Origin of the sequence: Poseidonocella sp. HB161398 (genome assembly GCF_005870025.1) — a bacterium.
Classification (GTDB): Bacteria; Pseudomonadota; Alphaproteobacteria; order Rhodobacterales; family Rhodobacteraceae; genus Mangrovicoccus.
In genome coordinates this window covers 1-112,382 of record NZ_VATA01000010.1, presented here as the reverse complement: position 1 = coordinate 112,382, position 112,382 = coordinate 1, and the positions used below count along the sequence as shown (strand labels likewise).

100 protein-coding genes, 2 tRNA genes, 3 pseudogenes and 1 riboswitch (1 of these 106 running past the window's edge) are annotated in these 112,382 nt (G+C 68.8%); of the genes and pseudogenes, 56 read left to right on the top strand and 49 right to left on the bottom strand.

Going from position 1 to position 112,382, the window contains the following annotated elements; translation table 11 throughout:
* The 6 genes from FGX59_RS10520 to FGX59_RS10495 form a co-directional block, all read right to left on the bottom strand.
* On the bottom strand, positions 1-619 hold the 5' portion of the coding sequence (locus FGX59_RS10520; RefSeq protein ID WP_138466490.1) for a hypothetical protein. 308 nt of this gene lie to the left of the window's left edge; only the first 619 of its 927 coding nucleotides appear in the window; the start codon lies at positions 617-619; the stop codon falls past the left edge of the window.
* A gap of 148 nt (positions 620-767) precedes the next feature.
* Complete coding sequence (locus FGX59_RS10515) at positions 768-2,531, bottom strand: PQQ-dependent methanol/ethanol family dehydrogenase (protein ID WP_138466489.1); 1,764 nt, start codon at positions 2,529-2,531, stop codon at positions 768-770.
* Between the two features lie 184 nt (positions 2,532-2,715).
* The gene (rlmH, locus tag FGX59_RS10510) at positions 2,716-3,183 is read right to left on the bottom strand and encodes a 23S rRNA (pseudouridine(1915)-N(3))-methyltransferase RlmH (RefSeq protein ID WP_138466488.1); all 468 of its coding nucleotides are present in this window, start codon (positions 3,181-3,183) and stop codon (positions 2,716-2,718) included.
* A 3-nt stretch (positions 3,184-3,186) separates the two neighbouring features.
* Complete coding sequence (gene rsfS / locus FGX59_RS10505; RefSeq protein ID WP_370295933.1) at positions 3,187-3,666, bottom strand: ribosome silencing factor; 480 nt, start codon at positions 3,664-3,666, stop codon at positions 3,187-3,189.
* A 68-nt stretch (positions 3,667-3,734) separates the two neighbouring features.
* Positions 3,735-4,244 (bottom strand): hypothetical protein, encoded by a 510-nt coding sequence (locus FGX59_RS10500; RefSeq protein ID WP_138466486.1) that lies wholly within the window; start codon positions 4,242-4,244, stop codon positions 3,735-3,737.
* Positions 4,237-4,782, bottom strand: coding sequence for a hypothetical protein (locus FGX59_RS10495; protein WP_138466485.1), 546 nt, complete (start codon positions 4,780-4,782; stop codon positions 4,237-4,239). The genes FGX59_RS10500 and FGX59_RS10495 overlap by 8 nt, the downstream gene beginning before the upstream one ends.
* Before the next feature lie 287 nt (positions 4,783-5,069).
* Here FGX59_RS10495 and leuC point away from each other — a divergent pair, with 287 nt between their 5' ends.
* Complete coding sequence (gene leuC / locus FGX59_RS10490; RefSeq protein ID WP_138466484.1) at positions 5,070-6,479, top strand: 3-isopropylmalate dehydratase large subunit; 1,410 nt, start codon at positions 5,070-5,072, stop codon at positions 6,477-6,479.
* Between the two features lie 956 nt (positions 6,480-7,435).
* Here leuC and FGX59_RS10485 read toward each other — a convergent pair.
* Positions 7,436-9,835 (bottom strand): methyl-accepting chemotaxis protein, encoded by a 2,400-nt coding sequence (locus FGX59_RS10485; protein ID WP_171060598.1) that lies wholly within the window; start codon positions 9,833-9,835, stop codon positions 7,436-7,438.
* A 198-nt stretch (positions 9,836-10,033) separates the two neighbouring features.
* Here FGX59_RS10485 and FGX59_RS10480 point away from each other — a divergent pair, with 198 nt between their 5' ends.
* The 6 genes from FGX59_RS10480 (at position 10,034) to FGX59_RS10455 (ending at position 14,752) form a co-directional block, all read left to right on the top strand.
* The gene (locus FGX59_RS10480; protein WP_240722367.1) at positions 10,034-10,576 is read left to right on the top strand and encodes an HdeD family acid-resistance protein; all 543 of its coding nucleotides are present in this window, start codon (positions 10,034-10,036) and stop codon (positions 10,574-10,576) included.
* A gap of 125 nt (positions 10,577-10,701) precedes the next feature.
* Entirely contained in the window at positions 10,702-11,307 is a 606-nt protein-coding gene (gene leuD, locus FGX59_RS10475) for a 3-isopropylmalate dehydratase small subunit (protein WP_138466482.1), read from the top strand.
* A gap of 58 nt (positions 11,308-11,365) precedes the next feature.
* Complete coding sequence (locus FGX59_RS10470) at positions 11,366-12,367, top strand: endonuclease/exonuclease/phosphatase family protein (RefSeq protein ID WP_138466481.1); 1,002 nt, start codon at positions 11,366-11,368, stop codon at positions 12,365-12,367.
* Between the two features lie 55 nt (positions 12,368-12,422).
* Complete coding sequence (leuB, locus tag FGX59_RS10465; RefSeq protein WP_138466480.1) at positions 12,423-13,526, top strand: 3-isopropylmalate dehydrogenase; 1,104 nt, start codon at positions 12,423-12,425, stop codon at positions 13,524-13,526.
* A 119-nt stretch (positions 13,527-13,645) separates the two neighbouring features.
* Positions 13,646-14,620: a DMT family transporter gene (locus tag FGX59_RS10460; RefSeq protein WP_138466479.1), complete on the top strand. Its 975-nt coding sequence runs from the start codon at positions 13,646-13,648 to the stop codon at positions 14,618-14,620.
* Positions 14,621-14,675: 55 nt separating this feature from the next.
* A tRNA-Pro gene (locus tag FGX59_RS10455) sits at positions 14,676-14,752 on the top strand.
* Between the two features lie 176 nt (positions 14,753-14,928).
* Here the strand turns inward: FGX59_RS10455 and FGX59_RS10450 are convergent.
* The gene (locus tag FGX59_RS10450) at positions 14,929-16,125 is read right to left on the bottom strand and encodes an acetyl-CoA C-acyltransferase (RefSeq protein WP_138466478.1); all 1,197 of its coding nucleotides are present in this window, start codon (positions 16,123-16,125) and stop codon (positions 14,929-14,931) included.
* A 124-nt stretch (positions 16,126-16,249) separates the two neighbouring features.
* On the opposite strand from FGX59_RS10450, the gene FGX59_RS10445 reads away from it, so the two are divergent.
* Positions 16,250-16,822: a TetR/AcrR family transcriptional regulator gene (locus tag FGX59_RS10445; RefSeq protein WP_138466477.1), complete on the top strand. Its 573-nt coding sequence runs from the start codon at positions 16,250-16,252 to the stop codon at positions 16,820-16,822.
* Here the strand turns inward: FGX59_RS10445 and FGX59_RS10440 are convergent.
* Complete coding sequence (locus FGX59_RS10440; protein WP_171060597.1) at positions 16,819-18,261, bottom strand: MFS transporter; 1,443 nt, start codon at positions 18,259-18,261, stop codon at positions 16,819-16,821. The genes FGX59_RS10445 and FGX59_RS10440 overlap by 4 nt on opposite strands.
* Before the next feature lie 100 nt (positions 18,262-18,361).
* Between FGX59_RS10440 and FGX59_RS10435 the strand changes: the two genes are divergently transcribed.
* The 4 genes from FGX59_RS10435 (at position 18,362) to FGX59_RS10420 (ending at position 23,212) form a co-directional block, all read left to right on the top strand.
* A complete protein-coding gene (locus FGX59_RS10435) occupies positions 18,362-19,234 on the top strand; it encodes a LysR family transcriptional regulator (RefSeq protein WP_138466475.1) in 873 nt (290 codons plus the stop codon).
* 122 nt (positions 19,235-19,356) lie between these two features.
* Positions 19,357-20,958, top strand: coding sequence for a calcium-binding protein (locus FGX59_RS10430; RefSeq protein WP_138466474.1), 1,602 nt, complete (start codon positions 19,357-19,359; stop codon positions 20,956-20,958).
* Positions 20,959-21,107: 149 nt separating this feature from the next.
* Positions 21,108-21,494: a VOC family protein gene (locus FGX59_RS10425; protein WP_138466473.1), complete on the top strand. Its 387-nt coding sequence runs from the start codon at positions 21,108-21,110 to the stop codon at positions 21,492-21,494.
* Between the two features lie 125 nt (positions 21,495-21,619).
* A complete protein-coding gene (locus tag FGX59_RS10420; protein ID WP_138466472.1) occupies positions 21,620-23,212 on the top strand; it encodes an ABC-F family ATP-binding cassette domain-containing protein in 1,593 nt (530 codons plus the stop codon).
* Here FGX59_RS10420 and FGX59_RS10415 read toward each other — a convergent pair.
* The 4 genes from FGX59_RS10415 to FGX59_RS10400 all read right to left on the bottom strand — a co-directional run bounded on the left by FGX59_RS10415 (position 23,209) and on the right by FGX59_RS10400 (position 29,093).
* The gene (locus FGX59_RS10415) at positions 23,209-23,715 is read right to left on the bottom strand and encodes a cell wall hydrolase (RefSeq protein WP_138466471.1); all 507 of its coding nucleotides are present in this window, start codon (positions 23,713-23,715) and stop codon (positions 23,209-23,211) included. The two genes, FGX59_RS10420 and FGX59_RS10415, sit on opposite strands and share 4 nt — an antisense overlap.
* Before the next feature lie 104 nt (positions 23,716-23,819).
* Complete coding sequence (locus FGX59_RS10410; RefSeq protein ID WP_138466470.1) at positions 23,820-25,541, bottom strand: OFA family MFS transporter; 1,722 nt, start codon at positions 25,539-25,541, stop codon at positions 23,820-23,822.
* A 239-nt stretch (positions 25,542-25,780) separates the two neighbouring features.
* On the bottom strand, positions 25,781-27,697 hold the full coding sequence (locus tag FGX59_RS10405; RefSeq protein WP_138466469.1) for a cache domain-containing protein: 1,917 nt from the start codon (positions 27,695-27,697) through the stop codon (positions 25,781-25,783).
* Between the two features lie 40 nt (positions 27,698-27,737).
* Positions 27,738-29,093, bottom strand: coding sequence for a sigma-54 dependent transcriptional regulator (locus tag FGX59_RS10400; protein ID WP_138466468.1), 1,356 nt, complete (start codon positions 29,091-29,093; stop codon positions 27,738-27,740).
* A gap of 272 nt (positions 29,094-29,365) precedes the next feature.
* Between FGX59_RS10400 and FGX59_RS10395 the strand changes: the two genes are divergently transcribed.
* Genes FGX59_RS10395 through FGX59_RS10385 form a run of 3 tightly spaced genes read left to right on the top strand, consistent with a single transcriptional unit; the run spans position 29,366 to position 32,137 of the window.
* Positions 29,366-30,352, top strand: coding sequence for a TRAP transporter substrate-binding protein (locus FGX59_RS10395; RefSeq protein ID WP_138466467.1), 987 nt, complete (start codon positions 29,366-29,368; stop codon positions 30,350-30,352).
* A 1-nt stretch (position 30,353) separates the two neighbouring features.
* Positions 30,354-30,893 (top strand): TRAP transporter small permease, encoded by a 540-nt coding sequence (locus tag FGX59_RS10390; RefSeq protein WP_138466466.1) that lies wholly within the window; start codon positions 30,354-30,356, stop codon positions 30,891-30,893.
* Entirely contained in the window at positions 30,890-32,137 is a 1,248-nt protein-coding gene (locus FGX59_RS10385) for a TRAP transporter large permease (protein ID WP_138466465.1), read from the top strand. The genes FGX59_RS10390 and FGX59_RS10385 overlap by 4 nt, the downstream gene beginning before the upstream one ends.
* Before the next feature lie 44 nt (positions 32,138-32,181).
* Here FGX59_RS10385 and FGX59_RS10380 read toward each other — a convergent pair whose 3' ends face one another.
* Together FGX59_RS10380 and ubiG are read right to left on the bottom strand one after the other, a co-directional pair.
* Entirely contained in the window at positions 32,182-32,358 is a 177-nt protein-coding gene (locus FGX59_RS10380; protein ID WP_370295925.1) for a hypothetical protein, read from the bottom strand.
* Between the two features lie 149 nt (positions 32,359-32,507).
* Complete coding sequence (gene ubiG / locus FGX59_RS10375) at positions 32,508-33,254, bottom strand: bifunctional 2-polyprenyl-6-hydroxyphenol methylase/3-demethylubiquinol 3-O-methyltransferase UbiG (protein ID WP_138466463.1); 747 nt, start codon at positions 33,252-33,254, stop codon at positions 32,508-32,510.
* 67 nt (positions 33,255-33,321) lie between these two features.
* On the opposite strand from ubiG, the gene pip reads away from it, so the two are divergent.
* The 6 genes from pip (at position 33,322) to infB (ending at position 42,202) form a co-directional block, all read left to right on the top strand.
* Complete coding sequence (pip, locus tag FGX59_RS10370; RefSeq protein WP_138466462.1) at positions 33,322-34,314, top strand: prolyl aminopeptidase; 993 nt, start codon at positions 33,322-33,324, stop codon at positions 34,312-34,314.
* Between the two features lie 103 nt (positions 34,315-34,417).
* Positions 34,418-36,565, top strand: a complete 2,148-nt coding sequence (locus FGX59_RS10365; RefSeq protein ID WP_138466461.1) for a methyl-accepting chemotaxis protein — start codon at positions 34,418-34,420, stop codon at positions 36,563-36,565.
* A 177-nt stretch (positions 36,566-36,742) separates the two neighbouring features.
* On the top strand, positions 36,743-37,360 hold the full coding sequence (rimP, locus tag FGX59_RS10360) for a ribosome maturation factor RimP (RefSeq protein WP_138466460.1): 618 nt from the start codon (positions 36,743-36,745) through the stop codon (positions 37,358-37,360).
* Between the two features lie 5 nt (positions 37,361-37,365).
* Complete coding sequence (nusA, locus tag FGX59_RS10355) at positions 37,366-39,003, top strand: transcription termination factor NusA (RefSeq protein ID WP_138466459.1); 1,638 nt, start codon at positions 37,366-37,368, stop codon at positions 39,001-39,003.
* Positions 39,004-39,026: 23 nt separating this feature from the next.
* Entirely contained in the window at positions 39,027-39,650 is a 624-nt protein-coding gene (locus FGX59_RS10350) for an RNA-binding protein (RefSeq protein ID WP_138466458.1), read from the top strand.
* An 8-nt stretch (positions 39,651-39,658) separates the two neighbouring features.
* Positions 39,659-42,202: a translation initiation factor IF-2 gene (gene infB, locus FGX59_RS10345; protein ID WP_138466457.1), complete on the top strand. Its 2,544-nt coding sequence runs from the start codon at positions 39,659-39,661 to the stop codon at positions 42,200-42,202.
* A 167-nt stretch (positions 42,203-42,369) separates the two neighbouring features.
* On the opposite strand, the gene FGX59_RS39290 is transcribed toward infB, so the two are convergent.
* The 4 genes from FGX59_RS39290 to FGX59_RS10330 form a co-directional block, all read right to left on the bottom strand.
* Entirely contained in the window at positions 42,370-42,492 is a 123-nt protein-coding gene (locus tag FGX59_RS39290; protein WP_255471568.1) for a hypothetical protein, read from the bottom strand.
* Between the two features lie 244 nt (positions 42,493-42,736).
* Positions 42,737-43,135, bottom strand: coding sequence for an 8-oxo-dGTP diphosphatase MutT (gene mutT / locus FGX59_RS10340; RefSeq protein WP_138466456.1), 399 nt, complete (start codon positions 43,133-43,135; stop codon positions 42,737-42,739).
* Positions 43,132-44,457 (bottom strand): bifunctional glutamate N-acetyltransferase/amino-acid acetyltransferase ArgJ, encoded by a 1,326-nt coding sequence (gene argJ / locus FGX59_RS10335; protein WP_138466455.1) that lies wholly within the window; start codon positions 44,455-44,457, stop codon positions 43,132-43,134. The genes mutT and argJ overlap by 4 nt, the downstream gene beginning before the upstream one ends.
* Positions 44,458-44,464: 7 nt before the next feature.
* A complete protein-coding gene (locus FGX59_RS10330) occupies positions 44,465-45,325 on the bottom strand; it encodes a peptidylprolyl isomerase (protein WP_138466454.1) in 861 nt (286 codons plus the stop codon).
* 185 nt (positions 45,326-45,510) lie between these two features.
* Between FGX59_RS10330 and secA the strand changes: the two genes are divergently transcribed.
* Complete coding sequence (secA, locus tag FGX59_RS10325; protein ID WP_138466453.1) at positions 45,511-48,228, top strand: preprotein translocase subunit SecA; 2,718 nt, start codon at positions 45,511-45,513, stop codon at positions 48,226-48,228.
* 188 nt (positions 48,229-48,416) lie between these two features.
* On the opposite strand, the gene FGX59_RS10320 is transcribed toward secA, so the two are convergent.
* From FGX59_RS10320 to FGX59_RS10310, 3 genes and pseudogenes are all read right to left on the bottom strand, one after another.
* Positions 48,417-49,166 carry a DUF3387 domain-containing protein gene (locus tag FGX59_RS10320; protein ID WP_138466452.1) on the bottom strand — a complete coding sequence of 250 codons (750 nt, stop codon included), beginning with the start codon at positions 49,164-49,166 and terminating at the stop codon, positions 48,417-48,419.
* A gap of 49 nt (positions 49,167-49,215) precedes the next feature.
* Positions 49,216-49,976, bottom strand: a pseudogene (locus FGX59_RS10315) (transposase); the annotation flags it as partial.
* An 841-nt stretch (positions 49,977-50,817) separates the two neighbouring features.
* Positions 50,818-51,408: a TetR/AcrR family transcriptional regulator gene (locus FGX59_RS10310; RefSeq protein ID WP_138466451.1), complete on the bottom strand. Its 591-nt coding sequence runs from the start codon at positions 51,406-51,408 to the stop codon at positions 50,818-50,820.
* Positions 51,409-51,629: 221 nt separating this feature from the next.
* Here FGX59_RS10310 and FGX59_RS10305 point away from each other — a divergent pair, with 221 nt between their 5' ends.
* From FGX59_RS10305 to FGX59_RS10290, 4 genes are all read left to right on the top strand, one after another.
* Positions 51,630-52,826 (top strand): MFS transporter, encoded by a 1,197-nt coding sequence (locus FGX59_RS10305; protein WP_138466450.1) that lies wholly within the window; start codon positions 51,630-51,632, stop codon positions 52,824-52,826.
* Between the two features lie 91 nt (positions 52,827-52,917).
* Positions 52,918-53,511: a hypothetical protein gene (locus FGX59_RS10300; RefSeq protein ID WP_138466449.1), complete on the top strand. Its 594-nt coding sequence runs from the start codon at positions 52,918-52,920 to the stop codon at positions 53,509-53,511.
* A gap of 117 nt (positions 53,512-53,628) precedes the next feature.
* Positions 53,629-54,150, top strand: a complete 522-nt coding sequence (locus FGX59_RS10295; RefSeq protein WP_138466448.1) for a CBS domain-containing protein — start codon at positions 53,629-53,631, stop codon at positions 54,148-54,150.
* Position 54,151: 1 nt separating this feature from the next.
* Positions 54,152-54,334, top strand: coding sequence for a hypothetical protein (locus tag FGX59_RS10290; protein ID WP_138466447.1), 183 nt, complete (start codon positions 54,152-54,154; stop codon positions 54,332-54,334).
* On the opposite strand, the gene FGX59_RS10285 is transcribed toward FGX59_RS10290, so the two are convergent.
* From FGX59_RS10285 to FGX59_RS10275, 3 genes are all read right to left on the bottom strand, one after another.
* Positions 54,268-57,138, bottom strand: a complete 2,871-nt coding sequence (locus FGX59_RS10285) for a Hint domain-containing protein (protein ID WP_138466446.1) — start codon at positions 57,136-57,138, stop codon at positions 54,268-54,270. The two genes, FGX59_RS10290 and FGX59_RS10285, sit on opposite strands and share 67 nt — an antisense overlap.
* A gap of 173 nt (positions 57,139-57,311) precedes the next feature.
* A complete protein-coding gene (gene nqrM / locus FGX59_RS10280) occupies positions 57,312-57,563 on the bottom strand; it encodes a (Na+)-NQR maturation NqrM (protein WP_138466445.1) in 252 nt (83 codons plus the stop codon).
* 10 nt (positions 57,564-57,573) lie between these two features.
* Complete coding sequence (locus FGX59_RS10275) at positions 57,574-58,599, bottom strand: FAD:protein FMN transferase (RefSeq protein WP_138466444.1); 1,026 nt, start codon at positions 58,597-58,599, stop codon at positions 57,574-57,576.
* 278 nt (positions 58,600-58,877) lie between these two features.
* Here FGX59_RS10275 and FGX59_RS10270 point away from each other — a divergent pair, with 278 nt between their 5' ends.
* The 10 genes from FGX59_RS10270 to FGX59_RS10225 all read left to right on the top strand — a co-directional run bounded on the left by FGX59_RS10270 (position 58,878) and on the right by FGX59_RS10225 (position 68,808).
* Positions 58,878-60,227, top strand: a complete 1,350-nt coding sequence (locus FGX59_RS10270) for a Na(+)-translocating NADH-quinone reductase subunit A (RefSeq protein ID WP_138466443.1) — start codon at positions 58,878-58,880, stop codon at positions 60,225-60,227.
* Between the two features lie 5 nt (positions 60,228-60,232).
* The gene (locus FGX59_RS10265; protein WP_138466442.1) at positions 60,233-61,441 is read left to right on the top strand and encodes an NADH:ubiquinone reductase (Na(+)-transporting) subunit B; all 1,209 of its coding nucleotides are present in this window, start codon (positions 60,233-60,235) and stop codon (positions 61,439-61,441) included.
* The gene (locus FGX59_RS10260) at positions 61,434-62,264 is read left to right on the top strand and encodes a Na(+)-translocating NADH-quinone reductase subunit C (RefSeq protein ID WP_138466441.1); all 831 of its coding nucleotides are present in this window, start codon (positions 61,434-61,436) and stop codon (positions 62,262-62,264) included. The genes FGX59_RS10265 and FGX59_RS10260 overlap by 8 nt, the downstream gene beginning before the upstream one ends.
* Entirely contained in the window at positions 62,264-62,917 is a 654-nt protein-coding gene (locus tag FGX59_RS10255) for an NADH:ubiquinone reductase (Na(+)-transporting) subunit D (RefSeq protein ID WP_138466440.1), read from the top strand. Before FGX59_RS10260 ends, FGX59_RS10255 begins: the two co-directional genes overlap by 1 nt.
* A 2-nt stretch (positions 62,918-62,919) precedes the next feature.
* Positions 62,920-63,528 carry an NADH:ubiquinone reductase (Na(+)-transporting) subunit E gene (nqrE, locus tag FGX59_RS10250; RefSeq protein WP_138466439.1) on the top strand — a complete coding sequence of 203 codons (609 nt, stop codon included), beginning with the start codon at positions 62,920-62,922 and terminating at the stop codon, positions 63,526-63,528.
* 12 nt (positions 63,529-63,540) lie between these two features.
* Positions 63,541-64,764: an NADH:ubiquinone reductase (Na(+)-transporting) subunit F gene (gene nqrF, locus FGX59_RS10245; protein ID WP_138466438.1), complete on the top strand. Its 1,224-nt coding sequence runs from the start codon at positions 63,541-63,543 to the stop codon at positions 64,762-64,764.
* A 131-nt stretch (positions 64,765-64,895) separates the two neighbouring features.
* On the top strand, positions 64,896-65,849 hold the full coding sequence (locus tag FGX59_RS10240) for a hypothetical protein (protein WP_138466437.1): 954 nt from the start codon (positions 64,896-64,898) through the stop codon (positions 65,847-65,849).
* A gap of 119 nt (positions 65,850-65,968) precedes the next feature.
* The gene (locus tag FGX59_RS10235; RefSeq protein WP_138466436.1) at positions 65,969-66,892 is read left to right on the top strand and encodes an ABC transporter ATP-binding protein; all 924 of its coding nucleotides are present in this window, start codon (positions 65,969-65,971) and stop codon (positions 66,890-66,892) included.
* Complete coding sequence (locus FGX59_RS10230) at positions 66,889-67,650, top strand: ABC transporter permease (RefSeq protein ID WP_138466435.1); 762 nt, start codon at positions 66,889-66,891, stop codon at positions 67,648-67,650. Before FGX59_RS10235 ends, FGX59_RS10230 begins: the two co-directional genes overlap by 4 nt.
* Before the next feature lie 81 nt (positions 67,651-67,731).
* Entirely contained in the window at positions 67,732-68,808 is a 1,077-nt protein-coding gene (locus tag FGX59_RS10225) for a PLP-dependent cysteine synthase family protein (protein WP_138466434.1), read from the top strand.
* A gap of 27 nt (positions 68,809-68,835) precedes the next feature.
* Here the strand turns inward: FGX59_RS10225 and FGX59_RS10220 are convergent, their stop codons facing one another.
* Positions 68,836-69,186, bottom strand: coding sequence for a YigZ family protein (locus tag FGX59_RS10220; RefSeq protein ID WP_138466433.1), 351 nt, complete (start codon positions 69,184-69,186; stop codon positions 68,836-68,838).
* A 41-nt stretch (positions 69,187-69,227) separates the two neighbouring features.
* Positions 69,228-70,064, bottom strand: coding sequence for an SDR family oxidoreductase (locus tag FGX59_RS10215; protein ID WP_138466538.1), 837 nt, complete (start codon positions 70,062-70,064; stop codon positions 69,228-69,230).
* A gap of 82 nt (positions 70,065-70,146) precedes the next feature.
* Between FGX59_RS10215 and FGX59_RS10210 the strand changes: the two genes are divergently transcribed.
* Both FGX59_RS10210 and FGX59_RS10205 read left to right on the top strand, forming a co-directional pair.
* A complete protein-coding gene (locus tag FGX59_RS10210; protein WP_138466432.1) occupies positions 70,147-70,545 on the top strand; it encodes a helix-turn-helix domain-containing protein in 399 nt (132 codons plus the stop codon).
* Positions 70,546-70,556: 11 nt separating this feature from the next.
* Entirely contained in the window at positions 70,557-70,901 is a 345-nt protein-coding gene (locus FGX59_RS10205) for a multidrug efflux SMR transporter (protein WP_240722365.1), read from the top strand.
* On the opposite strand, the gene FGX59_RS10200 is transcribed toward FGX59_RS10205, so the two are convergent.
* A complete protein-coding gene (locus FGX59_RS10200) occupies positions 70,884-71,345 on the bottom strand; it encodes an NUDIX hydrolase (protein ID WP_240722363.1) in 462 nt (153 codons plus the stop codon). The genes FGX59_RS10205 and FGX59_RS10200 overlap by 18 nt on opposite strands.
* Here FGX59_RS10200 and FGX59_RS10195 point away from each other — a divergent pair, their 5' ends adjacent.
* On the top strand, positions 71,346-72,599 hold the full coding sequence (locus FGX59_RS10195) for a DNA polymerase IV (protein WP_138466431.1): 1,254 nt from the start codon (positions 71,346-71,348) through the stop codon (positions 72,597-72,599).
* A gap of 113 nt (positions 72,600-72,712) precedes the next feature.
* A riboswitch (glycine riboswitch) is annotated at positions 72,713-72,799 on the top strand.
* A 142-nt stretch (positions 72,800-72,941) separates the two neighbouring features.
* Positions 72,942-74,195, top strand: coding sequence for a D-amino acid dehydrogenase (locus FGX59_RS10190; protein ID WP_138466430.1), 1,254 nt, complete (start codon positions 72,942-72,944; stop codon positions 74,193-74,195).
* Positions 74,196-74,210: 15 nt separating this feature from the next.
* On the opposite strand, the gene FGX59_RS10185 is transcribed toward FGX59_RS10190, so the two are convergent.
* On the bottom strand, positions 74,211-75,470 hold the full coding sequence (locus FGX59_RS10185) for a DUF2254 domain-containing protein (protein ID WP_138466429.1): 1,260 nt from the start codon (positions 75,468-75,470) through the stop codon (positions 74,211-74,213).
* Between the two features lie 122 nt (positions 75,471-75,592).
* On the opposite strand from FGX59_RS10185, the gene FGX59_RS10180 reads away from it, so the two are divergent.
* Positions 75,593-76,486 (top strand): SPFH domain-containing protein, encoded by an 894-nt coding sequence (locus FGX59_RS10180; RefSeq protein ID WP_138466428.1) that lies wholly within the window; start codon positions 75,593-75,595, stop codon positions 76,484-76,486.
* Positions 76,486-76,815, top strand: coding sequence for an NfeD family protein (locus tag FGX59_RS10175; protein ID WP_138466427.1), 330 nt, complete (start codon positions 76,486-76,488; stop codon positions 76,813-76,815). Before FGX59_RS10180 ends, FGX59_RS10175 begins: the two co-directional genes overlap by 1 nt.
* A gap of 252 nt (positions 76,816-77,067) precedes the next feature.
* Here FGX59_RS10175 and pyrF read toward each other — a convergent pair whose 3' ends face one another.
* Together pyrF and FGX59_RS10165 are read right to left on the bottom strand one after the other, a co-directional pair.
* Positions 77,068-77,817 (bottom strand): orotidine-5'-phosphate decarboxylase, encoded by a 750-nt coding sequence (gene pyrF, locus FGX59_RS10170; protein WP_138466426.1) that lies wholly within the window; start codon positions 77,815-77,817, stop codon positions 77,068-77,070.
* 87 nt (positions 77,818-77,904) lie between these two features.
* On the bottom strand, positions 77,905-78,213 hold the full coding sequence (locus tag FGX59_RS10165) for a hypothetical protein (protein ID WP_138466425.1): 309 nt from the start codon (positions 78,211-78,213) through the stop codon (positions 77,905-77,907).
* A gap of 260 nt (positions 78,214-78,473) precedes the next feature.
* On the opposite strand from FGX59_RS10165, the gene clpB reads away from it, so the two are divergent.
* Positions 78,474-81,089, top strand: coding sequence for an ATP-dependent chaperone ClpB (gene clpB, locus FGX59_RS10160; protein ID WP_138466424.1), 2,616 nt, complete (start codon positions 78,474-78,476; stop codon positions 81,087-81,089).
* A gap of 63 nt (positions 81,090-81,152) precedes the next feature.
* Here the strand turns inward: clpB and FGX59_RS10155 are convergent, their stop codons facing one another.
* Positions 81,153-82,718: a phospholipase D family protein gene (locus FGX59_RS10155; protein WP_138466423.1), complete on the bottom strand. Its 1,566-nt coding sequence runs from the start codon at positions 82,716-82,718 to the stop codon at positions 81,153-81,155.
* 160 nt (positions 82,719-82,878) lie between these two features.
* Between FGX59_RS10155 and FGX59_RS10150 the strand changes: the two genes are divergently transcribed.
* The 7 genes from FGX59_RS10150 to FGX59_RS10120 all read left to right on the top strand — a co-directional run bounded on the left by FGX59_RS10150 (position 82,879) and on the right by FGX59_RS10120 (position 90,393).
* Complete coding sequence (locus FGX59_RS10150) at positions 82,879-84,249, top strand: LLM class flavin-dependent oxidoreductase (RefSeq protein WP_206078331.1); 1,371 nt, start codon at positions 82,879-82,881, stop codon at positions 84,247-84,249.
* 75 nt (positions 84,250-84,324) lie between these two features.
* Positions 84,325-85,683 (top strand): FAD-binding oxidoreductase, encoded by a 1,359-nt coding sequence (locus FGX59_RS10145; protein ID WP_138466422.1) that lies wholly within the window; start codon positions 84,325-84,327, stop codon positions 85,681-85,683.
* Positions 85,684-85,880: 197 nt separating this feature from the next.
* Positions 85,881-87,143 (top strand): Na+/H+ antiporter NhaA, encoded by a 1,263-nt coding sequence (locus FGX59_RS10140; RefSeq protein WP_138466421.1) that lies wholly within the window; start codon positions 85,881-85,883, stop codon positions 87,141-87,143.
* Between the two features lie 89 nt (positions 87,144-87,232).
* A complete protein-coding gene (locus FGX59_RS10135) occupies positions 87,233-87,892 on the top strand; it encodes an ABC transporter ATP-binding protein (RefSeq protein ID WP_138466420.1) in 660 nt (219 codons plus the stop codon).
* Complete coding sequence (locus FGX59_RS10130) at positions 87,870-89,372, top strand: capsule biosynthesis protein (RefSeq protein ID WP_138466419.1); 1,503 nt, start codon at positions 87,870-87,872, stop codon at positions 89,370-89,372. The genes FGX59_RS10135 and FGX59_RS10130 overlap by 23 nt, the downstream gene beginning before the upstream one ends.
* The gene (gene kdsA / locus FGX59_RS10125; protein ID WP_138466418.1) at positions 89,372-90,205 is read left to right on the top strand and encodes a 3-deoxy-8-phosphooctulonate synthase; all 834 of its coding nucleotides are present in this window, start codon (positions 89,372-89,374) and stop codon (positions 90,203-90,205) included. Before FGX59_RS10130 ends, kdsA begins: the two co-directional genes overlap by 1 nt.
* 113 nt (positions 90,206-90,318) lie before the next feature.
* Positions 90,319-90,393: transfer RNA gene (locus FGX59_RS10120), tRNA-Gln, on the top strand.
* Between the two features lie 147 nt (positions 90,394-90,540).
* Here FGX59_RS10120 and FGX59_RS10115 read toward each other — a convergent pair.
* From FGX59_RS10115 to FGX59_RS10090, 7 genes and pseudogenes are all read right to left on the bottom strand, one after another.
* A complete protein-coding gene (locus FGX59_RS10115; protein ID WP_138466417.1) occupies positions 90,541-91,233 on the bottom strand; it encodes an aspartate/glutamate racemase family protein in 693 nt (230 codons plus the stop codon).
* Positions 91,200-92,156: a hypothetical protein gene (locus tag FGX59_RS10110; RefSeq protein WP_138466416.1), complete on the bottom strand. Its 957-nt coding sequence runs from the start codon at positions 92,154-92,156 to the stop codon at positions 91,200-91,202. The genes FGX59_RS10115 and FGX59_RS10110 overlap by 34 nt, the downstream gene beginning before the upstream one ends.
* Positions 92,153-93,478 carry a TRAP transporter large permease gene (locus FGX59_RS10105; protein WP_240722379.1) on the bottom strand — a complete coding sequence of 442 codons (1,326 nt, stop codon included), beginning with the start codon at positions 93,476-93,478 and terminating at the stop codon, positions 92,153-92,155. Before FGX59_RS10105 ends, FGX59_RS10110 begins: the two co-directional genes overlap by 4 nt.
* A gap of 138 nt (positions 93,479-93,616) precedes the next feature.
* Positions 93,617-94,060 (bottom strand): annotated as a pseudogene (locus FGX59_RS38640) (TRAP transporter small permease); the annotation flags it as partial.
* A gap of 120 nt (positions 94,061-94,180) precedes the next feature.
* Positions 94,181-95,149, bottom strand: a complete 969-nt coding sequence (locus FGX59_RS10100; protein WP_138466414.1) for a TRAP transporter substrate-binding protein — start codon at positions 95,147-95,149, stop codon at positions 94,181-94,183.
* A gap of 244 nt (positions 95,150-95,393) precedes the next feature.
* Positions 95,394-95,645, bottom strand: coding sequence for a GlsB/YeaQ/YmgE family stress response membrane protein (locus FGX59_RS10095; RefSeq protein ID WP_138466413.1), 252 nt, complete (start codon positions 95,643-95,645; stop codon positions 95,394-95,396).
* 93 nt (positions 95,646-95,738) lie between these two features.
* Positions 95,739-96,047, bottom strand: a complete 309-nt coding sequence (locus FGX59_RS10090; RefSeq protein ID WP_138466412.1) for a hypothetical protein — start codon at positions 96,045-96,047, stop codon at positions 95,739-95,741.
* Positions 96,048-96,232: 185 nt separating this feature from the next.
* Here FGX59_RS10090 and FGX59_RS10085 point away from each other — a divergent pair, with 185 nt between their 5' ends.
* The 3 genes from FGX59_RS10085 (at position 96,233) to FGX59_RS10075 (ending at position 98,771) form a co-directional block, all read left to right on the top strand.
* Positions 96,233-96,958, top strand: a complete 726-nt coding sequence (locus FGX59_RS10085; RefSeq protein WP_138466411.1) for an NYN domain-containing protein — start codon at positions 96,233-96,235, stop codon at positions 96,956-96,958.
* Positions 96,959-97,035: 77 nt separating this feature from the next.
* On the top strand, positions 97,036-98,208 hold the full coding sequence (locus tag FGX59_RS38145) for a cytochrome c family protein (protein ID WP_240722361.1): 1,173 nt from the start codon (positions 97,036-97,038) through the stop codon (positions 98,206-98,208).
* 74 nt (positions 98,209-98,282) lie between these two features.
* A complete protein-coding gene (locus FGX59_RS10075) occupies positions 98,283-98,771 on the top strand; it encodes a TspO/MBR family protein (RefSeq protein ID WP_138466410.1) in 489 nt (162 codons plus the stop codon).
* A gap of 34 nt (positions 98,772-98,805) precedes the next feature.
* Here the strand turns inward: FGX59_RS10075 and FGX59_RS10070 are convergent, their stop codons facing one another.
* Entirely contained in the window at positions 98,806-99,627 is an 822-nt protein-coding gene (locus FGX59_RS10070) for an LOG family protein (protein WP_138466409.1), read from the bottom strand.
* Positions 99,628-99,704: 77 nt separating this feature from the next.
* On the opposite strand from FGX59_RS10070, the gene dapD reads away from it, so the two are divergent.
* The 3 genes from dapD (at position 99,705) to FGX59_RS10055 (ending at position 101,906) form a co-directional block, all read left to right on the top strand.
* Entirely contained in the window at positions 99,705-100,532 is an 828-nt protein-coding gene (gene dapD, locus FGX59_RS10065) for a 2,3,4,5-tetrahydropyridine-2,6-dicarboxylate N-succinyltransferase (RefSeq protein ID WP_138466408.1), read from the top strand.
* Between the two features lie 163 nt (positions 100,533-100,695).
* The gene (locus tag FGX59_RS10060; RefSeq protein WP_138466407.1) at positions 100,696-101,160 is read left to right on the top strand and encodes a hypothetical protein; all 465 of its coding nucleotides are present in this window, start codon (positions 100,696-100,698) and stop codon (positions 101,158-101,160) included.
* Positions 101,161-101,255: 95 nt separating this feature from the next.
* Positions 101,256-101,906 (top strand): hypothetical protein, encoded by a 651-nt coding sequence (locus tag FGX59_RS10055; RefSeq protein WP_138466406.1) that lies wholly within the window; start codon positions 101,256-101,258, stop codon positions 101,904-101,906.
* 12 nt (positions 101,907-101,918) lie between these two features.
* Here the strand turns inward: FGX59_RS10055 and FGX59_RS10050 are convergent, their stop codons facing one another.
* The 9 genes and pseudogenes from FGX59_RS10050 to FGX59_RS10010 all read right to left on the bottom strand — a co-directional run.
* A complete protein-coding gene (locus FGX59_RS10050; RefSeq protein ID WP_138466405.1) occupies positions 101,919-103,949 on the bottom strand; it encodes a M3 family metallopeptidase in 2,031 nt (676 codons plus the stop codon).
* Positions 103,950-104,021: 72 nt separating this feature from the next.
* The gene (locus FGX59_RS10045; RefSeq protein ID WP_138466404.1) at positions 104,022-105,101 is read right to left on the bottom strand and encodes a molybdopterin-synthase adenylyltransferase MoeB; all 1,080 of its coding nucleotides are present in this window, start codon (positions 105,099-105,101) and stop codon (positions 104,022-104,024) included.
* Between the two features lie 119 nt (positions 105,102-105,220).
* Entirely contained in the window at positions 105,221-105,439 is a 219-nt protein-coding gene (locus FGX59_RS10040) for a formate dehydrogenase subunit delta (protein ID WP_138466403.1), read from the bottom strand.
* Positions 105,429-106,250, bottom strand: a complete 822-nt coding sequence (gene fdhD / locus FGX59_RS10035; protein WP_138466402.1) for a formate dehydrogenase accessory sulfurtransferase FdhD — start codon at positions 106,248-106,250, stop codon at positions 105,429-105,431. The genes FGX59_RS10040 and fdhD overlap by 11 nt, the downstream gene beginning before the upstream one ends.
* Positions 106,247-109,165, bottom strand: coding sequence for a formate dehydrogenase subunit alpha (fdhF, locus tag FGX59_RS10030; protein WP_138466401.1), 2,919 nt, complete (start codon positions 109,163-109,165; stop codon positions 106,247-106,249). The genes fdhD and fdhF overlap by 4 nt, the downstream gene beginning before the upstream one ends.
* Complete coding sequence (locus tag FGX59_RS10025) at positions 109,162-110,685, bottom strand: NADH-quinone oxidoreductase subunit NuoF (protein ID WP_138466400.1); 1,524 nt, start codon at positions 110,683-110,685, stop codon at positions 109,162-109,164. The genes fdhF and FGX59_RS10025 overlap by 4 nt, the downstream gene beginning before the upstream one ends.
* Positions 110,682-111,158, bottom strand: a complete 477-nt coding sequence (locus FGX59_RS10020; RefSeq protein WP_138466399.1) for a formate dehydrogenase subunit gamma — start codon at positions 111,156-111,158, stop codon at positions 110,682-110,684. The genes FGX59_RS10025 and FGX59_RS10020 overlap by 4 nt, the downstream gene beginning before the upstream one ends.
* 416 nt (positions 111,159-111,574) lie before the next feature.
* Positions 111,575-111,931, bottom strand: coding sequence for a hypothetical protein (locus tag FGX59_RS10015; protein WP_171060594.1), 357 nt, complete (start codon positions 111,929-111,931; stop codon positions 111,575-111,577).
* A gap of 124 nt (positions 111,932-112,055) precedes the next feature.
* Positions 112,056-112,382 (bottom strand): annotated as a pseudogene (locus FGX59_RS10010) (IS5/IS1182 family transposase); the annotation flags it as partial.

Here is a 112,382-nt window from a genome sequence, read left to right as displayed (position 1 = left end):
GGACCTGCCCGGCCTCCCAGAGCTCGATGAGCTCCCGCGGATCGAGCGGCGAGACATTGCGGCGGAGCGCCGGATCGGCGGCGGCCATATGGGCGAAGCGCCCGGCCACCAGCGCCAGCGCCGCGCAGGGATCGGAGAAGGGCAGGAGGCGCAGCCCGGGCGGCGGCGGCCGCAGTGCATCGTAGCGGGCGGCATGGATGCTGGTGTCGATCCGGCTGCGCCCGGGCATCGCGTCGCCGGGCAGCAGCCGCAGCCGCATCGCCCGGGGCGCGAAGGCGCGCCATTCGGCGGCCGCAACGGCAGCCAGCGTGCCGGTCTCCCCGAAGCTGTGGGCGACGATCTCGACGAAGGGCCGGGCGATGTCGCGCCCGTAGAAGCGGATCCCGCCCAGCAGCGCGCCGCGCCGCGAGCGCAGGTGCCGGTGCGCGTAGTCCCCCGGGGCGATGCCCGGCAGGTCGATATGGTCCGAGAAGAGCCGGGCGAAGGCGGCATCGCCGACCTTCGCCGCTTCGCCCGCAAGCCAGGCGCCGAGGCGGGCCGGGCCGGAGCTGCCGAAGAGCCGTTCGGAAAGCTCCAGCTCGCGGCGCAGGGAGGGCCAGCCGGAAACGGTTGTCGTCATGGGAGGGTTTCTAGCGCGGCGGCGTCCTTGCCGCCACGGCGCCGCGCGGGATCGGCGACGCCGCGCCGATGGCGCGAAAAAAACGCGCCGGAAACGGTCCGGCGCGTCGAGGAGGAGCGCGAAAGCGCGCTCTGGGAGTGATCTGGCCCTACTGGACGGAGGCGAGCTGCTTCGGCAGGCGGAAGGTCCAGAGCATCGCGCCCTGGTTGAGGTAGTTGACCTTCTTGGCCACCTCGCCGCCCCAGAGCGGCACCGCGCCGCCCCAACCGGAGAGGATCGAGACATACTGCTCGCCATCCTGCTCCCAGGTGACCGGCTGGCCGACGATGCCCGAACCGGTCTGGAAGGACCACAGGACCTCGCCGGTCTCGTCGTCGAGCGCCAGGAACTCGCCCTCGGGGGTGCCGGTGAAGACCAGCCCGCCCGCGGTCGACATCACCCCGGCCCAGAGCGGCGCCTCGTTCTTGTATTCCCACTTGATCTCGCCGGTCATCGGGTCGAGCGCCTTGAGGCTGCCGATATAGTCCTCGAAGAGCGGCTTGATGGTGAAGCCCGCGCCCAGATAGGCGGCGCCCTTCTTGTAGCTGATCGGCTCGTTCCAGATGTCCATGCCCCATTCGTTCGAGGGCACGTAGAAATCGCCGGTCTTCTGGCTGTAGGACATCGGCATCCAGTTCTTGCCGCCGAGGAAGGACGGCACGGCGAAGATCGTCTCGCCCTTGTCGCCATCTGCCGCGGCCAGCGGATTGCCGGGCCGGTTGGCCTCGTTGTAGATCGGTCGGCCGTTCTCGTCGATGCCCTCGGCCCAGCTGATCTCCTTGACGAAGGGATGGGCCGAGACGAAGGCGCCGTCCTCGCGGTTGAGCACGTAGAAGAAGCCGTTGCGGTCGGCGGTGCCGAAGCGCTTGTTGCCGTCGCGGTCGGTGAAGGCCACGACCTCGTTCACCCCGTCGAAATCCCAGCCCTCGCGCGGCGTGGTCTGGAAGTGCCACTTGATCTCGCCGGTCTCCGGGTCGATGCCGAGGCGGCTGGCGGCATAGAGGTTGTCGCCGGAATTGTCGTCATTGGGCTCGCCCGCGCCGCGCAGATGGCTGTTCCACGGCGCCGGGTTGCCTGCGCCGAAGACCAGCGTGTCGGTCTCGGCGTCATAGGAGCCGCCGAGCCAGGTCGCGCCGCCGCCGGTCTTCCACATGTCGCCCGGCCAGGTCTTGCCCTCTTCGCCGGTCATGGTCGAAGGCTCGCCGTTCAGCTCGCCCATATGGCCCTCGATGGTCGGGCGCTTCCAGACCATGTCGCCGGTCTCGGCGTCATAGGCCGAGACCGCGCCGACCACGCCGAATTCGCCGCCCGAGTTGCCGACGATCACCTTGCCGTCCACGACCATCGGCGCGGCGGTGTAGGAATAGCCCGCCTTGTAGTCCTCCATCTTCTTGTTCCAGACGACGTCGCCGGTGTGGCGGTCGAGCGCGACCAGCCTGGCGTCGAGCGTGCCGAAGAAGATCTTGTCGCCGTAGATCGCCGCGCCGCGGTTGATCACGTCGCAGCAGGGCAGGATGCCCTCGGGCAGGCGGGCGTCGTACTGCCAGACCTCCTTGCCGGTCATGGCGTCGATGGCGAAAAGCCGCGAATACGACCCGGTGACGTAGATCACCCCGTCATAGACGATCGGCTGCGCCTCCTGGCCGCGCTGCTTCTCGCCGCCCATGGAGAAGGCCCAGGCGGGGACCAGGTTCTTGACGTTGTCCTTGTTGAGGATCTCGAGCGGGCTGTAGCGCTGGAGGTCGCGGCCCATGCCGTTGGTGACCACCTGGCTGGTGTCGGACTGGTCGTTGGCCAGGTCCTCGTCGGTCACCTGGGCATGCGCGGACGTGGCAAGGATCGCCGCGCAGACGGCGAGCGTGAAACGGGTCATGGGTCTCCTCCGGGGTTGCGGCGCGCGGTGCTGGCGCCGTCATTCTCGTTCGCACAAGAAATCACCCGGAACGGTTCGCCTTGAAATTGAACAATGGTCGTACGGGGACGGGGCGGGCTAGGACCAAGACCCGATAGCGGCGGCCGCCCGGGCCCGGAGGCCGGGCGACTCGGGCTTCGCGATCTCAGGCCTTGTGGTAGGGGGAGCCCGCCAGGATCGTCGCCGCGCGGTAGAGCTGCTCGGCCAGCATGGCGCGGGCCAGCATGTGCGGCCAGACCATGGATCCGAAGCTCAGCAGCAGGTCGGCGCGCTGGCGCATCTCGGAGGTGTGGCCGTCGGCGCCGCCGATGGCGAAGACCGTGTCGGAGATGCCGTCATCGCGCCAGCGGGCCAGCTGGCCGGCGAAATCCGGCGAGGTCATGACCTTGCCGCGCTCGTCCAGCGCCACCACCCGCGCGCCGTCGGGCACCGATTTCAGCAGAAGTCGGGTCTCTTCCTCCTGGCCGCCCTTCTTCGCTTCGACCTCGCGGATTTCCGCGGGGCCGAGCGACAGGGCGCGCCCGGCTCTCGCGAACCGGGTGAGGTAGTCGTCGATCAGCGCCGCTTCGGGTCCGCCGCGCAGGCGGCCGACGGCGCAGATTTGGATGCGCATGGATCAGGCCCGGGCGGTCCCCGATGTCATCCACATCTTCTCGAGCTGGTAGAATTCGCGAACTTCGGGGCGGAAGATATGGACGATCACGTCGCCCGCATCGATCAGCACCCAGTCGCCGTGATCCTTGCCCTCGATCTTGCAGGTCACGCCGAAGCCGGCCTTGATCCGCTCGGTCAGCTTCTCGGCCAGGGCAGCGACCTGGCGGGAGGAACGGCCGGTGGCGATCACCATGTGATCGGCCACTTCGGAACGGCCGCGGAGATCGATCGTCACCACGTCCTCGGCCTTGTCGCTTTCGAGAGAGGAGAGGATCTGCGCCAGCATGCTATCGCCTGACGTATCCCCGGATGCCCCGGGCAGGGGCGCTGCAGATGCGGCGGTCACTGCCGCCACCTCAGTGCTAAGAGACAGGACATTGTCCTCCTTATGAATGCGTCCACGGAATTCGACGCTTGGTACAGAGCCAGAATAGCAAAAAATCGCGGAACCCTCAACGGATCCGGCTTGGCGCGGCCAAGGCGCCGGGATCTGCGGGAAATCCGGGCGAATCAGCCGCAGTCGGGAAGCTTGGAATACATCTGCCGGGCCGAGACCGGGGCCGGGCTCGACATCAGCACGGAGCCGTCGCTGACATCCGAGAGCACCACGACCGGGGCGCCCTGGCCGGGGGATTCGCCGGGCTTGCGGCAATAGGGGACCAGCAGCTCGACATTGACCTGGGCCTGGGCGCCGATGCTGGCGACGACGCGGTTCTGGAACTGCGTGAACCTGCGGTGGTCCTTGCGCTCCAGCCGGTGCGCCCCGTCGCGGCCTGAAACCGGCGCCAGGGTGAAGCTCTGCTGCCGCGCGGCCGTGCCGCCGGTTTCCTTCAGCACCATGACCAGCCGCACCGGACCGGCCGTTCCCAGGCCCTCGGGCAGCCGCGTGCTGGCCTCCAGATGGCTCGGCGAGGTCCAGAAGAGCTGCGCGAGCGACTCGTTCTGGCCGGTCGGCGCGGCGCAGGCGCCCAGAAGCGCCAGCAGACCCGCCAGGGCAGCCGCCCTCAGGAGGTCAGACACAGAAGGCGACCTGCGGCTGGATCGCCGAGGCCGGGGTGTCGATCCGGAAGGTCGTGATCTTCTGCCCGGTATTGCCGTCGAAGATCACCGACAGCACATGCTCCCGTCCCGCGGCGGTCCCGGCCATCTGGCAGAGCTCGGGGATCACTGCGACGCCGAGATAGTAGTAGCCCGCAAGCAGCTGGGCGCGCTGGCGGATCTGCTGCTGCTGGAATTCCTTGTAGTCGCCGGGGGCCAGCTTGTAGGTCACCACCAGGCTGCCATCGGCCTGCGGCTCGGACGTGCCGTCGCGCACCAGCTCGATATCCGCGACGGATTCGGTCTCGGAGGAATGGGTGACGATGGCCCAGCGGAAATAGGCGGCGCCGGTCTCGCCCAGCCCAGCGGGAATGGTCGTGCGCACCCGGAAATCCTGCGGATCGAGCCGCACGAGCTGGGTGACCTGGATCGGATCGTCCCACGGCTTCGGCGCGCAGGCGGAGAGCGTGCAGAGCAGGGCGAGTCCCGCGATGGCGCGGCGGAGAAGGGAACTGGTCATGAAGCCGACTTAAACCCAGCGGCGGCGGCTGTAAACGCGGCGCTGCGCGCAGGCCCGATATTGCCGGGCCGCCGCCGGGGCCTGCGGCGCTCTCTTGCAGCGCCGGGGCGCGCCGGCTAGATGACAGCGCATGACACCGATCACGGATATCGCCGACCGGCGCCGCCTGCCGTGGCGCTTCTTCGGCCAGCGCTGCACGGTACTTGCCGGGCTATGACGGGGCCGTTGCGCCCCGATCTTCTGCCCGTGCCCCTAGCTAAATGACGACCTGCTCGGAGATGTTCCCGATGACCGCCACGCCGAAGACCCTCTATGACAAGATCTGGGATGCCCATCTGGCCCACGAGGCCGAGGACGGCACCAGCCTGCTCTATATCGACCGCCACCTGGTCCATGAAGTGACCAGCCCGCAGGCCTTCGAGGGGCTGCGCATGGCGCACCGCCCGGTGCGCGCGCCCGAGAAGACCATCGCGGTTCCGGACCACAACGTCCCCACGACCGAGGACCGGGTGAACGGCATCACCAACGAGGAGAGCCGCATCCAGGTGGAGGCGCTCGACAAGAACGCCAAGGATTTCGGGATCAACTACTACCCGGTCTCCGACATCCGCCAGGGCATCGTCCACATCGTCGGGCCGGAGCAGGGCTGGACCCTGCCGGGCATGACCGTGGTCTGCGGCGACAGCCACACCGCGACCCATGGCGCCTTCGGCGCGCTGGCGCATGGCATCGGCACCTCCGAGGTGGAGCACGTGCTGGCCACCCAGACGCTGATCCAGAAGAAATCCAAGAACATGAAGGTGGAGATCACCGGCAAGCTGCGCCCGGGCGTTACCGCCAAGGACATCACGCTCTCGGTGATCGGCAAGACCGGCACGGCCGGCGGCACCGGCTACGTGATCGAGTATTGCGGCGAGGCGATCCGCGACCTCTCCATGGAAGGCCGGATGACGGTCTGCAACATGGCGATCGAGGGCGGCGCCCGTGCCGGCCTGATCGCGCCGGACGAGAAGACCTTCGACTACGTCAAGGGCCGCCCGCACGCGCCCAGGGACGCCGACTGGGACAAGGCCGTCGCCTGGTGGCAGACGCTCTTCTCCGACGAGGACGCGCATTGGGACAAGGTCGTGACCATCGCGGGCGAGGACATCGCGCCGGTCGTCACCTGGGGCACCTCGCCCGAGGACGTGCTGCCGATCACCGCCCTGGTTCCGTCCCCCGAGGACTTCACCGGCGGCAAGGTCGACGCGGCCAAGCGCTCGCTCGACTACATGGGGCTGACCCCGGGCATGAAGCTCGAGGACATCAAGATCGACACGGTCTTCATCGGCTCCTGCACCAATGGCCGGATCGAGGATCTGCGCGCGGCGGCGGCGATCGTGAAGGGCAAGAAGATCAAGGACGGCATGCGCGCCATGGTCGTTCCGGGCTCGGGCCTGGTGCGGGCGCAGGCGGAAGAGGAAGGCCTGGCCGACATCTTCCGCGAGGCGGGCTTCGAATGGCGCCTGGCCGGCTGCTCGATGTGCCTGGCGATGAACCCCGACCAGCTGAGCCCGGGCGAGCGCTGCGCGGCGACGTCGAACCGCAACTTCGAGGGGCGCCAGGGCCGCGGCGGCCGCACCCATCTGATGAGCCCGGCCATGGCCGCGGCGGCGGCCGTCACCGGCCATCTGACCGATGTGCGCGAGCTGATGTAAGTCTCCAGCCTCCGTCCCGGACGGAGGCAGCGCGAATATCCGAACGGCCTCCGCCTCCGGGCGGGGGCCGTTTCGCGTTGCGGCCTGCCGCGCTGCGATCTCTCCCGTCAGTGGCGTTCGGGCTTGCCGTGGGGGTCCTTCCTTTCACTGGCGTTCGGGCCTGCCTTGCGGGCGATCATCCCTTGCACCGGCGTTTCGGCCTTTCGTGCGGTGGTCTTTCCCGTCAGTGGCGTTCGGGCTTGCCGTGCGGGGGTCCCTCCTTTCACTGGCGTTCGGGCCTGCCTTGCGGGCGATCATCCCTTGCACCGGCGTTTCGGCCTTTCGTGCGGTGGCCTTTCCCGTCAGTGGCGTTCGGGCCTGCCGCGCGGCGGTCCTCACCTTCAGAGGCGTTCGGCCCTGCGGTGCGGTGGTCGCCCTTCCACGGCGTTCCAGCTTGCCGAGTGGCGGTCCTCCCCGCCGCAGCCGTTCCAGCCAGCTTAGTGACAGTGTTCCCTGCCACCGGCGTTTCAGCCTGCTGGGAGATGGTGCTTCCGGCTTCGGCGTTCCGACCTGACGTAGGGTTTCGTCTTGCCGCAGTCGTTCCGGCTAGCTGAGCAACGGCGATCCTTGCTGTCGGTGTTTAAGCCTGCGCGAGGAGGGAATATTCAGCCTTTGGCGTGCCGGCCTGCCGTGTGGCGTTCCTTCCCGCCGCGGCGTCCCGGCTTGCTGAGCATCGGTGCGCCCTGGCGTCGGTGTTTCAGCCTGCGCGGAGCGGAATATTGAGCCTTCAGCCCGCCGGCCTGCCGTGTGGCAGTCGTCCCCGCTGCCTGCGCCCCGGCTTGCTGAGCGTCGGTGCCTCCGCAACCGGTGTCTGGACCTGCCGCGTCGATGGTCCTCTCCGCCAGCGATGGTCTGGCCAGCCGAGCGGCGGGTGTTCACGCGGTTGGCGTTCGCCCCCCCCGCGGAGAGGCCAACGGTCAGGCCACCCGTGCTTCGATGGGCGGGGCGCTGTCTACCTCCCCGGCTGCGAGATCGGCGAAGCGGAAGCCCGCCATCTCCCGCGAGAGCAGCTTGGCCTCGCCGTCGAGGGTCTGGATCGCGGCATTGGTCTCCTCGAACATCGCGGCATTCTGCTGGGTGGTCCGGTCGAGCTGGGTCGTCGCCTGGCTGATCTCGGAGATGCCGAGCTTGGCCTCTTCGAAAGTCGCGGCGATCTGGTCGATGGCGCCGGAGACAGAGCCGATTTCGGTCACGATCTGGCGCAGCGCCTCGCCGGAATTTGCGGCCATCTCGACGCCGCGCTGCACGCTCTGCGCCGAGCGGGAGATCATGTCGGCGATCTCGCGGGCCGAATCCGAGGAGCGCTGCGCCAGCGCCCGGACCTCCGAGGCGACCACGGCGAAACCGCGCCCGGCCTCGCCTGCGCGGGCGGCCTCCACCCCGGCATTCAGCGCCAGCAGGTTGGTCTGGAAGGCGATGTCGTCGATCACGCCCAGCACCTTCTCGATGGCGGCCGAGGCCTTCGAGATCTCCTCCATCTGGACGATCGTGCTCTGCACCACCTCGTTGCCCTGAGCGGCCCGGGCCGACATGCCGTCGACCGAGGTCTTGGCCGTGACCGCCGCACTCGTCGCCTTGCCGACCGAGCTCGACATCTGCTCGAGCGAGGCGGCGGTCTCCTCCAGCATGGCGGCGTTGCGCTCGGAGCGGCGGGCGAGGTCGTCGGTCGCGGTGGAAAGCTCCTCCGCCGAGCCGTTCACCGTCACCGCCGCGCCCGAGACGCGCGACAGGGTGCGGCCCAGATTGGCGGTGGTGCGGTCCATCACCTCGGCGATCTCGGCGAAGACGCCGGAAAGCGCGCCGTCCATCCGGTAGGTCAGGTCGCCGTCGGCCAGCCGGTCGAGCGCCACGCGGATCGCCGAGAGCCCCTGGTCGGCGACCTCGCCGATGCGGTTCACGCCGTTGCAGATCTCGGCGATGGCGCCCTCCTTGCCGTCGAGCCCGAGCCGCTGCGAGAAGTCCCCGCGGGCGCAGGCATTGACCACCTGGGCGATGTCCTGCGCGTCGCGCCGCTCCTGTGCCAGCCGGGCCTCGGCGCGGGCGGTCTCCTCCTGCTGGCGCTCGACCTCGGCGCGGCGGTTGGCCTCGCGCTCCTCGGCGGCGCGGGCCTCCGCCTTGCCGCGTTCGGCGGCGACGCGTTCCAGATCGGCGCGTCCGGTCACGATGCTGTCGCGGAAGCGGGCCAGAGAGGTGATGATCGCGGCGAGTTCGGGCGGCGCCCGCTGCGGCAGAACCGCGTCGAGATCGCCCTCGGACATGGTCCGCGCGGCCCCGGCTATGCCCGACATCGTGTCGAGGATGCAGCGCAGCCCGGTGCGCAGCATCAGCAGGAGCAGCGTCGCCAGCACCGCCGTCGCCAGCAGCCCGGTTGCCAGACGCGCCAGGCTGGCCCGGCGCCGCGCCTCGACCGCCCTGGCGATATCGGCCGACATCGCCTCCTCGATCCCCTTCATCGCGTTGATTCGTTCGGTGGAGGCGGCAAAGAAATCCTTGCCCTGGAGGCCCTGCAGATTCCCCGTCTCGGGATAGGCGAAGGCGATGTCGCGCATCCGCCAGACCTGCTGCGTGCCGTCGAGCGCGCGCATCGCCTCGAAGGCGGCGCGATGGGCGGGGTCGGCATTGGCGAGGAAGAAGTCGAATCCCATTTCCTGCTGGGAAATCAGCCGCTGCAGTGCCAGTAGCCGCGCGGTGTCGAAGGCGCCGGCGGCGAAGCCCCCCGAGGCGATGGCGCGCTCGATCCCGGCGCGCTCCTTCGCGGCGAGGAAGGCGACGAAGCTGTTGACCGCGGTCGTGACCTCGGCATCGCTGCTCATCCCGCCGATGCGCGAGATCTGGGTCAGCATCGCGCCGTTTCCGGCGGTGTAGTAGCCGAGCGCCTCGCCCACCGGGATCTCCTGCGCGTCGACGCGGGCGCGGATGTCCGGCCGCTGGCCGATGGTGGCGAGGATCGCCTCCATCGCGCTGCCGATCTCGCCGCCCAGATGGTCGAGCCCGGGCGTGGCCAGAACCGATGCCAGCCGCGCGGTGGCGCCCTCCGTCGCCTCGCGCTGCTTCGCCAGTTCGGGGCCGAACTGCGCGCCCTTGCTGTTGAGGAAGATGCTGGTGGCGCCGCGCTCTTTCTGCTGCTCGTGCACCAGCACGCCGAGCGAATCGACCAGCTCCATCAGCCGCCCGATCTGCGCAGTGCGCGAGAATGTGGGGGCTTCGTCGTAAACGAGACTGCCGGCCAGCAGCATCACCGCTGCCAGCGGCACCCCGACCGATGCCAGTATGATGCTCTTTATGCTCTGTTTCTGCAGGCGTTCTTTAATGCGCATCGGATTCGCCTTTCCCGGGACACCGCACCTTCCTAGGTGGCGATGCTTTAATTTCTGCTGAGGAAATCGCTTGCATTCGCGCGATCTGCCGCCGGGCCGCGGCACCATGCGCCAGGCTGATGCCAAAGGTCGCCTATCAAATGGGGTGGAATCCGGTTAACTGGAGCAGGGTTCAGGGAACGAGAGGGAGCAGTATCAATGAAGACCTGGATGAAATGGCTGCTGGTGGGCGTGCTCTCTGTCGCGTTCGGCATCCTGGCGCTGAGCAACACGGTCCTCGCCTCGGTTTCGGTCACGATCATGACCGCGATCCTGCTCTGCGTCTCGGGCGTCATCCAGATCATCGGCGGGCTGACCGACGCGCGGCTCGGCAACAAGATCTGGAACGTGCTGCTGGGCCTCCTGATGCTGATGCTCGGCATCTCCTTCTGGAAGAACCCGCTCGAGGGCGCGGTCTCGCTGGCGATGCTGGTGACGATCCTGATCGCCGCGGGCGGGGTGATGCGGATGTTCCTGGCCTGGCAGATGCGCAACAGCCAGTATTTCTGGGCGATGCTGGTCTCGGGCGCGGTCTCGATCCTGCTCGCCGGGCTGATCCTGGCGGATTTCGCCACGCTCTCAGTGCAGATCATCGGCATCTTCCTGGGGATCGAGCTGGTCTTCAACGGGCTCAGCCTGGTGGTGCTGGCCTTCTTCCTCCGCCGAAATCCCGAATTCCTCGACCGGTTCAACCGCCACTGAGATGGGCGCCGCTGGCGCAGGCGGCGTCTGCGGCTTGTCCTTCCGCCCCGGCTCGGCTAAGCGGAACCCCAATATCGACGGATCGGCAGGGCAGGGCGCAGGACGCCCGCCGCAAGGAGGCGAGGATGGATAAATTCACGAAGGTTACCGGTGTGGCAGCGCCCATGCCGCTGATGAACATCGACACCGACATGATCATCCCCAAGCAGTTCCTGAAGACGATCAAGCGCTCGGGTCTCGGGGTGAACCTGTTCGACGAGATGCGCTATGACTCCGAAGGCAGGGAAATCCCGGAATTCGTGCTGAACCAGCCGGCCTACCGCGATGCCAAGATCATCGTGGCGGGCGACAATTTCGGCTGCGGCTCCTCGCGCGAGCACGCGCCCTGGGCGCTTCTGGATTTCGGCATCCGCGTGGTGATCTCCACCAGCTTCGCCGACATCTTCTACAACAACTGCTTCAAGAACGGCATCCTGCCGATCGTCGTGTCGCAGGAAGACATCGACAAGCTGATGGACGACGCCAAGCGCGGTTCCAACGCGGTGATCTCGGTCGATCTGGAGAACCAGGTCATCACCGGCCCGGATGGCGGCTCGGTCAGCTTCGACGTCGACCCGCACCGCAAGCACTGCCTGCTGAACGGGCTCGACGATATCGGCCTGACGCTGGAGAAGGCCGCCTCGATCGACGCCTACGAGGCGAAGGCCGCGGCAGAGCGCCCCTGGGTCTGACCGCCGGGGCCACGCGCCCGGCAAGACTTCGTTAACCACGTTCGGAGAGCCTGCGGCCATGTGGCTGCGGGCTCTTTTCCTTTCCTGCTGGGCGCTGTCGGCGGTGGCGGAGCCGCTGCGCGTGGCGGTCTACAATACCGAGCTCGACCGCGACGGGCCGGGGATCCTCCTGCGCGACATCCTCGAGGGGGCGGAGGACGTGGCGGCCGCGGCGGCGCTCGTCGCTGCGGCGCGGCCCGACATCCTGCTGCTGACGCGGTTCGACTACGATCACGGGCTGATGGCGCTTTCGGCCTTCAACGACCGGCTGGGCGCGGTGCGCTTTCCCCATCTCTTCGCGCTCAGGCCCAATACCGGTCGGGCGACCGGGCTCGATCTCGACCGCGACGGGCGTCGCGGGGAGCCGGAGGACGCGCAGAGCTTCGGCCGCTTCTCCGGGCAGAACGGCATGGCGATCCTGTCGCGCCATCCGGTCGAGACGGAGGCGGTGCGCGACTTCTCGGCATTCCTCTGGCGCGACCTGCCCGGCGCGCGGCTGCCGGAGGCCGGCGGCGCGCCCTTCTGGGATGACGGGGTGCTGGCGGTGCTGCGGCTCTCGACCACCGGGCACTGGGACGTGCCGGTGCGGATCGGCGGGCGGGTGCTGCACCTGCTGGCCTTCCATGCCAGCCCGCCGGTCTTCGACGGGCCCGAGGACCGCAACGGGCTGCGCGCGGCGGAGGAGCTGCGCTTCTGGCAGCTCCATCTCGACGGCGCCTTCGGCCCGCCGCCGGGGCCGGATGTCGTGCTGCTCGGCACCGCCAATATCGACCCGGAGAAGGGCGACGGGCGGCAGCAGGCGATGCGCGCCCTGCTGGCCGATCCGCGGCTGCAGGATCCCCGCCCGCGCGATGCCGAAGGGGCCGAGACCGCCGACTGGCCCGAGGGGCCGGGGCGGCTGCGGGTCGACTACCTGCTGCCCGGGGCGGGCCTGCAGGTGCTGGGCGCGGGGCTGTTGCCGGGCGGGCCCGCGAGCCGCCACAAGCTGGTCTGGACCGATCTGGCATTCCCGCCGCCTTGACGCTTGCGGGGGGGCGGGCTAGGCCGCTCGGCGACTTGTTCGAGAGGAGACTCCCATGACCACGCCTTCCCTGTTGATCCTGCCGGGCGACGGCATCGGCCCCGAAGTGATGGCCGAAGTCCGCCGCGTCATCGACTGGTTCGGTGACAAGCGTGGCCTCGCCTTCGACGTCTCCGAGGATCTCGTCGGCGGCGCCGCCTATGACAAGCACGGCACGCCGCTGCATGACGACACGATGGCCAAGGCGCAGGAGGTCGACGCCGTCCTGCTGGGCGCCGTGGGCGGCCCGAAATACGACGTGCTCGACTTCTCGGTGAAGCCCGAGCGCGGCCTCCTGCGCCTGCGCAAGGAGATGGACCTTTTCGCCAACCTGCGTCCCGCCCAGTGCTTCGACGCGCTGGCCGACTTCTCCTCGCTGAAGAAGGACGTGGTCGCCGGGCTCGACATCATGATCGTGCGCGAGCTGACCTCGGGCATCTATTTCGGCGAGCCGCGCGGCATCTTCACCGAGGGCAACGAGCGGGTCGGCATCAACACGCAGCGCTATACCGAGTCGGAGATCGACCGGGTCGCGCGCAACGCCTTCGACCTGGCCATGAAGCGCGGCAAGAAGCTCTGCTCCATGGAAAAGGCCAATGTCATGGAATCGGGCATCCTGTGGCGCGAGGTCGTGACCAAGGTCGGCGAGGACTACCCGGAAGTCGAGCTGAGCCACATGTATGCCGATGCCGGCGCGATGCAGCTCTGCCGCTGGCCCAAGCAGTTCGACGTGATCGTCACCGACAACCTCTTCGGCGACCTCTTGTCCGATGCGGCGGCGATGCTGACCGGGTCGCTGGGCATGCTGCCCTCCGCCTCGCTCGGCGCGCCGATGGAGAACGGCCGTCCCAAGGCGATGTACGAGCCGGTCCACGGCTCGGCGCCGGACATCGCGGGCCAGGGCAAGGCGAACCCGATCGCCTGCATCCTGAGCTTTGCCATGGCGCTGCGCTACAGCTTCGACCTGGGCGACGAGGCCGCCCGGCTGGAAGCCGCGATCAACGCCGTTCTGGAAAAGGGGGTCCGCACCGCGGATCTTCTGGGCGAAGAGGGCGTGACCCCGGTCTCCACCGCGGGCATGGGCGACGCGATTCTCGCGGCCCTCGACGAGAGCCTCTAAACTTTTTACCTGCCCCCACTAGACTGCCCCCGGAACCGGTGCGACCGTTCCGGGGGCGGAACTTTTTCTGCACCTGCGAAATTCGATCACCAGTGACGCGCAATACCGCAAGGGGTGCCATGACCATTGCCAGGAACACGACGGCGCAGGGAGCGCTGTTCTCTCTCGCTGCCTTCGGGATCTTCTCGACCCATGACGTGGTGGTGAAATTCCTCGGATCGAGCTTCGCGCCGTTCCAGATCGTCTTCTTTTCCGTGCTTTTCGGCTTTCCCGTTGTCACCGTCATGCTGATGCGCGACCGCACCGACGGCAATCTGCGGCCGCGCTATCCGCTGTGGACCGGGCTGCGGACGATGGCGCAGGTGGTGACCTCGGTCTGCGTGTTCTACGCCTTCTCGGCGCTGCCGATGGCGCAGACCTACGCGATTCTCTTCGCCTCGCCGCTGCTGATCACGCTGCTGGCGATCCCGATGCTGGGCGAGAAGGTCGGCTGGCAGCGGGGCCTGGCGGTGATCGCCGGGCTGCTGGGGGTGATGGTGGTGCTGAAGCCCGGCTCGACCGACCTGTCGCTCGGCCATGCGGCGGCGCTGGTCGGGGCCTGCACTGGCGCCTTCGCCTCGGTCGTGGTGCGCAAGGTCGGCCGGGACGAGCGCAACGCGGTGCTGCTGCTCTATCCGATGGTGGCGAATTTCCTGGTGATGGGCGCGGCGCTGCCCTTCGTCTACCAGCCGATCGAGGTGGAGCATCTGGGCGGCTTCTTCATGATGGCGGTCCTGGGCTTCTGCGCGGCGCTGCTGCAGATCCTGGCCTACCGCACGGCCTCTGCCGTGATCGTGGCGCCGATGCAGTATTCGCAGATCATCTGGGCGGCGTTCTACGGCTTCCTGTTCTTCGGCGAGAGCCTGACGCTGAACACGGTGATCGGTGCGGGCATCATCATCGCCAGCGGCATTTTCATCGTCCTGCGCGAGGATTCGAAGCCCGGTTCCGAGACGCCGGTCCTGTCGACCCGCGGCCGCTATGCCCAGGGCACGCTGCCCCGGCTGGGCAGCATTGCGCGGCTGATGAAAAGAACGCGGGTTCCGGCAGAATAGTTGAAATCGGCTCTTGCGCTCCCGGGCGCAGGGCTGTAGATCGCCGCTACTTGATCGGAGTGTAGCTCAGCCTGGTAGAGCACTGTCTTCGGGAGGCAGGGGTCGGAGGTTCGAATCCTCTCACTCCGACCAAGTAAAAACAGGGACTTGTCCCTGTCGTCAAAGACCCCCAATCCTCCCGTGACATCCAGGCCCCGCATTGCGGGGCTGATGCCGTTTCTTCCCCCCTGCAAGACTGCCCCCCGCCGCAGCAGATGCTGCGACCGGGGTTCTCCGTGGTCCGGGCCGCTGCCGGCGGGCGCTTGGGCTCAGTCCGCCAGTTCCAGCGCGATCGCCGTCGCCTCGCCGCCGCCGATGCACAGGCAGGCGACGCCGCGGCGCAATCCGCGGGCGCGCAGCGCATGGATCAGCGTCACGATGATCCGCGCCCCGGTGGCGCCGATCGGATGGCCGAGCGCGCAGGCGCCGCCATTGACGTTCACCCGATCGCGCGGAATGCCGATCTCCGCCGCTGCCGCCATGGCGACCACCGCGAAGGCCTCGTTGATCTCGAAGAGGTCGACATCGGCCGCCGTCCAGCCGACCTGGCCGAGCAGCTTGGCGATCGCCGGGATCGGCGCGGTGGTGAACCATTCGGGCGCCTGGGAATGGGTGGCATGGCCGAGGATGCGCGCCATCACCGGCAGGCCGCGGCTCTCGGCCAGCGCCGAGGAGGCCAGCACCAGCGCGGCGGCGCCGTCGGCATTGGCCGAGGAACTTGCCGCGGTGATCGTGCCCTCCGCGCCGAAGGCGGGGCGCAGCGCGGGGATCTTCTCCGCTAGGATCTGCCCGGGCCGCTCGTCCCCGGAGACCGTGACCGTGCCCTTGCGCCCGGCGACCTCGACCGGCACGCATTCGGCTGCGAAGGCGCCCGAGGCCAGCGCGGCCTGCGCCCGCTCCAGCGTCTCGATGGCGAAGGCGTCCTGTGCCGCGCGGCTGAAGCCGTAGCGCGCCGCCGTCGCCTCGCCGAAGGCGCCCATCGGGCGGCCCTGTTCATAGGCGTCCTCCAGCCCGTCCTTCATCATGTGGTCGATCAGCGCGCTGCTCCCGGCCTTCCGCCCGCCGCGCATCTCGGGGATCAGGAAGGGGGCGGAGGACATCGCCTCCATGCCCCCGGCGACGACGATCCCGGCGCTGCCCGCGCGGATCAGGTCATGGCCCAGCATCGCCGCCTTCATCCCCGAGCCGCAGACCTTGTTGACGGTGGTGGCGCCGGTGGCATCCGCCAGCCCGGCGGCGCGGGCCGCCTGACGCGCCGGCGCCTGGCCGAGCCCGGCGCCCAGCACGCAGCCCATCAGCACTTCGGACACTTCGCCGGGATCGAGCGCGGCATCGGCCAGCGCGGCGCGGATCGCCGCGGCGCCGAGTCCGGTGGCGGGGACATGGCTGAACGCCCCCATGAAGGCCCCGAGCGGGGTGCGCCGCGCCCCGAGGATGGCGACCGGATCATTGGTCCCTTGTGGCATCTCTGCCCTCCTGTCACTCCGATTGGAGTATAATGATAATCCATTTTAGATTATGGTGGTCATCCAATCTGTCAAGGATTAGATTATGGCCGTACTTCAAGAGAGGCGGAGCGGAGGGCAGCCCATGCGGATGAGCCGGAAGGATGCGGCGGAGAACCGGCAGAAGGTGCTGCGCCTAGCGAGCGAGATGTTCCGCGAGGCGGGCTATGACGGGGTCGGCATCGCCGCGCTGATGCAGGCGGCGGGGATGACCAATGGCGCATTCTACAAGCAGTTCGACAGCAAGGAGGCGCTGATCGCCGAGGCCACCTCGGAGGCGCTCGACGGCAATGCCGGGCAGTGGGAGGCAGCGCTGGAGGCGGCCGGGCCGGAGCGGGAGGCGGCGCTTTCCGCATGGTATCTCTCGGGTCTGCATCTGCGCCATCGCGGCCGGGGCTGTGCCTATGCGGCGCTCGCGGCCGAGGCGCCGCGCCACGAGCCGCCGGTGCAGGCAGCCTTCGAGGCGGGGCTCTTGCGGACGCTACGACAGATCGCCGGGCCGGAAGCGGGACCGGAGGACGAGGCGGAGGCGATCCGCCTGCTCAGCCGCCTCGTCGGCGCGATGGTCCTGGCCCGCGCCGTGGCCGATCCGGACCTGGCCGGGCGCATCCTGGCTGCCAATGGCGGGACGCCCGGCCCGGAGGCGCAGGGGGACTAGCGGCCGCGCAGCCGCCGGGCGATCACCGCCGCGCAAAGCAGCGTCAGCACCGCGAGCCCCCAGAAGAGCCAGCGCAGCGCCGTATCGACGCCGCCGCGCAGCGCCGCCTCGACCGGCGCGCCGGAGACGATGGCCAGCGCGGTCTCCCGTCCCGCGCCGGTGACCCGGGCGATCAGCCCGGCATAGGCGGCCGAGGCCAGCGCCAGCACGATCCCCTCGGAGGCAACGCGGACGGTCGAGAACATGCCGGTGGCGACGCCGGCCTTCTCGCGCGGGGCGACCTCGACCGCCAGCCCGTCCATCAGCCCCCAGGGCAGCCCGCTGCCGCAGCCGATCAGCACGAGCATCGGCACCAGATGCAGGAGCGGCCCGTCGAAGGAGGCGAAGCCGAGGCCGAAGAGGCCGGCCGCCGCCAGCACGAGCCCCGCCGCGGCCAGAGGGGCGCGATGGCCGGTGCCGAAGCGGGCGAGCAGCATCGAGACCAGGAAGACCGGCACCGAGAGCGCCATGGAGACCAGCCCCGCGGCGAGCTCGGAATAGCCCGCCCCGACCAGCTGCACCGGAACGATGACGAGGAGCGAGACGAAGCCGAGGCAGGTCGCGACCGGCAGGGCCTGCACGCCGAGGAAGGCCGGGTCCTCGAGCAGCGTCAGGTCGAAAAGCGGCGCCGGGCAGCGGCGCTCCCAGGCCAGGAAGGCGGAGAGGAACCCGGCCATGGCGAGGAGGAGGCCGAGGCTGGCCGCCGAGGCGAGGCCGCGCGCGGGCAGCAGGATCGCCCAGGCGGTCAGGCTGAAGAGCAGCCCGGCGAAGAGGAGCGCGCCCGGCAGGTCGAAGGGCGCCGCGGCGGGGCTGCGGCTTTCGGGCAGGGCACCCGCGCCCGCAGCCAGCGAGACCAGCGCCAGGAGCGAGGGGAGGAGGAACACGCCGCGCCAGCCTGCGGTCTCCAGCGCCCAGCCGCCGATCACCGGCCCGAGGGCCAGCCCCAGCCCGAAGGTCGCGCCGATCAGCGAGAAGGCGCGGCGCCGCGCGGCATCCGACGGCATCTGCGCCAGGACGGCGGTGCCTCCGGCCAGGGTCGCGGCGGCGAAGAGCCCCTGCAGCCCGCGCAGGAGGTCGATTGCCAGCAGGCTCGGCGCCAGCGCCAGCAGCCCGCCGCTGGCGACGAAGCCCGCCAGCCCGGCGCGGAACACCCGGCGGCGGCCGATCCGGTCGGCCAGCGCCCCGGCGATCAGCGGCAGCGCGCCGAAGACCATCATGAAGGCGTTCACCACCCACAGGAGCTGCGGCCCCGAGACGCCGAAGGCGCGCCCCAGTGCCGGGGTGGCGATCGCCCCGCCCGAGAAGGTCATCGGCAGCACGGCGGCGGCCAGGCAGATGGACAGGACCATCCGGCCCTGGCGGCGGTCGCGGGGCAGGTCATGCGGTATCGAAAGGGTCATCAGCGGTCTCCTATGAGCTCCGCCGGAAGGTAAGACTTTCAAATTTATTGGGAATGATCCAATACTTCCCGTTATTACGGACAGAAAGTCGTGAATAGCCATGCCGAGCCTGACCCTTCTGGAAAGCTTCGCCGCTACAGCGCGCCTGGGATCCTTCGCGGCGGCGGCGCGGCGGCTGGGCGTGTCGCCTTCGGCCATCGGCAAGGCGATCCAGCGGCTGGAGGAGGAGCTGGGCATGACGCTCTTCCGCCGCAGCACCCGGCGGCTGGAGCTGACCGAGGAGGGGCGCGGGCTGCTCGCGGGGCTCGGCCCGGCGCTCGAGGCGCTGGAGGAGGCGGTCTCGGCCGCGCGCGACCGCACCGCGCGGATCGAGGGGCCGCTGGTCCTGACCGTGCCGCTGGTCGGCTACCATCTGGTCAATGCCCAGCTCGGCCCGTTCCTGGAACGCCATCCCGGCGTGACGATGGATATCCGCTTCTCGGACGCGATGGTCGACCTGATCGCCGAGGGGGTCGACCTGGGCGTCCGCAGCGGCCCGCTGCGCGACAGCAGCCTGACCTCGCGCCGCTTCGGCGGCTTCCGCCACGGGCTTTTCGCCTCGCCGGACTACCTGGCGCGGCGCGGCGTGCCCGAGATGGCGACGCTCGACGCGCATGACCGCATCGCCTTCCGCTTCGGCACGACCGGGCGGCTGCAGGCCTGGCTGGCCGCCGACGGCACGCCCCTGCGGCTCTCGCCGCCGCGGCTGTCGGTCACCGCGATCGAGGGCGCCCGCACCGCCGCGCAGGCCGGGATGGGTGTCGCCTGGCTGCCCGATTTCATCCTCGGCCGGGATCTGGCGGAGGGGCGGCTGGTCCAGGTGCTGGCGGAGGAGGCCTGCGAGAGCGGCGAGTTCTTCCTGGTCTGGCCCGCCACCCGTGCCATGCCGCGGCGGCTGCGCGCGCTGATCGACCACCTCGTCGCGCCGCTCTAGCCCCCGCGCTGGCGGGCCGGAAAAAAAATTTCGGAAAAGAGTGAACCGTTCCCGGAGGTCCCGCGACCAAGGGTCAACAGCGCCACGGTGGGGCTGTCGACTTAGCGAGATGGAACAGGACAATGGCAAGCAAACTGGTGACCGGGACGGAGAATGCAGAGGTTCTGGCAGGCGGACCCGAGGACGAGATCTTCGAGGCACTGGGCGGCGATGACGTCGTCGTGGCCGGCGAGGGCAACGATGTGGTCAAGGGCGGAGACGGCGACGACGTGCTGGCCGGCGAAGACGGCGCCGACACGCTGATCGGCGATCGCGGCGACGACGTGATGCTGGGCGGCCGCGGCTATGACCGGATGATCTGGAACAATGGCGACGGCTCGGATGTCATGGAGGGCGGCCTGGGCTTCGACACCGCCGAGGTCAACGGCGCCGACGGTGCGGGCGATTACTTCGAGGTCTCGAGCGCGGACGGCCGGGTGCAGTTCGAGCGGGTCAATCTGGGGCCTTTCTCGCTGGATATCGGCAGCACCGAAAAGCTGGTGGTCAACGGGCTGGGCGGCGATGACACGATCGATGCCAGCGGGCTCGAGGCCGGGGCGATCCAGCTGAAGGTCAATGGCGGCGACGGCAATGACGTGCTGATCGGCGGGGCCGGGGACGATGTCCTGATGGGCGGCGCCGGGGCGGACCTTCTCGAGGGCGAGAAGGGCAATGACGTCATGATCGGCGGCACCGGCCGCGACCGGATGGAATGGGACAATGGCGACGGCTCCGACACGATGGATGGCGGCTACGGCTATGACACCGCCGCGGTCGAAGGGGCCGAGACCGCGGGCGACGCCTTCGTGGTCAGCGGCACGGCGGGCGATGTCGATTTCGCCCGCACCAATCTGGGGCAGTTCACCCTGGACATTATCGACACCGAGAAGCTGGTGGTCGACGGGCTGGGCGGCGACGACACGATCGACGCCAGCGGGCTCGAGGCGGATGCGATCAAGTTCAAGGCCTTCGGCGGCGAAGGCAACGACCTGCTGATCGGCGGCGCGGGTGATGACGAGCTCAATGGCGGCAGCGGCGCGGACCTGCTGATCGGCGGCAAGGGCAATGACGTCATGAATGGCGGCATGGGCCAGGACCGCATGGTCTGGGCCAATGGCGACGGCTCGGACGTGATGAATGGCGGCTACGGCTACGACACTGCCGCGGTCACCGGCGCCGACGGCGCGGGCGATGCCTTCGTGGTCAGCGGCACGGCCGGGGATGTCGATTTCGCCCGCACCAATCTGGGCCAGTTCACGCTGGACATCATCGACACCGAGAAACTGGTGGTCGACGGTCTGGACGGCGACGACACGATCGACGCCAGCGGGCTCGACGCCCATGCGATCAACCTCAAGGCCTATGGCGGCGCGGGCAATGACGCGCTGACCGGCGGGGCGGGCGGCGACTATCTCGACGGCGGCGCGGGCAATGACCTGATGACCGGTGGCGAGGGGGCGGACACCTTCGTCTTTAACGGCGGCGACGACCGGATCACCGATTTCGGCGAGGGCGAGGATGTCGTCCTGCTGCAGATCGAGGGCGGCTATGCCAGCTGGGAGGACGTCTCCGATCTGGCCGAGCAGCAGGGCGACGACGTCGTGATCGATTTCGGCCATGGCAACAGCCTGACGCTGGAAAACACCCATCTGGGCGATCTCGGCCAGCACGACTTCCTGTTCTGATCCCATCCCTTCCCGGGTGAGAGGACGCACCGGTTCCGGCCGGTGCGTCCTTGCATGTTCCGGCGGGCGCGCGCTAGCCTCCGCGCCCGCGCCCGCGCCCGCGCCCGCGCCCGCGCCCGCGCCCGCGCCCGTAGAATGGAGTCCCGCGCATGATCCCGATCGACCGCCTGGACCATCTGGTGCTGACCGTTGCCGATATCGACCGGACCTGCGATTTCTACGAGCGCGTGCTCGGCTTCGAGACCGTGACCTTCGGCGCCGGCCGCAAGGCGCTGCGCTTCGGGGCGCAGAAATTCAACCTCCATCAGGCGGGGCGCGAATTCGAGCCCAAGGCCGGCCGCCCGACGCCGGGATCGGCCGATCTGTGCCTGATCACGCAGATGGACATCGCCGAGGTCGCGGCGCGGCTGGCAGAGGCCGGCGTGGCGGTGGAGGAGGGGCCGGTGGCGCGCACCGGCGCGACCGGGCCGATCCGCTCGGTCTATCTCCGCGATCCCGACGGCAACCTGATCGAGATCGCCGCCTATTCCGCCTGAGCCCCGGGCTTGCATTGCCGGGTCCGCGACCCCAGCTAGGGGGCAGAGCTTCAGGAGACTTTTCGCCATGGACAAGACCCTCGCCGCCGTCGCCCTTCCGGTTCCGCAGCGAGAAGACCTGTCCCATGCCTGCTCCCGTCTCCGTCTCCATTTCCCGCCTCTTCTGGTCCGTCCCTGACGGCCGTCCCCTTTTCACCGGCCTCGACCTCGCCTTCGGCCCCGGCCGCACCGGGCTGGTCGGCAGGAACGGCGCGGGCAAGAGCACGCTCCTGCGGCTGATCGCGGGCGAGCTCTCCCCGCTCTCGGGCCAGATCCGCACCGCCGGCCGTCTTGCGATGATGCGTCAGGAGGCGGCGCCTGCGCCCGGCGCGCGGATCGCCGATGCCTTCGGCCAGGGGGACGCGCTCGACCGGCTGGAGCGCGCCGCGGCCGGCACTGCCTCGGCTGCCGATCTGGCGGCGGCCGACTGGGATCTGCCCGCCCGGATCGGCGCGGCGCTGCGGCGCTGCGGGCTCGACATGCCGCCGGAGACCCCGCTGGCGCAGCTCTCGGGCGGCGAGCAGAGCCGTGCCGCGCTGGCTGCGGCGATTTTCGGCGATCCCGATATCCTGCTGCTGGACGAGCCGACCGACGCGCTCGACCGCGACGGTCGCGCGGCCGTCGCGGGGCTGCTCCGCGGCTGGCCGGGCTGCGCCATCGTCGCCAGCCATGACCGCGCCCTGCTGGAGGAGATGGACGCGATCGTCGAGCTAGGCCCGCGCGGCGCGGCCCGCTTTGGCGGCGGGTTCAGCGCCTATCGCCGCCAGAAGGACGAGGCGGAGGCGGCCGCCCGGCAGGCGCTCGACCAGGCGGGACGGGCCCGCGACCTGGCGCGGCGCCGCGCGCAGGAGGCCGCCGAGCGCAAGGCGCGCAAGGATGGCGCGGGCAAGCGCTCGCGCGCGAAGGGCGGCCAGCCGAAGGTGCTGCTCGATGCGGCGAAGGAGCGGGCGGAGGCCTCGGGCGGGGCCGGGACGCGGCTGCGCGAGGCGCGCTGCGGCGCGGCCGAGGCGGCGCTGGAAGAGGCGCGGGCCCGGGTGGAGCGTCTGCTGCCGGTCGATATGGAGATCGCGCCGACGGGGCTTGCGCCCGCGCGCCGGGTGCTGCGGCTGGATGGCGTTGCCGCCGGGCATGATCCGGCCGCGCCGGTGCTGCGGGGCCTGTCGCTGGAGATCACCGGGCCCGAGCGTGTCGTGATCGCCGGGCCGAATGGCAGCGGCAAGACCACGCTTCTCGATCTCGCCGCGGGCCGCCGGGCGCCGCTGGCCGGGCAGCGCGAGCTCTGCGTGCCGGCCGCCTGCCTCGACCAGCATCTGGGGCTGCTCGATCCGGGCGCAAGCCTTCTGGGCAATGTCCTGCGGCTCAACCCGCAGATGGCGCCGAACCAGGCCCGTGCCGCGCTGGCGCGGTTCGGCTTCCGCGGGGCGGAGGCGGAGCGCCCGGCCGGAGCGGCCAGCGGCGGAGAGCGGCTGCGCGCGGCGCTGGCCGCGACGCTCGGCGGGCTGCCGCCGCCGATGCTGCTGATCCTAGACGAGCCGACCAACCATCTCGATCTCGACGGCATCGCCGCGCTCGAGGCCGCACTGGCCGCCTATGACGGCGCGGTGCTGGCGGCCAGCCATGACGCGGCCTTCCTCGCGGCGCTGGGGCCTGACCGGATCGTGACGCTGCCCGGCGGCTAGCGCCCGGTCAGCCCCTCGGTCGGGGCGGGGGGCACCGGCTGGGTCACGGCTTCGGGGCGGCGGCGCTCGTAGAAGGCGTTGCCGCCGGCCGAGAGCACGTAATGCATGTTGTTGTAGCCCGCCCGGTAGCTGGCGGCGTGGAAGAACTGGGCATTGGCGATCAGCGGGTGGCGCTCGCCCTTGAGCACCGCCATCGCCGCCTCGCGCACCTCGGGCAGGGCGCTGCTGTCCATCGGCCGGGACATGATGTTCGGGGCGAACTGCCCCTTCTGCCCGACCACGCCGCAGACCGTGCCGGGATAGCTGTCGGACTCCACCCGGTTCATCACCACGCTGCCCACGGCGATCATGCCGTCGCGGCTGGAGCGGTAGGATTCGAAGAACATCGCCCGCTCCATGCATTCGAGCTGCCCGGGCTCGTGGCGGGAAGAGCCGCAGCCCGCCAGGGCCAGCAGCACAAGCGCCGGCAGCGCGGCCGGCAGTCTCGTCGTCGGAAAGGTCATTTGCTCGCCTCTTGCCTGGTCACATGCCGGCTTCGGCGCAAAGGTTAACGGCAGCTGGGCGCCGGCATCAACCGGGGACGGGGCGCCGGAGCGCCCCGCGAGGGTCATTCGACCGGAACTGCCTGCAGTTCGGGCTCGTCATGGTGGTGATGCTCGCGCACCGGCCGCATGAAGAGATTGGCGAAGAAGGCCACGACCAGCAGCGCCGCCATGCAGTACATGGTGGTGTTGTAGAGCGAGGGCGTCGGATCGACGGTGCCCGCGGGGGCGATCTCCATCAGCCCGGCGATGGTCACGGTCTTGGCCGCCACCAGCTGGTCGAGCTGGGCGATCGGTGCGCCGAAGCGCTCGGCGAAGGCGGCGGGGTCGATCCGCCCCGCCAGGTCGGCGATGGCGTTGCTGACCGACATCTGCCGCAGCGAGGTGATCGCCAGCGGGCCCAGCACCCCGGCGGTCGACCAGGCGGTCAGCAGCCGCCCGTGGATGCCGCCGACATGCATCGTGCCGAACATGTCCGCCAGATAGGCCGGGATCGTCGCGAAGCCGCCGCCATACATCGAGAAGATGATCATCGTCGCGGCGTAGAAGCCGATCAGGTAGATCATCGACGGGTTGGTCGCCACGGTCGAGGCGAAGTACGGGATCGACAGGTACAGGAGCGTGCCGAGCACGAAGAAGCACATATAGGTCGCCTTGCGCCCGATATAGTCCGAGGTCGAGGCCCAGAAGAACCGCCCCACCATGTTGAAGACCGAGATCATCAGCACGTAGGTCGAGGCGAAGGCGGCGGTGACGACCAGCGGCATGACCGAGCCGAAGATCTCGCTCATCATCGTCTTGGCGACGCCGATCACCCCGATCCCGGCGGTGACGTTGAAGCAGAGCATCACCCAGAGCTGCCAGAATTGCGGCGTCTTCAGCGCCTGGTCGATATGGACGTTGTTCTGCGAGACCATGCCCGAGGCGGCGGGCTTCGGCACCCAGCCCTCGGGACGCCAGCCCTCGGCCGGGACGCGGTACTGGAAGGAGGCCAGCAGCATCACCACGAAATAGACGATGCCGAGGGTCAGGAAGGTCGCGGCCGCGCCGGTATTGCCGGTGCCGATGACATAGACCCCGGCCTCGCCGCCGAAGGGCGCGGCCTGCTGGGCGGTGGCGATCACCACCTCGGCGCGGCCCGTGGCGGTCTCGGCGAAGACCCGGCCGTTCTCGACCGTGGTGGCGACCGTGTCCGCGGCGCCGAGGAAGTCGGGCGCGCGGGAATAGAGGTCGAGGAGCCAGCCCTTGACCGGCGCGGCGATCATTGCGCCGCCGCCGAAGCCCATGATCGCCATGCCCGTCGCCATGCCGCGGCGGTCCGGGAACCAGCGGATCAGCGTCGAGACCGGCGAGACATAGCCCAGCCCCAGCCCGCAGCCGCCGAGCACCCCGTAGCCGAGATAGATCAGCCACAGCTGGTGGCTCGAGATCCCGAGCGAGCCGATGACGAAGCCGCCGCCCCACAGGAAGGCGGCCACGACACCGACCATGCGCGGCCCGACCTCTTCGAGCCACTTGCCGGCGAAGGCCGCGGCGAGGCCGAGAAAGACGATCGCCACCGAGAAGATCCAGACGACGGAGCCCAGGCTCCAGTCCTCGGCGCTCGAGGCGACGACGCCCAGCTCGCGCGTCAGGGGCGGGTTGAAGACCGACCAGGCATAGACCGAGCCGATGCACAGATGGATGGCGATGGATGCCGGCGGCACGCGCCAGCGGTTGAAGCCGGGGCCGGCGACGATGTGGCTCTTGTGCAAGAAGCCGAGGGCACCGCTCGGGGCGTTGCTCATGGTAGTCCTCCCTGATCCGGACCGGGGGCGCCGTCCTCCTGTGGCGCATCCGGCCGCATGCGGGTGCATGCCGGGCGAGAAAGCGCGGCAAAGGGCCTTGCTGTCAAGAATGAAGTAATTAGATATCAATGGTTTAAATGGACATAACGCCCGCCGGCCCGCGGGTGCGGCCGGGCTTTGCGGACATTTTGTCCGTCGGGCCGCCCGCGCGGGCCGCCGGATGGCGCATTCTGTCCCGCTCAGGCATTTTCCGCCTCCGGCAGGAAAATCCGGAAGGTGGCGCCCTCGCCGGGGCGGCTCTCGGCGGTGATCTGCCCGCCGGCGCGACTCACGATCTGCTGGCTGATCGACAGGCCCAGCCCGGTGCCCTCGGCCTGCTTGGTGGTGAAGAACGGGTCGAAGATCCGCGGCAGCACCTCGGGGGCGATGCCGGTGCCGCTGTCCTCGACGGCGATCTCGGCGCCGCCCGGCACGTCGCGCGCGGCGACGCGCAGAGTGCCGCCGCCGGGCATGGCATGGACCGCGTTCAGGATCAGGTTCACCAGCACCTGCTGCAGCTCGGTGCGCGACATGCGCACGCCGGCAAGGCTGGCGTCCTCCAGGCGGCAGTCGATCCCGGCCGCCTCGATCTGGTGGCGCGTCAGCACCAGGCAGTCGCGCAGCACCTCAGCGGGCGAGATCGTGCGGACCGCGCCGGAATAGTCCTCGGGCCGGGCGAATTGCAGCAGCTTCGAGACGATGACGCCGATCCGGTAGACCTGGTCGTCGATCAGCCGGAACTCCTCCTCCACGGCATCGGCGGCGGAGCCCAGCGTGTCGCGGGCGAGATCCAGATTGCCCTGGATCACCGCCACCGGGTTGTTGATCTCATGTGCGACCGAGGCCGTGATCTCGCCCACCGCGGCCAGCTTGCCCGACATGATCAGCCGCTCGGTCGTGCGCTCCAGCTGGCGGTGGGCGCGGCGCAGGTCGCGGGTGCGGTCCTCGACCTCGGCCTCCAGCCGCTCCGCCCAGCCGCGCAGCTCGCGGTCGCGCGCCTGCAGCCGGTCGAGCAGCTCGTCGAGATGCGCGGCGACCTGGGCGATCTCGCCGCCATCCGGGGCCGGGCGGTTGCGCGCGGTCATGTCCCCCGCCTCGACGCGCTCGATGGTGCTGGTCATCTTCTCCAGCGGGCGGAAGATATGGCCGGCCCAACGCAGGAAGATCGGCACCGACAGGAGCGCGATCAGCAGGAAGGCGCCGCCCAGCGTCGCGATCGAGGCCAGCCGCGCCTGGCGGAAGGGCGCCTCGAGGAAGCCGACATAGAGCATGCCGACGCGCTGTCCGGTGCTGTCGCGGATCGGCTCGTAGGCGGAGATGTACCAGTCATTGACGACGAAGGCGCGGTCGAGCCAGATCTGCCCCTCGCCCAGCACCTGCGCGCGGACCTCGGCCGAGACGCGGGTGCCGAGCGCGCGGACATTCTCGAAGAGCCGCACATTGGTCGAGATCCGCACGTCGTCGAGGAAGAGCGTCGCGGTGCCCTGGCTGCCCGCGGGCAGGCTCTGCGGACGGTAGACCAGCGCGTTGATGCGGTCGATGAAATCGAGATTGCCGTTCAGCAGCAGCCCGCCGACCAGCGCCGCGCGGCGGCCGCCGGGCAGGGCGAGCGGGGCGGCGGAGTGGATGACCATGCCGCGGGTCTCGACAGCGGGCCCGCCGGGCATCGCCCCGCGGGTCGCCACGATCGGCAGCCGCGCGCGCTCTGCCAGCCCCGGCACCAGCTGGTCGAGCTCGGCGGCCGAGAAGATGTCGACCGCGCTCTGCCCCTCGCCCCCGAGCGCGGCGGCGACCACCGGCCAGGCGCGGGTGTCCGGATCGCCATGGGCGACGCGCAGGAAATCGAGCCCCAGCCGCTGCCGCTCGCGCTCCAGGAAGGCGGCGGCGTCCTCGCCCGCCAGCGCGTCGCGCATCTCGGCCGAGCGGGCGGAGGCGTCGATCCGCTCGCCCGACATCTCGACAAGCCGCGCCAGGTACTGGTCGGCGATGGTCAGGTCGCCGGTGACCTTGTTGACCAGCAGGTCGTCGATCTTGTCGGACCAGCGCCAGATCGTGGCGCCGAGCAGGATCGGCAGCAGCACCAGCATCGGTAGCAACGCGATGACGAGGAGGCGCATCCGGACCGAGCGCCGGATGCGGGGCGGACGGGCCACGGGCTCAGAGCCCCCAGGCGGCGCATTTGCGGTCGATGGTCTTGCGCGACACCCCGAGCCGCCGCGCCGCCTCGGCGCGGTTGCCGCCGAGCGCGTCGAGCGCCTGCAGGATCTCGCGCCGCTCGGTATCCTCCAGAGGCGCGATCTCGCGCGCCGGGACGGCCGGGGCGAGGGTCTCCAGCTGGAACCGCCCGAAGATCAGCGCCCGCTCGACGAAATTGCGCAGCTCGCGGATGTTGCCCGGCCAGTGATGGCGCAGCATGGCGGCCCGGGCCGCGCCGGTCAGCTCCAGCCGCGGAAGCCCCAGCGAGGCGGCGATCTCGTCGAGGAAGAGCTCCGCCAGGTCGATCAGGTCGGCGCCGCGGTCGGCGAGCCGCGGCATGTGCACCTCGACCACGTTGATGCGGAAGAGCAGATCCTCGCGGAAGGTCCCGGCCTCGACCGCGCGGGCCAGCGGGCGGCTGGAGGAGGCGACGACCCGCAGGTCGAGCTGGACCTCGCGCTCGGTGCCGATCGGGCGGATGACGCCATGCTCGAGCACCCGCAGGAGCGCGGTCTGCGCGCCGGGCCCGAGCTCGCTGACATCGTCGAGGAAGACCGTCCCGCCCGAGGCCGAGGCCAGGAGCCCCTCGCGCCCGCCCTGCGCGCCGGGGAAGGCGCCGGGGGCATGGCCGAAGAGCTCGAACTCGATCATCTCGGCGGGAATGGCGCCGCAATGGATCGGCACGAAGGGCGCGTGGCCGCGGCCGGAATGGCCGTGCAGGTGGCGCGCCGCGATCTCCTTGCCGGTGCCCGACGCGCCGGTGACCATCACCGGGGTCGAGAGCCGCGCGACCCGTTCCAGCGTGGCGCGGACCTCGGCGATGGCGGGCGAATTGCCGATCAGCTCGGGCCGGGCGCTTCCGGCGCGGGCACTGCCAAGTTCCCGGCGCAGAAGGAAATTCTCCCGCCGCAGCCGGGCCATTTCCAGGCAGCGGCGCAGCGCGGCGAGGATCTGCGCCGAGCGGAAGGGCTTCAGCACGAAATCCGACACGCCCGCCCGCAGCGCCCCGATCGCGGTCTGCAGGTCGGCATAGGCGGTGATCATGACCGTGTCTGTCACCCCGCCCAGCTCGCGCTGCCCGGCCAGCCAGTCGAGTCCCTTCTGCCCGGGCATGATATTGTCGAGCAGCATCACGTCGTACTGCCGCGCGGCCAGCCGTTCGGCGGCCTCCGCGGCGGTCGCGGCCTCGTCCACCCGGCGGCAGAGCGGCCGCAGCGTCTTGACCAGGAAATGGCGCATTCCCGGCTCGTCATCGACCACGAGAATGCTCGCGCCCTCCAGCGGGTCGGCCAGCTCCGCCCGGCCTCTTTCCGGCATCTCCCCCATGTCCTCCCTTGGCTCCCCGCGGCAATCAAACGGCGAAACTCCGCCGCTGGCAAGGCCGGGCGCGCGCGCCGCTGGACGGCAGATCCGGCGGCGGAGACCAGAAATCCGGCCAGGCTGGCTTGCATCTTTGCCGACACATGCGCCATATCCGCTGCGAATCTGCGCCGTGCCACGATTTTGAGCAAGATTTGAACTGAACCGGGGGACGGCGCCCACGCCGGCGCCGCTGCGGCGCCACTTGCATGACGACTAGGGAGAACAACATGGCGAGCATCTTCAAGGCAGCGGTCCTGGCTGCCGCGACCGTCGGCGCAGGCGCGCTGCCCGTCCTGGCCGAGATCAAGCCGGTCAATTTGCGGCTCGCGCATGTCGTGAACGAGCAGGACGGCTTCCACGCCGCGGCGGTGAAATTCAAGGAACTGGTCGCCGAGCGCTCGGACGGCGCGATCACCGTCGACATCTTCCCCAATGCCACGCTGGGCGACGAGCGCACGCTGCTCGAGGGGATGCAGATCGGCACGGTCGACATGGGCGTCATCACCAACGGCCCGGTCTCGAACTTCCTCGAGGACATGGCCGTGTTCGAGCTGCCCTTCCTCTTCCCCTCGCCGGAAGCCGCCTACGAAGTGCTTGACGGCGAGATCGGCCAGGAGCTGCTGGGCCGCCTGTCGGAGGTCAACCTCAAGGGCCTGGCCTATGCCGAGCGCGGCTTCCGCAACCTCACGAATTCGCAGCACGCGGTGGAGAGCCCGGCCGATCTGGATGGCCTGCGCATCCGCGTGATGGAGAACCCGGTCTATATCGACACGTTCCGCGACCTGGGCGCCGACGCCATCCCGATGGCCTGGACCGAGGCGCTGACCGCGATGCAGCAGGGCACGATCGACGGCCAGGAGAACCCGGTCAATGTCGTCTACTCCTTCAAGCTGAACGAGACCCAGACCTACATGACCATGACCCGGCACACCTATGCGCCGGCGCTCTTCGTGATGGGCATGCCGAAATGGAACCAGCTGGGCGAGGAAGCCCAGGCGATCGTCCAGCAGGCCGCGCAGGAGGCCGCCGAATACGAGCGCGCGCTGAATGCCGAGCTGGAAGGCGAGCAGCTGCAGGCGCTGAAGGATGCCGGCATGACCGTGAACGAGGCGCCCGACCTGGCCGCCTTCGCCGCGGCCGTGCAGCCGGTCTATGACGAATACGGCAAGAAATTCGGCGACTACCTGCCGCGCATCCGCGAGGCGCTGAAGTAAGATGCTGAAAGGTCTGGCGTGGATCGACCGGAGCCTGGGCATCGTCCTGGGTCCGGTGGTGTTTGCGGGGATGGCGGGCCTGACGGCGGTCATCACGCTCCAGATCGTCTCGCGGGTGTTCTTCACCTCCGTGAGCTGGACCGAGGAGGTCGCGCGCTTCCTCCTGATCTGGATCACCTTTCTCGGTGCCGCGCTGGCCTATCAGCAGGGGCGGCACATCGCCGTCGCGCTTCTGCGCGACAGCCTGCCGCCGCCCCTGCGCAAGCTGCTGACCGGGCTGGCGCATGCGGTCGCCATCGCCTTCCTTGTGACGCTGGCGGTGATCGGCTGGCGCTATATGCAGATGCAGAGCTTCCAGAAATCGCCGTCGATGCGGCTGAAGATGAGCTATGTCTACGCCGTGATGCCGCTGGCCGCGGCGCTGATGGCGGGGCTCTCGGCGATCGACCTCCTGCGGCTGCTGGCCGGGCGGGAGGTGCTGCGCCAGCGCAGCGAGGCCGAGGACGCGCTGTCCGGCGATAGCGCGGAGGAGGGGGCATGAGCCTGCTGCTTCTCGGCCTCTTCGTCCTCTTCCTGCTGATGGGCCTGCCGGTCGCGATCGTGATCGGCGCGGCGACGATGACGGCGCTGAATGCCTCGGGCATGCCGCTGATGGTGGTGCCGCAGCAGATGTTCGCGGGGATCAACTCCTTCGCGCTGGTCGCGGTGCCGATGTTCGTGCTGGCCGGAGACATCATGGCCCAGGGCGAGATCTCGAAGCGGCTGGTGGGCTTCGCCGACAGCCTCTTCGGCTTCATCAAGGGCGGGCTCTCCATCGTCTCGGTGCTGGCGGGGATGTTCTTCGCCGCGATCTCGGGCTCGGGCGCGGCGACCACCGCCGCGGTCGGGGCGAGCCTGGTGCCGGAGCTGAAGCGCAAGGGCTACGACCCGGCCGCCGCCGCCTCGCTGATTGCCGCCTCGGGCACGATTGGCGTGGTGATCCCGCCCTCGGTGCCGATGATCATCTACGCGGTGATCGCCCAGGAATCCGTGGCGAAGCTCTTTCTCAACGGCTTCCTGCCGGGCGTGGCGATGGGGCTGGGGCTGATCGCCGTGGCGCTGATCCAGGGCCACCGGCGCGCCTATCCGCGCGGCACGGCGCTGAATGCGCGCACCATCTGGCGCAGCTTCCGCGCGGCGAGCTGGGGGCTGATGGCGCCGCTGATCATCCTCGGCGGCATCTTCTCGGGGATCTTCACCCCGTCGGAGGCGGCCGTGGTGGCGGTGAACTACGCGATCCTCGTCTCGCTCTTCGTCTATCGCGACATGACCTTCCGCCAGCTCTACCGGGTGATGCTGCGCGCGGGCGTGACCACGGCGGTCATCATGTTCGTGATCGCCGCCTCCTCGGTGCTGAGCTGGACGCTGTCGAGCTGGCAGGTGCCGAACCAGATCGCCACGGCGGCGATGTCGCTGTCGTCGAACGCCTATGTGCTGCTGCTTGTCATCTTGGCGGTGGTGCTGCTGGCCGGCGTCTTCCTGGAGACCGCCTCGGCGCTGATCATCCTGACGCCGATGCTCCTGCCGCTGGCGGCGCAGCTGGGCATCGGGACAGTGCATTTCGGCATCATCATCGTGGTCGGGCTCGCCATCGGCATGGTCACGCCGCCGGTGGCGATCAACCTCTTCGTCGCCTCCACGACGGCGGGGCTGCCGATCGAGCGGATCACCCGCGCGGTGCTGCCCTATCTGGCGGTGCTGGTCCTCGTCTACCTGCTCATCGCCTTCCTGCCGCTGGCCTTCTGAGCCAAGGGCGGAGCGCCTCCCGGGAGGGAGGCGCGGGGGGCGCGTCAGCTTTCGTTCGGACCGCGCAGCGTGCGGATCGCCTTGCGGATGGCGCGCCAGTCCTCGGCCTCGGCCGTCCGGCCCCGCTGCTCGCAGAGCTTGCGGTGGCGGGCCGCCTCGGCCTCCGCCCGGTCGCCATGCGCCTTGTAGAGCGCCAGCGCGTGCTGCGAAATGCTGTTCATGTCCATAGGTGTTCCTCCCTCTTTGCGCAGGCGGGCGGTCACGTCGCCCCTGATCCCGGCAGGGCCACCCTACACCAGCAGGCGCGCCGAGTCAGCCGCTGCGGCGGGATCCCGGCGATGCGCAGGGCGGAGAGGGGGAGGCGCCGGGTCTAGCCCGGCGCGCGGCTGGCCGTCACGTAGTTGACCGAGAGATCCCGGTCGGAGATCGACCAGCTCCAGCCGAGCGGATTGAAGACGAAGCCCTTGCGGTCAACCGGATCGAGCCCGGCCTCCGAGAGCTGGGCGCAGAGCTCGTCGGGGGTGATGAACTTTGCCCAGTCATGCGTGCCCTTCGGCAGCCAGCGCATGATCTGCTCGGCGCCGACGATCGCCATCAGGTAGCTCTTGGCGTTGCGGTTCAGCGTCGAGACGATGACCAGCCCGCCGGGCTTCGCAAGGCCGGCGCAGACAGTCAGGAACTCCTGCGGATCGGCGACATGCTCCACCACCTCCATCGCCAGCACCACGTCGAAGCGCTCGCCGCCCTCGGCGATCGCCTCCGCGGTGGTGTGGCGGTAGTCGATCTCGAGTCCCGACTGCTCGGCATGGAGCTTCGCCACCGGGATGTTGCGCTCGGCGGCATCGGCGCCGGTCACCTCGGCGCCGAGCCGGGCCAGCGGTTCGCACAGGAGCCCGCCGCCGCAGCCGATATCGAGCACCTTCAGCCCCTCGAAGGCGCGCGGGCGGCGGCGGTCGCGGCCGAATTCCGCGGCGATCTGGCCGATGATGTAGTCCAGCCGGCAGGGATTCATCATGTGCAGCGGCTTGAACTTGCCGGAGGGGTCCCACCATTCGGCGGCCATGGCCTCGAACTTGGCGATTTCCTGCGGATCGACGGTCGAAACTGCATCGCTCATGCCGCGTGTCCCTTTTTCGTGTTTTCCATCTATGGCCGGGGCCTCAGGTCGCCTATATAGTCGCTCCATGGAGCAAGTCTCAGGACAAAAGCGTACGGCGCACCAGTTTCTCTACCCTCCGGTCGATGCCTATGACCAGAGGATGATGGAGACCGGCGACGGCCACAGGATCTATGTCGAGCAATGCGGCGCGCCGGACGGCATCCCGGTCGTGGTCGTGCATGGCGGGCCCGGCGGCGGCTGCAGCCCGGCGATGCGGCGCTATTTCGATCCTTCGGCCTACCGGATCATCCTGTTCGACCAGCGCGGCTGCGGCCGGTCGCGGCCGCATGCCTCGGTGGAGAGCAACACCACCTGGCACCTGGTCGCCGACATGGAGCGGATCCGCTCCGAGCTGGGCATCGAGCGCTGGATCGTCTTCGGCGGCAGCTGGGGCGCGACGCTCTCGCTGATCTACGCCATCACCCATCCCGAGCGCGCGGCCTACCTGGCGCTGCGCGGCATCTTCCTGATGACGCCTGCGGAGCTCGACTGGTTCTACGGCGGCGGGGCGGGGCAGTTCTGGCCCGATGTCTGGGACCGCTTCGTCCGGCTGATCCCCGAGGACGAGCGCGGCGACCTGATCGCGGCCTATCACAAGCGGCTGTTCAGCGGCGACTCGATGGTCGAGATCCGCCATGCCCGCGCCTGGGCCTCCTGGGAGAACGCGCTGGCCTCGATCCAGAGCCAGGGGCTGCAGCATGACAGCCCGGCGGATTACGCGCGCGCCTTCTCGCGGCTGGAGAACCACTATTTCATCCATGGCGGCTTCCTCGACTCGCCGAACTGGATCCTGGAGAATATCGGCCGCATCGCCGACGTGCCGGGCGCCATCGTGCAGGGGCGCTACGACATGATCTGCCCGCCGCAATCGGCCTGGAACCTGTCGCGCGCCTGGCCGCGCGCAGAGCTGAAACTGGTGCCGAATGCGGGGCATGCGCTCAGCGAGCCGGGGATCAGCGCCGAGCTGGTGCGAATTACCAACATTTTGAGGAATCAGCGCGGACTCCTGGGCTTCTAGGCCCGGGAGGCGGCGCGCCGGGCCGGATTGTTCGGCCTCCACAACGCAAACTTTACTTCTGCCGGCTCATACAGGCCCCGAGTGTTTTTTCGGAGAGCTTCCTATGAAGACGGCGTTTGGGTTGCGTATCAGTGGCCGTATCTATGCGATTGTCCTCGTGGTTCTGCTGGCGGTCGCGGCACTGGCTGCAACCATGTACGTCCTGGCCGAGCGGAACACGATGCGGATGCGGGAGGCGCATCTGCGCGACGTCGTCGATGCCGCGATCTTCAGCCTGGATGCCGTGCAGCAGCGCGTCGATGCCGGCGAGCTCTCGCCCGAGGCCGCCCGGGAGGAGGGGCGGCGGCTGCTCAACGGCATGCGCTATGCCGGGGACGGCTACTTCTTCGCGCTCGACCGCAACTCGGTGATCACCGCCCATGGCAGCAATCCCGATCTCGTCGGCTCGGACCAGAGCGCGTTCGAGGATCCCGGCGGGGTGAAGGTCTTCCAGGAATTCGTGGCGCTCGCGGAGGAGGGCGGCGGCAAGCTCGACTACAGCTTCGCCCGCTTCGGCGAGGATGGCGAGGCCAAGATGGTGCCCAAGCTGGGCTATGTGCGGCCCTTCGCGCCCTGGGGCTGGATCGTCGGCACCGGCACCTATCTCGAGGATCTGCACGCGCAGATGGCGGTGATGCGCAATACCGGCATGTGGGTCGGGCTCGGCGGCATGGCCCTGCTGACCTGCGCGATCGTGCTGATCGCGCGCAGCGTGACGGGACCGGTCCGGCGGCTGAACGCGCGGATGGCGACGCTGTCCTCCGGCGATCTGGACAGCGAGATTCCCTGCCTGGCGCGCAGCGACGAATTCGGCGAGATGGCCAGGGCCGTGCAGGCCTTCCGCGAAGGGCTGGTGGAGAATGCGCGGCTCGCCGCCGAGGCGGAGACGCGCCACCGCGAGGAGGTCGCGGCCGAGGCCGAGCGGCGCGAGGAGGCGCAGCGCCAGGAAGAGGCGGAGCGCGAGCGCGAGGCGCGCGCCGAGCAGGAGATACAGGAGGCGCGCAGCCGCGCCGACACGGCCCGGGCCGAGGAGCTGGAGAAGGCCGACCGGGAGCGGCGCAGCGCGCTGGCACGGCAGGAGCAGGTGGTCAGCGTCCTCGCGGAGGCGCTGCGCACCCTGGCTTCGGGCGATCTGGGATTCCGTCTCGAGGAGGAGTTCGACGGCGTCTACGAGGAGCTGCGCAGCGATTTCAACACGACGGTGGACACGCTGGAGGAGGTGATCGCCAGCATCTCCGAATCCTCCGGCCATATCGTCGAGAAGGGCGAGGCGATCACGACCTCGGCGGAGGATGTCGCCAAGCGGACCGAGCAGGCGGCGGCGACGCTTGAGGAGACCGCGGCGGCGCTGGAGGAGCTGACCTCCTCGGTGGCGCTGGCCGCCAAGGGCGCCAAGGATGCCGACCGGATCGTGGTCGACGCCCGCGGCACCGCGGAGCAGAGCGGCGAGGTCGTCCGCCAGGCGGTGGAGGCGATGGGGGCGATCGAGCAGTCCTCCGACAAGATCTCTAAGATCATCCACGTGATCGACGACATCGCCTTCCAGACAAACCTGCTGGCGCTGAATGCCGGGGTCGAGGCAGCGCGCGCGGGCGAGGCGGGGCGCGGCTTCGCCGTCGTCGCCTCGGAGGTCCGGGCGCTGGCGCAGCGGTCCTCGGACGCGGCGCGCGAGATCAACGCGCTGATCTCGGAAAGCGGCGACCAGGTCAATCGCGGGGTCTCGCTGGTCGGCGAGGCGGGCGAGACGCTCCGCCAGATCGCCGCCTCGGTCTCCGAGATCTCCGGCCATGTCTCGGACATCGCCCGCTCGGCCGGAGAGCAGTCGGTCGGCCTCGGCGAGATCAACACCTCGGTTTCGCATCTCGACAACACGACCCAGGCGAATACCGCGCTCTTCCAGGAGACCCTGTCGGCCAGCCAGTCTCTGACCCGCGAGGCGGTCAATCTGGGCAATGCGGTCGCGCAGTTCCGGCTGAGCCCGGGCCGGGCGGCGGCATTGAGCCTGCGTCTGGAGCCTGCGGCCGCGCCCGATCCCGCACCGGCTCCCGACTCCGCGCCGGAAGCCGGGGAGGAGCCCAAGCCAGCCGCGCGTCCGGCCGCGCCGAAGCGCGCCGCCGCGGCGGAGCCCGAGCGCATGGCCGTCAACGCGCCCGGGCCCTCGTCGGGACCGACCGCGCCGGGCTATGACGACGGCGGCTGGGAGGATTTCTGAGGCATCCGCTCCGCCCGCGCCCGGCCTTGTGGAGAATCAGCTTGCGCCGGGGCGGCGAAACCAGTAAGAGCAGCGCAAGCGGCGCGCTGTTTCCTTTCCGGAGAGGTGCTCCACCGAACTACGCAACGGGCCGCTGGCCCGTTTTTTTGTGCGTCCTGAAACCCCTGGAGTTCTCCCGTGTCGGATCTGATCGCGAAGGCCCCTATCGACCGCCGCATGGCGGAGATCGTCGAGCCGGTTATTGCCGATCTCGGCTACGAGCTTGTCCGCATCCGCCTGATGGGGGGCAAGACCCATACGCTGCAGATCATGGCCGACCGTCCCGAGGGCGGGATCGAGGTCGATGACTGCGCCAAGATCTCGACGGCGGTCTCGGCCGCGCTCGATGTCGAGGATCCCCTGGACGAGGCCTATACGCTGGAAGTCTCGAGCCCCGGCATCGACCGGCCGCTGACGCGGCTGAAGGATTTCGACACCTGGGCCGGCTACGAAGCGAAGATCGAGACCACCGAGATGATCGACGGCCGCCGCCGCTTCCGCGGAGAGCTGGCCGGGGTCGAGGAGGACGAGGTCCTGCTGACGCTGCCGCCGCAGGGCGGCGCCGCCGGGACCGAGCCGGTCACGATCGGACTGAAATTCGAGTGGCTCAGCGATGCCAAGCTGGTGCTGACCGACGAGCTGATCACCGAGATGCTGCGCCAGCGCAAGGCAGCCGGCATCATCAACGAAGACGAATTCGACGAGATCGTCACAGATAGCGCCGGCGACCCGGCGGCCGTGACCGAGGAGGACTGATCCCCATGGCGATTACCGCAGCGAACCAGCTGGAGCTTCTGCAGACCGCAGAGGCCGTGGCCCGCGAGAAGATGATCGATCCGGGCCTCGTGATCGAGGCCATGGAAGAGAGCCTCGCGCGCGCTGCCAAGTCCCGCTATGGCGCCGAGATGGATATCCGCGTCAAGATCGACCGCCGCACCGGCGTCGCCACCTTCTCGCGCGTGCGCACGGTGGTCGAGGACGAGGAACTGGAGAACTACCAGGCCGAGCTGACCGTCGACCAGGCCAAGCAGTACCGCGCCGATCCGCAGGTCGGCGACGAGATCATCGACGAGGTTCCCCCGGTCGAGCTGGGCCGCATCGCCGCGCAATCCGCCAAGCAGGTCATCCTGCAGAAGGTGCGCGAAGCCGAGCGCGACCGCCAGTACGAGGAATTCAAGGACCGCGCGGGCACGATCATCAACGGCATCGTCCGCCGCGAGGAATACGGCAACATCATCGTCGATATCGGCCGCGGCGAAGCCGTGCTGCGCCGCAACGAGAAGATCGGCCGCGAGAGCTACCGCCCGAACGACCGCATCCGCGTCTTCATCAAGGACGTGCGCCGCGAGCCGCGCGGCCCGCAGATCTTCCTCAGCCGCACCGCGCCGGAATTCATGGCCGAGCTGTTCAAGATGGAAGTGCCGGAAATCTACGACGGCATCATCGAGATCAAGGCCGTGGCCCGCGATCCGGGATCGCGCGCGAAGATCGCCGTGATCTCCTATGACAGCTCGATCGACCCGGTCGGCGCCTGCGTCGGCATGCGCGGCAGCCGCGTCCAGGCCGTCGTCAACGAGCTGCAGGGCGAGAAGATCGACATCATCCCGTGGAACGAGGACCAGCCGACCTTCCTGGTCAACGCGCTGCAGCCGGCCGAAGTGTCGAAAGTGGTGCTTGACGAGGAAGCCGAGCGGATCGAGGTCGTCGTCCCCGACGAGCAGCTCAGCCTGGCCATCGGCCGCCGCGGCCAGAACGTGCGCCTCGCCAGCCAGCTGACCGGTCTCGATATCGACATCATGACGGAAAGCCAGGAGAGCGAGCGCCGCCAGGCCGAATTCGCGCAGCGCACGCAGCTCTTCATGGACACGCTGGACGTGGACGAGTTCTTCGCGCAGCTGCTGGTCTCGGAAGGTTTCACCAATCTCGAGGAGGTCGCCTATGTCGATCTCGACGAGCTGCTGGTGATCGACGGGGTCGACGACAGCACCGCCGAGGAGCTTCAGGCGCGTGCCCGCGACCATATCGAAGAGCTGAATCGCAAGGCGCTGGAGAATGCCCGCGCGCTGGGAGTCGAGGACAGCCTGGTTGACTTCGAGGGCCTGACTCCCCAGATGATCGAGGCACTGGCGAAAGACGGCGTGAAGTCGCTCGAGGATTTCGCCACCTGCGCCGACTGGGAGCTGGCCGGTGGCTGGACCACGGTGGACGGCAAGCGCGTCAAGGACGAAGGCCTGCTCGAGCCCTATGATGTCAGCCTGGAAGAAGCCCAGACCCTGGTCATGAACGCGCGCGTCCAGCTGGGCTGGGTCGATCCGGCCGAACTGGAAGCCGCTGCCGAGGAAGACGAGGACGAGCTGGCCGAAGTCGAGGCCGAGGTCGCCGAAGAGGACGAGGCCTGAGAGACGGCCCGGAGGCGCAAGTCATGAGCCGGGGCGGACGGAAGGCCGAGACGGACGGGCCCGAACGGCGCTGCCTGGCAACGGGCGCGTCGGGGCCGAAGGCGGGGCTGGTCCGGTTCGTGGCCGGTCCCGGCGGCGAAGTGGTCCCGGACCTGGCGGAGAAGCTGCCGGGGCGGGGAATGTGGGTCGCGGCCGATCGGGCAGCGATCGAGCTGGCGGTGAAGAAGAAGCTCTTCAGCCGCGCCGCCAAATGCCAGCTGCAGGCGCCGGCCGACCTCCCCGCGATGGTCGAGGCCGGTCTCGCGCAGCGGCTGGTCACGCTGGTCGCGCTTGCCCGCAAGGCGGGCGGGGCGGTGGCCGGCTACGAAAAGGTCAAGGCCTGGCTGGATAACGGCGAGGCGGTTGTGCTGCTCCAGGCTTGCGACGGCTCGGAGCGGGGAAAGTCGAAGCTCCGGCCGCCGAATGGGCCGGATACGTTAATTTCCGTGCTCTCGGGCGCGGAGCTTGGTCTGGCGTTTGGCCGGGAAAATGTCGTGCACGGTGCGCTTGCCGCTGGTGGACTCGCCCGCCGTGTTGTAGAGGAAGCGTCACGTTTGGCGGGCCTGCGCCCGCAGGACGGGGGTAATTCGGCCCCCGGGAAGGAATGAACGGCTTTATGAGCGATAGCGACGGTAAGAAAACTCTGGGTGTCCGCGGTGGTGGTCCTCGTTCCGGTCAGGTGAAGCAGAGCTTCAGCCACGGCCGGACGAAGAATGTCGTGGTCGAAACCAAGCGCAAGCGCGTGGTGGTCCCGAAGCCCGGGGGGAACAAGTCCGGCGGCGGCGCAGCCGGTGGCGACCCGTCCCGACGTCCTGCCGGGATCTCCGATGCGGAGATGGAACGCCGCCTGCGTGCGCTGCAGGCTGCGAAGGCCCGCGAGGCTGACGACGCCCGCGAACGCGCCGAGGAAGAGAAGCGCCGCGCCGACGAGCGCGAGCGCCGCCGGGCGGAGATCGAGGCCAAGGAGCGCGAAGAGCGCGAGCGCGAAGAAGCGCTGAAGGCCAAGGCCGAAGAGGACGAGCGCAAGAAGCGCGAGGCCGAGGAAGCCGCCAAGAAGGCCAAGGAAGATGCCGCCGCTGCGAAGCGCGCGGAGAAGGCCGCTGCGACCGCTGCCGAGCAGGCTCCCGCTCCGGGCGCCGCCGATGCAGGCCGTGCCGAGCGTGCCGTGCCGACCAAATCCGGCGTGCCGACCCCCCGCAAGGGCAAGACCGACGGCGACCGCGACAGCGCAGGCAAGAAGCGCGGCCGCGACGACAACCGCCGTTCCGGCAAGCTGACGCTCAACCAGGCCCTGAACGGCGGCGGCGAGAACCGCGGCCGGTCGCTGGCCGCGATGCGCCGCAAGCAGGAACGCGAGCGCCGCAAGCAGGTCGGCATGGGCGACAGCCGCGAGAAGATCGTGCGCGACGTCCAGCTGCCCGAGACCATCGTGGTCCAGGAGCTGGCCAACCGCATGGCGGAACGCGTGGCCGACGTGGTCAAGGCGCTGATGCAGAACGGCATCATGGCGACCCAGAACCAGTCGATCGACGCCGACACCGCGGAACTGCTGATCGAGGAATTCGGCCACAAGGTGGTCCGGGTCTCCGACTCCGATGTCGAGGACGTCATCCATACGGTCGACGACAAGGAAGAGGACCTGCAGCCGCGCGCGCCGGTCGTGACCATCATGGGCCATGTCGACCACGGCAAGACCTCTCTGCTGGACGCGATTCGCAACGCCAAGGTGGTTGCGGGCGAGGCCGGCGGGATCACCCAGCATATCGGCGCCTACCAGGTGCGCACCGATGGCGGCCAGCTGATCACCTTCCTCGACACGCCCGGCCACGCGGCCTTCACCTCGATGCGGGCACGTGGTGCCCAGGTGACGGATATCGTGGTCCTGGTTGTCGCGGCGGATGACGCGGTCATGCCGCAGACGGTCGAGGCCATCGCCCATGCCAAGGCGGCGGGCGTGCCGATGATCGTGGCGATCAACAAGATCGACAAGCCGGAAGCCGACCCGATGAAGGTCCGCACGGCTCTGCTGCAGCACGAGGTGGTCGTCGAGGCCATGTCGGGCGAAGTGCAGGATGTCGAGGTTTCGGCCAAGACCGGCCTCGGGCTCGACGAGCTGCTCGACGCGATCGCGCTGCAGTCCGAGATCCTGGAACTGAAGGCCAACCCCGACCGCGCCGCAAGCGGTGCCGTGATCGAGGCGCAGCTGGATGTCGGCCGCGGCCCGGTCGCGACCGTCCTGGTGCAGAACGGCACGCTGAAGCAGGGCGACATCTTCGTCGTCGGCGAACAGTGGGGCAAGGTCCGCGCGCTGATCAACGACAAGGGCGAGCGGGTCAAGTCGGCCGGTCCGTCCGAGCCGGTCGAGGTCCTGGGCCTGAACGGCACGCCGGAAGCGGGCGACGTTCTGAACGTGGTCGAGACCGAGGCGCAGGCGCGCGAGATCGCGGATTACCGCGAGCAGGCCGCCAAGGACAAGCGCGCCGCTGCCGGGGCCGCCACCACGCTGGAACAGCTCATGGCGAAGGCCAAGGCGGACGAGAATGTCGCCGAGCTGCCCATCCTGGTGAAGGCCGACGTGCAGGGCTCTGCCGAGGCGATCGTCCAGGCGATGGAGAAGATCGGCAACGACGAGGTCCGCGTGCGCGTGCTGCATTCGGGTGTCGGCGCGATCACCGAGTCGGATATCGGCCTGGCGGAAGCCTCCGGTGCGCCGGTCTTCGGCTTCAACGTCCGGGCCAACGCTCCGGCACGGAACGCCGCGAACCAGAAGGGCGTGGAGATCCGCTACTACTCGGTGATCTACGATCTGGTGGATGACGTGAAAGCGGCGGCCTCGGGCCTGCTGTCGAACGAGATCCGCGAGAACTTCATCGGCTACGCGGAAATCCGGCAGGTCTTCAAGGTCACCGGCATCGGCAAGGTCGCCGGCTGCCTGGTCACCGAGGGCGTGGCGCGCCGTTCGGCAGGCGTCCGCCTGCTGCGCGACAACGTCGTGATCCACGAGGGCACGCTGAAGACGCTGAAGCGCTTCAAGGACGAAGTGTCCGAGGTCCAGTCGGGCCAGGAATGCGGCATGGCCTTCGAAGCCTATGACGATGTCCGCGAGGGCGATGTCATCGAGATCTTCGAGCGCGAGGAAGTCACCCGGACCCTCTCCTGAGGACCGGCAGACCAGAATTCGGACGGGCGCCTTCGGGCGCCCGTTTCCGTTTCGGGGATGCGGTGCCGGGGCAGGGGGTGTTCAGGGGCAGCCGACAAAATGAAAGGGCCGAGCGATGGATCGCTCGGCCCTGCCGGTGCGTGGTCTGAAAACAGTGTGGCTGGTGATCAGACCGGCGTGCCTTCGAAGGTCCGCGGGCCAACGCGCACGATGATGCGGCCGTTGGCGAGGGCTTTGACGAAAGTGCCCTGGACGGAGATGTGGCTTCCCACAGTGATGGTCTTGAGCATGGCTGGTTCCCCCCGGAGTCATGTTGTTGGTGGTGTCCTTGATCCCAGATTTAATTAATCTCCCTTGGGATTTCACTAAGAAAAGCGTCATCGGGGTGTCACATTGGCCTATTTTGCAAGCAAATGAGGTAGAAATGTTATGCAAACCTGTCCAATTGTATAGCTCAATGTATCTTACTGGGTAGGCTGCGGGATTTTTCGCACATGCAGCATTGACGGCAGCGCTAACACTGCCGAATCACGCTCAGACCCAGTCGCGGATCACCGGGATCAGGGGGAGGTCCGCCTCGGGCATCTCCAGATCGCGCAGCTGCGCCGGACGCACCCATTTCATCGCCTGGCCTTCGCGCCCCGTGGGCGTGCCGTTCCAGCGGCGGCAGATGAAGGTCGGCATCAGCAGGTGGAAATGCTCGTAGCTGTGGCTGGCGAAGGTCAGCGGGGCCAGGCAGGAGGCCTGGGTGTCGATCCCGAGCTCCTCCTGGAGCTCGCGGATCAGGGCTGCTTCGGGGGTCTCCCCGGGCTCGACCTTGCCGCCCGGGAATTCCCACAGTCCCGCCAACGCCTTGCCTTCGGGGCGCTGTGCGACCAGCACGCGCCCGTCGGCATCGACGAGGACGACGGCGGAGACCAGGACCATCTTCACGACCGGTAATCCGCGTTGATCGAGATGTAGCGGTGCGTGAGATCGCAGGTCCAGACGGTCGAGCTGCCCGCGCCCAGGCCGAGATCGGTGGTCACCACCAGCTCTGCCTGCGTCATGTAGCTGGCGCCCGCCTCTTCGGTATAGCTCGGCGCCACCCAGCCGTTCTCGGCCACCAGGATGTCGCCGAAGCGGATCGACAGCAGGTCGCGGTCCGCCCTGGCGCCGGACTTGCCGACGGCCATGACGATGCGGCCCCAGTTCGGATCCTCGCCGGCCACCGCGGTCTTCACCAGCGGCGAATTGGCGATGGCGAGCGCGACCTTGCGGGCATCCGCGTCGCTTTCGGCGCCGGTCACGCGGACCTCGAGGAGCTTCGTGGCCCCTTCGCCGTCGCGCACCACCTGCAGCGCCAGATCGGTCATCACCGCGCCGAGCGCCGCCTCGAAGGCCGCCTCGTCCGCGTCCGTGACCTCGGCCCCCTGGCCGGTCGCGCCGACCAGCAGCGTGTCCGAGGTGGAGGTGTCGCTGTCGACCGTGATGCTGTTGAAGCTGCGGTCGGTCAGGCGGCGCAGCATCGCGGTCAGCGCCGGCTGCGAGATCTTCGCGTCGGTGAAGATGTAGACCAGCATCGTGCCCATGTCGGGCGCGATCATGCCGGAGCCCTTGGCGAAGCCCGCCACGGTGACCTTGCCGCCCGCAAGCTGCGCGGTCTCCACCGAGCCCTTGGGGAAGGTGTCGGTGGTCATGATCGCCCGCGCCGCGCCGGTCCAGCCTTCGGGCGAGAGATCGCCGGCCAGGGTGCCGAGCGCCGCGATGATGCGGTCATGCGGCAGCGGCTGGCCGATCACCCCGGTGGAGGAGGTGAAGATCCGCGATTGCGGCAGATCCAGCACCTGGGCCACCGCGGCGGTCACCGCCTCGACGGATTCCAGCCCGCGCCCGCCGGTGAAGGCGTTCGAGTTGCCGGCATTCACGAGGAAGGCCGCCCCGGCCTCCGGCGCCTCGACCGCGGCCAGCTTGGCCTCGCAGTCGAGCACCGGCGCCGAGCGGGTCGAAGAGCGCGTGGTCACCCCGGCGATCACCGATCCCGGGGCCAGCCGCGCCATCATCACGTCGGGACGGCCCTTGTATTTCACCCCCGCAGCCACGGAGGAGAGCTCCAGCCCGGCGATCGCGGGCAGTTCGGGAAACCCGCCCGCCGGAGCGAGCGGGGAGACCAGCGGCGCGGCCGGCGCTGCCTGGGCGGGCTTGCCCGCCAGGCGGCGCTGGATGCGGGCGCGGGTCAGGGCGCGCTGGTCGCGCCGGAACTGGGCTTTGCGCATCAGCGTGTCACTTCACGAAATCGGGATCGGACATGAAGCTGGCATCGACGTCGGACGAGCTCTTGCGCTCGATCTCGGCGCCGTCGGTCAGCTGGTCGATCTTGGCCTCGACGGCCTTGCGCTGCAGCGTCTGGGTCAGCTCGTCGCGCACGTCGTCGAGCGCGGGCGCGTCGGAGAGCCGGGTCTCTTCCAGCTTGATGACATGCCAGCCGAACTGGGTCTGCACCGGAGCGGAGATCGTGCCGGGCTCAAGTTCGGTCACGGCCTGCTCGAATTCGGGCACCATCATGCCGGCGCCGAACCAGCCGAGATCGCCGCCATTCGGGCCGGACGGGCCGGTCGACTTCTCCTTGGCCAGCTCGGCGAAATCGGCGCCGTCATTGAGCTGGTCGACGATGGCCTGGGCCTCTTCCTCGGTTTCCACGAGGATGTGGGCGGCGTGGTATTCGCGGCTCGGCTCTGCATTCGCATAGGTTGCGTCATAGAGCTCCTGCAGCGCCTCGTCGGTGACGGCGGCGTTGGCGACGTCCTGCAGCACCAGGCCCGAGACCAGCGTGCGCTCCTCGTTGGCGACGGCGGCGGCGACGATCGGCGGATGGTCCTTCATCTCGCCGGCCAGAAGCTGCTGGCTGACCATCTGGTCGAGCAGCGTGTCGAAGAGCTGGTCATCGGGCATCTGCTGGTATTGCTGCGGCAGCCGCGACCGCATCAGCATGACTTCGCCCGCAGTGATGTCGGCTCCGTTCACCGTGGCGACGACCGTGTCGAAACCGGGGAGTTCAGGGGCCGGGGCCTCCTGGGCCGCAACTGCAGAGGCAAGTCCGATGGCAGCGGCGGTGGTCAGGAGAAGACGGGAGTTGAGCTTCACGGGGCGTTCCTTCCAAGGATTGTGCGCGTCCGGCGGCGTTGACACTCTCAGACCTGCCCCTTACATCGCTGGAGACCCAGACGACGGGGGCAGCATCTGACCGCTTCATAGGATGTGCCGCCGGGGGCGGCAAGGCGCCGCCGTTCAAGAACGGGTCAGGACGCGCAAGCGAAGCGGAGAGAGACGTGCTGGGCATTGGAACGATTGCGAAGAAGGTCTTCGGGACCCCGAACGACCGGAAAGTCAAGGCAACGCGTCCCCTCGTGGCGAAGGTCAACGCCCTGGAACCCGAGTTCGAGAAGCTCGACGATGCCGGGCTGATCGCCAAGACCGCCGAATTCCGCGAGCGCGTCGCCAAGGGCGAGAGCCTCGACGCGCTGCTGCCCGAAGCCTTCGCCAACTGCCGCGAGGCTGCGCGCCGCGCGCTGGGGCTGCGGGCCTTCGACACGCAGCTTCTGGGCGGCATCTTCCTGCACCAGGGCAATATCGCCGAGATGAAGACCGGCGAGGGCAAGACCCTGGTCGCCACCTTCCCGGCCTATCTGAACGCGCTGACCGGCAAGCCGGTGCATATCGTCACCGTCAATGACTACCTCGCCCGGCGCGACGCGGAATGGATGTCGAATGTCTATACCGCGCTCGGCATGACCACCGGCGTGGTCTATCCCCAGCAGCCCGAGCCGGAGAAGAAGGACGCCTACAAGGCGGACATCACCTACGCGACCAACAACGAGCTGGGCTTCGACTACCTGCGCGACAACATGAAGTCCTCGCTCGACCAGATGGCGCAGCGCGGACACTATTTCGCGATCGTCGACGAGGTGGACTCGATCCTGATCGACGAGGCGCGCACGCCGCTGATCATCTCGGGCCCGGCGCAGGACCGTTCCGAGCTCTACCGCACGATCGACACCTTCATCCCCGAGCTGACGCCCGAGCACTACACGCTGGACGAGAAGCAGCGGAACGTGACCTTCAACGAGGAAGGCAACGAGTTCATCGAGCGCCGGCTGCAGGCGGCCGGGCTGCTGCCCGAGGGGCAGACGCTGTACGATCCGGAATCCACCACGCTGGTGCACCATGTCACCCAGGGGCTGAAGGCGCATGTGCTCTTCACCCGGGACAAGGACTATATCGTCCGCGACGACCAGGTCGTGCTGATCGACGAATTCACCGGCCGGATGATGGTCGGGCGGCGGCTGTCGGACGGGCTGCACCAGGCCATCGAGGCCAAGGAAGGCGTCAAGATCCAGCCCGAGAACACGACGCTGGCCTCGGTCACCTTCCAGAACTACTTCCGCCTCTACGAGAGGCTGGCCGGCATGACCGGCACCGCGGCCACCGAGGCCGACGAATTCGACGAGATCTACAAGCTCGGCGTCGTCGAGGTCCCGACCAACCGCCCGATCGCGCGGATCGACGACCATGACCAGGTGTTCCGCACCGGCCGCGAGAAATACGCCGCCATCGTCGAGGAGATCAAGAAGGCGCACGAGAAGGGCCAGCCGGTCCTGGTCGGCACCACCTCGATCGAGAAATCCGAATTCCTCAGCCAGCTCCTGGGCTCGGAAGGCATCCAGCACAACGTGCTGAACGCCCGCCAGCACGAGCAGGAGGCGCAGATCGTCGCCGATGCCGGCAAGCTCGGCGCCGTGACCATCGCCACGAACATGGCGGGCCGCGGCACCGACATCAAGCTGGGCGGCAATGTCGAGTTCAAGATCATGGAGGCGATCGCCGCCGATCCGGACCGCCATCCCGACGAGATCCGCGGCTCCATCGAGGAGCAGCACAAGACCGACGAGGAAGCGGTGAAGCAGGCCGGCGGCCTCTTTGTCCTGGCCACCGAGCGGCACGAGAGCCGCCGCATCGACAACCAGCTGCGCGGCCGTTCGGGCCGCCAGGGCGACCCGGGACGCTCGGCCTTCTTCCTCAGCCTGGAAGACGACCTGATGCGCATCTTCGGCGGCGACCGGCTGGACAAGATGCTGCAGCGGCTGGGCATGAAGGAGGGCGAGGCGATCGTCCATCCGATGGTCAACAAGTCGCTCGAGCGGGCGCAGGCGAAGGTCGAGGCGCGCAACTTCGACATCCGCAAGCAGCTCCTGAAATTCGACGACGTGATGAACGACCAGCGGAAGGTCATTTTCAGCCAGCGCCGCGAGATCATGGAGACCCAGGACGTTTCCGAGATCACCCGCGACATGCGCCATGACGTGGTCGAGGATCTGGTCGACACCTACATCCCGCCGAAGACCTATCACGACCAGTGGGACGGCGAGGGGCTCTATGCCGCCGCCATCGAGAAGCTGGGCGTCGACGCGCCGGTCATGGCCTGGGTCGACGAGGACGGCGTCGATGCCGAGGTGATCCGCGAGCGGCTCGAAGAGGCCTCGGACTCGCTGATGGCCAAGAAGGCGACCGATTTCGGCGTCGACAACATGCGCAACATCGAGAAGCAGGTGCTGCTGCAGACCATCGACGCCAAGTGGCGCGAGCATCTGCTGACACTGGACCACCTGCGCTCGGTCGTGGGCTTCCGCGGCTATGCGCAGCGCGATCCGCTGAACGAGTACAAGAACGAGGCCTTCCAGCTCTTCGAAGGGCTGCTCGACGGGCTGCGGTCTGAAGTGACGGCCAAGCTCGGCGCGGTGCGTCCGCTGAGCCAGGAAGAGCAGCAGGCGATGCTGAAGCAGTTCCTGGCGCAGCAGGGCGTGAAGGCGCCGGAACCGGCAGCCGAGGAAGCCGCCGCCGCGCCCGCTCCGGCCGAGGAGCCCTCTCCGGCCGCCGTCGATGGCTTCGACGAGACCGATCCCGCGACCTGGGGCAATCCCGGCCGCAACGATCTCTGCCCCTGCGGCTCGGGCAAGAAGTTCAAGCACTGCCACGGCAGCCTCGCCTGAGGCGCCGGCGCTGTAGGAGTTACCTGAGTTTTTCCCGCGGAAGGCTAGTTTTTCCGGAATCTACATGTAGGGCGCCCATTGGGCGCCCTTTCCATATCTGGAGCATGCTTGCAAAGTGTGCGGCTGGGCACATGATCCGGCGCAAGGCTCTGTCGTGAGGAGGACCCCGATGGCAGGCAGGGATTTGGTCAAGAAGAACGTCTACTCGAGCTGCTTGCCGATACGCTGGCCGACCAGCTGCTTGAGGCGGTGAGGGGCGGTGCGGCTGAGGGGCGCTTTCCGCCGATCCAGAGCCAGAGGCGATAACCGCCGGCGTGGAGAGGTGTCTCAGGGTCATCGCGCCATCCCGGATTGCGGGCTAGCGGAGGTGCTCTCCTCCAGCCGCCCGCAGGCCCTAACGAGACCGCAAGCCAGGGCGCTTTCCGTCGCAAAAGCGTTTCGGCCTGGCTCAGAACCAAGTTGATGGCAGCGGGCGCCAGATCCGGCGGGTATTCGCATCTCTTCAGTATCCGCCGGACGCGTACCCGCAACTTTGCGCGGGCGCATTCCTTGCGCTGCCAGTCAACGGTGACGTTCTGCTGAAGCTGCTCGACCAGGACTTGGGCGATCTTGCGCAACTCCTCGTTCCCCAGAACATTCATCGCGCTTCGGTTCTCTGCCAAGGCGTCATGGAACTCCAGCTCCTCTTGGCTCAGCCCCGGATCGTCGCCACGCTGCGTCGCTGCCTTCACGTCCTTGGCCATGTCGATCAGTTCCTGGATCATCTTCAGGCTGGTGATGGCGTTGGCGTGATAGCGGGCAACAGCGGCCTGCAAACGCTCGGAGAAGGCCTTGGCCTCGACAACGTTCCGTTGCTGTCGCGCCTTGATCTCGCCCGCGAGAAGCTTCTTCTGCGCCTCCAGCGCAAGGTTCTTCTGATCCACGGTCTGGATCGGCATTGTTGCAGAAGTCTGCGTCGGGGCGTGATGCTCCTTTCCCCAGCTAGGGTCAGGCCACGCGCTCGATCTCGGCGCTGCCGAGGGCGTTGAAGCGGTTCACAAGGGCAATCCGGATGTGGATTTTGGCGGTCTGTCGGTCGGGCTCCCTTGAAGCGATCCGTTCGCCGAAGGATTTGAGGTTCGTCATCCTGGCCTCGATCCCGCTCCGGACGTGGCCGCCGGCCCACCGCTTCCAGAGCGAGCCGGAACCGTGGCGCCAGTGGCGCCGCGAAAGTCCGGCGAACGCGGTCGAGCCGCCGGGTGGCCCGCAGGATGGCGTTGCGCGCCAGCGCAGTAGGGCAGTCCGCCTGCCAGAGCCGGCCGTTTTTCTGGACGGGAATGACCGCCGTGCCTCCGCGCGCCAGGATCGCCGCAAGGCACCGGCGGGTGTCGAAGGCGTCGCCGGCGGTGCCCGGAGTTGCCCATCGCGGCGCCATCGGTCCGAGCCCGATGGGCGACGGCGCATCCACTGGCAACTCTCTGGTAACGGTGCCGATTTCCTCGTCCGCGGGGACCTGGTCCAGAAGGTTCGGCAGAACCGGGCTGTCGCCCTCTCGGCTGGAGGTGAGTTCCACCGCCCGGATGTCACCGGTGCTTGTGTCCATCGCCGGATGGACCTTGGGGTACTGGCGACGACGGTGGGTGCCGCGCTTCCTGGCCAGCCATTCATTCACCGGGCTTTCGCGGCGCCACCGGCGCCACGGTCCCTCTTCATTCGCCCGGGAACTTGATGCTGGTGCTGTCCGCGAGGAGGTCGAGCGGGCCCGCAGCGCCTGCGCCAGCCGGGGTCACTGCGCGACCCGCAGGTCACGGCTGCGCAAGGGCATGGCCAGCGCCACTTGCACCCCCGTCCTGATCCCCGTCTCGAGGCTGTCCCGACCCGCTGTCCTCACCGGCGCGGTCCGCATCGGCGGTCCCGCGGCGGCCTCGGCAATGGCTCCGCCGCCATTCGCATCCGCCCGGCGGCTTCGGTTTGTGACCTGCTCCGGGAACCGCCGCGCGGTGGGGCTTGACGGAAGGCGGCACGCATGCCGGCGGGATCAGGCGCAGGCCGCGGCCCGAAGCCGACAGGTTCCGGGCCCGGCGATGGGATGTCGCGCATGCCCCAGCGCGATCTTGCGGGGCGCGATCCGGGACATGAACCGCGGGACGCGGATCCGGGGCACGCGCTTCGTCGCAAGGCCTCCGCTCCGTGCAGTCGAAGGACAGTCCTGACCAGACCGGCTGCCGCCATGGCAAGTTTCTCAATGCAGGACGCGCGAGTCCGACGGTGACGGCCTCTCCGCGCTGGCCTGGCGCAGCGCCGCCGGGTCGGGGTCGCCAACCCGTCAGGCCTGGATGGCGGTTTCGGAACGGGTCCCGGGATCATCGCGCTGGCCACACCAACCGGGGACCGAACCAGATCGAAAGAGAACCACGTCGTCTCGCCGAGGCATTGCGCCTCGGCCAAATCGCCGTGCGGCAGCGGGGACGGGCGGGCTTCGGCGCGATGCGGACCTAACCCGCGGGATTCCCGTCCTGAATCCCGCTTGCCGATCCGCGCAGAGAGGCTGAGTGGGGCGGCATGCCCGCGCGCCTTCACCGGCCCCGGGGCCGCGGGCCGCGCCGGAGGCTAGCCGTGCTCCCCGGCTGTGGCTGCCAGCCCGGCCAGGACGATCCGCAGGAGCCGGGTGAGGTCTGCGGCGCGGCCGGCCTCGGGGCCGCTGGTGATCAGCGAGGGATGCAGGAAGGCGGTCAGCGCCTCCTCGAGCAGGACCGCCTCCGCCGCGCCGCCCAGCCCGGCCTCGGCGAGAAGCCCGGCCAGCTCGTCCGTCATCCGCTCCAGATGTGCCTGGATCACCGGCCGCGCGCCGCAGGTCGCCTCGTTGTAGCCGAAGAAGATCTCGGGGTCGGAGCGGGCGCGGGCGCTTTTCAGCCGGTAGCGCTCGAGGAACCAGGCCTCGATCCGCTCCGCGGCCGGTTCTGGCCCGGCGCAGATCGCGGCGGTGCGGCTGCGCGCCTCCGCGAGCCAGCTTTCGGTGACGGCGTCGAGAAGCGCCGCCTTGTCGCGGAAATGACCGTAGAGCGCGGCATGGCTCACCCCCATCTCGCGCGCGACATCGGCGAGGCGCAGCTTTGCGAAGCCGTGGGCGCGGATCCGCTCCACAGCGATTTCGACGGCGCGCTGGCGGGCCGCTTCCGGGGTCAGTCCTGTTCTGGGCATGCCGCCTGTCCTTCGGGAACCGGCATCTTGACGATCCGGCAATCGTGAGTTACAGAATGGAGAAAATGTAATCAAGTGCCCGCGCGCTCCGGTGTCTTTCCGCCCCGGAACGGCCGCGGGCTTTCCATTGCCGACATCCGGGCGCCGTCCCGCACCGCTGCCTGACGCCGGCCCTCCGGCGCAGCTGCCCGCGGGCGCCGTCCAATCAAGAGACCGTACCCATGCTGAACCTGCTCAAGGATGCCAGGGCGATTGCGCTGCTGTTGGCCGCCTCGCTGACCATCCTGTCGAACAGCCTGATCAGTCCGGCCCTGCCGGGGATCGAGGCGCGCTTTGCCGGAGAGGAGAACGCGGCGCTGCTGGCGCGGCTTCTCGTGACGGCGCCGTCGCTGATGGTCGCGATCCTCGCGCCCTTCGCCGGGGCGATGGCCGACCGGTTCGGGCGGTTTCCGCAGCTTCTGGCGGGGGTGGCACTCTTTGCCATTGCCGGGACGGCCGGGCTCTACCTGCCGTCGCTGCACCTGCTGCTGGTCAGCCGGCTCTTCCTCGGCGTCGCCGTGGCACTGATCATGACCGCGCAGACCGCGCTGATCGGCGACTACTTCAGCGGGCAGGCACGCGGCAATTTCATGGGGCTGCAGATCGCGGCCACGAATTTCGGCGGGCTGATCTTCCTGGTGCTGGCGGGCTGGCTGGCCGCGCTCTCGCCGCTCGGGCCCTTCGTGATCTACGGCATCGCGCTGGTCTACCTGCCGGTGATCCTGTTCGCGCTGCGCCGCCCGGCCGAACCGGCCGAGGGCGCGCATCACGGCACCTCCGACGGCGAGGACAAGTGGGTCGCCACGCTGTCGCTGGTCGTGCTGCTGGCCGGGATGTGCTTCGTCTGCTTCTACCTGCTGCCGACCCAGGCGCCTTACTTCCTGGCCTCGCTGGGCCATGCCGAGCCGCAGGCGGCGGGCATGCTGCTGGGCTCGATGACGCTGGCCGGGGGGATCATGTCGCTGTTCTTCGGCCGGATCCGGCTGCGGCTGGGGCGGGCGCGGACCCCGGCGCTCGGCTTCCTGCTCTTCGCCACCGGCTTCCTGCTCTTCGCCCTGGCCCAGGGGCTGGGGCTGGCGCTTCTGGGCAGCGCCTTCATCGGCGCGGGCGGCGGCATGCTGATGCCGACCTTCCTCGGCCTCGCGGTCGAGATCGCCCCGGCGCAGCGCCGCGGGCTGGCGGCCGGCGCGATCACCACGAGCGTCTTCACCGGGCAGTTCCTGTCGCCGATCGCCTCCACGCCGCTGATCCAGACGCAGGGCTATCCCGCGACTTTCGCGCTGACCAGCGGGGTCCTGGTCGTTCTGGCGCTGGTCGCGCTGGTCGGCCTGCGCCCGCGCCGGGGCCTCGCGGCCGAGCCGCTGCACCTGGCCGCCTGATCGGCGCGCCCTGCGGGGTTTTCCTCGCGGCGCCGCGGCGCTATCTTCGCGCGAACCCGCGGGGCCGTCCCGCAGCCGGAGGAGGGGCGCCGTGCCGTCATTGCTGAAACCGGGCGCTGCCGCGCTGCTTGCGGCTGTCCTCCTGGGCGCGGCCGGGATGGCCGCGGCCTGCGAGCCGATGGTTGAGGCCTCTGCCGAAGACGGGCGGCTCGACCTGCATCTGCGCTTTGCCTGTGCGCCCTACCAGCCGGTGGAGATCCGCTACGGTCCGCTGCATCTCTCGGAAGAGACCGGCGCCCGGGGCGATCTGCATGTCGCCCTGCCGGTGCTGCCCCCCTCTGCCGAGCTGTCGGTCGAGGCGGCGGGCGGGCGCCATGTCATCGCCCGGCCCGACGGGGCCGCGGCGGGCGGCTTCCTCTGGATCGATCCGCAGGGCACGCAGCCCGGCCTGCTGCCGGTCGCCGGTTTTCCCGTGGCCGGCGCGGCGCTGCCCGAGCTTGCGCTCTATGGCGCGGCCGAGCCGCCCGCCCGGGTCGATCTGGCCGTGACTGCCGAAAATTGCGGCCGCCGCCTGGATTTCGGGCTGATGCGCAGCGGCTGGGACGCGCCGCGCCCGGCGGTTCTGGAAATGCCCGGCTGCGAGATGGCCGGGACGGTGCTGCGCCTGCCGGTTCCGGCCGAGTGAGCGGGGCGGCGTTTTCGGCTAGTCGTTTGATCGGAATGGTCCTACTCTAAGTTGCAGGCAGGGCGTCATCCGGCTGAGGAGGAGCCGCAGCGCCCGTTCCAACAGGAGGAGAACCACATGCCCCCGCAATCTTACCAGGGCGTTCTGGCCAGCAGTGCCGACGAGCACCGGACCTATTCCCAGACCCCCGAATCGAACCTTGCCGACGGCGTCATCACGGTCGCTTCCGTGCTGAAGGACAAGGGCAGCATCGTCTACACGATCTCGCCCTCCGAAAGCGTCGCGACCGCCGTGTCCGAGCTGCGCGCGCGCCGGATCGGCGTCCTGGTGGTGATGGAGGACGACCATGTCGTCGGCGTGCTCTCCGAGCGGGATGTCGTGCGCCAGATCGACGAGAAGGGGCATGAGGGGCTCGAGACCTCCGTGGCCGAGCTGATGACCGCCAATCCGCAGACTTGCACGGTGGACACGCCGCTGCTTGCGGTCCTGCGCCGGATGACCGATGGCTATTTCCGGCATATGCCGGTGATCGAGGACGGCCGGATGATCGGGCTGATCTCGATCGGCGACGTGGTCAAGGCGCGGCTGAAGCAGCTCGAATACGAGGCGCTGCGCATGAAGCAGATGATTGTGGGGTAAGATGACGCTGACACCGCTCTGGGCGACCGGACTTTTCCTGGTGATGATCCTCTGTGGCCGCCAGTTCCGCGAGAACTGGAAGGCGCAGCGCGAGGGCTGGGTGCGGCGCGCCTGGACCTACGGATTGCCCGCAGCGGCCAGCTTCGCGCTTCTGGCGCTGGTGCCGCTCGATATCGGCGGCTGAGACCGGGCCAGCGCGCGGGCGATCTGCCTGCGCGCCTGGCGGCCGGCCTCGGGCCGGGCAGGGGGGCCGTAGAGGCGGCCGACCAGATCGCGGCCCGGCCCGGCGGGCAGGCCCGCGAGCGCGCCGATCCAGGGCAGGTGCCGCGCCAGCGCCCGGCGCTCGGGTGCGGGCAGCATCGCCACCGCCATCGGGCCGGGCCAGAGGCTTTCGCTTGGCGCGCCCTCGGCGAAGATCACCTGATGCGACGGCAGCAGCAGGTGCAGATACGTCACCTCTGACAGGCTGTCGTCGATCGCGGCCCGGGCGCCGGGGATCCGCGCCAGATGACGCGCGCGCAGGAACAGCTCCGCCCCGCGATGGCGGATCACCATGCAATGCTGCGGCGAGACCAGCAGCGGGCGCTCGACCGGGACCGGCCCGCCGGGCAGGATCCGCACCGGCCGCGCCTCGGGCCGGGCGGCGAGCGCGGCGGCATCGAGGCGGCTTTCGCCCCGCCAGATGAGCGGCTGCAGCCCGGCATCGGCGGTCTCGACCAGATCGCCCGGGCGCAGCGCCTCGACCGGAACCGGGCCCTTGGCGGTGGCGATCCGCGTGCCGGGGGTGAAGCAGGGGATGCCCAGCGTCCGGATCTGCGCGGGGGAGGAGAGGCTATCCGGACTGATCCCCATCAGCACGACGGATTCCGCGCCGGGGAAGGTCAGCACCGCATTGCCCGCGCCGTCGTCGCCGACCGTGACATCCCATGCGGTGATCGCGCCGCCGGCGCCGCGTCCGCCGGTCAGGTCGGAGACATCGAGCTGGTCGTTCGACAGCCCGTCGCCGTCGCTGTCGCCGAGGTCGAAATCGGTGATCGTGTCGCGGCTGTCGGCATAGGTCATCAGGAAGGTGTCGTTGCCCGCCCCGCCCGAGAGCAGGTCGGCGCCGAGGCTGCCGCCGATCACGTCGCCGCCGCCGCCGCCCTCGACCGTGTCGTCGCCGAATTCCGCCAGCAGCGTGTCCGCGCCCTCGCCGCCGGTGATGCTGTCCGCGCCCGATCCCGCGACGATCAGGTCGTCGCCATCCCCGCCCGAGATCGTGTCCGCGCCGGCGCCGCCATAGAGATGGTCGGCCCCCGTGCCGCCCGCGATGCTGTCGGCGGCCGAGGTGCCGGTGATCGTGTCGCTTCCCGCGCCGCCCGAGACGGTGACCGCGCCGGTGCTGGCCGAGGCGTCGACGCTGTCACTGCCCGCGCCGAGGGCGAAGGCCTCGAACTCCGAGAAGGTGGCGGTGGCGGTGCCGTCGGTCAGCATGCCCGCGCCCTCGCCGGTGAAGGTCAGCGTGACCGGCCCGGTGTGGCCGGTGATGTCCAGCAGGTCCTGATCGGTGCCGCCCTCGCCGCCGGAGAGGCTGGCGGCGCCGAATCCGTCGGAGAGATGGATCGTGTCCTGGTCGTCGCCGCCCTGGATCGTGTCGGCCGAGCCGTCGGTGCCGCCCCAGATCGCGTCGCGCCCGGCGCCGCCCATGAGGCTGTCGGCGCCTGACCCGCCCTCGATCGTGTCGTCCCCGGCATCGCCGTAGATCGTGTCGGCGTCCGCATCGCCGGTGATGCTGTCGGCGCCTTCGCCGCCATGGATCAGGTCGTCGCCGCCCTCGCCGGTAATCGTGTCGCTGCCGCTGCCGCCGAAGACCGTGTCGGTGCCGGATCCCGCATAGATGCGGTCATTGCCCGCGCCGCCGTCCAGGTAGTCGCTGCCGGCCTCCTGCGTGCCGACATTGTCGTCGATGAAATCGTCGCCCTCGCCGCCGAAGACCGTGCTGCTGCCGGTGCCGTATTCGATATAGTCGTCGCCCGCGCCGCCATCGATATAGGTGCTGCCCGAGGAGAAGCCCGCATCCACCGTGTCGGCATAGTCCGAGAGCGTCAGGTGCTCGATCCCGGAGAAGGTGGAGGTCTGCCAGGTCGTGTCGGTGAATGTGCCCGCCGCCGCGCCGCTATAGCTGACCGCGACCGGGCCGGAGAGGCCGGAGAAATCCAGCGTGTCGGTGCCGCTGCCGCCCAGGATCGTGTCGGCGCCGTCGCCCGAGAGATAGATGAAGCGGTCATTGCCGGCATCGCCCGCCAGGCTGTCATTGCCCTTGCCGGCATAGATGACGTCATTGCCGTCGCCGCCCGAGACGGTGTCATTGCCCGCGCCGGTATCGACCGTGTCATTGCCCGCCCCGGCCGAGACCGAATCCGCGGCGCCGGCATTCGGCTCGATCTGGTCGCCCTGGGCGTCAGCATAGCCCGCCCCCATGGAATCGCTGCCCGCCGTGCCGTCGACCGTGGCGGGATGGACGAAAACCGAGGCCGCGCGGCTGGCATCGAGCCCGCTCCAGCTGTCGCCGGCGACGCTGCCGATCTCGATCGACTCGATCGGGGCGGAGCTCATCAGGTCGTTGTAGCTGCCCGCGTAGTATTCCGGCGCCAGGTAGGTGCGTCCGGACGTGTCCTGGAAGAGGATCAGCGTCGTGGTCGCGCTGGTGCCGTCGGCGAAATGCACCGTGCCGTTGTAGAGCGCGCCGGCATCGAAGGTCTGGTCGGCGCCGTCATTGATGCGGAAGGACTCGGACGGGCTGTTCGACTGGTCGTAGCTATCCCAGACGCCGGCGGAATAGCCGGTCGAGCCGGGGCTGAGCGTCTGGATGCTCTTCCACAGCGGCTGGTCGGCGCTGCCGGCCGTGGTGCCGCTGAGCAGCGAGGCGTGATCGGCCAGCGCATCGCCCTCGGTCTGGTCGATGCTGCCATAGGTGCCGATATAGATGACGCTGAAGGTCGTCGACATGGCGCTGCCTCCCCCGGGCACCCGGCCCTGGCGGGGCCGGAAACTGGATGCGCCCCGCGGAGCAGGGCGGGGCGGCGGCGAGGATCGCGGCGCGTCTTTAACGTGGCGTGAAGATCTGCGGTCCCGGCCCGCGCGGAGCCGGGAAACTGCCTAAAATGCGGGCTGTCGCGGCCTCAGCGCGCGTCGGCCTCGATCTCGGCCTCGAGCCGCGCCCGCATGGCCTGGGCGCGCTTGCATTGCAGCTTGTCGCGCAGCGGGCTGTCCGGGTCGACATCCTTCTGGCAGACGACGCATTTGTCGGCGCCGGAAATGGCGTTCAGCCCGCCGCAGCTGCCCTTGATGGTCTTGCCCATCAGCAGGACGCCCAGGGACATGCCCAGGACGACGAGCAGGAGGAAGGCGAAGGCGAAGGCGAAAGTGGCCATGATGTGCTCCTTAGTCCTTGTCTTCCATCTGGGCCAGAAGGGCGTCGAAGGAAGAGCTGCTGGCGGTCACGAATGCGCCATCCTTGCGGGTGATGAACATGACCGGGATATCCTCGGCCTCGGCCAGGGGCATCGCCTCTTCTTCTCCCATGGCCAGGAGGGCCGTGGCAAGCCCGTCGGCGCTCATCGCGGTATCGGCCAGCACGGTGACCGAGGCGGTGGTATGGGTGATCGGCCGGCCGGTGGTCGGGTCTATTATATGGCTGTAGCGGACGCCGTCCTGCTCGAAATAGTTGCGGTAGTCGCCCGAGGTCGCCATGCCCAGGTCGGTCACCGGGATGATGACCTCGACGGTCTGGCTGGCCGCGTCGGGACGCTCCACGCCGATCACCCAGGGTCCGTCCTCGGCATTCAGCCCCTTCGAGACCAGGTCGCCGCCGATCTCCACCAGGTAGCGCGTCGCGCCTGCCGCGGCGACGGCGTCGCCCACCGCGTCGATCCCCTGGCCCTTGGCGATGGCCGACAGGTTCAGCGAGACGCCGGGGATGGTCTTCTGCAGCGTGCCGTCGCCGAGCACCAGCTTGTCGGCCTGGCCCACGGTTTCCAGCGCGGCGGCGATCTCCGCGTCCGAGGGGATCGGCTCGCCCGGCTTCTTCGGGCCGAAGCCCCAGAGGTCGATCAGCGGCGCCAGCGTCACGTCGAACTTGCCGCCCGAAAGCGCGTTGATCCGGTTGGCCTCGGACATGACCGACTGCAGCTCGGGCGAGATCTCCACCGGGTCGGTCGAGGCGGAGGCGCTGAATTTCGAGACTTCCGAGGTCGGGTCCCAGTTGTTCACATGCGCCAGGATGTCCTTCAGCGCGGCCTCGGTGACCTCGGAGAGTTTCTCCTCGTCCAGGTCCTTCGGCCCGTCGACGACGGTGACGTGATAGGTCGTCCCCATGGTCTGTCCCTCGATCTTGACGCTTTTCGGCGCGCTGTCGGGCCAGCAGGCGGAGACGGAGAGGAGGGCAGTGCAGAGGAGAATCGCGCGCATGTATGGCATCCCGGGCAATGTCGTCCGGCGCGGTGTTTCATTCGTGCGTTTCGGTGTCAATTGGACAGGCTGCCCGACCCTGCGCGGAATTTCCGCACACTTTTGGGCTGCACAATGTGTTTGGTAGGGTTAAACGAAACCAGCGAGTCGGGCGCGCCTTTACGGGGGGCGCACGGCACATTGCCACATTTCGGTTTGCTCCGGCATTGCATACGAGGGTGCGCATTGCCGATCGTGCAGTCACCGTTCACAGCCGCACCTAGGACGCTTCGAGCTAGATGACCAATCACGCCCTGAAGAAAGGCCTCGACCTGCCGATTTCTGGCGCACCCGCGCCGGTGATCGAGGCCGCGGCCTCGCCTGTATCTGTCGCCGTCATCGGTGGCGACTATGTCGGGCTGAAGCCCCGGATGTTTGTCCAGGAGGGGGACACTGTCCGCCGAGGGACAGCTCTTTTCTGCCACAAGGACTCGCCGGAGGTGGTGTTCACCGCACCGCTGTCGGGCCGCGTCCGCGCGATCAACCGCGGTGCCCGCCGGGTGCTGCAGAGCGTCGTGATCGACGTGGACAATGCCGATGACACCGGCATGGACTTCTACGCCGCCGATCCCGCCGGGCAGACCGGCGAGCAGGTCGCGGCGAAGCTGCTGGATTCCGGCATGTGGCCCGCCTTCCGGACCCGGCCCTATTCCAAGGTCCCGGCCGGCACCGACCGCCCGGCGGCGATCTATGTCACCGCGATGGAGTCCGAGCCGCTGGCGCCGGATGCCGCGCTGGTGCTGGAGGGCCGCACGGCGACCTTCGACAAGGGCCTGCAGGCGCTCGCGAAGCTGACGGAGGGCAAGGTCTATCTCTGCCAGCGTCCGGGCAGCACGCTGACCGCGGGCAATGTCCCGCAGGTCGAGGTGCACGGCTTCGAGGGTCCGCATCCCGCGGGGCTTCCGGGCACGCACATGCATTTCATCGAGCCGCCGCATGCCGCCAAGACGGTCTGGCATATCGGCTACCAGGACGTGCTGGCCATCGGCAGCCTGTTCGAGACCGGCTTCGTCGATCCGCTGCGCGTCGTGACCGTCGCCGGTCCGCGCGCCGCCAATCCGCGCCACCTGAAGACGGTGCTCGGCGCCGACATCGCCTCGCTGACCGAAGGCGAGATCGCGGGCGACGCGCCGGTGCGGATCATCTCGGGCTCGGTGCTGACGGGCGTCGCCGTCGACGGCCCGACCGCCTTCCTCGGCCGCTACCACCGCCAGGTGACGCTGATCTCCGAGGACAAGGAACAGGAAGTGCTGGGCTGGATCAGCCCGCAGCCCGGCAAGTACGCCGTGCAGCCGGTCCTGGCCTCGTCCTTCCTCGGCAAGAAGCTCTATGCGCTGACCTCGAACCTCAATGGCGGGCGCCGCGCGATGGTGCCGACCGGCACGTTCGAGACGCTGATGCCGCAGGACTACCTGCCGACGCAGCTCCTGCGTGCGCTTCTGGTGGGCGACACCGACACCGCACAGGCCCTGGGCGCGCTGGAGCTCGACGAGGAGGATCTCGCGCTCTGCACCTTCGCCTGTCCGGCAAAGTATGAATACGGGACGGCTCTGCGCACGAGCCTCGTCCGCATCGAGAAGGAGGGCTGACACCCATGGGCGCCCGCAAATTCTTCGACCGGATCGAGCCGAACTTCACCAAGGGCGGCAAATGGGAGAAGTGGTTCCCCGTCTACGAGATGGTGGAAAGCTTCCTCTACACCCCGAAGACGGTCACCTCGGCCGCGCCGCATGCGCGCAGCTACATCGACATGAAGCGGATCATGACCTATGTCGTGATCGCGACCATCCCGGCGATCCTGGCCGGGCTGCTGAATGCCGGCTACCAGGCGAACGCCGCCATCGACGCCATGGGCCAGGCCGATCCCGCGGGCTGGCGCCAGGTGCTTCTGGCCTCGCTCGGCATCGGCTTCAACCCGTCGAACCCGATCTCCAACCTGCTGCACGGGCTGCTGTTCTTCCTGCCGATCTACATCACGACGCTGGTCGTGGGCGGCATCTGGGAAGTGATCTTCGCCACCGTGCGCCGCCATGAGGTGAACGAGGGCTTCCTCGTGACCTCTATGCTCTACACGCTGATCCTGCCGGCCTCGACGCCTCTGTGGCAGGTCGCGCTCGGCATCTCCTTCGGCGTCGTCATCGGCAAGGAAGTCTTCGGCGGCACCGGCAAGAACTTCCTCAACCCGGCCCTTGTCGGCCGCGCGTTCCTCTATTTCGCCTATCCCGCCTCGATGTCGGGCGACAGCGTCTGGGTGCCGGTCGACGGCTATACCGGCGCGACCGCTCTGGCGATCTCGGCCTCCGACGGCGTCCAGGCGCTGGCAGGGCAGGGGATCAGCTGGTGGGGCGCCTTCCTCGGCACCATCCAGGGCAGCCTGGGCGAGACCTCGGCGCTGGCCTGCTTCATCGGCCTGGCCTTCCTGATCGCCACCAAGATCGCCAACTGGCGGCTGGTCGCGGGCTGCCTGGCGGGCATGATCGGCTTCTCGCTGATCCTCAACATCGTCGGCTCCGCCGACAACCCGATGTTCGCGATGCCCTGGTACTGGCACCTCGTGCTCGGCGGCTACGCCTTCGGCCTGGCCTTCATGGTGACGGAGCCGGTCTCGGCCAGCCACACCAACCTGGGCCGCTACATCTACGGCGCGCTGATCGGCGTCATGGTCGTCATGATCCGCGTCATCAACCCGGCCTTCCCCGAGGGCATGATGCTCGCGATCCTGTTCGGAAACATCTTCGCGCCGCTGATCGACTACTTCGTCACGCGCGCCAACATCGCCCGGAGGGTCAAGCGCAATGCCTGAGACCAAGAAAGGCTTCATCGGCTGGTGGCAGAACACGCCGGCCGACTCCACCGCCAAGACGCTGTTCGTGGCGATCTCGCTCTGCCTCTTCTGCTCGATGGTCGTGGCCGCCGCCGCCGTGGCGCTGCGCCCGGTGCAGGAGGCCAACCAGCTGCTCGACAAGCGCCGCAACATCCTCGAGGTGGCGGGGCTCTACCAGCCGGGCATGAACATCAACGAGGTCTTCACCTCGGCCTTCGAGCCGAAGATCGTCGACCTGCAGACCGGCGACTATGTCGACGAAGTGCCGAATTCCAACGGCGAGCCGTTCACCGTGGCCGATTACGACGATGTCGCGGCGACCTCGGACATGGCGCTCAGCTCCGAGCTGGAGAACGACCCGGCCGGGCTCGGCCGCCAGGCGCGCTACCAGATGGTCTACCTGCTGAAGGACGACTCGGGCGCGCTTGACAAAGTTGTGCTCCCGATTTCGGGCTACGGGCTGTGGTCGACCCTTTACGGCTTCATCACGCTGGAAGAAGATACCAACACGATCTTCGGCCTGCAGTTCTACGACCAGGCCGAGACCCCCGGCCTCGGCGCGGAGGTGGACAACCCCCGCTGGAAGGCCCTGTGGAACGACAAGCGGCTGCGCGACGACAGCGGCGATCTGCGGATCAACGTGTCCAAGGGCAGCCCCCAGGGCGAGGCCGCGGACTACCATATCGACGCATTGGCGGGCGCGACGCTCACCTCGCGCGGCGTGGACAACCTCGTCCGGTTCTGGATGGGCGAGCAGGGGTTCGCGCCGTATCTTGAAAAGCTGAAGAACGGAGACCTGTGATGGCCCAGACCAACAAGTCACTGCTTGTCGATCCGCTCGTCGACAACAACCCGATCACGCTCCAGGTCCTGGGCATCTGCTCGGCCCTGGCGGTGACCTCTTCGCTGCAGGTGGCCTTCGTCATGGCGCTGGCCGTGACCGCCGTGACCGCCTTCTCCTCGATGTTCATCTCGATCCTGCGCAACCACATCCCCAGCTCGATCCGGATCATCGTGCAGATGATCATCATCGCCTCGCTGGTGATCTGCGTGGACCAGATCCTGAAGGCCTTCGCCTACGAGATCTCGAAGACCCTGTCGGTCTTCGTCGGCCTGATCATCACCAACTGCATCGTGATGGGCCGCGCCGAAGCCTTCGCCATGAAGAACCCGCCGCTGGCCTCCTTCATCGACGGCGTCGGCAACGGCGCGGGCTACGGCCTGATCCTGATGATGGTCGGCGTGATCCGCGAGCTCTTCGGCTCGGGCTCGCTCTTCGGCGTCACCATCCTGCAGACCGTCAACAACGGCGGCTGGTACGTGCCGAACGGCCTGCTGCTGCTGCCGCCGTCCGCCTTCTTCGTGATCGGCCTGCTGATCTGGGGCTTCCGCACCTGGAAACCGGCCCAGGTCGAGGCACGCGAATACAAGATCCAGACCGCGGAGGCCCACTGACCATGGAAGGTCTCGTTTCCCTCGCCTTCAAGGCGATCTTCGTCGAGAACCTCGCGCTCTCCTTCTTCCTCGGCATGTGCACCTTCATCGCCGTGTCGAAGAAGATCGGGACGGCGATCGGGCTCGGCATCTCGGTGGTCGTCGTCCAGGCGATCACGGTGCCCGCCAACAACCTGATCCTGCAGCACCTCCTGAAGCCGGGCGCGCTGTCCTGGGCGGGCTTCCCGGATGTCGACCTGACCTTCCTGGGCCTGATCTCCTATATCGGCGTGATCGCGGCGATCGTGCAGATCCTGGAGATGTTCCTCGATAAGTACATCCCGGCGCTCTACAACGCCCTCGGCATCTTCCTGCCGCTGATCACCGTGAACTGCGCGATCCTCGGCGGCTCGCTCTTCATGGTGGAACGCGACTACACCTTCCCCGAAGCGGCCACCTACGGCCTGAGCTCGGGGATCGGCTGGGCGCTGGCGATCACCGCCATGGCCGGCGTGCGCGAGAAGCTGAAGTATTCCGACATTCCCGACGGGCTCCAGGGCCTGGGCATCACCTTCATCACTGCGGGTCTGATGGCGATGGGCTTCATGTCCTTCTCGGGCGTCAATCTGTAAGGGGGCCGCAAGATGACCACTTTCTTTCTCGGCGTCTGCCTCTTCACCGTGATCGTGCTGGCGCTGGTGACCATCATCCTCAGCGCCCGGTCCCGGCTGGTGTCCTCGGGCAACGTCAATATCGAGATCAACGGCGAGAAGACCATCTCGGTCCCTGCGGGCGGCAAGCTCCTGCAGACCCTCGCCGAAGCCAAGCTCTTCGTGCCCTCCGCCTGCGGCGGCGGCGGCACCTGCGCGCAGTGCCGGGTGAAGGTGCTCGAGGGCGGCGGGTCGATCCTGCCGACCGAGGAGACCCACATCACCAAGCGCGAGGCGGCCGAATGCGACCGCCTGTCCTGCCAGGTCTCCGTCAAGCAGGACATGAAGATCGAGGTCCCCGAAGAGGTCTTCGGCGTCAAGAAATGGCGCTGCAAGGTCCGCTCCAACGACAACGTGGCGACCTTCATCAAGGCGCTGGTGCTGGAGCTGCCGGAAGGCGAGGACGTCAAGTTCCGCGCGGGCGGCTACATCCAGATCGAGGCCCCGGCCCATCACCTCAAGTACACGGATTTCGACATCGCGCCGGAATACCGGGAGGACTGGGACAAGTTCAATCTGTGGCAGTACGAATCCTCGCTGGACGAGCCGATCGAGCGCGCCTACTCGATGGCGAACTACCCGGACGAGAAGGGCATCATCATGCTCAACGTGCGTGTCGCGTCGCCGCCTCCGGGCTCGACCGGCATTCCGGCGGGCAAGATGTCGTCCTACATCTTCAACCTCAAGCCCGGCGACGAAGTCACCATCTCCGGTCCGTTCGGCGAGTTCTTCGCCCGCGACACCAAGAAGGAAATGGTCTTCATCGGCGGCGGGGCCGGCATGGCGCCGATGCGGTCGCACATCTTCGACCAGCTCAAGCGGCTGAAGAACAAGGACCGCAAGATCACCTTCTGGTACGGGGCCCGCTCCAAGCGCGAGATGTTCTTCGTCGAGGACTTCGACGAGCTCGCGGCGGAATTCCCGAACTTCGAATGGCACGTGGCGCTGTCCGACGCGCTGCCCGAGGATGAGTGGACCGGCTATACCGGCTTCATCCACAACGTGCTCTTCGAGGAATACCTGAAGAACCACCCGGCGCCGGAAGACTGCGAATACTACATGTGCGGCCCGCCCATCATGAACAAGTCGGTCATCAACATGCTGCTCGATCTCGGCGTCGACCGCGACGACATCATGCTGGACGATTTCGGCGGCTGATCCCGCCTAGGGACATGGACGATTGCAAAGGGCTCCTTCGGGGGCCCTTTCCGCGTTCGGGGGCCCGTCGCGGGGCTGTCACATCCGCAGGCTAGGCAGCGCCATACGTTCCACCTGCCAGCGAGACCGACATGCTCCGTTCCCTGCTCCTCTCCGCCAGCCTCGCGGCCGCCGCGGGCGCCGCCCTGGCCGAGCCCTTCTCCTTCGTGCTCCTGGGCGACGCGCCCTATGGCAAGCCCGAGGAGGTCTATCCGCCCTTCCGCACCCTGATCGAGACGGTCAACAGCCGCGATCCGGCGCTGGTCATCCATATCGGCGACACCAAGTCGGGCAGCACCGAATGCTCCGACCGGATGCTCGACGAGCAGCTCGCCTTCCTGCGGAGCTTCGAGGCGCCGCTGCTCTACAGCCTCGGCGACAACGAATGGACCGACTGCCACCGCCATGCCGCGGGCGGCTACGACCCCGAAGAGCGGCTGGCCTATATCCGGCAGCACTACTTCGCCGATCCCTCCGCGAGCTTCGGCAAGGCAGGCGCCGCGGTCGAGAGCCAGGCGGCGCGCGGCTATCCCGAGAATGCCCGGCTGGAGAAGGACGGCATCCTCTTCGTCACCGCCCATGTGGTCGGGTCGAACAACAATTTCGAGCCGCGCGACATGGCGGCGGTCGAGGAATTCATGGCCCGCGACGCCGCCACCGCCGACTGGCTGGTCGAGAGCTTCGACAAGGGCCGGGACGCGAAGGCGATCGTCGTGGCGATCCAGGCCGACATGTTCGAGAGCGACTTCGGCCCGGCCTGGGATCCGGAGGGCTTCCTCGGCCAGTCGGGATTCGCGCATTTCGGCGAGACGCTGAAGACCCTGTCGAACCGCTTCGCCCGGCCGGTGCTGCTGGTCTATGGCGACAGCCATGTCTTCCGCATGTTCCGGCCCTTCCCGAAGACCGCGCCCTTCGTCATGGCGCTGGAGACCTTCGGCTCGGCCAACATGCATGCGGTCGAGGTCTCGGTGGACCCCGACGACGCCTTCCCCTTCTCGGTGCATCCGCTCCTGAACCCGGCCCGGCCCTTCGCCGCGCCCGAGTGAGGCCGAAGTCTGTGCATTCGTGCAGGGGGGCGCCGCAGGGCAAATGGCGTTCCCCCGCCCGGAAACCGGTTTTCCTTTCCGGCCGGCCGACATAGGTTGCCCGCCGAAGGGAGCCCCGAATGCCGATTGTTTCCGTACAGGACGTCACCAAGACCTATGCCACGGGCTTCCAGGCGCTCAAGGGCGTCAGCCTGGATATCGAAGAGGGCGAGATCCTCGCGCTGCTCGGACCCAACGGCGCGGGAAAGACGACGCTGATCTCCTCGATCTGCGGGATCACCCGGCCCAGCTCGGGGCGGATCCTGGTCGGCGGGCATGACGTCGTCACCGACTACCGCCGGGCGCGCAAGCTGATCGGGCTGGTGCCGCAGGAGCTGAACCTGGAGCCCTTCGCCCCGGTCGGTCCGGCCGTCGCCTTCTCGCGCGGGCTCTTCGGCATGCGCCGCGATCCGGCGAAGGTCGAGGAGGTGCTGCGCCAGCTCTCGCTCTGGGACAAGCGCAAGAACCGCATGCGCGAGCTGTCGGGCGGGATGAAGCGGCGGGTGCTGATCGCCAAGGCGCTGGCCCACGAGCCGCGGGTGCTGTTCCTCGACGAGCCGACCGCGGGCGTCGATGTCGAGCTGCGCCGCGACATGTGGAACGTGGTGGCCGAGCTGAAGAAGCAGGGCGTCACCATCATCCTGACCACCCATTACATCGAAGAGGCCGAGGCCATCGCCGACCGGATCGCCGTCATCAATGGCGGCCGCATCCTGCTGGTCGAGGACAAGGCGCGGCTGATGGCGCAGATGGGACGCAAGAACCTCAGCGTGCACCTGCGCGAGCCCGTGACCGAGCTGCCGGCCTGCCTCGACGGCTACGGGCTGGAGATCTGCAACGAGGGCCGCACGCTGAGCTATTCCTACGACACCAAGTCCGACGGCACCGGCATCACCCGGCTGCTGTCCGACCTGCACGACGCCGGCCTGTCGATGCGGGATCTGGACACGCGGCAGTCGAGCCTCGAGGACATCTTCGTCGACCTCGTGAAGGAGCACGCATGAGCCCGACCGCAATCTGGACCATGTACCTCTTCGAGATGAGCCGGTTCTTCCGCTCGCTCGTGCAGAGCCTGATCTCGCCGGTCATCTCGACCTCGCTCTATTTCGTGGTCTTCGGCGCCGCCATCGGCCGCAGCATCGAGGAGATGGACGGCATCCCCTACGGCGCCTTCATCGTGCCGGGGCTGGTGATGCTGTCGGTGATGACCCAGGCGGTGTCGAATGGCAGCTTCGGCATCTACTTCCCGAAATTCATGGGCACCATCTACGAGCAGCTCTCGGCGCCGGTGAGCTTCCTCGAGATCGTCATCGCCTATGCCGGGGCGGCCTCCACCAAGGCGCTGCTGATCGGGGTCATCATCCTGGGCACCTCGACCTTCTTCGTCGACCTGCACATCCAGCATCCGGCGATGGCGGCGGCCTTCCTGCTGCTGACCTGCATCAGCTTCTCGCTGATGGGCTTCATCATCGGCATCTGGGCGGAGAGCTTCGAGCAGCTCCAGCTGGTGCCGCTCCTGATCATCACGCCGCTCGTCTTCCTCGGCGGCAGCTTCTATTCCATTTCGCTGCTGCCGGGCATCTGGCACACGATCAGCCTCTTCAACCCGGTGGTCTACCTGGTCTCGGGCTTCCGCTGGTCCTTCTTCGGCACCGCCGAAGTGCCGGTCGGGCTCAGCCTGATGGCCATCGCCGCCTTCACCGCGCTCTGCCTGGTGGTGATCTGGCGGATCTTCCAGACCGGCTGGCGCATCCGCCAGTGAGGCCATGGCATGCCGGGTGCTGGGACTCGGCGCGCAACTCCGGCTAGACTGCGCTCAGCCGGACCATAAGGAGGACAGTCCATGGGCATCCGTCAGACCAAGGGGCGCGGCAGGCGCTACGACAGCGTGCTGGAGGCGGTCGGCGATACGCCGGCGATCCGCATCAACCGCATCGCGCCGGGCCATGTCACCGTCTATGTCAAATTCGAGGCCTTCAACCCGGGCGGCTCGGTCAAGGACCGCCTGGCGCTGAACATCATCGAGGCGGCCGAGCGCGAGGGCCGGCTGAAGCCCGGCCAGACCGTGGTGGAGGCGACCTCGGGCAATACCGGGATCGGCCTCGCGATGGTCTGCGCGGCCAAGGGCTATCCGCTGGTCGTCACCATGGCCGAGAGCTTCTCGGTCGAGCGGCGCAAGCTGATGCGCTTCCTCGGCGCCAAGGTCGTGCTGACCCCGAAGGAGCTGAAGGGCTACGGCATGTATACCAAGGCCAAGGAGCTGGCCGAGGCGAATGGCTGGTTCCTGGCCAGCCAGTTCGAGACCAAGGACAATGCCGATATCCACGAGGCGACCACCGCGCGCGAGATCATGGCGGATTTCGAGGGCGAGCGGCTGGACTACTTCGTCTCGGGCTACGGCACCGGCGGCACGGTCGCGGGCGTCGGCCGGGTGCTGCGCCGCGAGCGGCCGGAGACCAAGATCATCCTGACCGAGCCGGCCAATGCCGCGCTGGTCGGATCGGGCTACGTGAACACCCGCAATGCCGAGGGCCAGCCGACCGAGGGCCATCCCGCCTTCAACCCGCATCCGATTCAGGGCTGGACCCCGGATTTCATCCCGCTGGTGCTGCAGGAGGCGCTGGATGGCGGCTATTACGACGAGCTCCTTCCGGTGCCGGGACCCGAGGGCATCGCCTGGTCGCGGCGCCTGGCGGCCGAGGAGGGGATCTTCACCGGCATCTCCGGCGGCGCGACCTTCGCCGTGGCGATGAAGGTGGCCGAAACCGCGCCCCAGGGCTCGGTTATCCTGGCGATGCTGCCCGATACCGGCGAGCGCTATCTCTCCACGCCGCTCTTCGAGGGGATTGCCGAGGGCATGACCGAGGAAGAGCAGGCGCTGTCGGCATCGACCCCCTACGGGCAGATGGCGGCGGTGTGATCCCGGCAGTCCGGCCGTCCGGCCGGACTAGCCCAGAGCGTCCAGATAGGCCCGGACGGCCGTCTGGACATGGCGGAAGCGGTCGCCGCCCAGATGCTTGCCGCCGTACCAGCGCGTGACCACCACGATGTGGTCGCGCAGCTCCTCGCGCTCCAGCATGCGCAGGATGACCATCCCGGCGCCGCTTTCGCCGTCGTCGTTCTTCACCGGCCCGGCCTCGCCGAGATAGGCCCAGGTGTTGTGGGTGGCCTTGGCGAATTTCTTCTTCCGCTTGAGCTCCTTCAGGAAGGCCTGCGCCTCCGCGTCGGAGCGGCAGGGACCGCCCGAGACCGCGTATTTCGAGCCCCGGTCGGTCAGGATGTTGTCGAGCACCAGCATGGCGCCCGGGGTAGCCCTGCCGGGACGGCAGGGCAAGGGGCTCAGCCGAGGGCGAGCCTGACCGATTGCGCCAGCGTCGTGGTCGGCCGCGAGATCAGCTCGGAAAGCGTCTTGCCCTCGTCATGGAGCGCGCCCGCCGCCGCGGCGCCGTCGAAGCCCGCATAGGCCGCCGCGACCGGGGCGGGGAAGCCCGCGCCCTCGAGCACCTTGGCGTATTCCTCCACCGTCATGTTCACATAGGGGATCGTCTTGCCGGTCTGGGCCGACAGCTCGGCGGCCAGATCGGCGAGCGTGTAGGCGGCATCGCCCGACAGCTCGTAGGTCCTGCCCTCGTGGCCCGCGCCGGTCAGCACGACGGCCGCGGCTTCGGCGTAATCCGCCCGCGAGGCGGAGGAGATCCGGCCCTCGCCCGCCGCGCCGACGAAGGCGCCATGCTCCAGTGCGGCCGGAACCGAGGCCAGGTAGTTCTCGGTGTACCAGCCGTTGCGCAGGATGGTCACAGCCAGGCCGCTGTCCTTCAGCGCCGCTTCGGTGGCGACATGCTCGGGCGCGAGGCTCAGGGGCGAGCTGTCCGCGCGCAGGAGGCTGGTATAGACGATGCGCTTGACCCCGGCCTCTTTCGCCGCGGCGATCACCGCCTTGTGCTGGCGCTCGCGCTGGCCCAGCTCGCTGCCCGAGATCAGCATCAGCGTCTCGACCCCCGCCAGCGCGGCGGCATCGGGGCTGTCATAGTCGAAGGCCCTGGCCGGCACGCCCAGATCGGCGGCCTTCTGCGGCGAGCGGACCAGCGCCAGCAGATCGCCCGCGCCCTTCTCCTTCAGCTTCGCGACCAGGATGCGGCCCAGCTGGCCGGTGGCGCCTGTCACAGCAATCATGATGACCTCCTTCGTCATTGCGTCCACCGGCTCTACCGGCTATACGCACTTTTCGTAAGTACCCACAAAAATGTAAGCACCCATCATGGACGCACAGGACGCCGCCGCGCCGCGCACATCCCTTCTGGACAGCTACGAGCGCGGCAATGTCATGGCCGCCGCCTGTCCCAGCCGCGCGGTGCTCAGCCACATGACCAGCCGCTGGGGCGTGCTGGTGATGGTGGCGCTGCAGGAGGACACCCACCGCTTCAGCGCGCTGCGCCGCCGGATCGGCGGGATCAGCGAGCGGATGCTGGCGCAGACGCTGCAGAACCTGGAGGGCGACCGGCTGGTCCACCGCCATGCGCTGGATACGGTGCCGCCGCATGTCGAATACAGCCTGACGCCGCTCGGCCGCGAGGCGGCGGCGCATCTGGCCGCGCTGACCGGCTGGATCGAGGACAATCTTCCGCGTATCTCCGGGAGCGAGTCGGATCTGAGCTGAACGGAGCCCCCATGTTCTCGCCCACGCTGATGGCCTACGGGGCCCTCCTGATTGCGATCCTCTGCGAGATCGCGGCCACCTCGACGCTGCCCAGGACGCAGGAATTCACCCGGCTCTGGCCGAGCGTGGCGGTGGTCGCCGGGATCGGCTCGGCGCTCTACTTCCTGACGATCGCGCTGCGGGTGCTGCCGCTCGGCGTCGCCTATGCGGTCTGGAGCGGGGTCGGCATCACGCTGACTGCGATTCTCGGGCTGGTGCTCTACGGCCAGCGGCTGGACACGGCGGCGGTGATCGGCATCGGGCTGATCGTGGCGGGCTGCGTGGTCATGCAGGCCTTCTCATCTGTCGGCCATTGAGGTCAGGTAGTCCTCGAGCAGCGCCGCCAGATGCGGGATCCGCCGCGGATTGCGCAGGTAGTCCGCCGGTTCGATCAGCCGCCACAGCTGGCCCTCGTCGCCGAAGCGTATCGCCGCCTCGGTGCTGGCGGGCAGATGGGCGGCGAAGAACCAGTTGAGCCAGCCCTGCTCGTGGCCGCGATGGGCGGTGGCGTGGCGCAGGTCGGATGCCGAGAGGCGCAGGCCGAATTCCTCCTCGGTCTCGCGGAGCGCGGTCTCTTCCGGGGTCTCGCCCGGCTCGCGCCCGCCGCCGGGAAAGTCCCAGTGGTCGGGGAAGGGGATGCTCGGCAGGTCGTCGCGCAGATAGACCAGCAGCCGCCCGCCGATGAACAGTGCCAGCTTCGATCCCGAGAAGCTCGCACGCGCCTCCTGTTCGGTTTCGCCGCCCCGCATTATACTCGACATATGCCATCCCTCTGCCGCGACTGCCTGACCCAATTCGAGACCGGATCGCGCTGCCCCTCCTGCCGCGGGCCGCGGGTGATCTCGCATCCCGAACTGTGGGACCTGTCCATAGCCCATATGGACTGCGACGCCTTCTACGCCAGCGTGGAAAAGCGCGATCACCCCGAATTGCGCGACCGCCCGCTCATTGTCGGCGGCGGGCGCCGCGGCGTGGTCTCCACCGCCTGCTACATCGCCCGGATAAAGGGCGTCCGCTCGGCCATGCCGATGTTCCAGGCGCTGAAGCTCTGCCCCGACGCGGTGGTGGTGAAGGGGCGGATGCAGGTCTATGTCGAGGTCAGCCGTCAGATCCGCGCGCTGATGGAGGAGATGACCCCGGCGATCGAGCCGCTGTCGCTGGACGAGGCCTTCCTCGATCTCGGCGGCACGGCGCGGCTGCACGGCCGCCCGCCCGCGGTGATGCTGGCGCGGCTGGTCAAGCGGATGGAGACCGAGATCGGCGTTTCGGGCTCGATCGGGCTGAGCCACAACAAGTTCCTCGCCAAGGTCGCGAGCGATCTCGACAAGCCGCGGGGCTTTGCCGTGATCGGCCGGGCGGAGACGGCGGAGTTCCTGCGCGACCGCCCCGTGGGCATGATCTGGGGCGTCGGCCAGGCCGGGCAGGCGGCGCTCCATGCCGCCGGGATCCGCACGATCTCGGACCTTTTGCGCTGGGACCAGAAGGAGCTGGTCTCGCGCTTCGGCTCGATGGGGCAGCGGCTCTACCATCTGGCGCGCGGCGAGGACACGCGGCGGGTGACGCGCGACGCGGCGGTCAAGTCGATCTCCAGCGAGACGACCTTCAACGAGGATACCGGCGACCGCGAGGTGATGGACGGCCATATCTGGCGCATGGCCGAGAAGGTCGCCGACCGCGCCAAGGCCAAGGACCGCGCCGGGCGGGTGGTGCTCTTGAAGCTGAAGCGGGCGGATTTCACCCAGATCACCCGCCGCCACGCGCTGCGCGAGCCGACCCAGATGGCCGACGTGATCTACCGCGCCGCGCGCGAGCTCTTCGCGCAGGTCGCCGAGCCCGGGCCCTGGCGGCTGCTCGGCGTCGGCATCGCCGAGATCGTGCCCGCCGAGAGGGCGGATCTGAGCGGCGACCTGCTCGACCCGGAATCGTCCCGCCGCGCCGCTGCCGAGCGCGCGACCGACGCGATCCGGGCGCGGTTCGGCGCCGAGGCGATCATGAAGGGCCGCAGCCTGCGCTGATACGCGATGCTGCATATGCAATGCTGCAGATGCGTGAAATTTCCGCGTCCTGCGAACGCAAACCTGTCGCAAAAAATTTGGCAGGTGTCGCAAATCACGCTATACATGAGGATATAGCCCAGCCGGGAGAGCGCGGATAGACCGCCGCCGAAGGAGCAATCGCCCCGAAAACTCTCAGGCACCCGGACCGGCTGGGGGTCAGAACTCCGAAGAGCGGCAAGCGCCCACCGAAGGAGCAAGCCCGCGGCCGGACGAACCGGCACGGGTGAATCTCTCAGGTCCCATACGGAGGGGGTCTAGGCGTCGGCCGCAGGCTGCGCGAACCCTGAGGACCTATTGACTATGCATATTGCCGTTCTGGGCGCCGGGATTACCGGCATCACCACCGCTTTCCAGCTTCACGACCGCGGTTTCGAGGTCACGGTCATCGACCGGCAGCGCTATGCCGGGATGGAGACGTCCTTTGCCAATGGCGGCCAGCTCTCGGCCTCCAACGGCGAGGTCTGGAACTCCTGGGCCACTGTCTTCAAGGGCCTGAAATGGATGCTGAAAGCGGATGCGCCGCTTCTGGTGAACCCGAAGCCGAGCTGGCACAAGCTGTCCTGGATGGGCGAGTTCCTGGCCAATATCCCGCATTACAAGGCCAACACGATCCAGACCGCGCGCATGGCCCAGGCGGCCCGCGGCGTCTTCGTCGAGATGGCCGAGAAGGCGGGGATCGACTTCAACCACGAACCGGCCGGGATCGTCCATTTCTACCGCAAGGAAAAGGACCTGGCCTCGGCCCGCAAGGTCAACGCGCTCTATGCCGAGGCCGGGCTCGACCGCAAGGAGCTGAGCCCCGCCGAGGTCTTCGCCCATGTCCCGCAGCTGAAGACCGACGTGGTCGGCGGCTTCTGGACCGAGAGCGACACGACCGGCGACATCCACAAGTACACCTACGGCCTGGCGGAATGGCTGAAGGGGCAGGGCGTGCATTTCCAGATGGGCCGCGAGATCGGCGCCGCCAAGGCGGCCGATGACGCGGTGGAGATCCAGATCGGCGAGGACACGCACCGCTTTGACGGCGTCGTCGTGGCGGCCGGGGTCGGCTCGCGCAAGCTGGCGCAGGGCTTCGGCGACCGGGTCAACATCTATCCGGTGAAGGGCTACTCGATCACGGTCGAGATGGACGACGCGGCCAGCCAGGCGGCGGCGCCCTGGGCCTCGCTGCTGGACGACGCGGCCAAGATCGTGACCTCGCGCCTCGGCGCCGACCGGTTCCGCGTGGCGGGCACGGCCGAGTTCAACGGCGAGAACCGCGACATCCGCGCCGACCGCATCCGGCCGCTGGTGCAATGGGTGGAGGAATACTTCCCCGGGGTCTCGACCGAGCGCTGCATCCCCTGGGCGGGCCTGCGCCCGATGATGCCCAACATGATGCCGCGCGTCGGCAAGGGCCGCCATCCGCGGGTGTTCTACAACACCGGCCACGGCCATCTGGGCTGGACGCTTTCGGGCGTCACCGCCGAAATGGTCGGCCAGACCGTCTCGGACAGCCTGCGGGCCAATGCGCCGCGCGGACAGTTCGGCGCAGAGCTTGCCGCTGCCGAGTAGAACGGGCGCCTGCGCTCATCCGGTCGGGGAGAGATCCCCGACCTCGTGATTCTCGGGGCGCAGCGCCTGCGCCTCCTCGACCAGCACCCTCAGCTGCCGTTCCACCGCCGCGCGGCGCGGCCCCGGCGCCAGCCGGTCGCGGAGCCGCTGGAGCAGCCCGTGGGCATGGCGCGACACCATCGGGTCGGGCGCCACATAGGGCCGCGTATCGGCATGCGCCGCCTCCAGCACCGTGACGAAGCCCAGGAACTGCGCCGGATCGCACAGCCCCTCCGCCGAGGCCGGATCGGCCGGGCCCCGGTCGGCCAGCAGGTGCAGCGCGGCATGCAGCCAGTTGAGGCAGTTCATCGCCGTCACCGGGTCGTTCACCCCGGGCGACAGCGCGCGGGCGATGATCTCGACCAGCTGCTGCACGATGAAAAGCGGGTTCTGCGCCTCGGTCCGCCCGGGCCCGACGGCGAAGCAGGCGCGCAGCCGCGACAGCGCGCGCGCGTCCAGCGGCTCGGGGCTCGCCACCGTCAGCACCGGCACATGCGGTCCGGTGAACTGCCCCGGCGCCGCGTCGAGCCGCAGCGTCCAGCCATGCTCCTCCGCCAGCTTGCGCAGCCCGGGCGCGTCGAGCGCCTGCAGGTAGCCGGTCTCCTCCAGCGCGACCGTCTCGCTGCGCCCGGAGATGCCGGGGGCGGGGCCGGGACCGGCCTGGGGCAGGGCGTCGATCGCCGCCATCAGCCGCCGTCCGAGCGCGGCGGAGACATTTTCCAGCGAAATGATCTCGGGGATGTGGTGGACGAAGTAGATCATCACCCCGACCGAGACGAAGGCCAGCCCCAGCGAGACCGAGAGCGACAGCGCCGGCAGCCAGGCGAAGCCGTCCTCGCCGTCCTGCACGCCGCGCAGGATGGTCAGCGAGAAGACGAAGGTCGACAGCAGCACGCCGAGCGAGACCTGCACGCCGCGGTCCTGCATGAAATTGCCGATCAGCCGGGGGCCGAAATTCGACGAGGCGAAGCTGACCGCCACCATGGTCATCGAGAACATCACCCCGGCGGCGCCGATCGCCGCGGATGCGATCACGCCGAGCACCGAGCGCGCGGCCCCGGCATCGGTCTCGAAAAGCACGGCCGGCATCCAGCCGGTGACGCCCTGGCGGTCGAGCCATTCGCAGAGCACGGCCAGCCCCAGCGCGGCCGCCGCCATGGCGGAGGGAATGAACCAGTAGCTGTGGCGGATGTCGATGAGCAGTTTCCGCAGGATTGCGGGCAGGAACTTGGTCATGAAAAAAGCATCTCCCGGGGGCAGGATCAACGCGCGGATGGCGCCAAGGGTTCCCGCGCACCCTTGCGCCCGTCCCGCAGATTGCTCATTTAACTGGCAGGTTTGAAAGAGGACATTTCCGCATGCAGGACTTCATGCAACTCACCGGCCTGACCGGCTCGGGGCTCCTGGCGATCGCGCTGGCGGTCTTCATCCTGCTCTGCCTGTTCCTGGGCGTGCGGATCGTGCCGCAGTCGCAGCAATACGTGGTGGAGCGCTTCGGCCGGCTGCGGGTGGTGCTCGGCCCCGGGCTGAACCTGATCGTGCCCTTCCTCGACAGCGTGGCGCACAAGGTCTCGGTGCTCGAGCGGCAGCTTCCCCCGGCCAGCCAGGACGCGATCACCGCCGACAACGTGCTGGTTCAGGTGGAATCGAGCGTCTTCTACCGCATCACCGAGCCCGAGCGGACGGTCTACCGGATCCGCGACATAGACGGGGCGATCTCGACCACCGTGGCGGGGATCGTGCGCGCCGAGATCGGCCAGATGGAGCTTGACGAGGTGCAGGCCAACCGCGCGCGGCTGATCGCGACGATCAAGGCCTCGGTGGCGGATGCGGTGAATGACTGGGGGATCGAGGTGACGCGGGTCGAGATCCTCGATGTCGAGCTCGACCGGGCGACCCGCGACGCGATGCTCCAGCAGCTCAATGCCGAGCGGGCGCGGCGGGCGCAGGTGACCGAGGCCGAGGGCCGCAAGCGCGCGGTGGAGCTGCAGGCGGATGCCGAGCTCTACGCCGCGCGCCAGCGTGCCGAGGCGCGCCGGGTGGAGGCCGAGGCCGAGGCCTATGCGACCAAGGCGGTGGCCGAGGCGATCGCCGAGACCGGGCTGTCGGCGGCGCAGTACCAGGTGGCGCTGAAGCAGGTCGAGGCGCTGAAATCGCTGGGCAGCGGGCAGGGGCAGCAGACGGTGATCGTGCCGGCCGCCGCGCTCGAGGCCTTCGGCGACGCGTTCAAGATGCTGAAGGGGCGCGGCTGATGGCAGGCGACGGCTGGATCTGGCTTCTGGCGGCGGTGGTGCTCGGCATCGGCGAGGTGCTGCTGCCGGGCTACGTGCTGCTGGGCTTCGCCATCGGCGCCGGCGCTATGGGGGTCGTGCTGATGGCCGGAGGGCCGCTGGCGGCCTTCCTGGCGGGCTCGGTCCCGGCGCTGGCCCTCGGCTTCGCGCTGGTCTCGCTCGGCGCCTGGATGGCGCTGCGCCGCTGGGCCGGGGGCCGCGCAGCCCGGGGCAAGCGGATCGACTACGACGTGAACGAGAAGCTGCCGGGCGACCAGGAGAACGGCGGGGAGAGCGGCGAGGGCCGCTGACCTTCCAGCAGGATGGCGGCCAGCCGCCGGAGTGCTCAGGCGCGCTGGCGCGCGCGGTCCGGGGACGTGCCGGGCCATCGGCGGTGGTGCCGGGACGAGATGCGCGCCGCTGCCGGGTGAAGGCATCGGGCGTGGTCCTCCAAAGGAATGCCGGAAGCTCCTGCCGCGGAGCCCGGGCCGCCGTCTGCCGGGCCGGGTCCGGCAGGGAAGACGCATGACCGGCCGCGTCTTCCGGAGTGCCGCCTTCCGGGCTCAGCCGCGGTTGGGGCGCTCGGCCTGAGGGCTGGAGAGCTCGGCCAGGATCGCCTGGGCCGCGGCGCGGGGATCGGGGGCCTTCCAGACCGGGCGGCCGACCACGACGTGGTCCGCGCCCGCCGCGATCGCCTCGGCCGGGGTCATCACCCGCTTCTGGTCGCCCAGATCGGCGCCGGCCGGGCGCACGCCCGGGGTGACGATCAGCTTGCCCTCGGCTTCGGGCAGGCCGCGGATCAGCGCGGCTTCCTGCGGCGAGGAGATCACCCCGTCCGCACCGGCCGCCAGCGCGCGGGCGGCGCGTTCCAGCACCAGCTCCTCGATCGGGCCGTCCTGCATCAGCGCGTCGTCGAGATCGCCGCGGTCGAGCGAGGTCAGGATCGTCACGGCGAGGATCTTCGTCTGCGACCCGGCCGCGCCCTCCTTGGCGGCGCGCACCACATGCGGATCGCCATGCACGGTCAGGAAGTCCAGGTCGAACTGCGCCAGGCCGCGCACGGCGGCTTCCACCGTCGCGCCGATGTCGAAGAGCTTCATGTCGAGGAAGATGCGCTTGCCGTGCTCCTGCTTGAGCTCGTTGGCCAGCGCGAGGCCGCCGCCGGTCAGCATGCCGAGGCCGATCTTGTAGAAGCCGACATCCGGGCCGAGCTTGCCGGCGAGCTCAAGCCCGGCCACCGCGTTGGGCACGTCGAGCGCGACGATCAGGCGGTCATCGGTCTGCGGGCGGGTGGCGGTCTCGGTCTCGGTCATGGGCATCTCCTTGGGCTGCCCCGGACTAGCTTGCACGCCGGATTGCATCAAGGGGCTTGGTCCCGGGGGCCGCTCGGGACAGGGCGCTCAGGCGGCGGCGGCGCCGTCCGGGCCGCTGGAATTGCCGACGGCCTCGAAGCAGAATTTCTCCATCCGGATCGACGCGTTCAGCATCAGCTGCGCCTCCGCGCGCAGCCGCGGCAGCATCCCGCCGCTGCCGCCTTCCGGGACGGTGAGGGTCAGGTTCCGCGCGGTCAGCCCGTCGGGCCCCTGCAGGATCAGGCTCACATCCGCCTCCAGAAGCCCGGGGGCGGTCTGGCGCAGGGTGCGGATCTCCAGATCCAGCAATTCGGGCGCCGCGTCTTGCAGCGGCAAGGTCGGAGAAACGTCTGCCATGAAGATACCTATCTGAACACACGTTTAACGTGTGGGCATCCTGCCCATTTTTCAACTTTTGATTCAAGCTTGCGGCGGGGACTCGCGGATTTTTGCTCATTTGAGGCATATTTTACCTCCTGCGCGGGCGCGCATTTTTCTGCGGCCGGTATCTTGAGAAGCCTTCGCCGCCTGCCCATCTCTTGCGCAGAGGCCCTGCAGGGTCCCGTGCCGCATGTCGGGCGGGCAACATAAGGGCGCTTAGGGAAAGGAGAATATCCATGAACCTTGAGAAGTTCACGGAACGGTCGCGCGGGTTCCTCCAGGCCGCCCAGACCATCGCGATGCGCGAAAACCACCAGAAGCTGGCGCCCGAGCATTTGCTCAAGGCGCTGCTCGATGACGAGGAGGGTCTTGCCGCAAATCTGATCAAGCGGGCCGGCGGCGCGCCGGACCGGGTGCGCGAGTCGGTCGATCAGGCGCTGGGGCGCATCCCCGCCGTCACCGGCGATGCCGGGCAGGTCTACATGGACCCGCAGCTGGGCCGCGTGCTCGACGAGGCCGAGAAGATCGCGGGCAAGGCGGGCGACAGCTTCGTGCCGGTGGAACGCATCCTCACGGCACTGGCCGTGGTGCGCTCGAAGGCCAAGGAAGCGCTGGAGGCCGGTGCCGTCAGCGCGCAGAAGCTGAACGAGGCGATCAACGACCTGCGCAAGGGCCGCACGGCCGACAGCGCGTCGGCCGAGGACACCTATGAAGCGCTGAAGAAATACGCCCGCGACCTGACCGAGGCGGCGCGCGACGGCAAGATCGACCCGATCATCGGCCGCGACGAGGAAATCCGCCGCGCCATGCAGGTGCTGAGCCGCCGCACCAAGAACAACCCGGTGCTGATCGGCGAGCCGGGCGTCGGCAAGACCGCGATCGCGGAAGGCCTGGCGCTCAGGATCGTCAATGGCGACGTGCCCGAGAGCCTGAAGAACAAGACGCTGATGGCGCTCGACATGGGCTCGCTGATCGCCGGCGCGAAATACCGCGGCGAGTTCGAGGAGCGGCTGAAGTCGATCCTGTCGGAAATCACCGCCGCTGCGGGCGAGATCATCCTGTTCATCGACGAGATGCACACGCTGGTCGGCGCGGGCAAGGCCGATGGCGCGATGGATGCCTCGAACTTGCTGAAACCCGCGCTGGCGCGCGGCGAGCTGCACTGCGTCGGCGCGACCACGCTCGACGAGTACCGCAAGCATGTCGAGAAGGACGCGGCGCTGGCCCGGCGCTTCCAGCCGGTCATGGTGCAGGAGCCGACGGTGGAGGACACGATCTCCATCCTGCGCGGCATCAAGGAGAAATACGAGCTGCACCACGGCGTGCGGATCTCCGACAGCGCGCTGGTCTCGGCCGCGACGCTCTCGCACCGCTACATCACCGACCGCTTCCTGCCGGACAAGGCCATCGACCTGATGGACGAGGCCGCCAGCCGGCTGCGCATGGAAGTCGACTCGAAACCCGAGGAGCTCGACGCGCTCGACCGCCAGATCCTGCAGCTGCAGATCGAGGCCGAAGCGCTGAAGAAGGAGGATGACCAGGCCTCCGTCGACCGTCTCGAAAAGCTCGAGCAGGAGCTCGCCGAGCTGCAGGAGCGGTCCGCCGAGATGACCGCGCAATGGCAGGCCGAGCGCGACAAGCTCGCGGCCGCGCGCGACATCAAGGAAGAGCTGGAACAGGCGCGGGCGGAACTCGACCAGGCCAAGCGGTCGGGCGATTTCGCCAAGGCGGGCGAGCTGCAATACGGCCGCATCCCCGATCTGGAGAAACGCCTTGCCGCGGCCGAGGAGGCCGAGGACGAGGTGATGGTCGAGGAGGCCGTGCGGCCCGAGCAGATCGCCGAGGTGGTCGAGCGCTGGACCGGCATCCCGATGTCGAAGATGCTGGAAGGCGAGCGCGAGAAGCTCCTGCGCATGGAAGACGAGATCGGCAAGCGGGTCATCGGCCAGCGGACGGCGGTCCGTGCGGTGTCGAACGCGGTGCGCCGGGCGCGCGCCGGGCTCAACGACGAGAACCGGCCGCTGGGCTCGTTCCTCATGCTCGGCCCGACCGGCGTCGGCAAGACGGAACTCACCAAGGCCCTGGCCGAGTTCCTGTTCGACGACGACAGCGCCATGGTCCGGATCGACATGTCCGAGTTCATGGAGAAGCACGCGGTCTCCCGCCTGATCGGCGCCCCTCCGGGCTATGTCGGCTATGACGAAGGCGGCGTGCTGACCGAAGCCGTGCGGCGCCGGCCCTACCAGGTCGTGCTGTTCGACGAGGTCGAGAAGGCGCATCCGGACGTGTTCAACGTCCTTCTGCAGGTGCTCGATGACGGGCAGCTGACGGACGGGCAGGGCCGGACGGTCGACTTCAAGCAGACGCTGATCGTGCTGACCTCGAACCTCGGCGCGCAGGCGCTGTCGATGCTTCCCGACGGGGCGGATGCCTCGGAGGCGAAACGCGACGTGATGGATGCGGTGCGGGCGCATTTCCGCCCCGAATTCCTCAACCGCCTCGACGAGACGATCATCTTCGACCGGCTGGGCCGGGCGGACATGGACGGCATCGTCGACATCCAGCTGCGCCGTCTGGCCAAGCGCCTGGCGGGCCGCAAGGTCTCGCTGGAGCTCGACGCGGAGGCCAAGACCTGGCTGGCCGACGAGGGCTACGATCCGGTCTTCGGCGCACGTCCGCTGAAGCGGGTGATCCAGCGCGCGCTGCAGGATCCGCTGGCCGAGATGCTGCTGGCGGGCGACGTCAAGGACGGCGCGGTGATCCCGGTCTCGGCCGGGACGGACGGGCTGATCGTCGGCGACCGCGTCAGCAGCTCGAACCGGCCGAAACCGGACGATGCCGTGGTCCACTGAGGACTGCAACTGCCGGAAGCGAGGGCGCGGAGGGAGACCTCCGCGCCTTTTTCCGTTCCGGGATCAGAGCTGCCCGCCGATCGGCAGGATGCCGTAGACGCGGCTCTTGAAGCTGCGCCAGGAGGAGTCCGCGGGCTCGCTCTGGCGGACGAGGATCTTGCCGTCCTGGCTGTGGTCCAGCCATTCGATCTGCCCGTCCGTGCCCAGCCGCAGCTGGTAGGCATTGCGCTGCAGCCCCTCCTGGAACTGGCGCACCGCCTCCGACGCGATCCGGGGCGAGGAGATCAGCACGCCCATCTCGGTATTCAGCCTGACCGAGCGCGGATCCCAGTTGAAGGAGCCGACGAAAAGATAGCGGCGGTCGATGGCGAAGGCCTTGGTGTGCAGCGAGGACAGCGACTGGCCGAGCCCCAGCCGCGCGCGGTCCGGGCGCGGCCCGTCGGCCTTCAGCTCCCAGAGCTGGATCCCGGCCTCCAGCATCTCCTTCCGGTCGCGCGAATAGTGGCTGTAGACCGGCAGCACGTCGGTGGAATCCATCGAATTGGTCAGCACCGTCACCTTCACCCCGCGTTCCGACAGCCCGGAGAGCAGCTCCACCCCGGCCGCGCGCGGCACGAAATAGGCGGAGGCGACGAACAGGTCCTCCTGCGCGTTCTTCACATGCGGCAGCAGCCGCTCGGCCAGCAGCCCGCCTTCGGGCGCCGCGCCGCCGGATTTCTCCACCGGGTCGGCCACCACCTCGACCGGCACCCAGTCCAGCGCCAGCCGGTCCTGGCGGAACGCGTCCCGCGTCGCCTCGATCAGCGCATTGCCGTATTCCGTCCCCCCGGCCTTCACGGCCAGCCGGGCCAGCGTCTCGCGCGCATCGTCGAGGCTCAGCAGGTCGGCATTGCGGGCCACCGCGCCGACCGGCACCGCATGCTCGCTGTTCCAGTAGCTGTCGAAGACCGTCGAGACCTCACTGGCCACCGGCCCCGCGCCCAGCAGGTCGAGATCGTTGTAGTTGCTCTGCGAGCGGGCGGCGAAGTACTCGTCGCCGATATTGCGCCCGCCGACGATGGTGACGACATCGTCGAAGGTCATCGACTTGTTGTGCATGCGCCGGTTGATTCGGTCGAATTCGAAGGCCGAGGCCAGCATCTTGCCCGGGCCGCGGCGGAACGGGTTGTAGAGCCGGATCTCGATATTGGGATGGCGGTCGAGCGCGGCGGTCATCGCGTCATAGCCCGAGGTGTCCATGTCGTCGATCAGCAGCCGCACCCGCACGCCGCGATCCGCCGCCTGCAGCAGGTGCCAGGCAAAGAGATGCCCCGCCGTGTCGTCATGCAGAAGGTAGTACTGCGCGTCGATCGAGCGTTCCGCCCGGTCCGCCAGCAAGAGCCGCAGCGCCAGCGACTCGGGGCCGTCGGGCAGCAGGCGGATGCCCGACAGCCCCTTCCCGGGATCGCCGAGCGCGCGGGCCTGCCCGGCCAGGAAGGTCTTGCCGGTATCGGGAAGGACATGGGACTCCGTCTTCGGATAGTCCTCCGCCCAGGGCGCGCAGGCCCCGATGAGCAGCGCCAGAACCGCTGCCAGTCCGAGCCTGCCGCCGCGCCGCTGCGGTCCCGTGCCGCCAAACCCTCTGCCCATCCCGCTCTGTCCTCCCGTCTGTGCCGGGAAAGTCTAGCGCAGCTGCAGAACCGCACAAGATGCGCCGGCCGGGCGTGACTGTTTAGGAAACCTAAACCGGAATGCAGCTCCGCGCGGCTTGTCGAGGCGGATGGGGCAGGCATACTGACCCGGACAGGACATGCGCGAGGACATCATGGCACGCACCGACAAGCTCCGGCTGGGCACTTTCGTCTACACCTTCGGCTTCCACCCGGCGGCCTGGCTGCATCCCGACTCGGACGTGAACGGCGCCAACGACATCAGGCACCTGGCCGAGGTCGCCAGGATCTCCGAGGCGGGCAAGCTCGATTTCATGTTCTTCGCCGACAGCCCCGCCGCCGCGGTCGGCCATCCCGAGGCGCTGGCCCGCCAGCCCACCAAGATGAACCGCTTCGAGCCGATCACCGCGATCACCGCGCTGTCCATGGTGACCGAGAAGCTCGGCTTCGTCGCCACCGCCTCGACCAGCTACTACGAGCCCTACAACATCGCCCGGCTCTATGCCTCCGCCGACCATATCTCGGGCGGGCGGGTCTGCTGGAACGTGGTCACCTCGGACCATGACGAAACGGGGTACAACTACAACCGCCAGGGGCTCGACCCGCATGCCGACCGCTATGACCGCGGCGAGGAGTTCCTCGACGTGGTCTTCGGCCTCTGGGACAGCTGGGAGGACGACGCGCTGCTGCTCGACCGCGAGGCCGGCATGTACCACGACCCGGCGAAGCTGCACCAGCTCGACCACATGGGCGCGCATTTCCAGGTGCGCGGCCCGCTGAACATCGCGCGCACGCCGCAGGGGCGGCCCGTCATCGCCCAGGCCGGCGGGTCCGAGCGCGGCCGCGAGCTGGCGGCGCGCACCGCCGAGATCGCCTTCTCGCTGGCCTCGAACATCGAGAAGAACGCCGCCTTCTACAAGGACGTGAAATCCCGGATGGCGAAATACGGCCGCGATCCGAAGGACCTGAAGATCATGCCGGGGATCGTCATCAATACCGGCGAGACCCGCCAGGAGGCCGAGGCCCGCGCCCAGGAGATGGTCGACCTGATGCATCCCGAGGTCGGCCTGCTGATGCTGCAGGAATTCCTGGAGACCGACCTGCACGGCGCCGACCTGGATGCGCCCTTCCCGATGGAGCGGATGCCCGAAAGGCCCAAGGGCTCGGTCGCGATGTTCCAGGAGGTGAAGGACTTCGTCGAGCAGGGCCATACGCTGCGCGAGCTGGTGACGCATTACGCCCGCCAGCACACCGGCAACGGCCTCACCGGCAGCTACATGGAGGTCGCGGATTTCATGCAGGAATGGTTCGAGGCCGAGGCCGCGGACGGCTTCATCCTGATGTTCCCGACGCTCCCGGCCTCGCTGAAGGACTTCACCCGGCTGGTGGTCCCCGAGCTGCAGCGCCGCGGGCTCTTCCGCGAGGAATACGAGGCCGACACGCTGCGCGGCAATCTCGGGCTGAGCTGGCCGGTCAACCGCCATGCCGCCGCGCGCGAGGCGGCGGAGTAGCTTTCCCTCCGCTGCCGGTCTACACGGTCCCGCGGCGGGCTTGACCCGCCGCCTCTTCCTGCCCGGAGCCCTGCGATGTCCCATCCCGCCCTTGACGCCCTCACCGCCCGTTTCGGCGCCCGGATCGAGACCGGCCAGGCGATCCGCGACCAGCACGGGGCGGGCGACAGCTGGCATGCCGCCGCCCCGCCCGAGGCGGTGCTCTTCGCCGAGACGACCGGAGATGTCTCCGAAGCGCTGGCGATCTGCCATGCCCACCGCTTTCCGGTGATCGCCTTCGGCCACGGCTCCTCGATCGAGGGGCAGACCCAGGCCGTGCAGGGCGGGCTCTCGCTCGACCTGACGCGGATGACCAGGGTTCTGCGGGTCTCGGCCCCCGACATGGACGCCACTGTCGAGGCCGGCTGCACGCGGCAGGAGCTGAACGAATACCTGCGCGACACCGGGCTCTTCCTGCCGATCGACGTGGGCGCCCATGCCACGATGGGCGGGCTCGCCTCGACCCGCGCCTCGGGGACGATGACGGTGCGCCATGGCACGATGCGCGACCGGGTGCTGGGCCTGACCGTGGTCATGGCCGATGGCGAGGTGATCCATACCGGCGGGCGGGCGCGGAAATCCTCCTCGGGCTACGACCTGACCGGGCTCTTCGTCGGCGCCGAGGGCACGCTGGGCATCATCACCGAGGTGACGCTGCGCCTGGCCGGTATCCCCGAGGCGGCGAAGGCCGGGCTCTACAGCTTCGCCGAGATCGCCGAGGCGACCGAGACGGTGGTCGAGGCGCTGCAATGCGGGCTCTGCCTGAACCGGATCGAGCTGCTCGACGCGCTGCAGATGCAGGCGATCAACGCCTATAACGGCACGGACCACCCCGAGACCGCGACGCTGATGATCGACATGGCCGGCAGTCCGGAGCAGGTGGCCGCCGATCTGGAGACCTTCGGCGCGCTGGCCGAGGGCCATGGCGCGGCGCTCGCCCCCTGCGAGAGCCCGGAGGCGTACAATGCGCTCTGGACGCTGCGCCACTCGGCGCTCTATTCGGCCCGCGCCCTGCGTCCGGGTGCCAAGAGCCTGTCCACTGATGTCTGCGTTCCGGTCTCGGCCCTGCCAGCCGTGATCGCGCAGATCCAGGCCGAAATCGCGGCGGCCGGTGTCGTGGCACCGCTGCACGGCCATGTCGGCGACGGCAATTTCCACCTGGTGATGCTGTTTGACGGCCCCGAAGAGCAGGAGGTCGTGCGCGGCCTCCACTCCCGGCTGATCGCCATGGCGCTCGAGGCCGGGGGCACCGCCACGGGCGAGCATGGCGTCGGACTGGGCAAGAAGCTCTACATGCAGGCAGAACATGGTCAGGCCCTTGGCATCATGCGCAAAATCAAGGCGGCGCTTGATCCCGGGGGGATCCTGAATCCGGGCAAGATCTTCGACCTCTGACCGCCTTTCCGCCGCCTCTGCGGTTGCGGCCCTGCACCTCATGGCCGCAGTGCAGCAAGGCGTGGCATCGCGGTCCCGCCCGGCCCCGGATCCCCGGATCCGGGCACGGGCGGAAGCCGGAAGCACGGAGAGGACCGGTCTTGAACCAGAAACTTGCGCCGCCTAGGCTCGCCTCAACGTACCGGTGGGAGACGATCATGTACCGTGTCTGGGGCTTCATCAGCGAATATTCCCTGCTGCTCATCAGCGGGGCGCTGATCGCGCTCGTCTGGGTGAATGTGGCGCCGCACAGCTATCATGACTTCGTCGAATTCGTGATCGCCGACAATTTCTTCATCGGCCACCCGCATCTGGATGCCGAGGGCCACGTCCACCGCACGCTGACGCTGCACTACCTGATCAACGACGTGCTGATGGCGCTGTTCTTCGCCATCGCCGCCAAGGAAGTCTGGGAGGCGGTGATCCTGCAGAACGGCTCGCTGCGCGGCAAGAAGGCGGCGACGCCGCTTTTCGCCACCGCGGGCGGCATGGCCGGGCCGGTGCTGGTCTATCTGGGCCTGGCGGCCGTGATGGGCTCCGAGACCTTCGACGCGGTCTCGCGCGGCTGGGCGATCCCGACCGCGACCGATATCGCCTTCTCCTACCTGGTCGGCCGGATCGTCTTCGGCGCGGGCCATCCGGCGGTGCGGTTCCTGCTGCTCCTGGCGATTGCCGACGACGCCGCGGGTCTGATCATCCTGGCGGTCTTCTACCCCACGAGCGAGCTGGCGCTGGAATGGCTGCTGCTCTCCTTCGGCGCCTCCGCGGCGGTGTTCCTCGTCTTCAACGAGCTGCCGCGGCGGCTCGACCGCGGCGACCAGCTGCGGCTCTATTCCTCCTGGGTGCGGCAGAAGCTGAGCTTCTGGCCCTATGCCGTGGCCGGCTGCCTCAGCTGGTACGGCTTCCAGCAGGCCGGGCTGCACCCGGCGCTGGGCCTTCTGCCGGTCGTGCCGGCAATCCCCCATGCCGACCGCGCCTTCGGCTTCTTCGCCGCTGCCGAGAGCCATCTGCACGACCTGCTCAACGACATGGAGCACGCGCTGAAATACCCGGTCGAGGTGGTGCTGTTCTTCTTCGGCCTGGTCAATGCCGGGGTGGAGCTGAACGCGGTCGGCCCGGCGACGGTGCTGGTCTTCCTGGGGCTGATCGTCGGCAAGCCGCTGGGCGTGGCCGCTTTCGGCTGGGCGGCGGCGCGGCCGCTGGGGCTGGGCCTGCCCGAGGGGATGCGCATCATCGACCTGACGGTGATCGGCTGCGTCTCGGCGATCGGCTTCACCGTCTCGCTCTTCATCGCCACCGTGGCCTTCGAGCCGGGGGTGGTGCAGGACGCCGCCAAGATGGGCGCGCTGCTGAGCTTCGCCGCCGCCGCGCTGGCGATCATCGCCGGGCGCGTGACCCGGGTCCAGCGCCGCGAGGGCTGAGCGCGCGGCGCGGCAGGCGGGCGTTAAGCCCGTCTTCAGCGCGGGGCTGCTAGACCGTCTCCCGGGCCCGGGCGGCCCGGAGTAGGCGGATGATCGAGTTTGCAGGGGTAAGCAAGGCGTTCTGGACCGGCACCAGGTACAAGGTGATCCTTGACCGGGCCAGCTTCACCGTGCGCCCCGGCCAGTCGCTCGGCATCCTCGCGCGCAACGGCACCGGCAAGACGACGCTGATCAACATGATGGCGGGGCTGGAAAAGCCCGACGAGGGCGCGATCCGCCGCAACTGCCGGGTCTCCTTCCCGCTGGGCTTCATGGGCGGCGTGATGGGACGGCTGACCGCGGCCGAGAATGCCCGCTTCATCGCCCGGCTCTACGGGCTCGATCCCGACTATGTCGAAGCCTTCTGCCGCTGGCTCTGCGGGCTGGAGGAGTATTTCGACCGCCCCGTCGGCCAGTACAGCTCCGGCATGCGGCAGCGCTTCTGCTTCGCGCTGATGCTGGCGCTGGATTTCGACCTCTACCTGATCGACGAGGGCATGCCGCGGGCGACGGATGCGGAGTTCAACCGCAGGGCGGCCGGCATCCTGAAGGAGCGGCTGGCGAGCACGACCATCGTCATGGTCTCCCACCAGCCCGACACGCTGGAGAAGTTCTGCAGCTCCGCGGCGGTGCTGCGCGACGGGCGGTTCTACCGGTTCGAAACCCTGGAAGAAGCGAGGCGGCTCTATGACTACCGGGCCGCAGGCTGATCCCGATCCGGGCGCGGCCCGGCGCAGGGCCCGGCAGGAGCGGCGCCGCGCGAAGGCCGCAAGGCGGCAGGCCGCCAAGGCGGAGGGCCGCGCGGGCGTCGAGGCGGAGGGATTCTCGGGCCAGCAGCTGCGCAATGCCATGCGCTTGGCGCGCCATCACGGCCTGGCTGCCGCCGACCCGTTCGAGGCGGTCCGCCAGCTGCGCGCAAAGGGGATCGACCCGCAGGGCCCGGCCAATCCGCTCAATCTGGTGGTCGACAACACCCGCCCCGCGGCCGCCGCGCTGCAGGTGCCGGTCATGCCCGGCCTCTCGCCTGCGCAGCTTGCCGACGAGCAGCGCCAGCTGCTGGAGATCGAGCGGATCCAGAAGGACATCGCCCAGCGGCGCAAGCGCAGCTTCTCGCGCCTGTGGATGCGCATCCTGGGCCTCGTTCTGCTGCCGACGCTGGCGGTCTGCCTCTACCTGAAGGTGGTCGCCTCGCCGGTCTATTCCACGACGGCGGAATTCATCGTCCAGAAGGCCTCGGGCGGCAGCGGCATCGGCTCGCTGCTGGCGGGCACCTCCTTCGGCTCCTCGCAGGAGGCGGTCGCGGTGCAGCGCTATATCGGCTCGAAGGAGGCGATGGTGCGGCTCGCCGCCGAGAAGGGCTTCATCCGGCATTTCTCCGACCGCCGGCTCGACCCGATGGCGCGGCTGCCGCGGGACGCCACGATCGAGCGGGCCTACAAGCTCTACCTGCGCCGGGTGAAGACCGGCTACGACCCGACCGAAGGGGTGATGAAGCTGGAGGTGATGGCCGCCGATCCGGCCTCGGCTGTCGAATTTGCCGATGCGCTGGTCTCCTATGCCGAGGAGGTGGTGAACCACCTGACCCTGCGCCAGCGCGAGGACCAGCTTGCCGCGGCGGAGCGCGCCTTCGCCAAGGCGGAGGCCGAGATGGAGGCGGCGCAGCGCCGGGTGCTGACCCTGGAGGAGACCCGCGGCGTGATCAGCGCCGAGGCGGAGATCGGCGCGCTGATGGCGCGGATTTCGGCCTTCGAGACCCAGCTGGCGCAGGAGCGGCTGGAGCTGGCGGGGCTGCTCGACAACCGCGCGCCGAACACGGCGCGGGTCTCGGCCTCGGAACGCGCGATCGCCCGGCTGGAGACGATGATCGCGGAGCTCAGGGCCGAGATCAACGATCCCGGCGCCGGGCGGCTGTCGCTGGCGCAGATCAATGGCGACCTGCGCGTCGCCGAAGCTGCGCTCGCCACCCGCCAGGCGATGCTGCAGCAGGCGCAGCAGGCGCTGCAGGGCGCGCGCAGCGAGGCGGAGCGGCAGGTGGGCTACCTGTCGCTGAACGTGTCCCCGGTCGCGCCGGAGCAGGCCGCCTACCCGCGGGTGGCTGCCAACACGGCCATGGCCTTCCTGATATTTGCTGGTATTTACCTTGTGGTATCTCTGACCGCATCCGTCCTGAAGGAACAGGTGACAAACTGATGAAAACCATCTCCGTCGGCGATCTGACCATCGGGAACGACTCGCCGCTGACCGTGATCGCCGGGCCCTGCCAGCTCGAATCCCTCGACCATGCCCTGATGATCGCCGAGACCATGGCCGCCGCCTGCGCGGAGGCCGGGGTCGGCTATGTCTTCAAGGCCTCCTACGACAAGGCGAACCGCACCTCGCTGGGCGGCCGCCGCGGGCTCGGGATCGAGGCCGGGCTCGACATCATGTCGGCCGTGCGCGACAAGATCGGCTGCCCGACCCTGACCGACATCCATACCGAGGACCAGGCCGAGCAGGCCGCCAAGCAGGTCGACATCATCCAGATCCCGGCCTTCCTCTGCCGCCAGACCGACCTGCTGCTCGCCGCGGGCGAGACCGGCGCCGTCGTCAATATCAAGAAGGGCCAGTTCCTGGCGCCCTGGGACATGCCGAACGTGATCTCCAAGGTGGAGAGCACCGGCAACGAGCGCATCCTGCTGACCGAGCGCGGCGCGTCCTTCGGCTACAACGCGCTTGTCGCCGACATGCGCAGCCTGCCGACGATGATGAAGACCGGCTATCCGGTGGTGATGGACGCGACCCATTCGGTGCAGCAGCCGGGCGGGCAGGGCGGTTCCTCCGGCGGGCAGCGCGAATTCGCGCCGGTGATGGCGCGCGCCGCCGTCAGCCTCGGAATCGCGGCGGTCTTCATCGAAACCCACGAGGCGCCGGACACCGCGCCTTCGGATGGTCCGAACATGATCCCGCTCGACCAGATGCCCGCGCTGCTGGCCTCGCTGAAGGCATTCGACGCGCTGGCGAAGGCGGATCCGATCCGGCTCTGAGCCTTCCGTGGGGGCACGGACCGGCCTGTCGCCGGTCCGTGAAATTTCCGCGAAAAAAATGCGTTTCGCCTCTTGCACCCCCCGGCCCCACACAGTACATCCGCCTCCACCGTTGGGGTGTAGCCAAGCGGTAAGGCAGCGGTTTTTGGTACCGTGTACCGTAGGTTCGAATCCTACCACCCCAGCCAACCTTCTCCGGAAGGGAAATGACGGCCTTCGCAGCGCAAGCTGCGGGGCCGTTTTTCATTTGCGGAACAGTGACTTGCCTCCGCCACTGCAGGGCGGGGAATCCGGCGCCCGCGCGGGTTTCCGGCCGCAGGGCGCGCCGGATCTGCTCAGCGCGGCGCGACCATCCTGGCGCCGTCGAGGATAGAGAAGACCGGCCGTCCGGTGGCCCGTCCGATCGCCGCCGCATAGGGCGGCAGGTTCCCGCATTCGAGCAGAATCGCCCCGACGCCGGGATGGCGCGCGACGAGACCGCGGGCGCCCTCGACGGCGACCGCCTCCATCGCCGCCGGGTCGAAGGCCTCGATCTGCCGCGCCTTGGCGGCGAGGAACGTGCCGGCGAAAAGCGGGTCATGGTCGAGCCCGGCGATGCGCACCTCTTCGGGCCGTCCGCCCGCCGCGGCGATGGCCGCGGGGCCGAGCGCGGCGGCCGAGGCGGTGAGGATGCCGACCGGGCGCCCGCCGGTCATCTGCCGCACCACCGGCAGCAGCGACAGCCCCGAGAGCAGCACCGGCACCGGCAGCCCGGCGGCGATCTCCGCCTGCACGCTGACGAGGAAGCCGCAGGTCGAGGTGACCAGGCAGGCGCCCTCCTCGGCAAGCTGCCGGGCGGCTGTGCGGAAGCCCTCGACCAGTTCCGGCGCCGGGCGGCCGTCGCGCACGATGTCGGGGCTGCCCGCGCCCGGCACGATCCTCAGCCGCGCGGGCAGGTGGTAGCTGCCGGGATTGCCGGCATCGCCCGGAATGCGCGGGAAGCGCGTGTCGAGGCTCAGGATTCCGATGAAGGGGGCAGGGGAGGACATGGGGCGCGCCAGCGGTCGTGGAGGGAGAAGAGGAACGGGGTGGCGTAGATCGGGAACTGCATCATCGCCACGAAGAGGGTCAGCCGCGGGTCATAGGGCAGCGAGGCGAGGACCAGCACGGTGTTGCGGTTGCCGAAGACCAGCCCGGCCGCCGCGGCGGAGGCGGGCGGCAGGACCGTCCCGGCAAGGCTGCGCAGCGCCAGGTGGCCGCCGAGATTGACTGCCCCGGCCAGGCCGAGAAGGAGGAGCGCCTCGGCCGGATCGGCCAGAACGGCCTCGCGCATGCCCGCCATCAGCGGGAAGAGGAAGACGATCATCAGGATCGCGGCCAGCCCGTTGAACAGGTCGGACTGCTCGGCGATCCGGGCCTGGCCCAGCAGGCGCTGGATCGCCAGCCCCGCGGCGATGCCGAAGGCCAGGATGCCGAGCACCCGCAGTGCCAGCGCCGCGACGGGGATGTCGAAGGGCAGCCCGGTCAGCGCCAGCGCGACCGGCAGGAAGAGCGGTGCCAGCAGCGTGCCGAGCAGCGTCAGCCGCAGCGCCAGCGCCAGCTCGTAGCCGAGCATCAGGCAGAGATTGGGCGAGGCGCTGAGCGGCGGGGCGGCGCAGAAGACCGCGATCAGCGCGAGGATCTGCGGATCGACCCCGAAGAGCCGCCCCAGCGCGGCGGCGGCGCCTGCCAGCAGCACCTGCGTGACGAAGAGCCAGCCCGCCAGCCGCAGCGCCGCGCCGGGCGCCAGCAGGCGGCGCAGCGTCGCCGGGTCGAGCGGCTGGCGCGCGACCGCAAGCGCGGTGGCGAGGCTGACCAGCTGCGGGAGCGCCGGGCGCAGCGCCTCGGCATCGACCGGCAGGAAGGGCACGACCGAGAATCCCGCGGGCAGCAGGAGCGAGGCATGGCGCCCGGCCAGGGCGACCGGGTTCATCGCGCGGCCTGGATCGTGTCGGGCAGCCAGGTGGCCAGTCCCGGCGCGGCCACCAGGATGGCGACCATCAGCACCATGATCAGGAACATCGGCGCCGCGGTGCGGGCGATATAGGTCATGTCATGCCGCGTCATCCCCTGCAGCACGAAGAGGTTGAAGCCCACGGGCGGGGTGATCTGCGCCATCTCGACCACCACGACGATGAAGATGCCGAACCACATCAGGTCGATCCCGGCGGCACGGATCATCGGCTCGATGATCGCCATGGTCAGCACCACGGCGGAGATCCCGTCGAGGAACATGCCGATGATGATGTAGAACACGGTCAGCGCCGCGATCAGCGCGACCGGCGACAGATCCATCGCGGCGATCACCGCGGCGAGGCTGCGCGGCAGCCCGGTGAAGCCCATGGCCAGCGTCAGGAAGGACGCGCCCATCAGGATCAGCGCGATCATCGCCGAGGTGCGGGTGGCGCCGAGCAGGCTTTCCAGGAAGGCCGCGCGGCTGAGCGAGCCCTGCAGCCCGGCGAGGAGCAGCGCGCCGATCACGCCGAAGGCGGCGGCCTCGGTGGCGGTGGCGATGCCCGCATACATCGAGCCGATGACCACGAGGATCAGCACCACGACCGGGATCAGCAGGGTGGAGGCGCGCAGCTTCTCGGCCAGCGACAGGCGCGGCTCGGGCTCGGGCGCCTGGTCCTTCCGGATCACCGACCAGAGCGCGATATAGGCCATGAACATCGCCGCCAGGACCAGCCCCGGCAGCACGCCCGCCATGAAGAGCCCGGTGATCGATTCCTTCACCGTCACCCCGTAGACGATCAGCGTCAGCGAGGGCGGGATCATCAGCCCCAGCGTGGCGGCGCCCGCCAGCGTGCCGACGATCATGAATTCGGGATAGCCGCGCTTCCGGAGTTCCGGGATCGACATCTTGCCGACCGTGGTCAGCGTCGCGGCGGAAGAGCCCGAAACGGCGGCGAAGACGGTGCAGCCGACCACGTTGGAATGCAGCAGCCCGCCGGGGAAGCGCGCCAGCCAGGGCGCGAGCCCCTTGAACATGTCCTCGGACAGGCGCGTGCGGTAGAGGATCTCGCCCATCCAGATGAAGAGCGGCAGCGAAGTCAGCGTCCAGCTCGAGGACGAGGTCCAGACGGTGATCGACATCGAGCTGCCGGGATTGCGCGGGGTGAAGCCGATCATCCCCATATAGGCCACGCCCATCAGCGCCAGCCCGACCCAGAGGCCCGAGCCCAGCAGGAAGAACATCACGAAGAGGAAGACGCCGATCTTCAGCCCCGTCGCGTCGCGGTCGAAGCCGGTCATCAGGTGGATCGCCGCATAGAGCGCCAGCGCGCAGCCGAGCGCCAGCGCGATCCGCAGCTTCACCGAAGAGAGTGCGTCCTTCAGCACCGGCTTCCTCGGCGTGTCGATGCCGTAGCCCTCGGTGAAGAGCAGCGAGACGAGCGCGTCGATCACCGCCACGGCGAGCAGGGTCGCGCCGAGGGCCATGGCGATCTGCGGGATCCACAGCGGCGTGCCGTCCTGGCCCTGGCTGACATCGTTGATCTTGCGGCTCAGGAGCGGCGCCTGGATCGCGTACCAGGCGAAGAACACGGCCACTGCCGAGGCGACGGTGTAGCACCAGATCTCGACGCCGCGGCGCCAGCGTCCGGCGCGCTCGACCAACATGCCGACGCGGATATGCTCGTTGCGGCGGAACGTGTCGGCCAGCGCCAGGAAGGAGGCCGCGGCCATCGCGTAGCCCGCGTAATTCGCGCCGCCGGGGAAGAGCACGCCCAGCCAGCGCGTCACCATCTGGGCGACGACGAGGCCGAGGATCGCCAGCAGCGCGAGCGCGGCGCCGTAGCCGGAAAGGGCGTAGAGCCGGTCGAGGAAACGGCGCATCAGGTCACCTTGCACTAGTTTCGGCCCTTGCCGGGCCGGGTATCGGTCCATCCGTCAGGCGGATAGCGAAAAGGGGCGCCCCGGACCATGCCGGACGCCCCTGCTGCCGCGGCGGCGGCGTCACTCGGCCTTGTAGGCGTCGACGATCGCCTTGCCGTCGTCGCCGGCGGTCTCTAGCCATTCGGCGGTCATGGTCTCGCCGATCTCGCCGAGCTTGGCCATGATCGGCTCGGCCGGCGGGTTCACGTCCATGCCGTTCTCGGCCAGGGTCGCGACGAAGCCGCCGGAAAGCTCGGCCGCCTTCTCGGCGCCGCGTGCCTGCGCCTTGGCCGCCTCGTCAGTGACGCAGGTCTGCGCCGCCTCGGACAGCCCCTCGAAAGCGTCGGTATTGACGAAGACGGTGTTGCGCGGGAGCCAGGCCTTCACGTCGTAGAAATTCGTCATGTCCTCCCAGACGCTCTCGTCCACGCCGGTCGAGCCCGAGGAGATCATCGACGAGACCAGCCCGGTGGCCAGCGCCTGCTTCAGGTCGGCGGCCTCGATCTGGGTGGGGACCATGCCGGCCAGCTCGGCGACGCGGGCGGTGATGGAGTTGTAGGCGCGGAACTTCACGCCCTCCATGTCGGCGGGCGTCGCCACCGGCTTCGAGAAATACAGCCCCTGCGGCGGCCAGGGCACGGAATAGAGCAGGGTCAGGTTCTGCGCGCCCAGCACCTTGGCCAGCACCGGCTGGGCGGCGGCGCGCAGCTTCTCGGAGGCCTCGAAGGAGGTCGCGAGGAAGGGGATCGAGTCATAGGCGAAGACCGGGTTCTCGTTGGCATGGGCCGAGAGCAGCCGCTCGCCGATCTGCGCCTCGCCGAGCTGCACGGCGCGCTTGATCTCGTCGCCCTTGAACAGCGAGCCGCCGGCATGGATCACGATCTCCAGCTCGCCGCCGGTGCATTCGGCCACGGCATCGGCGAAGGTCTGGGCGTTCTCGGTATGGTAGTTCGAGGCCGGATAGGCGACCGGCATGTCCCAGGTCTCGGCGGCGGCGGCGCTGCCCAGGGCGGTCGAAAGCGCGAGAATCGCGGCTGCGCTGAGTTTCATGTCTTCCCTCTCTGTCTCGTCTGCTTGTGCCGTTCTCTCCGCCCGCGGGGGGCGGCGGCGGCGTGACAGGGGGAAATTGGCAGATGCGGCCCGGTTTGGGAATGACGCAAAGCTCGGGTCGTCATGACGAAAAGTCATGATCCGCTGCCTTGGGCGTATTCCGGGGGGCGGCAGGGGCGGCGGGCCGCCAGGGCGGCCGGCCAGCGTCGGAATGCGGGGCCGGGCGGGTCCGCCCGGCCGGGGGTCAGGCGCGGCGCAGGAAGCGGGCGCCCGCGATCAGGATGCAGGCGCCGATCACGCCGACGATCAGGTTGGCGATGATGCCATAGGCCTGCCAGCCGACGATCATGGCGAGCACGAAGTTCAGGATCACCGCGCCGAGGATGCCGAGCACGATATTGGTCAGGAGCCCGTGCGAGGCGTCCATGATCTTTTCGGCGATCCAGCCCGCGAGCGCGCCGACGATGATTGCGAGAAGCCAGCCAATTCCGGCCATGGGGATATCCTCCGGTCTACAGGGGCCTGCGAAGCAGGGTTCGGGCATCCAACGCGGATGCGGCCGTTCCGTTCCCCCGGGGACCGACGGAAATCAGCTGCAGATGATGCGGCCGACGGTCTCGCCATCGGTGCTGGTCACGGTCAGCCGGTGCGGGTTGTAGTCCTTGGTCACCGACTCGTCCGGGCCGAGATAGCGCTTGGGCCCGCCATAGGGCAGCGACAGCGCCGGGGCGAGCGGGCCGCCGACCAGATCCTGGTAGGCTTCGGCGCCGCAATCGGCGGAATTGATCGCCGAGGCGGAGGCAGAGCCGGCAGAGCTGCCGGTCGAGGAGGGGCCCGCCGGATCGCAGGCGGCGAGGGCGAGGCAGGCGAGAATGGCGGGAATGAGGCTCTGGCGCATATCGTACTCCGGATCGACCTGGCGAAAATGCGGCAGGCGGGGCGGAATCACAAGCTGGCCGGCGGGCGGCGCCCCCGGGCTGTGGCATTTGCGACAGGGTGGGGCCGGGATTGCTGCCGGTCTCGCCGCTGGCCTCGGCGCGCCCGACCGGATAGGAAGGGGCTGACGCAGACTGGAAAGCGACCATGCCCGACGACCGCAGCAAACTCCTTGCCGTCCTGATCGATGCCGACAACGTGCCCGCGGGCTATGCCGAGGCGATCTTCGAGGAGATCACCTCGCTCGGCGAAGCCTCGGTGCGGCGCATCTACGGCGATTTCGCCCGCGAGGGGCTGAAGACCTGGGCGAAGAAGCTGGCCAAGCTGGCCATCGTGCCGATCCATTCGCCCTCGAATACCCGCGGCAAGAACTCCTCGGACATCTCGCTGGTGATCGACGCGATGGACATCCTGCACCAGGGCCGGTTCGACGGTTTCGTGCTGGTTTCCTCCGACAGCGACTTCACCCGGCTCGCCAGCCGCATCCGCGAACACGGGCTCGATGTTTACGGCATGGGCGAGCAGAAGACGCCCGAGGCCTTCCGCATGGCCTGCAAGCGCTTCATCTATGTCGAGAACCTGGGCGACGACGGCGCCGAGACGCAGCTTCCGGCGGCGCCCGGCACCGCGCCGAAGCGCAAGCTGGAGCCGACCGATGCCCGCACGCTGGTGCTGCGCGCGATGGAGGCGATCGACCAGGATGACGAATGGTATTCGCTGGGCCAGATCGGCCAGCACATCACCGCGGCCAATCCCGATTTCGACCCGCGCACCTATGGCAAGAAGAAGCTGACCGAGCTGATCGCCGAGCTGCCGATCCTGGAACTGCGCCGCGGCGCGGGCAACCAGTGGGAAGCGCGGCGTCTTGACTGAGGCTCGAATCCCGGCTTTGCGCGGGCGCAATTCCTGACGTAGGGTCATGGCACTGACAGCCAAGGCGGGAGCCTGCCATGACCCAGCCCCGGACCGGTCCCTCCGTCCTGCGCCGCAGCCTCTCCGTGCTGGCCGTGGCAGTCGTGGCGGTGGCCGGGTTCGCTGCCTATGTCGAGCTCCTCGGCCCGCGCTACGATCTGGGGCCGTTCAACCGGCTCTATGACTGGTACTATGCGCTGCGCATGCCCGTCCCGGGGGATGGCGAGCCGCAGGCGGTCGAGGCCGGGGACGACGACTTCGCCGAGCTTCTGGCCGACGCGGATCCGGACCGCGGCGAGGGCGTCTTCCGCCGCTGCGCCGCCTGCCACCATCTGGACGGCCGCCCTGCCGCGGGACCGCCGCTTGACGGCGTGATCGGGCGCCCGGTGGCGGGGGTGGAGGGCTACGGCTATTCCGGGGCGCTCCGGGCGACGGGCGGGATCTGGACGCCGGAAATGCTCGGCGGCTACATCGCCGACCCGCAGGGCTTCGCGCCGGGCACGAGCATGGCCTTTGCCGGGCTGCGCGATCCGCGCGACCGCGCCGATCTGGTCGCCTACCTGATGCTGCAATCGGGGGTCGCGGACTCGATGGCGCAGGCGGCGGCCTTCGTGAAGGCGCAGCTCGGCCGGGCGCGGGTCGCCTTCAACACGCCGGCGCGCATGGTCTACAAGCAAAGCGCGGCCGTGCAGCTGGCGCTGGTCCCGCAGGAGCGCGACGGCGTCGCGGAGGAGGGCGGGGCCGTGCCCGATCCCGTCGATCTGCTGTCGGACGCGCTGCAGGGCGAGACGGTCGAGATCGCGGGCGTGCCCTACAGCATCGACATGCGCGCCACGCTTCTCGGCAATGATTTCAGCATTTCGCCGACCGGGCCGCAGCCGCGCCGGGTGGTGCCCGGGCTGCATGCGGTCTGGGCCTGGCTGGTGACGCCCGAGCGCTTCGGCGAGGATCTGCCGCTGCAGCTCGAGCTAGAGGCGCTGGTCCAGGATCCGGACGGGCAGGAATCCTCGGTCTCCGCCCGCGTCCTGACCGCGCAGATCGATGTCGATGTCGGAACCTGGGACTGGCTGGTCTTCCACGCGGCGAATGTGAAGCTGGTGCATGGCGCGCTGGTGGCGGTCGGCGGCACGCTGCTGGCCGTGGCGAGCTGGCTGTGGAAGCGGCGCCGGAGCGGGCAGAAGCCGTCCGGAGGCGGCGACGGCGCAGGGTGACGTCCGGACCGGCTCGACCCGGGCGCGGGCCGGACTAGTCTAAGAGACCCGACCCCTCTTCCGGAGAGCGATCCATGGATCCGACCCTGTTCAGCTGGCCCGTTTTCGCCACCCATCTTGCCGCCGCGGCCGTCGCCGCCGCGACCGGGGTGATGTTCAAGCCGGGCAATTGGTACGCCCATCTGCAGAAACCCGGATGGACGCCGCCGAACTGGATGTTCCCGACGGTCTGGACGCTGCTCTACCTGCTGATGTCGGTGGCCGCGGCGCTGGCCGGGGCGCAGGAGGGCAGCGCGCTGGCGCTTTCGCTCTGGAGCCTGCAGATCGCGCTCAACGCGGTCTGGTCGCCGGTCTTCTTCGGCCTGCATCACATGCGCGCAGGCCTGGCGGTCATCGGGCTGCTGTGGCTTGCCGTCGCGGCGACCGCCTGGGCCTTCTGGCTGCTCTCGCCGCTCGCGGGCGCGCTGATGCTGCCCTATCTCGCCTGGGTGGCGGTGGCCGCGGCGCTGAACCTCTCGGTGCTGCGCCGCAACCCGGAAGCGGCGGCCTGGAAGCTCGGCTGAGCGCCGGGCCTCCGGGCCCGGCCAGGCCTCCGGGTCAGGCCTCCAGCACGATCTTCGCGGCCTCTTCGCCGGTCTCGACGAAGCGGAAGAGGCCGAGATCGTCGGCACCGATCGTGCCGGCGGCCTCCAGCGCCTCCCAGTTGATGATCGAGCGCCAGAACTCCTCGCCGAAGAGCAGGATCGGCACCGGCGACATCCGCTGGGTCTGGATCAGGGTCATCGCCTCGAAGAGCTCGTCGAGCGTGCCGAAGCCGCCCGGGAAGACGGTGATTGCCTTGGCGCGCATCAGGAAATGCATCTTCCGGATGGCGAAGTAGTGGAAATTGAAAGAGAATTCCGGCGTCACATAGGCGTTCGGCGTGGCCTCGAAAGGCAGCACGATATTCAGCCCGATGGACTTCCCGCCCGCTTCATGGGCGCCGAGATTGCCGGCCTCCATCACGCCGGGGCCGCCGCCGGTGACGACGACATTCTCGGTGCCGCCGGATTTCTTGCTCTCCAGCGTCACGAGGCGGGCGAATTCGCGGGCCTCCTCGTAGAAATGGCTGAGCGCGCCAAGCGCCGGGGTGCGGGCGCTGTGCTTCTCCGCCGGCGAGGGGATGCGCGCGCCGCCGAACATCACCACGGTCGAGACGATGCCCGCCTCGTCCATCATCAGCTGCGGCTTCAAGAGCTCCAGCTGCAGCCGGACAGGGCGCAATTCCTCGCGGGTGAGGAAGTCGGAATCGTCGAAGGCCAGCCGGTAGGTCGGCGAAAGCGTCTGCGGCGTCTGCTCTTCGAGGAGGCTGCGCCGGATGTCTTCCCGCGCGTCGGGAAGAGGGTGGGCCTTGGGCCCGCGGGTCGTCTTGTCTGCCATATGGATTGCACCCTCCGACCCATAGCCGTATAGCCCGGTCCAACGCGACGCCAGTCGAAACCTGTCGGAGAGGCCCCATGTCACACGCAGATCTGGAAACCGCCATCGAGGCCGCCTGGGAGGCCCGGGACACGATCACCCCCGAAACCAAGGGCGCGACCCGCGATGCCATCGAAACGACGCTCGACGCGCTCGATTCCGGCAAGATCCGCGTTGCGGAGAAGCAGGCCGACAACTCCTGGCACGTCAACCAGTGGGCCAAGAAGGCCGTCCTCCTGGGCTTCCGCCTGAAGGACATGGAAAAGCAGTCGGGCGGCCCGCAGGGCGGCGACTGGTGGGACAAGGTCGACAGCAAGTTCGCCGACTGGAAGAAGAAGGACTGGAAAGAGGCAGGCTTCCGCGCCGTGCCGAACTGCGTCGTCCGCAAATCGGCCTATATCGCGCCGGGCGTGGTGCTGATGCCGTCCTTCGTGAACCTCGGCGCCTATGTCGACTCGGGCACCATGGTCGATACCTGGGCGACCGTCGGGTCCTGCGCGCAGATCGGCAAGAACGTGCATCTCTCGGGCGGCGTCGGCATCGGCGGCGTGCTGGAACCGATGCAGGCCGGTCCGACCATCATCGAGGACAACTGCTTCATCGGCGCCCGCTCGGAAGTCGTCGAGGGCGTGATCGTCCGCGAAGGCTCGGTGCTGGGCATGGGCGTGTTCCTGGGCCAGTCGACCAAGATCGTCGACCGCGAGACCGGCGAAGTCACCTATGGCGAGGTCCCCGCGGGCTCCGTCGTCGTCGCGGGCACGCTGCCTTCGAAGAACGGCGTGAACCTCTACTGCGCGGTGATCGTGAAGCGCGTCGACGAGAAGACCCGCTCCAAGACCTCGATCAACGAGCTGCTGCGCGACTGATCCGCGGCCAGACGGCTTTCGGAGGGCTTCCCCGCGGGGAGGCCCTTTTCCGTTTGCGGTGCAGCGCGCGCGGCTGCCGCATATTCCCCTGTGCGCCGGTTTGACCACAACGGCGCGCGGGATTACCGTGCTCCTGCTGGAACGTGTGCAGGAGCTTTTCCGGATGGCCGATCCGAGCGAGTGCATGAGCCCCGGACTGGCCGTTGCCGGAAGATGTGCCCATTGGGTGATGATGCGGTTTGCCCGGCACGAGGCCTGGGCGATCAGGACGGCGATGAAGGCTCCGCTTTTCTCCACCCATGTGTCCGCAACCCTGTGGATCTGGACCTTTCCCGTCATTCCGGCCAGTCTCCCGCTTGTCCTGCTTTCCGGGCATGCGCTCATTCCCGCAGCGATCCTGGGCATGGTCGCGAGCATCTTGTTCCTGGCCGCGGCAGCGCCATGGTTCTTCCGGTGGGGATTCATCTGCATGGGCCTGATGGCCGGGCGCAGGGAATTGGCGCAGAAGAAGCAGAAAGCGGTTCTGGCGCGCCTGGACCGGCTGCGGGCCATGGACCCGCGCCAGGCCATCCACGAGCTGCGCGTCTTCCCGAAACGGGGAAACCGGGACGCGGCGGCGGGGAAATAGGCACTTGCCCCGGGCGGCCGCGGCCCGACGCCGCGTGAATTCGGGGCCTGGCCATGCTAGCCTGCTGCCGTGATCGGGGCCGAGAGGGGGGCGGGATGGACAAGCAGGCACTGACGGCGGAGCAGGAGCTGGCCTCCCGCTTCGAAAGCCTCGGCTACAACTGCGAATTCGGCTTCGTCCAGCATCAATGCGGCTGGGAACAGGGCGGCCTCCTGCGATGGGCGCTGGCCATGCCCGGGCCGCTGGTCCAGAATCTGCGCAGCGGATTCAAGGGCCTCTACGAATTCCGCAATCTCGTGCCGCGCAACGCGAAGATGGTGACCGACACCGCCACCGGCATCGGCTTCCACAGCGAGATGCGCTCGACCGGCGGGGCGTTCGACGATCCCGAGCCGAGACGCCGCCGGATCCATGCCGGGGAGGCCGGGAAGATCGGCTATCTGCGCGACCGCTTCCTCGGCCAGCTCGCCGAGGGGCGGCAGATGTTCGTCTTCAAGTACAATCCCGGCCTGCCCCCGGAAACCGTCGGCCAGCTCGCCGGGGCGATTGCCGCGCGCGGGCCGGGGCGGCTGCTCTATGTCACCGCCGCCGACCGGCCCGAGGAGGTCGGCACGGTCTCCCATGCCGGCGGCAACCTCTATCTGGGCCGCGTCGCCCGCGTGTGGTGGCGCGACCCCGATCCCGGCAATATCGACTATCCGGGCTGGGTGCAGCTCATGCGCAACTGCGAGCGCTTCCTGCGCTGAGCGGGCCCCGCCCTAGGCGGCGTCGGGCAGGAGGCCGCGGCCCTTCAGCAGCGCCTCGGGTCCGGGCATCCGGCCGCGGAAGGCGGTGTAGAGCGCGGCCGCATCCGCAGATCCCCCGGCCGAGAGGACATGCTGTTCGAGGCTGCGGGCGATGTCCGGATCGAAGGGGTCTCCCGCCTCCTCGAAGGCCTCGAACGCGTCGGCATCCATCACCTCGGACCACATGTAGCTGTAATAGCCCGAGGAATAGCCGTCGCCCGAGAAGACATGGGCGAAATGCGGCGTCGCGTGGCGCATGGTGATGGCATGCGGCAGGCCGATCCCCGCCAGCACCTCGCCCTGGCGCGCCATGATGTCGGCGGGCGCCTTGCCCATGTGGAATTCCAGATCGACTAGCGCGGAGGCGACATATTCCACCGTCGCGAAACCCTGGTCGAAATTCTTCGCCGCCAGCAGCCGCTCGAGCATCTCCCCGGGCATCGGCGCGCCGGTCTCGGCATGGGTGGCGAATTCGGCAAGCACCGCGGGCACTTCCAGCCAGTGCTCGTAGAGCTGGCTCGGCAGCTCGACGAAATCGCGCGCCACCGAGGTGCCCGAGATCGAGGGATAGGTCACGTCGGACAGCATCTGGTGCAGCGCATGGCCGAATTCGTGGAAGAGCGTGCGCGCGTCGTCATAGCTCAGCAGCGCCGGCCGGCCCTTGGGCGGCTTGGCGAAGTTGCAGACATTGACCACGACCGGGCGGATGTCGCCGGCCAGCTTCTGCTGGCTGCGGATCGCCGAGCACCAGGCGCCCGAGCGCTTCGAGCCGCGGGCGAAATAGTCGCCGATGAAGACCGCCAGGTGGCGGCCGTTCCGGGTCACCTCCCAGGCGCGGCAGTCGGGATGGTAGAGCGGCGCCTCGAGCGCGCGGAATTCCAGCCCGAACAGCCGGTTGGCGCAGGTGAAGGCCGCCTCGATCATGCGCTCGAGCTGCAGGTAGGGCTTCAGCGCGGTCTCGTCGAGATCGTGCTCGGCCGCGCGGCGCTTCTCGGCATAGTAGCGCCAGTCCCAGGGCTCCAGATCGCCATTCACCCCGTCGGCCTGCATCATCCGGGTCAGCACCTGCGCATCGGCCTCGGCCTGCGCCTTGGCGGGGGTCCAGACCTGCATCAGCAGGTCCTTCACCGCGGCCGGGGTCTTCGCCATCTCGGTTTCCAGCTTGAAGGCGGCGAAGCTGTCATAGCCGAGCAGCCGCGCGCGCTCCTCGCGCAGGGCGAGGATCTCGGTGGCGATGGCGCGGTTGTCGGTCTTGCCGCCATTCTCGCCGCGGGCCACCCAGGCGCGGAAGGCCGTCTCGCGCAGGTCGCGGCGCGGGCTGAACTGCAGGAAGGGCGTGATCAGCGAGCGCGACAGCGTCACCACCGGCCCGTCCTGGCCCTTCTCCTCGCCCGCGGCGCGGGCGGAGGCGACGACGAATTCCGGCAGGCCCTCCAGATCGGCCTCGGCCAGCGGCATGAACCATTCGCGCTCGTCGGCCAGCAGGTTCTGGGTGAATTCGGTGCCGAGCACGGCGAGCCGCGCCGAGATCTCCGCCAGCCGGTCGCGGTCGGCGCCCTCGAGCTCGGCGCCCGAGCGCACGAAGCTGCGCCGCGTCAGCATCAGGAGCCGCGCCTGCTCGGCCGTCAGCTCCAGCGCCTCGCGCTGCATCCAGAGCGAGTCGATCCGCGCGAAGAGCCGGCGGTTCATCGAGACTTCGGACGAATAGGCGGCCAGCGCCGGGGAAAACTCCCGCATCAGCGCCTCGCGGGCCGGATTGCTGTCCGCGCCGGCCATGTTGTAGAAAACGCCCAGGACCTTGTCGAGCAGCCCGTCGGCCAGTTCCAGCGCCTCGATCGTATTGGCAAAGCTCGGCGGCTCGTCGCTGTCGGCAATCGCGGAGATGGCCGCGCGCGACTGCGCCAGCGCGGCGTCGAAGGCCGGGCGGAAGTCGTCATCGGCGATCCGGTCGAAGGGCGGCAGGTCGAACTCGGTGGACCAGGTTTCCGTAAGCGCGTTCGTCATTCCGGGACTCCTTTTCCCAAAGAGCTAATCGCTCGGCGCCGCCAAGGCGAGGGGGCGGCGCGAAAATTCCGCTCAGGCGCCGCGCCCGCCGCAGGCCGGGCAGTTGGCGCGCGGCTTCAGCCGCAGCTTGCGGGTCTCGCCGTAGAGCGCGTCATAGAGGATCATCTCGCCGCGCAGGGGGGCGCCCGCCCCGGCGAGGAATTTCAGCGCCTCGACCGCCATCATCGAGCCGAGCACGCCGGGCAGCGGGCCGATCACGCCGGCCTCGGCGCAGGTCGGCACCAGGCCGGGGGCGGGGGCCTCGGGGAAGACGCATTGATAGCAGGGGCCGCCGCGCGCCGGGTCGAAGAGGCTGAGCTGTCCCTCCCACTGGGTGATCGCCCCCGAGATCAGCGGCACGCCGGCCGCCACGCAGGCGCGGTTGACCAGGTAGCGGGTCTCGAAATTGTCGGTGCCGTCGAGCACCAGGTCGTACTCGCCGATCAGGGCGGCGGCGCTCTCCTCGTCGAGGCGGCGGTGATAGGGGCGCAGCAGCACATGCGGGTTCAGCTCGCGCAGAGCGATCTGGGCGGAGAAGACCTTGGGCATGCCAGTGCGGGCGCCGGTATGGATGATCTGGCGGTGGAGGTTCGAGACATCGACCACGTCGTCGTCGATCACCCCGATCGTGCCGACGCCCGCCGCGGCGAGGTACTGCAGCGCAGGCGCGCCCAGGCCGCCGGCGCCCACGACCAGCACCTTGGCGCGCTTGAAGCGCATCTGCCCGGGCCCGCCGACCTCGCGCAGCAGGATCTGGCGCATGTAGCGGTCGAGCTCGTCATCGCTGAGCGGCGCTTCGGGATCGGGCTCCGGCGGGGCGGGCTCCGGCTCCGGGGCGGGGGCAGGGCGGTTCTCGGGCCGGATGCGGGATTTCAGCGCCTTCAGACCGGCCGCATAGGCCAGGCCGAGCGCCGCGAAGCCGCCGAGCAGCAGCCACATCTCCACCGATCCGCCGAGCGCCCGGTGCAGTCCCGCCCCGGGCGGCAGCAGGAGAAGCAGCGCCAGGACCAGGACATAGAGCAGGCCGATCATCAGCCAGCGCGCCTGGTAGGGCATCTTGAAGGCCCAGCCCGCCAGCCAGATCGCGGCCGCGGCGGCGAGGAACAGGATCATCGCGGCGCCTCCGTCCGGGACGCGCGGAAACGGTCTGTGGATGGCATCGGGCGGTCCTTTCCGGCTGGCTCGCCCTCTCTGTGCCCCTCGCTGGGGGCGCGATCAAGCTGCGAAAGGGGCTATTCCGCCGGGACGCGGACCTGCGCGAAGGCTTCCTTGACCAGCGGTTCCAGCCCTTCGCCGCCGGCTTCCATGTGCCGGGCGAGCTGGCTGCGCATCCGCGGTTCCCAGAAATCGTTCAGGTGGTCGGCCACGCGCGCCGCCTGGTCGCTGCCCGGCTGGGTCTTGAAGAAGGTGGCGATCTGGTTGGCCATCATGACCATCTTTTCAGGCGACATCGGAACTCTCCGGCAGGATGCGGTCGGGGTGGCTGTAAAGGTCGAACCCGTCGCCGCGGGCGAAGGCGGCAACGGTCAGCCCGGCCTCGCGCGCAAGGCGCAGCGCGGTTGCGGTGGGGGCGGAAACGGCAATCAGCACCGGGCTTCCGGCCATGACGGTCTTCTGCACCATCTCGACCGAGACCCGGCTGGTCAGCACGACGGCGCCGGTGGACGGGTCGGTGCCGCGGCGCACCAGCGCGCCGATCAGCTTGTCGAGCGCGTTGTGGCGGCCGACATCCTCGCGGGCGCAGGTGATGCCCTTGCCCGGCTCGAGGAAGCCCGCGGCGTGGACGGCGCGGGTCTGGTCATGCAGCGGCTGGTGGCGGCGCAGGTTTTCCGTGGCGCGCCCGGCCTCGGCCGCGGGCAGGCGCCAGTCCGGATCGGGCAGGACGGGCAGGGGGCGCAGCGCCTGCTCGAGGCTGTCGATCCCGCAGAGCCCGCAGCCCACCGGGCCGAGCATCGCCCGGCGCCGCGCCTTGACCTCGGCCGAGCGGTCGGCCGAGAGCCAGAACCGCGCCTCGATCCCGGTCTCGTGCTCGACCAGCTCGAAGCTGGCGATGTCCTGCGGGGAGGCGAGGATGCCCTCGCTGAGGGCGAAGCCCAGGGCGAAATCCTCGATATCGGCGGGGGTCGCCATCATCACCGCCTGGGTCGCCCCGTCGAAGGTGATGGCGACGGGGGTCTCCTCCGGCAGCGACCGGGTGATGTCGACCTGGCCGCCGCCGCGCAGGGCGGAGCCGGGGAGGCTCCGGACCGGTTTCATCGTCATTCCGCCGCCGGCAGGATCCGCCGGGACTTCTCGGCCTGGGCGCTGTACTCCTCCTGCCAGTCGGTCGGCCCGTTCGAGGGCAGGATCTGCACCGCCGTCACCTTGTATTCCGGGCAGTTGGTCGCCCAGTCGGAGAAGTCGGTGGTGATGACGTTGGCCTGCGTGTCGGGGTGGTGGAAGGTCGTGTAGACCACGCCCGGCATCATCCGGTCGCTGATCTTCGCGCGCAGCGTCGTTTCGCCGGAGCGCGAGGCCAGCTTGATCCAGTCGCCATCCTTCACGCCGCGGTTCTCGGCGTCCGAGGCGTGGATCTCGAGGATGTCCTCGGGATGCCAGGCGGTGTTCTCGGTCCGCCGGGTCTGGGCGCCGACATTGTACTGGCTGAGGATCCGCCCCGTCGTCAGCAGGAGCGGGAAGCGCGGGCCGGTGCGTTCCTCGGTCGCCACGTATTCGGTGACGATGAACCGCCCCTTGCCGCGCACGAAGCCGTCGACATGCATCAAGGGCGTGCCATCCGGGTTGGCGTCGTTGCAGGGCCACTGGACCGAGCCCATCTCGTCGATCAGGTCATAGGTGACATTGGCGAAGCTCGGCGTGGTCGCCGCGATTTCCGCCATGATCTCGGAGGGATGGCCGTAGTTCCAGTCGGCGCCCATCGCCTGGGCGAGCTTCTGCGTGACCTCCCAGTCCTCGTAGCCGTTCTTCGGCGCCATCACCTTGCGCACCATGTTGATGCGGCGTTCCGCGTTGGTGAAGGTGCCGTTCTTCTCGAGGAAGGACGAGCCGGGCAGGAAGACATGGGCGTAGTTCGCCGTCTCGTTCAGGAAGAGGTCATGGACGATGACGCATTCCATCGCGGCGAGCCCCGCGGCCACGTGCTTGGTGTCGGGGTCGGATTGCAGGATGTCCTCGCCCTGGCAGTAGAGCCCCTTGAAGGAGCCGTTCACCGCCGCGTCCAGCATGTTGGGGATGCGCAGGCCGGGCTCCGGATCGATGGTCACGCCCCAGGCCTCCTCGAAGATCTTGCGGACCTCTGGGGATTTGACATGGCGGTAGCCGGGCAGCTCGTGCGGGAAGCTGCCCATGTCGCAGGAGCCCTGGACGTTGTTCTGGCCGCGCAGCGGGTTCACGCCGACGCCCTTGCGGCCGACATTGCCGGTCAGCATGGCGAGGTTGGCGATGCCCATCACGGTGGTGGAGCCCTGGCTGTGCTCGGTCACGCCGAGACCGTAGTAGATCGCGCCGTTGCCGCCCTGGGCGAAGAGCCGCGCGGCGTCGCGCATCTCGACCGCCGGGACGCCGGTCATCGCCTCGATCGCCTCGGGGCTGTGGCGCGGGTCGGAGATGAATTCCGCGTATTCTTGGAATTCGTCCCAGTCGCAGCGCTCGCGGATGAAGGCCTCGTCATAGAGCTTCTCGGTGACGATGACATGGGCGAGGCCGGAGACCACGGCGACATTGGTGCCCGGGCGCAGCGGCAGGTGATGCGCGGCGCGGATATGGGCGGATTTCACCAGGTCGATGCGGCGCGGGTCGATGACGATCAGCTTGGCGCCCTGGCGCAGCCGCTTCTTCAGCCGCGAGGCGAAGACCGGATGGCCGTCCGTGGGGTTGGCGCCGATCACGATGACCACATCCGTGTGCTCGACCGAGTCGAAATCCTGCGTCCCCGCCGAGGTGCCGAAGGTCTGGCCCAGACCATAGCCGGTCGGCGAATGGCAGACCCGCGCGCAGGTATCGGTGTTGTTGTTCATGAAGACGCCGCGGGCGAGCTTCTGGACCAGGAAGGTCTCCTCGTTGGTGCAGCGGCTGGAGGTGATGACGCCGATGGAGCGGCGGCCGTATTTCTCCTGGATGCCCTTCATGCGGTCTGCGGCAAAGCTCAGCGCCTCGTCCCAGCTGACTTCGCGCCAGGGTTCCTCGACGCTGTCGCGGATCATCGGGTTCAGGATCCGGTCCTTGTGCGAGGCATAGCCATAGGCGAAGCGGCCCTTGACGCAGCTATGGCCGCGATTGGCCTTGCCGTGCTTCCAGGGGACCATGCGCACCAGCTCGTCGCCGTTCAGCTCCGCCTTGAAGGAGCAGCCGACGCCGCAATAGGCGCAGGTGGTCACGACCGAGCGTTCCGGCGTGCCGAGCTCCCAGATGGATTTCTCCTGCAGGGTCGCGGTCGGGCAGGCCTGCACGCAGGCGCCGCAGCTGACGCAGTCGGAGGACAGGAAATTGTCGGAGGCGGCGCCGGCCGAGACCCGGCTGTCGAAGCCGCGCCCCTCGATCGTCAGCGCGAAGGTGCCCTGCACCTCCTCGCAGGCGCGCACGCAGCGCGAGCAGACGATGCATTTCGACGGGTCGTAGGTGAAGTAGGGGTTCGAGGTGTCCTTCTCGATATAGCGGAAGTTCCCCGGGCCGTCGCGGCGGTCGGCATCGGCCTTCGACAGCGCGCCGGTGCCGGTCGGGTCGAAATGGTTCTGGCCGCTTTCGTAGCGGACGTCGCGCAGGCCGACCATGCCGGCCATGTCCTGCAGCTCGCAATCGCCATTCGCCGCGCAGGTCAGGCAGTCGAGCGGGTGGTCGGAGATGTAGAGCTCCATCACCCCCTTGCGGATCTTCTTCACCTTGGAGGACTGGGTGTGGACCTTCATCCCCGGCGCAACCGGCGTGGTGCAGGAGGCCGGGGTGCCGCGGCGGCCCTCGATCTCGACCACGCAGAGACGGCAGGAGCCGAAGGCCTCGACGCTGTCAGTGGCGCAGAGCTTGGGGATCTTCAGCCCGGCCAGCATGGCGGCGCGCATCACCGAGGTGTGCTCGGGCACCGTGACCTCGACCCCGTCGATTTCCAGCGTCACCGGCTTGCCCTCGCGGGCGGGGGTGCCCAGATCGGCATCGGTATCCCACGGAATGATGAAATCCTTCATTCGGCTGCCTCCTTGGCGGTGGTGGCGAAGTCTTCGGGGAACTGCTTCAGCGCGGACATGACGGGGAAGGGGGTGAAGCCGCCGAGCGCGCAGAGCGAGCCGTCCTTCATCGTCTCGCAGAGATCGGTCAGCAGAGGGATGGCCGAGGCGTCGCCGCGGGCGATCCGGTCGATGGTCTCGACGCCGCGCACGGCGCCGATGCGGCAGGGGGTGCATTTCCCGCAGCTTTCCACCGCGCAGAACTCCATGGCGAAGCGCGCCATGCCCAGCATGTCGGTCGTGTCGTCATAGACCACGATCCCGGCATGGCCGATCAGCGCCTCCTTGCGGTCGAATTCCTCGTAGCCGAAGGGGGTGCCGAATTTCTCGGGCGCCAGATAGGCGCCGAGCGGGCCGCCGACCTGCACGGCCTTCACCGGGCGCCCCGAGGCGGTGCCGCCGGCGATCTCGTTGACCAGCGTGCCCAGCTCCATGCCGAAGGCGGTCTCGAAGAGCCCGCCGTATTTCACGTTGCCCGCGATCTGGATCGGCATCGTGCCCTTCGAGCGGCCGAGGCCGAAATCGGCGTAGTACTGCGCGCCCTTCTCGAAGATCACCGGCACGGTGGCCAGCGACAGCACGTTGTTGACCACGGTGGGCTTGCCCATGAAGCCTTCCAGCGCCGGCAGCGGCGGCTTGGCGCGCACCACGCCGCGCTTGCCCTCGAGCGAATTCAGGAGCGAGGTCTCCTCGCCGCAGACATAGGCGCCGGCGCCGACGCGCAGCTCCATGTCGAAGGCCGGGCCCTCGCCCAGCACCTTGGCGCCGAGCACGCCGGCCTCGCGCATGATCTCGATCGCGCGGCGCATGATGGCATTGGCCTGCGGGTATTCGGAGCGGGAGTAGATGTAGCCCTTGGTCGCCCCGGTCGCGAGCCCGGCAATCGCCATGCCCTCGATCAGGGTAAAGGGGTCGCCCTCCATGATCATCCGGTCGGCGAAGGTGCCGCTGTCGCCCTCGTCGGCATTGCAGACGATGTATTTCTGGGAGGCATGGGCGAGCCGGACCGTGTCCCATTTGATGCCGGTCGGGAAGCCCGCCCCGCCGCGGCCGCGCAGGCCGGAGAGCTTGACCTCGTCGACGATCGCCTCGCCGTTCATCCCGAGCGCGCGGCGCAGCCCGGAAAGCCCGCCGAGCGCTTCGTATTCGGCCAGGGACAGCGGATCGACGATGCCGCAGCGGGCGAAGGTCAGCCGCGTCTGCTTCGCCATCCAGGGCAACTCGTCGACCAGGCCGAGCGCCTTGGCGCCGTCGCCGTCGAAGACCTGGCCTGCCTCGGAGGGCAGGAGCGGGCCGAAGCCCTTGCGGCCCTCGGGCGTCTCGAGTTCGACCAGCGGCTCGAGCCAGACCATGCCGCGGCTGCCGTTGCGGACGATCTCGGCATCGACGCCGCGCTTGGCGGCTTCGGCGGCGATGGCCTCGGCCACCTGGTCGGCGCCGAGCGCGCGGGCCGCGCTGTCTAGAGGGACGTAGATCTTCATGCCCCGGCCTCCTTCAGGATGGCGTCCATCTTCGCGCCGTCGACGCGGCCATGCACGGTCTCGCCGACCATGACGGCCGGGGCGCAGGCGCAGAGCCCGAGGCAGTAGACCGGCTCCACCGTGACATTGCCGTTCGCGGTCGTGCCGTGCCAGGCGAGGCCGAGCTTCGCCAGCGTCTCCTCGGCCAGGGCATTGGCGCCCATCGACTGGCAGGCCTCGGCCCGGCAGATCTTGACGACATGGCGGCCCGCGGGGACGTTCCGGAAATCGTGGTAGAAGGACATCACGCCATGCACCTCGGCGCGGGTGATGTTCAGCGCATCGGCAATCGGCTGTATGGCCGTCTCCGGCACATGGCCAAAGCTCTCCTGCAGCAAATGGAAGATCGGCAGCAGCGGCCCTTCCAGGTGAAGCTGCGAATGGATCAGCGTTTCAATCTCGTCTGCCGTCGGCTGCGGGAAATCCCGTGGCATGCGCTCCTCCGGATGGTATTTTTCGGCCGTTTTTCGGGCATCCTGAGGACAAGGGGATTAACAAATCAATATCGGCTTTCCGTTGCTTGATTGGCAAAAGCTATCAGCGGGCGGCGGTCTGAACTGGGCTGCGCTGGACCTCCCCGGCTAGATCCCTCAGCGCGCGGGATTTTCGCGGCGGATGGCGGTTCGTGCCGCGCTGCGGCTAGACGCCGGACCGCGGAAAGCTTCCTCGCGACATAGTTTACAATGCGTTACCCGCCGCGAGGCCCGGCCGCCCCGGGACCCGTCTGCAGGAGCGCTTGCCTGCCGGGGCCGCGGTGCGAAGGCGGCCGGAGGAATGCTGCAGATGCGCCACCGCCGCCGCTATCCGCTCAACGAATTAACGGATGTGAATGCGGTTATTCCATTGGCCCTCATAACCGGGATGCACCAAGAAGAGACTGATCGCCGCGACACTGCCGGGGCTTTCCGGAATGGTCCAGCCGGGCCAGGCCGCAACGCTCGACATCCGCGTCGGGCAGGACACCACCGTCAGCGAAACCGAACCGGATACGGTCTTCGACTACGGTTCCCATCTCTAGGCCGACGACAATGCCGGGACCCGCAACTGCCAGTCGCACTTCGGGTTCGACATACCGCTGACGTCCCTCGCCGGCGAAGGCGAAAGGATCGAGATCGGCAGCGGTCTCGTCCACGCCTGCCACAATTTCATAGCGGCCGGAAATTACCAGCGCACCATGGTCTCGGCGGCGCTGGGCACGGTGGATCACTGGGCGGCGTCATCTGCGATCTGGACCTCGGTAGGCGACCGGGCCTCCGGCCCCTTCGCGCAGACGGGCCCTGTTGCACAAATCGGGCGATAGGCAAGCTCCCCCTCTCCCCCGGACAGGCTTGTCCCGCGATCCCTGTGACGGGCATGCTGAGTGCGGCGTCGCCGGCAAGCACGGCAATGCGGACCTGAAGTTCCGCAATCTGGCGGTCGAAGTCCCGCGCCATGAGGCGCTGCCCCGGCAGTTTCAAGCAGTGCATCCTGGTTTCGAGGCGGCTCCAGCGATGGTATCCGCTCCATCGTCGCCAAAGTGCTCGACCAAGGTGTTTCGAGGCTCGCAGGACCTCGCTTCCTGCAACCGCACCGGCGGTGACAGTCTTCCATGGCCTGGCATTCCTGCGCGGTGGGATGACGGCATGGACGCCACGATGGGCGATTGCATCATGGCATTT

Bases quoted from the DNA above. Each gene is read 5' to 3' on its own strand.
- FGX59_RS10515 (WP_138466489.1), bottom strand. From the start codon at position 2,531: ATGACCCGTTTCACGCTCGCCGTCTGCGCGGCGATCCTTGCCACGTCC.
- rlmH (WP_138466488.1), bottom strand. From the start codon at position 3,183: ATGCGCATCCAAATCTGCGCCGTCGGCCGCCTGCGCGGCGGACCCGAA.
- FGX59_RS10495 (WP_138466485.1), bottom strand. From the start codon at position 4,782: ATGACCAGTTCCCTTCTCCGCCGCGCCATCGCGGGACTCGCCCTGCTC.
- leuC (WP_138466484.1), top strand. From the start codon at position 5,070: ATGACCGCCACGCCGAAGACCCTCTATGACAAGATCTGGGATGCCCAT.
- FGX59_RS10485 (WP_171060598.1), bottom strand. From the start codon at position 9,835: ATGCGCATTAAAGAACGCCTGCAGAAACAGAGCATAAAGAGCATCATA.
- FGX59_RS10480 (WP_240722367.1), top strand. From the start codon at position 10,034: ATGAAGACCTGGATGAAATGGCTGCTGGTGGGCGTGCTCTCTGTCGCG.
- leuD (WP_138466482.1), top strand. From the start codon at position 10,702: ATGGATAAATTCACGAAGGTTACCGGTGTGGCAGCGCCCATGCCGCTG.
- FGX59_RS10470 (WP_138466481.1), top strand. From the start codon at position 11,366: ATGTGGCTGCGGGCTCTTTTCCTTTCCTGCTGGGCGCTGTCGGCGGTG.
- leuB (WP_138466480.1), top strand. From the start codon at position 12,423: ATGACCACGCCTTCCCTGTTGATCCTGCCGGGCGACGGCATCGGCCCC.
- FGX59_RS10460 (WP_138466479.1), top strand. From the start codon at position 13,646: ATGACCATTGCCAGGAACACGACGGCGCAGGGAGCGCTGTTCTCTCTC.
- FGX59_RS10450 (WP_138466478.1), bottom strand. From the start codon at position 16,125: ATGCCACAAGGGACCAATGATCCGGTCGCCATCCTCGGGGCGCGGCGC.
- FGX59_RS10445 (WP_138466477.1), top strand. From the start codon at position 16,250: ATGCGGATGAGCCGGAAGGATGCGGCGGAGAACCGGCAGAAGGTGCTG.
- FGX59_RS10440 (WP_171060597.1), bottom strand. From the start codon at position 18,261: ATGACCCTTTCGATACCGCATGACCTGCCCCGCGACCGCCGCCAGGGC.
- FGX59_RS10435 (WP_138466475.1), top strand. From the start codon at position 18,362: ATGCCGAGCCTGACCCTTCTGGAAAGCTTCGCCGCTACAGCGCGCCTG.
- FGX59_RS10430 (WP_138466474.1), top strand. From the start codon at position 19,357: ATGGCAAGCAAACTGGTGACCGGGACGGAGAATGCAGAGGTTCTGGCA.
- FGX59_RS10425 (WP_138466473.1), top strand. From the start codon at position 21,108: ATGATCCCGATCGACCGCCTGGACCATCTGGTGCTGACCGTTGCCGAT.
- FGX59_RS10420 (WP_138466472.1), top strand. From the start codon at position 21,620: ATGCCTGCTCCCGTCTCCGTCTCCATTTCCCGCCTCTTCTGGTCCGTC.
- FGX59_RS10415 (WP_138466471.1), bottom strand. From the start codon at position 23,715: ATGACCTTTCCGACGACGAGACTGCCGGCCGCGCTGCCGGCGCTTGTG.
- FGX59_RS10410 (WP_138466470.1), bottom strand. From the start codon at position 25,541: ATGAGCAACGCCCCGAGCGGTGCCCTCGGCTTCTTGCACAAGAGCCAC.
- FGX59_RS10405 (WP_138466469.1), bottom strand. From the start codon at position 27,697: ATGCGCCTCCTCGTCATCGCGTTGCTACCGATGCTGGTGCTGCTGCCG.
- FGX59_RS10400 (WP_138466468.1), bottom strand. From the start codon at position 29,093: ATGCCGGAAAGAGGCCGGGCGGAGCTGGCCGACCCGCTGGAGGGCGCG.
- FGX59_RS10395 (WP_138466467.1), top strand. From the start codon at position 29,366: ATGGCGAGCATCTTCAAGGCAGCGGTCCTGGCTGCCGCGACCGTCGGC.
- FGX59_RS10390 (WP_138466466.1), top strand. From the start codon at position 30,354: ATGCTGAAAGGTCTGGCGTGGATCGACCGGAGCCTGGGCATCGTCCTG.
- FGX59_RS10385 (WP_138466465.1), top strand. From the start codon at position 30,890: ATGAGCCTGCTGCTTCTCGGCCTCTTCGTCCTCTTCCTGCTGATGGGC.
- FGX59_RS10380 (WP_370295925.1), bottom strand. From the start codon at position 32,358: ATGAACAGCATTTCGCAGCACGCGCTGGCGCTCTACAAGGCGCATGGC.
- ubiG (WP_138466463.1), bottom strand. From the start codon at position 33,254: ATGAGCGATGCAGTTTCGACCGTCGATCCGCAGGAAATCGCCAAGTTC.
- pip (WP_138466462.1), top strand. From the start codon at position 33,322: ATGGAGCAAGTCTCAGGACAAAAGCGTACGGCGCACCAGTTTCTCTAC.
- FGX59_RS10365 (WP_138466461.1), top strand. From the start codon at position 34,418: ATGAAGACGGCGTTTGGGTTGCGTATCAGTGGCCGTATCTATGCGATT.
- nusA (WP_138466459.1), top strand. From the start codon at position 37,366: ATGGCGATTACCGCAGCGAACCAGCTGGAGCTTCTGCAGACCGCAGAG.
- FGX59_RS10350 (WP_138466458.1), top strand. From the start codon at position 39,027: ATGAGCCGGGGCGGACGGAAGGCCGAGACGGACGGGCCCGAACGGCGC.
- infB (WP_138466457.1), top strand. From the start codon at position 39,659: ATGAGCGATAGCGACGGTAAGAAAACTCTGGGTGTCCGCGGTGGTGGT.
- FGX59_RS39290 (WP_255471568.1), bottom strand. From the start codon at position 42,492: ATGCTCAAGACCATCACTGTGGGAAGCCACATCTCCGTCCAGGGCACT.
- argJ (WP_138466455.1), bottom strand. From the start codon at position 44,457: ATGCGCAAAGCCCAGTTCCGGCGCGACCAGCGCGCCCTGACCCGCGCC.
- FGX59_RS10320 (WP_138466452.1), bottom strand. From the start codon at position 49,166: ATGCCGATCCAGACCGTGGATCAGAAGAACCTTGCGCTGGAGGCGCAG.
- FGX59_RS10310 (WP_138466451.1), bottom strand. From the start codon at position 51,408: ATGCCCAGAACAGGACTGACCCCGGAAGCGGCCCGCCAGCGCGCCGTC.
- FGX59_RS10305 (WP_138466450.1), top strand. From the start codon at position 51,630: ATGCTGAACCTGCTCAAGGATGCCAGGGCGATTGCGCTGCTGTTGGCC.
- FGX59_RS10295 (WP_138466448.1), top strand. From the start codon at position 53,629: ATGCCCCCGCAATCTTACCAGGGCGTTCTGGCCAGCAGTGCCGACGAG.
- FGX59_RS10290 (WP_138466447.1), top strand. From the start codon at position 54,152: ATGACGCTGACACCGCTCTGGGCGACCGGACTTTTCCTGGTGATGATC.
- FGX59_RS10285 (WP_138466446.1), bottom strand. From the start codon at position 57,138: ATGTCGACGACCTTCAGCGTCATCTATATCGGCACCTATGGCAGCATC.
- nqrM (WP_138466445.1), bottom strand. From the start codon at position 57,563: ATGGCCACTTTCGCCTTCGCCTTCGCCTTCCTCCTGCTCGTCGTCCTG.
- FGX59_RS10275 (WP_138466444.1), bottom strand. From the start codon at position 58,599: ATGCGCGCGATTCTCCTCTGCACTGCCCTCCTCTCCGTCTCCGCCTGC.
- FGX59_RS10270 (WP_138466443.1), top strand. From the start codon at position 58,878: ATGACCAATCACGCCCTGAAGAAAGGCCTCGACCTGCCGATTTCTGGC.
- FGX59_RS10265 (WP_138466442.1), top strand. From the start codon at position 60,233: ATGGGCGCCCGCAAATTCTTCGACCGGATCGAGCCGAACTTCACCAAG.
- FGX59_RS10260 (WP_138466441.1), top strand. From the start codon at position 61,434: ATGCCTGAGACCAAGAAAGGCTTCATCGGCTGGTGGCAGAACACGCCG.
- FGX59_RS10255 (WP_138466440.1), top strand. From the start codon at position 62,264: ATGGCCCAGACCAACAAGTCACTGCTTGTCGATCCGCTCGTCGACAAC.
- nqrE (WP_138466439.1), top strand. From the start codon at position 62,920: ATGGAAGGTCTCGTTTCCCTCGCCTTCAAGGCGATCTTCGTCGAGAAC.
- nqrF (WP_138466438.1), top strand. From the start codon at position 63,541: ATGACCACTTTCTTTCTCGGCGTCTGCCTCTTCACCGTGATCGTGCTG.
- FGX59_RS10240 (WP_138466437.1), top strand. From the start codon at position 64,896: ATGCTCCGTTCCCTGCTCCTCTCCGCCAGCCTCGCGGCCGCCGCGGGC.
- FGX59_RS10235 (WP_138466436.1), top strand. From the start codon at position 65,969: ATGCCGATTGTTTCCGTACAGGACGTCACCAAGACCTATGCCACGGGC.
- FGX59_RS10230 (WP_138466435.1), top strand. From the start codon at position 66,889: ATGAGCCCGACCGCAATCTGGACCATGTACCTCTTCGAGATGAGCCGG.
- FGX59_RS10225 (WP_138466434.1), top strand. From the start codon at position 67,732: ATGGGCATCCGTCAGACCAAGGGGCGCGGCAGGCGCTACGACAGCGTG.
- FGX59_RS10220 (WP_138466433.1), bottom strand. From the start codon at position 69,186: ATGCTGGTGCTCGACAACATCCTGACCGACCGGGGCTCGAAATACGCG.
- FGX59_RS10210 (WP_138466432.1), top strand. From the start codon at position 70,147: ATGGACGCACAGGACGCCGCCGCGCCGCGCACATCCCTTCTGGACAGC.
- FGX59_RS10205 (WP_240722365.1), top strand. From the start codon at position 70,557: ATGTTCTCGCCCACGCTGATGGCCTACGGGGCCCTCCTGATTGCGATC.
- FGX59_RS10200 (WP_240722363.1), bottom strand. From the start codon at position 71,345: ATGTCGAGTATAATGCGGGGCGGCGAAACCGAACAGGAGGCGCGTGCG.
- FGX59_RS10195 (WP_138466431.1), top strand. From the start codon at position 71,346: ATGCCATCCCTCTGCCGCGACTGCCTGACCCAATTCGAGACCGGATCG.
- FGX59_RS10190 (WP_138466430.1), top strand. From the start codon at position 72,942: ATGCATATTGCCGTTCTGGGCGCCGGGATTACCGGCATCACCACCGCT.
- FGX59_RS10185 (WP_138466429.1), bottom strand. From the start codon at position 75,470: ATGACCAAGTTCCTGCCCGCAATCCTGCGGAAACTGCTCATCGACATC.
- FGX59_RS10180 (WP_138466428.1), top strand. From the start codon at position 75,593: ATGCAGGACTTCATGCAACTCACCGGCCTGACCGGCTCGGGGCTCCTG.
- FGX59_RS10175 (WP_138466427.1), top strand. From the start codon at position 76,486: ATGGCAGGCGACGGCTGGATCTGGCTTCTGGCGGCGGTGGTGCTCGGC.
- pyrF (WP_138466426.1), bottom strand. From the start codon at position 77,817: ATGACCGAGACCGAGACCGCCACCCGCCCGCAGACCGATGACCGCCTG.
- FGX59_RS10165 (WP_138466425.1), bottom strand. From the start codon at position 78,213: ATGGCAGACGTTTCTCCGACCTTGCCGCTGCAAGACGCGGCGCCCGAA.
- clpB (WP_138466424.1), top strand. From the start codon at position 78,474: ATGAACCTTGAGAAGTTCACGGAACGGTCGCGCGGGTTCCTCCAGGCC.
- FGX59_RS10155 (WP_138466423.1), bottom strand. From the start codon at position 82,718: ATGGGCAGAGGGTTTGGCGGCACGGGACCGCAGCGGCGCGGCGGCAGG.
- FGX59_RS10150 (WP_206078331.1), top strand. From the start codon at position 82,879: ATGCGCGAGGACATCATGGCACGCACCGACAAGCTCCGGCTGGGCACT.
- FGX59_RS10145 (WP_138466422.1), top strand. From the start codon at position 84,325: ATGTCCCATCCCGCCCTTGACGCCCTCACCGCCCGTTTCGGCGCCCGG.
- FGX59_RS10140 (WP_138466421.1), top strand. From the start codon at position 85,881: ATGTACCGTGTCTGGGGCTTCATCAGCGAATATTCCCTGCTGCTCATC.
- FGX59_RS10135 (WP_138466420.1), top strand. From the start codon at position 87,233: ATGATCGAGTTTGCAGGGGTAAGCAAGGCGTTCTGGACCGGCACCAGG.
- FGX59_RS10130 (WP_138466419.1), top strand. From the start codon at position 87,870: ATGACTACCGGGCCGCAGGCTGATCCCGATCCGGGCGCGGCCCGGCGC.
- kdsA (WP_138466418.1), top strand. From the start codon at position 89,372: ATGAAAACCATCTCCGTCGGCGATCTGACCATCGGGAACGACTCGCCG.
- FGX59_RS10115 (WP_138466417.1), bottom strand. From the start codon at position 91,233: ATGTCCTCCCCTGCCCCCTTCATCGGAATCCTGAGCCTCGACACGCGC.
- FGX59_RS10110 (WP_138466416.1), bottom strand. From the start codon at position 92,156: ATGAACCCGGTCGCCCTGGCCGGGCGCCATGCCTCGCTCCTGCTGCCC.
- FGX59_RS10105 (WP_240722379.1), bottom strand. From the start codon at position 93,478: ATGACCGGCTTCGACCGCGACGCGACGGGGCTGAAGATCGGCGTCTTC.
- FGX59_RS10100 (WP_138466414.1), bottom strand. From the start codon at position 95,149: ATGAAACTCAGCGCAGCCGCGATTCTCGCGCTTTCGACCGCCCTGGGC.
- FGX59_RS10095 (WP_138466413.1), bottom strand. From the start codon at position 95,645: ATGGCCGGAATTGGCTGGCTTCTCGCAATCATCGTCGGCGCGCTCGCG.
- FGX59_RS10090 (WP_138466412.1), bottom strand. From the start codon at position 96,047: ATGCGCCAGAGCCTCATTCCCGCCATTCTCGCCTGCCTCGCCCTCGCC.
- FGX59_RS10085 (WP_138466411.1), top strand. From the start codon at position 96,233: ATGCCCGACGACCGCAGCAAACTCCTTGCCGTCCTGATCGATGCCGAC.
- FGX59_RS38145 (WP_240722361.1), top strand. From the start codon at position 97,036: ATGACCCAGCCCCGGACCGGTCCCTCCGTCCTGCGCCGCAGCCTCTCC.
- FGX59_RS10075 (WP_138466410.1), top strand. From the start codon at position 98,283: ATGGATCCGACCCTGTTCAGCTGGCCCGTTTTCGCCACCCATCTTGCC.
- FGX59_RS10070 (WP_138466409.1), bottom strand. From the start codon at position 99,627: ATGGCAGACAAGACGACCCGCGGGCCCAAGGCCCACCCTCTTCCCGAC.
- dapD (WP_138466408.1), top strand. From the start codon at position 99,705: ATGTCACACGCAGATCTGGAAACCGCCATCGAGGCCGCCTGGGAGGCC.
- FGX59_RS10060 (WP_138466407.1), top strand. From the start codon at position 100,696: ATGGCCGATCCGAGCGAGTGCATGAGCCCCGGACTGGCCGTTGCCGGA.
- FGX59_RS10055 (WP_138466406.1), top strand. From the start codon at position 101,256: ATGGACAAGCAGGCACTGACGGCGGAGCAGGAGCTGGCCTCCCGCTTC.
- FGX59_RS10050 (WP_138466405.1), bottom strand. From the start codon at position 103,949: ATGACGAACGCGCTTACGGAAACCTGGTCCACCGAGTTCGACCTGCCG.
- FGX59_RS10045 (WP_138466404.1), bottom strand. From the start codon at position 105,101: ATGATCCTGTTCCTCGCCGCCGCGGCCGCGATCTGGCTGGCGGGCTGG.
- FGX59_RS10040 (WP_138466403.1), bottom strand. From the start codon at position 105,439: ATGTCGCCTGAAAAGATGGTCATGATGGCCAACCAGATCGCCACCTTC.
- fdhD (WP_138466402.1), bottom strand. From the start codon at position 106,250: ATGACGATGAAACCGGTCCGGAGCCTCCCCGGCTCCGCCCTGCGCGGC.
- fdhF (WP_138466401.1), bottom strand. From the start codon at position 109,165: ATGAAGGATTTCATCATTCCGTGGGATACCGATGCCGATCTGGGCACC.
- FGX59_RS10025 (WP_138466400.1), bottom strand. From the start codon at position 110,685: ATGAAGATCTACGTCCCTCTAGACAGCGCGGCCCGCGCGCTCGGCGCC.
- FGX59_RS10020 (WP_138466399.1), bottom strand. From the start codon at position 111,158: ATGCCACGGGATTTCCCGCAGCCGACGGCAGACGAGATTGAAACGCTG.